Source organism: uncultured Sphingomonas sp. (assembly GCF_913774285.1).
In the GTDB taxonomy this organism is placed as follows: Bacteria; Pseudomonadota; Alphaproteobacteria; order Sphingomonadales; family Sphingomonadaceae; genus Sphingomonas.
On the sequence record NZ_CAJYHX010000031.1, the window covers coordinates 1 to 108,379 of the forward strand.

Annotated in this window: 122 protein-coding genes, 1 tRNA gene, 1 pseudogene and 1 riboswitch (1 of these 125 cut by a window edge); of the genes and pseudogenes, 66 read left to right on the forward strand and 58 right to left on the reverse strand. The window is 67.8% G+C overall.

The annotated features are described in order from the left end of the window. From rplD to rpsL, 7 genes are all read right to left on the reverse strand, one after another. On the reverse strand, positions 1-319 hold a 319-nt coding region (gene rplD / locus QZ670_RS17005; protein WP_294257487.1), incomplete at its 3' end, for a 50S ribosomal protein L4. 4 nt (positions 320-323) lie between these two features. Beyond that, complete coding sequence (gene rplC / locus QZ670_RS17010; protein WP_294257488.1) at positions 324-1,079, reverse strand: 50S ribosomal protein L3; 756 nt, start codon at positions 1,077-1,079, stop codon at positions 324-326. 289 nt (positions 1,080-1,368) lie between these two features. Beyond that, on the reverse strand, positions 1,369-1,680 hold the full coding sequence (gene rpsJ / locus QZ670_RS17015) for a 30S ribosomal protein S10 (RefSeq protein WP_007011873.1): 312 nt from the start codon (positions 1,678-1,680) through the stop codon (positions 1,369-1,371). Positions 1,681-1,940: 260 nt separating this feature from the next. After that, the gene (gene tuf, locus QZ670_RS17020; protein WP_058737544.1) at positions 1,941-3,131 is read right to left on the reverse strand and encodes an elongation factor Tu; all 1,191 of its coding nucleotides are present in this window, start codon (positions 3,129-3,131) and stop codon (positions 1,941-1,943) included. Between the two features lie 91 nt (positions 3,132-3,222). Continuing rightward, entirely contained in the window at positions 3,223-5,316 is a 2,094-nt protein-coding gene (fusA, locus tag QZ670_RS17025) for an elongation factor G (RefSeq protein ID WP_294257495.1), read from the reverse strand. Positions 5,317-5,382: 66 nt separating this feature from the next. Next, complete coding sequence (gene rpsG, locus QZ670_RS17030; protein WP_168845191.1) at positions 5,383-5,853, reverse strand: 30S ribosomal protein S7; 471 nt, start codon at positions 5,851-5,853, stop codon at positions 5,383-5,385. A gap of 62 nt (positions 5,854-5,915) precedes the next feature. Then, the gene (rpsL, locus tag QZ670_RS17035) at positions 5,916-6,287 is read right to left on the reverse strand and encodes a 30S ribosomal protein S12 (protein WP_010545715.1); all 372 of its coding nucleotides are present in this window, start codon (positions 6,285-6,287) and stop codon (positions 5,916-5,918) included. A 300-nt stretch (positions 6,288-6,587) separates the two neighbouring features. Between rpsL and QZ670_RS17040 the strand changes: the two genes are divergently transcribed. Then, positions 6,588-7,028: a polymer-forming cytoskeletal protein gene (locus QZ670_RS17040; RefSeq protein WP_294257973.1), complete on the forward strand. Its 441-nt coding sequence runs from the start codon at positions 6,588-6,590 to the stop codon at positions 7,026-7,028. A gap of 19 nt (positions 7,029-7,047) precedes the next feature. Here QZ670_RS17040 and QZ670_RS17045 read toward each other — a convergent pair whose 3' ends face one another. Continuing rightward, a complete protein-coding gene (locus tag QZ670_RS17045; RefSeq protein WP_294257500.1) occupies positions 7,048-7,662 on the reverse strand; it encodes a DUF4142 domain-containing protein in 615 nt (204 codons plus the stop codon). Between the two features lie 255 nt (positions 7,663-7,917). On the opposite strand from QZ670_RS17045, the gene QZ670_RS17050 reads away from it, so the two are divergent. From QZ670_RS17050 to QZ670_RS17065, 4 genes are all read left to right on the forward strand, one after another. Continuing rightward, positions 7,918-8,112 carry a hypothetical protein gene (locus tag QZ670_RS17050; RefSeq protein ID WP_093294278.1) on the forward strand — a complete coding sequence of 65 codons (195 nt, stop codon included), beginning with the start codon at positions 7,918-7,920 and terminating at the stop codon, positions 8,110-8,112. Between the two features lie 37 nt (positions 8,113-8,149). Next, entirely contained in the window at positions 8,150-9,037 is an 888-nt protein-coding gene (locus QZ670_RS17055) for a bestrophin family ion channel (protein ID WP_294257507.1), read from the forward strand. Between the two features lie 37 nt (positions 9,038-9,074). Beyond that, a riboswitch (cobalamin riboswitch) is annotated at positions 9,075-9,273 on the forward strand. A 99-nt stretch (positions 9,274-9,372) separates the two neighbouring features. Then, the gene (locus QZ670_RS17060) at positions 9,373-11,223 is read left to right on the forward strand and encodes a TonB-dependent receptor (protein WP_294257509.1); all 1,851 of its coding nucleotides are present in this window, start codon (positions 9,373-9,375) and stop codon (positions 11,221-11,223) included. Next, on the forward strand, positions 11,220-12,065 hold the full coding sequence (locus QZ670_RS17065) for an ABC transporter substrate-binding protein (protein WP_294257511.1): 846 nt from the start codon (positions 11,220-11,222) through the stop codon (positions 12,063-12,065). Before QZ670_RS17060 ends, QZ670_RS17065 begins: the two co-directional genes overlap by 4 nt. Before the next feature lie 6 nt (positions 12,066-12,071). Here the strand turns inward: QZ670_RS17065 and QZ670_RS17070 are convergent, their stop codons facing one another. Next, positions 12,072-12,473 (reverse strand): low affinity iron permease family protein, encoded by a 402-nt coding sequence (locus QZ670_RS17070; RefSeq protein ID WP_294257513.1) that lies wholly within the window; start codon positions 12,471-12,473, stop codon positions 12,072-12,074. Between the two features lie 439 nt (positions 12,474-12,912). Next, positions 12,913-13,341 (reverse strand): cupin domain-containing protein, encoded by a 429-nt coding sequence (locus QZ670_RS17075; protein WP_294257515.1) that lies wholly within the window; start codon positions 13,339-13,341, stop codon positions 12,913-12,915. 100 nt (positions 13,342-13,441) lie between these two features. On the opposite strand from QZ670_RS17075, the gene QZ670_RS17080 reads away from it, so the two are divergent. The 5 genes from QZ670_RS17080 (at position 13,442) to QZ670_RS17100 (ending at position 16,559) form a co-directional block, all read left to right on the forward strand. Next, positions 13,442-13,828 (forward strand): glycine zipper 2TM domain-containing protein, encoded by a 387-nt coding sequence (locus QZ670_RS17080; protein WP_294257517.1) that lies wholly within the window; start codon positions 13,442-13,444, stop codon positions 13,826-13,828. 41 nt (positions 13,829-13,869) lie between these two features. Next, positions 13,870-15,048, forward strand: coding sequence for a glycosyltransferase (locus QZ670_RS17085; protein WP_294257519.1), 1,179 nt, complete (start codon positions 13,870-13,872; stop codon positions 15,046-15,048). Between the two features lie 48 nt (positions 15,049-15,096). Then, the gene (locus tag QZ670_RS17090; RefSeq protein ID WP_294257520.1) at positions 15,097-15,249 is read left to right on the forward strand and encodes a hypothetical protein; all 153 of its coding nucleotides are present in this window, start codon (positions 15,097-15,099) and stop codon (positions 15,247-15,249) included. Between the two features lie 78 nt (positions 15,250-15,327). Continuing rightward, a complete protein-coding gene (locus tag QZ670_RS17095) occupies positions 15,328-15,879 on the forward strand; it encodes a hypothetical protein (RefSeq protein ID WP_294257521.1) in 552 nt (183 codons plus the stop codon). Positions 15,880-15,923: 44 nt separating this feature from the next. Next, positions 15,924-16,559, forward strand: coding sequence for a TMEM175 family protein (locus tag QZ670_RS17100; protein WP_294257523.1), 636 nt, complete (start codon positions 15,924-15,926; stop codon positions 16,557-16,559). A gap of 63 nt (positions 16,560-16,622) precedes the next feature. On the opposite strand, the gene QZ670_RS17105 is transcribed toward QZ670_RS17100, so the two are convergent. The 3 genes from QZ670_RS17105 to QZ670_RS17115 form a co-directional block, all read right to left on the reverse strand. Beyond that, positions 16,623-16,952, reverse strand: a complete 330-nt coding sequence (locus tag QZ670_RS17105; RefSeq protein ID WP_294257525.1) for a hypothetical protein — start codon at positions 16,950-16,952, stop codon at positions 16,623-16,625. A 132-nt stretch (positions 16,953-17,084) separates the two neighbouring features. Continuing rightward, on the reverse strand, positions 17,085-18,746 hold the full coding sequence (gene recN / locus QZ670_RS17110) for a DNA repair protein RecN (RefSeq protein WP_294257528.1): 1,662 nt from the start codon (positions 18,744-18,746) through the stop codon (positions 17,085-17,087). Between the two features lie 43 nt (positions 18,747-18,789). After that, positions 18,790-19,614: an outer membrane protein assembly factor BamD gene (locus QZ670_RS17115; RefSeq protein ID WP_294257530.1), complete on the reverse strand. Its 825-nt coding sequence runs from the start codon at positions 19,612-19,614 to the stop codon at positions 18,790-18,792. Between the two features lie 123 nt (positions 19,615-19,737). On the opposite strand from QZ670_RS17115, the gene QZ670_RS17120 reads away from it, so the two are divergent. Both QZ670_RS17120 and QZ670_RS17125 read left to right on the forward strand, forming a co-directional pair. Beyond that, positions 19,738-20,580 (forward strand): class I mannose-6-phosphate isomerase, encoded by an 843-nt coding sequence (locus tag QZ670_RS17120; protein WP_294257531.1) that lies wholly within the window; start codon positions 19,738-19,740, stop codon positions 20,578-20,580. Between the two features lie 83 nt (positions 20,581-20,663). Then, positions 20,664-21,167 carry a glycine zipper 2TM domain-containing protein gene (locus tag QZ670_RS17125; protein ID WP_294257533.1) on the forward strand — a complete coding sequence of 168 codons (504 nt, stop codon included), beginning with the start codon at positions 20,664-20,666 and terminating at the stop codon, positions 21,165-21,167. A gap of 55 nt (positions 21,168-21,222) precedes the next feature. Here QZ670_RS17125 and QZ670_RS17130 read toward each other — a convergent pair whose 3' ends face one another. Continuing rightward, positions 21,223-21,450: a hypothetical protein gene (locus QZ670_RS17130; protein ID WP_294257537.1), complete on the reverse strand. Its 228-nt coding sequence runs from the start codon at positions 21,448-21,450 to the stop codon at positions 21,223-21,225. A 137-nt stretch (positions 21,451-21,587) separates the two neighbouring features. Here QZ670_RS17130 and QZ670_RS17135 point away from each other — a divergent pair, with 137 nt between their 5' ends. The 6 genes from QZ670_RS17135 to QZ670_RS17160 all read left to right on the forward strand — a co-directional run bounded on the left by QZ670_RS17135 (position 21,588) and on the right by QZ670_RS17160 (position 25,397). Next, positions 21,588-22,160, forward strand: coding sequence for a hypothetical protein (locus QZ670_RS17135; RefSeq protein WP_294257539.1), 573 nt, complete (start codon positions 21,588-21,590; stop codon positions 22,158-22,160). 53 nt (positions 22,161-22,213) lie between these two features. Then, positions 22,214-22,594, forward strand: a complete 381-nt coding sequence (crcB, locus tag QZ670_RS17140) for a fluoride efflux transporter CrcB (RefSeq protein WP_294257541.1) — start codon at positions 22,214-22,216, stop codon at positions 22,592-22,594. After that, the gene (locus QZ670_RS17145; RefSeq protein WP_294257543.1) at positions 22,591-23,703 is read left to right on the forward strand and encodes an RluA family pseudouridine synthase; all 1,113 of its coding nucleotides are present in this window, start codon (positions 22,591-22,593) and stop codon (positions 23,701-23,703) included. The genes crcB and QZ670_RS17145 overlap by 4 nt, the downstream gene beginning before the upstream one ends. 142 nt (positions 23,704-23,845) lie before the next feature. Continuing rightward, positions 23,846-24,505, forward strand: coding sequence for an HAD-IA family hydrolase (locus tag QZ670_RS17150; RefSeq protein ID WP_294257545.1), 660 nt, complete (start codon positions 23,846-23,848; stop codon positions 24,503-24,505). After that, on the forward strand, positions 24,502-24,723 hold the full coding sequence (locus QZ670_RS17155; RefSeq protein WP_294257547.1) for a hypothetical protein: 222 nt from the start codon (positions 24,502-24,504) through the stop codon (positions 24,721-24,723). The genes QZ670_RS17150 and QZ670_RS17155 overlap by 4 nt, the downstream gene beginning before the upstream one ends. Further along, positions 24,720-25,397 carry an ATP12 family protein gene (locus tag QZ670_RS17160; RefSeq protein WP_294257549.1) on the forward strand — a complete coding sequence of 226 codons (678 nt, stop codon included), beginning with the start codon at positions 24,720-24,722 and terminating at the stop codon, positions 25,395-25,397. Before QZ670_RS17155 ends, QZ670_RS17160 begins: the two co-directional genes overlap by 4 nt. A gap of 6 nt (positions 25,398-25,403) precedes the next feature. On the opposite strand, the gene gmk is transcribed toward QZ670_RS17160, so the two are convergent. The 3 genes from gmk to fumC form a co-directional block, all read right to left on the reverse strand. Then, on the reverse strand, positions 25,404-26,090 hold the full coding sequence (gmk, locus tag QZ670_RS17165) for a guanylate kinase (RefSeq protein WP_264609745.1): 687 nt from the start codon (positions 26,088-26,090) through the stop codon (positions 25,404-25,406). A 56-nt stretch (positions 26,091-26,146) separates the two neighbouring features. Then, positions 26,147-26,365 carry a hypothetical protein gene (locus tag QZ670_RS17170; protein WP_093294653.1) on the reverse strand — a complete coding sequence of 73 codons (219 nt, stop codon included), beginning with the start codon at positions 26,363-26,365 and terminating at the stop codon, positions 26,147-26,149. A 65-nt stretch (positions 26,366-26,430) separates the two neighbouring features. Further along, positions 26,431-27,822 carry a class II fumarate hydratase gene (gene fumC / locus QZ670_RS17175; protein WP_294257554.1) on the reverse strand — a complete coding sequence of 464 codons (1,392 nt, stop codon included), beginning with the start codon at positions 27,820-27,822 and terminating at the stop codon, positions 26,431-26,433. 190 nt (positions 27,823-28,012) lie between these two features. On the opposite strand from fumC, the gene QZ670_RS17180 reads away from it, so the two are divergent. Both QZ670_RS17180 and QZ670_RS17185 read left to right on the forward strand, forming a co-directional pair. Beyond that, a complete protein-coding gene (locus tag QZ670_RS17180; protein ID WP_294257556.1) occupies positions 28,013-28,438 on the forward strand; it encodes a hypothetical protein in 426 nt (141 codons plus the stop codon). Next, entirely contained in the window at positions 28,438-29,178 is a 741-nt protein-coding gene (locus QZ670_RS17185; protein ID WP_294257558.1) for a TorF family putative porin, read from the forward strand. The genes QZ670_RS17180 and QZ670_RS17185 overlap by 1 nt, the downstream gene beginning before the upstream one ends. Before the next feature lie 160 nt (positions 29,179-29,338). Here the strand turns inward: QZ670_RS17185 and QZ670_RS17190 are convergent, their stop codons facing one another. Further along, entirely contained in the window at positions 29,339-29,776 is a 438-nt protein-coding gene (locus QZ670_RS17190) for a copper chaperone PCu(A)C (protein WP_294257560.1), read from the reverse strand. A 177-nt stretch (positions 29,777-29,953) separates the two neighbouring features. On the opposite strand from QZ670_RS17190, the gene dnaK reads away from it, so the two are divergent. The 4 genes from dnaK to QZ670_RS17210 all read left to right on the forward strand — a co-directional run bounded on the left by dnaK (position 29,954) and on the right by QZ670_RS17210 (position 34,994). Further along, complete coding sequence (gene dnaK, locus QZ670_RS17195) at positions 29,954-31,876, forward strand: molecular chaperone DnaK (protein ID WP_294257561.1); 1,923 nt, start codon at positions 29,954-29,956, stop codon at positions 31,874-31,876. Positions 31,877-32,000: 124 nt separating this feature from the next. After that, a complete protein-coding gene (gene dnaJ / locus QZ670_RS17200; protein WP_294257563.1) occupies positions 32,001-33,119 on the forward strand; it encodes a molecular chaperone DnaJ in 1,119 nt (372 codons plus the stop codon). 157 nt (positions 33,120-33,276) lie between these two features. Further along, positions 33,277-33,945, forward strand: coding sequence for a spermidine synthase (locus QZ670_RS17205; protein WP_294257565.1), 669 nt, complete (start codon positions 33,277-33,279; stop codon positions 33,943-33,945). Between the two features lie 671 nt (positions 33,946-34,616). Continuing rightward, positions 34,617-34,994 (forward strand): PRC-barrel domain-containing protein, encoded by a 378-nt coding sequence (locus tag QZ670_RS17210; RefSeq protein ID WP_294257567.1) that lies wholly within the window; start codon positions 34,617-34,619, stop codon positions 34,992-34,994. Positions 34,995-35,364: 370 nt separating this feature from the next. On the opposite strand, the gene QZ670_RS17215 is transcribed toward QZ670_RS17210, so the two are convergent. From QZ670_RS17215 to QZ670_RS17255, 9 genes are all read right to left on the reverse strand, one after another. Then, on the reverse strand, positions 35,365-36,249 hold the full coding sequence (locus QZ670_RS17215; RefSeq protein ID WP_294257569.1) for a GNAT family N-acetyltransferase: 885 nt from the start codon (positions 36,247-36,249) through the stop codon (positions 35,365-35,367). Further along, complete coding sequence (locus tag QZ670_RS17220; protein ID WP_294257571.1) at positions 36,246-37,199, reverse strand: polysaccharide deacetylase; 954 nt, start codon at positions 37,197-37,199, stop codon at positions 36,246-36,248. The genes QZ670_RS17215 and QZ670_RS17220 overlap by 4 nt, the downstream gene beginning before the upstream one ends. Positions 37,200-37,376: 177 nt before the next feature. Next, a complete protein-coding gene (uvrC, locus tag QZ670_RS17225; RefSeq protein WP_294257573.1) occupies positions 37,377-39,299 on the reverse strand; it encodes an excinuclease ABC subunit UvrC in 1,923 nt (640 codons plus the stop codon). A 181-nt stretch (positions 39,300-39,480) separates the two neighbouring features. Next, on the reverse strand, positions 39,481-39,684 hold the full coding sequence (locus QZ670_RS17230; RefSeq protein WP_294257575.1) for a hypothetical protein: 204 nt from the start codon (positions 39,682-39,684) through the stop codon (positions 39,481-39,483). Positions 39,685-39,720: 36 nt separating this feature from the next. Further along, on the reverse strand, positions 39,721-40,272 hold the full coding sequence (locus QZ670_RS17235) for a hypothetical protein (RefSeq protein ID WP_294257577.1): 552 nt from the start codon (positions 40,270-40,272) through the stop codon (positions 39,721-39,723). Next, the gene (locus QZ670_RS17240; RefSeq protein WP_294257579.1) at positions 40,265-40,759 is read right to left on the reverse strand and encodes an ATPase; all 495 of its coding nucleotides are present in this window, start codon (positions 40,757-40,759) and stop codon (positions 40,265-40,267) included. The genes QZ670_RS17235 and QZ670_RS17240 overlap by 8 nt, the downstream gene beginning before the upstream one ends. Before the next feature lie 21 nt (positions 40,760-40,780). Then, on the reverse strand, positions 40,781-40,993 hold the full coding sequence (locus tag QZ670_RS17245; RefSeq protein WP_010544368.1) for a F0F1 ATP synthase subunit C: 213 nt from the start codon (positions 40,991-40,993) through the stop codon (positions 40,781-40,783). Positions 40,994-41,062: 69 nt separating this feature from the next. Further along, complete coding sequence (locus tag QZ670_RS17250; protein WP_294257975.1) at positions 41,063-41,821, reverse strand: F0F1 ATP synthase subunit A; 759 nt, start codon at positions 41,819-41,821, stop codon at positions 41,063-41,065. Between the two features lie 20 nt (positions 41,822-41,841). Beyond that, complete coding sequence (locus QZ670_RS17255) at positions 41,842-42,126, reverse strand: AtpZ/AtpI family protein (RefSeq protein ID WP_294257581.1); 285 nt, start codon at positions 42,124-42,126, stop codon at positions 41,842-41,844. Positions 42,127-42,422: 296 nt separating this feature from the next. Between QZ670_RS17255 and radC the strand changes: the two genes are divergently transcribed. Further along, positions 42,423-43,106, forward strand: a complete 684-nt coding sequence (gene radC / locus QZ670_RS17260) for a DNA repair protein RadC (protein WP_294257602.1) — start codon at positions 42,423-42,425, stop codon at positions 43,104-43,106. A 239-nt stretch (positions 43,107-43,345) separates the two neighbouring features. Here the strand turns inward: radC and QZ670_RS17265 are convergent, their stop codons facing one another. After that, positions 43,346-43,840 (reverse strand): ClpXP protease specificity-enhancing factor SspB, encoded by a 495-nt coding sequence (locus tag QZ670_RS17265; protein WP_121074169.1) that lies wholly within the window; start codon positions 43,838-43,840, stop codon positions 43,346-43,348. 72 nt (positions 43,841-43,912) lie between these two features. Here QZ670_RS17265 and hisB point away from each other — a divergent pair, with 72 nt between their 5' ends. The 6 genes from hisB to QZ670_RS17295 all read left to right on the forward strand — a co-directional run bounded on the left by hisB (position 43,913) and on the right by QZ670_RS17295 (position 47,393). Beyond that, positions 43,913-44,500: an imidazoleglycerol-phosphate dehydratase HisB gene (gene hisB / locus QZ670_RS17270; protein WP_294257615.1), complete on the forward strand. Its 588-nt coding sequence runs from the start codon at positions 43,913-43,915 to the stop codon at positions 44,498-44,500. Continuing rightward, on the forward strand, positions 44,500-44,784 hold the full coding sequence (locus tag QZ670_RS17275; RefSeq protein WP_294257618.1) for a YciI family protein: 285 nt from the start codon (positions 44,500-44,502) through the stop codon (positions 44,782-44,784). Before hisB ends, QZ670_RS17275 begins: the two co-directional genes overlap by 1 nt. Then, positions 44,781-45,383 carry an imidazole glycerol phosphate synthase subunit HisH gene (gene hisH, locus QZ670_RS17280; protein WP_294257621.1) on the forward strand — a complete coding sequence of 201 codons (603 nt, stop codon included), beginning with the start codon at positions 44,781-44,783 and terminating at the stop codon, positions 45,381-45,383. Before QZ670_RS17275 ends, hisH begins: the two co-directional genes overlap by 4 nt. Positions 45,384-45,537: 154 nt before the next feature. Beyond that, on the forward strand, positions 45,538-46,266 hold the full coding sequence (gene hisA, locus QZ670_RS17285) for a 1-(5-phosphoribosyl)-5-[(5-phosphoribosylamino)methylideneamino]imidazole-4-carboxamide isomerase (protein WP_294257977.1): 729 nt from the start codon (positions 45,538-45,540) through the stop codon (positions 46,264-46,266). Then, a complete protein-coding gene (hisF, locus tag QZ670_RS17290; RefSeq protein WP_294257623.1) occupies positions 46,263-47,024 on the forward strand; it encodes an imidazole glycerol phosphate synthase subunit HisF in 762 nt (253 codons plus the stop codon). Before hisA ends, hisF begins: the two co-directional genes overlap by 4 nt. Before the next feature lie 102 nt (positions 47,025-47,126). Continuing rightward, complete coding sequence (locus QZ670_RS17295; RefSeq protein ID WP_294257624.1) at positions 47,127-47,393, forward strand: hypothetical protein; 267 nt, start codon at positions 47,127-47,129, stop codon at positions 47,391-47,393. A 93-nt stretch (positions 47,394-47,486) separates the two neighbouring features. Here QZ670_RS17295 and QZ670_RS17300 read toward each other — a convergent pair whose 3' ends face one another. After that, positions 47,487-47,894, reverse strand: a complete 408-nt coding sequence (locus QZ670_RS17300; protein WP_294257627.1) for a YbaN family protein — start codon at positions 47,892-47,894, stop codon at positions 47,487-47,489. 102 nt (positions 47,895-47,996) lie between these two features. Here QZ670_RS17300 and QZ670_RS17305 point away from each other — a divergent pair, with 102 nt between their 5' ends. The 3 genes from QZ670_RS17305 (at position 47,997) to QZ670_RS17315 (ending at position 50,544) form a co-directional block, all read left to right on the forward strand. Further along, positions 47,997-48,314 carry a phosphoribosyl-ATP diphosphatase gene (locus QZ670_RS17305; RefSeq protein WP_294257630.1) on the forward strand — a complete coding sequence of 106 codons (318 nt, stop codon included), beginning with the start codon at positions 47,997-47,999 and terminating at the stop codon, positions 48,312-48,314. Positions 48,315-48,483: 169 nt separating this feature from the next. Continuing rightward, positions 48,484-48,861 (forward strand): histidine triad nucleotide-binding protein, encoded by a 378-nt coding sequence (locus QZ670_RS17310; RefSeq protein WP_294257633.1) that lies wholly within the window; start codon positions 48,484-48,486, stop codon positions 48,859-48,861. A 129-nt stretch (positions 48,862-48,990) separates the two neighbouring features. Beyond that, positions 48,991-50,544 (forward strand): amino acid permease, encoded by a 1,554-nt coding sequence (locus QZ670_RS17315; protein ID WP_294257636.1) that lies wholly within the window; start codon positions 48,991-48,993, stop codon positions 50,542-50,544. 80 nt (positions 50,545-50,624) lie between these two features. Here QZ670_RS17315 and QZ670_RS17320 read toward each other — a convergent pair whose 3' ends face one another. Continuing rightward, a complete protein-coding gene (locus QZ670_RS17320; protein ID WP_294257638.1) occupies positions 50,625-51,623 on the reverse strand; it encodes an adenosine kinase in 999 nt (332 codons plus the stop codon). A 73-nt stretch (positions 51,624-51,696) separates the two neighbouring features. Between QZ670_RS17320 and QZ670_RS17325 the strand changes: the two genes are divergently transcribed. Then, positions 51,697-52,089 (forward strand): hypothetical protein, encoded by a 393-nt coding sequence (locus tag QZ670_RS17325; protein WP_294257640.1) that lies wholly within the window; start codon positions 51,697-51,699, stop codon positions 52,087-52,089. Between the two features lie 127 nt (positions 52,090-52,216). Here the strand turns inward: QZ670_RS17325 and QZ670_RS17330 are convergent. From QZ670_RS17330 to QZ670_RS17340, 3 genes and pseudogenes are all read right to left on the reverse strand, one after another. Then, a pseudogene (locus tag QZ670_RS17330) lies at positions 52,217-53,194 on the reverse strand (quinone oxidoreductase). A gap of 14 nt (positions 53,195-53,208) precedes the next feature. Continuing rightward, positions 53,209-54,981, reverse strand: a complete 1,773-nt coding sequence (locus tag QZ670_RS17335; protein ID WP_294257642.1) for an SLC13 family permease — start codon at positions 54,979-54,981, stop codon at positions 53,209-53,211. 217 nt (positions 54,982-55,198) lie between these two features. Beyond that, a complete protein-coding gene (locus QZ670_RS17340; RefSeq protein WP_125974100.1) occupies positions 55,199-55,411 on the reverse strand; it encodes a hypothetical protein in 213 nt (70 codons plus the stop codon). 75 nt (positions 55,412-55,486) lie between these two features. Between QZ670_RS17340 and QZ670_RS17345 the strand changes: the two genes are divergently transcribed. Together QZ670_RS17345 and QZ670_RS17350 are read left to right on the forward strand one after the other, a co-directional pair. Next, on the forward strand, positions 55,487-55,735 hold the full coding sequence (locus QZ670_RS17345) for a hypothetical protein (RefSeq protein ID WP_294257644.1): 249 nt from the start codon (positions 55,487-55,489) through the stop codon (positions 55,733-55,735). A gap of 68 nt (positions 55,736-55,803) precedes the next feature. Continuing rightward, on the forward strand, positions 55,804-57,522 hold the full coding sequence (locus QZ670_RS17350) for a DEAD/DEAH box helicase (protein ID WP_294257646.1): 1,719 nt from the start codon (positions 55,804-55,806) through the stop codon (positions 57,520-57,522). 241 nt (positions 57,523-57,763) lie between these two features. Here the strand turns inward: QZ670_RS17350 and QZ670_RS17355 are convergent, their stop codons facing one another. From QZ670_RS17355 to rpiB, 4 genes are read right to left on the reverse strand one after another with little or no spacing between them, the layout of a single operon-like run. After that, positions 57,764-58,474, reverse strand: coding sequence for an RNA methyltransferase (locus tag QZ670_RS17355; RefSeq protein WP_281252158.1), 711 nt, complete (start codon positions 58,472-58,474; stop codon positions 57,764-57,766). 8 nt (positions 58,475-58,482) lie between these two features. Beyond that, complete coding sequence (gene nrdR / locus QZ670_RS17360; RefSeq protein WP_084582537.1) at positions 58,483-58,944, reverse strand: transcriptional regulator NrdR; 462 nt, start codon at positions 58,942-58,944, stop codon at positions 58,483-58,485. Further along, positions 58,945-60,252 (reverse strand): serine hydroxymethyltransferase, encoded by a 1,308-nt coding sequence (glyA, locus tag QZ670_RS17365; RefSeq protein WP_294257661.1) that lies wholly within the window; start codon positions 60,250-60,252, stop codon positions 58,945-58,947. Next, complete coding sequence (rpiB, locus tag QZ670_RS17370) at positions 60,249-60,701, reverse strand: ribose 5-phosphate isomerase B (protein WP_294257663.1); 453 nt, start codon at positions 60,699-60,701, stop codon at positions 60,249-60,251. The genes glyA and rpiB overlap by 4 nt, the downstream gene beginning before the upstream one ends. Before the next feature lie 52 nt (positions 60,702-60,753). On the opposite strand from rpiB, the gene QZ670_RS17375 reads away from it, so the two are divergent. Next, a complete protein-coding gene (locus QZ670_RS17375; protein WP_294257666.1) occupies positions 60,754-61,017 on the forward strand; it encodes a hypothetical protein in 264 nt (87 codons plus the stop codon). Between the two features lie 131 nt (positions 61,018-61,148). Here QZ670_RS17375 and QZ670_RS17380 read toward each other — a convergent pair whose 3' ends face one another. Both QZ670_RS17380 and QZ670_RS17385 read right to left on the reverse strand, forming a co-directional pair. Then, entirely contained in the window at positions 61,149-62,357 is a 1,209-nt protein-coding gene (locus tag QZ670_RS17380) for an ABC transporter permease (RefSeq protein WP_294257669.1), read from the reverse strand. Next, the gene (locus tag QZ670_RS17385; RefSeq protein ID WP_294257672.1) at positions 62,354-63,280 is read right to left on the reverse strand and encodes an ATP-binding cassette domain-containing protein; all 927 of its coding nucleotides are present in this window, start codon (positions 63,278-63,280) and stop codon (positions 62,354-62,356) included. The genes QZ670_RS17380 and QZ670_RS17385 overlap by 4 nt, the downstream gene beginning before the upstream one ends. 42 nt (positions 63,281-63,322) lie before the next feature. Between QZ670_RS17385 and queG the strand changes: the two genes are divergently transcribed. From queG to QZ670_RS17410, 5 genes are all read left to right on the forward strand, one after another. Next, positions 63,323-64,468, forward strand: coding sequence for a tRNA epoxyqueuosine(34) reductase QueG (gene queG / locus QZ670_RS17390; protein ID WP_294257675.1), 1,146 nt, complete (start codon positions 63,323-63,325; stop codon positions 64,466-64,468). A gap of 147 nt (positions 64,469-64,615) precedes the next feature. Further along, positions 64,616-65,230 carry a 30S ribosomal protein S4 gene (gene rpsD, locus QZ670_RS17395; RefSeq protein ID WP_019369873.1) on the forward strand — a complete coding sequence of 205 codons (615 nt, stop codon included), beginning with the start codon at positions 64,616-64,618 and terminating at the stop codon, positions 65,228-65,230. Between the two features lie 107 nt (positions 65,231-65,337). Further along, positions 65,338-66,972: a M28 family metallopeptidase gene (locus QZ670_RS17400; RefSeq protein WP_294257686.1), complete on the forward strand. Its 1,635-nt coding sequence runs from the start codon at positions 65,338-65,340 to the stop codon at positions 66,970-66,972. A 178-nt stretch (positions 66,973-67,150) separates the two neighbouring features. Then, on the forward strand, positions 67,151-68,128 hold the full coding sequence (locus tag QZ670_RS17405; RefSeq protein ID WP_294257689.1) for an agmatine deiminase family protein: 978 nt from the start codon (positions 67,151-67,153) through the stop codon (positions 68,126-68,128). Next, positions 68,125-68,475 (forward strand): DUF3147 family protein, encoded by a 351-nt coding sequence (locus QZ670_RS17410; protein WP_294257691.1) that lies wholly within the window; start codon positions 68,125-68,127, stop codon positions 68,473-68,475. Before QZ670_RS17405 ends, QZ670_RS17410 begins: the two co-directional genes overlap by 4 nt. Before the next feature lie 15 nt (positions 68,476-68,490). On the opposite strand, the gene QZ670_RS17415 is transcribed toward QZ670_RS17410, so the two are convergent. After that, positions 68,491-70,317, reverse strand: a complete 1,827-nt coding sequence (locus QZ670_RS17415) for a methyl-accepting chemotaxis protein (RefSeq protein ID WP_294257693.1) — start codon at positions 70,315-70,317, stop codon at positions 68,491-68,493. A gap of 210 nt (positions 70,318-70,527) precedes the next feature. On the opposite strand from QZ670_RS17415, the gene aguB reads away from it, so the two are divergent. Then, the gene (gene aguB, locus QZ670_RS17420) at positions 70,528-71,376 is read left to right on the forward strand and encodes an N-carbamoylputrescine amidase (RefSeq protein ID WP_294257694.1); all 849 of its coding nucleotides are present in this window, start codon (positions 70,528-70,530) and stop codon (positions 71,374-71,376) included. 18 nt (positions 71,377-71,394) lie between these two features. Here aguB and QZ670_RS17425 read toward each other — a convergent pair whose 3' ends face one another. Continuing rightward, positions 71,395-72,654 (reverse strand): DUF418 domain-containing protein, encoded by a 1,260-nt coding sequence (locus tag QZ670_RS17425; protein WP_294257695.1) that lies wholly within the window; start codon positions 72,652-72,654, stop codon positions 71,395-71,397. A gap of 38 nt (positions 72,655-72,692) precedes the next feature. Between QZ670_RS17425 and QZ670_RS17430 the strand changes: the two genes are divergently transcribed. The 3 genes from QZ670_RS17430 (at position 72,693) to QZ670_RS17440 (ending at position 76,435) form a co-directional block, all read left to right on the forward strand. After that, complete coding sequence (locus QZ670_RS17430) at positions 72,693-74,375, forward strand: diguanylate cyclase (RefSeq protein WP_294257698.1); 1,683 nt, start codon at positions 72,693-72,695, stop codon at positions 74,373-74,375. 53 nt (positions 74,376-74,428) lie between these two features. Further along, positions 74,429-74,635, forward strand: a complete 207-nt coding sequence (locus QZ670_RS17435; protein WP_294257700.1) for a hypothetical protein — start codon at positions 74,429-74,431, stop codon at positions 74,633-74,635. Positions 74,636-74,755: 120 nt separating this feature from the next. After that, positions 74,756-76,435, forward strand: a complete 1,680-nt coding sequence (locus QZ670_RS17440; RefSeq protein WP_294257703.1) for a long-chain fatty acid--CoA ligase — start codon at positions 74,756-74,758, stop codon at positions 76,433-76,435. Positions 76,436-76,601: 166 nt separating this feature from the next. Here QZ670_RS17440 and QZ670_RS17445 read toward each other — a convergent pair whose 3' ends face one another. Continuing rightward, positions 76,602-77,981 (reverse strand): NAD-dependent succinate-semialdehyde dehydrogenase, encoded by a 1,380-nt coding sequence (locus QZ670_RS17445; RefSeq protein WP_294257705.1) that lies wholly within the window; start codon positions 77,979-77,981, stop codon positions 76,602-76,604. A gap of 144 nt (positions 77,982-78,125) precedes the next feature. Between QZ670_RS17445 and QZ670_RS17450 the strand changes: the two genes are divergently transcribed. From QZ670_RS17450 to QZ670_RS17490, 9 genes are all read left to right on the forward strand, one after another. Beyond that, positions 78,126-80,168, forward strand: a complete 2,043-nt coding sequence (locus QZ670_RS17450; protein WP_294257707.1) for a S9 family peptidase — start codon at positions 78,126-78,128, stop codon at positions 80,166-80,168. A 54-nt stretch (positions 80,169-80,222) separates the two neighbouring features. Then, complete coding sequence (locus QZ670_RS17455) at positions 80,223-80,468, forward strand: exodeoxyribonuclease VII small subunit (protein ID WP_294257710.1); 246 nt, start codon at positions 80,223-80,225, stop codon at positions 80,466-80,468. A 12-nt stretch (positions 80,469-80,480) separates the two neighbouring features. Then, on the forward strand, positions 80,481-81,380 hold the full coding sequence (locus QZ670_RS17460) for a polyprenyl synthetase family protein (protein WP_294257714.1): 900 nt from the start codon (positions 80,481-80,483) through the stop codon (positions 81,378-81,380). Between the two features lie 20 nt (positions 81,381-81,400). Next, positions 81,401-81,910: a pantetheine-phosphate adenylyltransferase gene (gene coaD / locus QZ670_RS17465; protein ID WP_294257716.1), complete on the forward strand. Its 510-nt coding sequence runs from the start codon at positions 81,401-81,403 to the stop codon at positions 81,908-81,910. 85 nt (positions 81,911-81,995) lie between these two features. Beyond that, positions 81,996-82,784, forward strand: a complete 789-nt coding sequence (locus QZ670_RS17470; protein ID WP_294257719.1) for a peptidylprolyl isomerase — start codon at positions 81,996-81,998, stop codon at positions 82,782-82,784. A 13-nt stretch (positions 82,785-82,797) separates the two neighbouring features. Beyond that, a complete protein-coding gene (gene queA, locus QZ670_RS17475) occupies positions 82,798-83,829 on the forward strand; it encodes a tRNA preQ1(34) S-adenosylmethionine ribosyltransferase-isomerase QueA (RefSeq protein WP_294257722.1) in 1,032 nt (343 codons plus the stop codon). A 10-nt stretch (positions 83,830-83,839) separates the two neighbouring features. After that, positions 83,840-84,334, forward strand: a complete 495-nt coding sequence (locus QZ670_RS17480) for an EF-hand domain-containing protein (RefSeq protein ID WP_294257725.1) — start codon at positions 83,840-83,842, stop codon at positions 84,332-84,334. Between the two features lie 180 nt (positions 84,335-84,514). After that, positions 84,515-85,504 carry a cation diffusion facilitator family transporter gene (locus QZ670_RS17485; RefSeq protein ID WP_294257728.1) on the forward strand — a complete coding sequence of 330 codons (990 nt, stop codon included), beginning with the start codon at positions 84,515-84,517 and terminating at the stop codon, positions 85,502-85,504. Continuing rightward, the gene (locus QZ670_RS17490; RefSeq protein ID WP_294257729.1) at positions 85,479-86,162 is read left to right on the forward strand and encodes an HAD hydrolase-like protein; all 684 of its coding nucleotides are present in this window, start codon (positions 85,479-85,481) and stop codon (positions 86,160-86,162) included. The genes QZ670_RS17485 and QZ670_RS17490 overlap by 26 nt, the downstream gene beginning before the upstream one ends. A 131-nt stretch (positions 86,163-86,293) precedes the next feature. Here QZ670_RS17490 and QZ670_RS17495 read toward each other — a convergent pair whose 3' ends face one another. From QZ670_RS17495 to QZ670_RS17505, 3 genes are read right to left on the reverse strand one after another with little or no spacing between them, the layout of a single operon-like run. Then, positions 86,294-87,235 (reverse strand): 50S ribosomal protein L11 methyltransferase, encoded by a 942-nt coding sequence (locus QZ670_RS17495; protein ID WP_294257731.1) that lies wholly within the window; start codon positions 87,233-87,235, stop codon positions 86,294-86,296. Continuing rightward, the gene (locus QZ670_RS17500) at positions 87,225-87,929 is read right to left on the reverse strand and encodes an SDR family oxidoreductase (protein WP_294257733.1); all 705 of its coding nucleotides are present in this window, start codon (positions 87,927-87,929) and stop codon (positions 87,225-87,227) included. The genes QZ670_RS17495 and QZ670_RS17500 overlap by 11 nt, the downstream gene beginning before the upstream one ends. 51 nt (positions 87,930-87,980) lie before the next feature. After that, a complete protein-coding gene (locus QZ670_RS17505) occupies positions 87,981-88,673 on the reverse strand; it encodes a DUF2490 domain-containing protein (protein ID WP_294257736.1) in 693 nt (230 codons plus the stop codon). A 158-nt stretch (positions 88,674-88,831) separates the two neighbouring features. Here QZ670_RS17505 and QZ670_RS17510 point away from each other — a divergent pair, with 158 nt between their 5' ends. Continuing rightward, positions 88,832-89,314: a hypothetical protein gene (locus QZ670_RS17510; RefSeq protein ID WP_294257738.1), complete on the forward strand. Its 483-nt coding sequence runs from the start codon at positions 88,832-88,834 to the stop codon at positions 89,312-89,314. Here the strand turns inward: QZ670_RS17510 and QZ670_RS17515 are convergent. Together QZ670_RS17515 and QZ670_RS17520 are read right to left on the reverse strand one after the other, a co-directional pair. Beyond that, the gene (locus QZ670_RS17515; protein ID WP_294257740.1) at positions 89,311-90,678 is read right to left on the reverse strand and encodes a methyl-accepting chemotaxis protein; all 1,368 of its coding nucleotides are present in this window, start codon (positions 90,676-90,678) and stop codon (positions 89,311-89,313) included. The genes QZ670_RS17510 and QZ670_RS17515 overlap by 4 nt on opposite strands. After that, positions 90,678-92,003 (reverse strand): methyl-accepting chemotaxis protein, encoded by a 1,326-nt coding sequence (locus QZ670_RS17520; RefSeq protein ID WP_294257980.1) that lies wholly within the window; start codon positions 92,001-92,003, stop codon positions 90,678-90,680. The genes QZ670_RS17515 and QZ670_RS17520 overlap by 1 nt, the downstream gene beginning before the upstream one ends. 255 nt (positions 92,004-92,258) lie before the next feature. Here QZ670_RS17520 and sdhC point away from each other — a divergent pair, with 255 nt between their 5' ends. From sdhC to sdhA, 3 genes are read left to right on the forward strand one after another with little or no spacing between them, the layout of a single operon-like run. Beyond that, entirely contained in the window at positions 92,259-92,681 is a 423-nt protein-coding gene (gene sdhC, locus QZ670_RS17525) for a succinate dehydrogenase, cytochrome b556 subunit (RefSeq protein ID WP_141988574.1), read from the forward strand. Further along, positions 92,674-93,066 (forward strand): succinate dehydrogenase, hydrophobic membrane anchor protein, encoded by a 393-nt coding sequence (gene sdhD / locus QZ670_RS17530; RefSeq protein ID WP_294257751.1) that lies wholly within the window; start codon positions 92,674-92,676, stop codon positions 93,064-93,066. Before sdhC ends, sdhD begins: the two co-directional genes overlap by 8 nt. Further along, positions 93,066-94,868 carry a succinate dehydrogenase flavoprotein subunit gene (gene sdhA, locus QZ670_RS17535; protein WP_294257754.1) on the forward strand — a complete coding sequence of 601 codons (1,803 nt, stop codon included), beginning with the start codon at positions 93,066-93,068 and terminating at the stop codon, positions 94,866-94,868. Before sdhD ends, sdhA begins: the two co-directional genes overlap by 1 nt. Before the next feature lie 233 nt (positions 94,869-95,101). On the opposite strand, the gene ruvC is transcribed toward sdhA, so the two are convergent. The 5 genes from ruvC to QZ670_RS17560 form a co-directional block, all read right to left on the reverse strand. Beyond that, entirely contained in the window at positions 95,102-95,593 is a 492-nt protein-coding gene (gene ruvC, locus QZ670_RS17540) for a crossover junction endodeoxyribonuclease RuvC (RefSeq protein ID WP_294257757.1), read from the reverse strand. Positions 95,594-95,732: 139 nt separating this feature from the next. Then, positions 95,733-96,476 carry a YebC/PmpR family DNA-binding transcriptional regulator gene (locus QZ670_RS17545; RefSeq protein ID WP_294257760.1) on the reverse strand — a complete coding sequence of 248 codons (744 nt, stop codon included), beginning with the start codon at positions 96,474-96,476 and terminating at the stop codon, positions 95,733-95,735. 83 nt (positions 96,477-96,559) lie between these two features. Further along, complete coding sequence (locus tag QZ670_RS17550) at positions 96,560-96,796, reverse strand: DUF2312 domain-containing protein (protein WP_010543233.1); 237 nt, start codon at positions 96,794-96,796, stop codon at positions 96,560-96,562. 126 nt (positions 96,797-96,922) lie between these two features. Beyond that, positions 96,923-98,248: an amidohydrolase family protein gene (locus QZ670_RS17555; RefSeq protein ID WP_294257768.1), complete on the reverse strand. Its 1,326-nt coding sequence runs from the start codon at positions 98,246-98,248 to the stop codon at positions 96,923-96,925. Between the two features lie 39 nt (positions 98,249-98,287). Next, complete coding sequence (locus QZ670_RS17560) at positions 98,288-98,662, reverse strand: DUF1244 domain-containing protein (RefSeq protein ID WP_294257771.1); 375 nt, start codon at positions 98,660-98,662, stop codon at positions 98,288-98,290. 72 nt (positions 98,663-98,734) lie between these two features. On the opposite strand from QZ670_RS17560, the gene pyk reads away from it, so the two are divergent. Next, positions 98,735-100,204, forward strand: coding sequence for a pyruvate kinase (gene pyk, locus QZ670_RS17565; RefSeq protein ID WP_294257774.1), 1,470 nt, complete (start codon positions 98,735-98,737; stop codon positions 100,202-100,204). 143 nt (positions 100,205-100,347) lie between these two features. Here pyk and QZ670_RS17570 read toward each other — a convergent pair whose 3' ends face one another. Genes QZ670_RS17570 through QZ670_RS17580 form a run of 3 tightly spaced genes read right to left on the reverse strand, consistent with a single transcriptional unit; the run spans position 100,348 to position 101,950 of the window. After that, on the reverse strand, positions 100,348-100,983 hold the full coding sequence (locus QZ670_RS17570) for a heme exporter protein CcmB (RefSeq protein WP_294257777.1): 636 nt from the start codon (positions 100,981-100,983) through the stop codon (positions 100,348-100,350). Further along, a complete protein-coding gene (gene ccmA / locus QZ670_RS17575) occupies positions 100,980-101,549 on the reverse strand; it encodes a heme ABC exporter ATP-binding protein CcmA (RefSeq protein WP_294257780.1) in 570 nt (189 codons plus the stop codon). Before ccmA ends, QZ670_RS17570 begins: the two co-directional genes overlap by 4 nt. Beyond that, positions 101,546-101,950 (reverse strand): metallopeptidase family protein, encoded by a 405-nt coding sequence (locus tag QZ670_RS17580; protein ID WP_294257783.1) that lies wholly within the window; start codon positions 101,948-101,950, stop codon positions 101,546-101,548. Before QZ670_RS17580 ends, ccmA begins: the two co-directional genes overlap by 4 nt. 48 nt (positions 101,951-101,998) lie before the next feature. Between QZ670_RS17580 and QZ670_RS17585 the strand changes: the two genes are divergently transcribed. Next, positions 101,999-102,292 carry a 4a-hydroxytetrahydrobiopterin dehydratase gene (locus QZ670_RS17585; RefSeq protein WP_093294428.1) on the forward strand — a complete coding sequence of 98 codons (294 nt, stop codon included), beginning with the start codon at positions 101,999-102,001 and terminating at the stop codon, positions 102,290-102,292. 190 nt (positions 102,293-102,482) lie between these two features. On the opposite strand, the gene QZ670_RS17590 is transcribed toward QZ670_RS17585, so the two are convergent. After that, entirely contained in the window at positions 102,483-103,214 is a 732-nt protein-coding gene (locus tag QZ670_RS17590; protein ID WP_294257787.1) for an energy transducer TonB, read from the reverse strand. Between the two features lie 94 nt (positions 103,215-103,308). Here QZ670_RS17590 and QZ670_RS17595 point away from each other — a divergent pair, with 94 nt between their 5' ends. Next, positions 103,309-103,635 (forward strand): hypothetical protein, encoded by a 327-nt coding sequence (locus QZ670_RS17595; protein ID WP_294257790.1) that lies wholly within the window; start codon positions 103,309-103,311, stop codon positions 103,633-103,635. 115 nt (positions 103,636-103,750) lie between these two features. Further along, positions 103,751-105,547, forward strand: a complete 1,797-nt coding sequence (locus QZ670_RS17600; protein ID WP_294257793.1) for an aminopeptidase P family protein — start codon at positions 103,751-103,753, stop codon at positions 105,545-105,547. A gap of 148 nt (positions 105,548-105,695) precedes the next feature. Here the strand turns inward: QZ670_RS17600 and QZ670_RS17605 are convergent, their stop codons facing one another. After that, positions 105,696-105,833 carry a hypothetical protein gene (locus tag QZ670_RS17605; protein ID WP_294257796.1) on the reverse strand — a complete coding sequence of 46 codons (138 nt, stop codon included), beginning with the start codon at positions 105,831-105,833 and terminating at the stop codon, positions 105,696-105,698. Positions 105,834-105,934: 101 nt separating this feature from the next. On the opposite strand from QZ670_RS17605, the gene QZ670_RS17610 reads away from it, so the two are divergent. Further along, a tRNA-Thr gene (locus QZ670_RS17610) sits at positions 105,935-106,009 on the forward strand. A gap of 197 nt (positions 106,010-106,206) precedes the next feature. Here QZ670_RS17610 and QZ670_RS17615 read toward each other — a convergent pair. Further along, positions 106,207-107,817, reverse strand: coding sequence for an alpha-L-fucosidase (locus tag QZ670_RS17615; RefSeq protein ID WP_294257798.1), 1,611 nt, complete (start codon positions 107,815-107,817; stop codon positions 106,207-106,209). 202 nt (positions 107,818-108,019) lie between these two features. Between QZ670_RS17615 and QZ670_RS17620 the strand changes: the two genes are divergently transcribed. Further along, positions 108,020-108,379, forward strand: partial view of an alpha/beta hydrolase gene (locus tag QZ670_RS17620; RefSeq protein ID WP_294257801.1) — the 5' portion only. 609 nt of this gene lie beyond the right edge of the window; the window shows 360 of its 969 coding nt (coding positions 1-360); it begins with the start codon at positions 108,020-108,022; its stop codon lies off the right edge, out of view.

Here is a 108,379-nt window from a genome sequence, read left to right on the forward strand (position 1 = left end):
CGCGAACCTTCTTGTTGAGCGAAGGATTGAACTCGCGGCGACGGGCACCGTGAGCCTTACCACCACCGATGAAGACAGGAGCAGCGCGGTCGCCGTGACGGGCGGTACCGCCGCCCTTCTGGTTACCGAACTTCTTGCCGGTGCGGGCAACGTCCGAACGCTCGCGCGTGGCGCGGGCGATACCACGGCGCTTCTCGAGCTGCCAGGTGACGACGCGGTGGAGGATGTCAGCGCGCGGCGCGAGGCCGAACACGTCGTCCGAAAGCTCGATGTCGCCGTTGGCGTTCGAACCGTCTAGATTGAGGACCTGTACCTTCATGCGATCAGCCCTCCTGACCTTCGGTCGCCTCAGGCGCAGCGGTCTCTTCCGCAGGCGTGTTGGCAGCCGTGTCGTTGCTGTTGGCGGCCTGCTTTAGGCCGGCGGGGTAGGGCGCTTCCGCGTGACGGGAAACCTTGATGGCGTCCGAAACGGTCAGCCAAGCGTTCTTCGAACCGGGAACGGAGCCCTTCACGAAAAGCAGGCCGCGCTCGTCGTCGACGCGCACGATCTCAAGGTTCTGCTGCGTACGCTGGCGGTCACCCATGTGGCCGGCCATCTTCTTGTTCTTGAAGACCTTGCCGGGATCCTGGCGGTTACCGGTTGAACCGTGGGCACGGTGCGAGATGGAAACACCATGGGTGGCGCGCATACCGCCGAAGCCCCAGCGCTTCATGGCGCCCTGAAAGCCCTTACCTTGGGTGTGACCCGCTACGTCGACCAGCTGGCCGGGAACGAAGTGCGAAGCGGCGATGGTGGCGCCCACTTCCAGCACGGCGTCGTCTGCCACGCGGAACTCCGCCACGCGCTGCTTGAGCGAGACATTCGCCTTGGCGAAATGCTCACGCTGCGGCTTAGCGACGTTCTTCTGCTTGGCTTCGCCCGCACCGAGCTGGACCGCGACGTAACCGTCGGTGTCAGAGGTACGGACCGAAATCACTTGGTTGTCTTCCAGCGCCAAGACGGTGACCGGCACATGCCGTCCGTCCTCCTGGAAAAGCCGGGTCATCCCGACCTTTTTGGCGATCACGCCAGTACGCATGACCATAACTCCTAACAGAGGCCTGCCGAGACCATCTCGACAGGCGTGTCCAGCCCTGGTTCGATGCGTGCCCCCGTCCGGGCTGGGTGCCTCCTGGGACAGGCCGAAGCCTGCGGAAGCGAGACGGGGGACGCATTCCCGATCCGAAGATCGGAGGTATCCCTTGTGTCCGCGGCGGGTTTTGGTCGCTGCGGCTCTGTCTCGTAGCGCCGTTGGCGCCAGAGCCGGACTCGTGGAGCCCGGAAGGAATGTGGCCCTTAGGCCAAAACAATCGCGTCGGGAAGAGGCTTTATGCCAGCTTGATCTCGACGTTCACGCCTGCGGCCAGATCGAGCTTCATCAGCGCGTCGACCGTGGCAGCGTTCGGCTGCACGATGTCCAGCAGGCGCTTGTAGGTGCGAACCTCAAACTGCTCACGCGACTTCTTATCGATGTGAGGGCCACGGTTGACCGTAAACTTCTCGATCTTCGTCGGCAGGGGGATGGGCCCACGGATCAGAGCGCCGGTGCGGCGGGCAGTGTCGGCGATTTCGCCGGTGGCCTGATCCAGCACGCGGTGATCGAACGCCTTGAGGCGAATGCGGATGTTTTGAGCTTCCATGTCCCTACCGATGAGAAAGAGCAAAGGGGCGATGCCCCAGAAGAAATTCGAAGCGCGCCCTTACGTGCATGAAGGGATTCGCGCAAGGGTTGATCGTGAGAAATGTGGGTACGCCGGCAAGCACCCCGTCTCTCTATCGCTTCAGTATTCCGGAAATAGCGCGCGATGTGATGTCGGCGGGTTAGCCGGACAAGCAAAAAGCCCGGCCTCCTTTCGGAAGCCGGGCCTCTTGTTCGGTATGATCCGAAGAGCTGTGAAGCTTACTTCGTGATCTTGGCGACGACGCCCGAACCCACGGTGCGGCCACCTTCGCGGATAGCGAAGCGCAGGCCGTCGTCCATGGCAATCGGGGCGATCAGCTTGACCGAGATCGTGACGTTGTCACCCGGCATGACCATCTCGGTGCCCTCGGGAAGGATCACTTCGCCGGTTACGTCGGTGGTGCGGAAGTAGAACTGCGGGCGGTAGTTGGCGAAGAACGGCGTGTGACGGCCACCTTCGTCCTTCGACAGCACGTAGACTTCGGCGTCGAAGTCGGTGTGCGGGGTCACGGTGCCCGGCTTGGCCAAAACCTGGCCACGCTCAACGTCTTCACGCTTCAGGCCGCGAACCAGAGCGCCGATGTTATCGCCAGCTTCACCCTGGTCGAGCAGCTTGCGGAACATTTCGACGCCGGTGACGACGGTCTTCTGGGTGTTGCGGATGCCGACGACTTCGACTTCCTCGCCAACCTTGACGATGCCGGTTTCGACGCGGCCGGTCACAACCGTACCACGACCCGAGATCGAGAACACGTCCTCGACCGGCATCAGGAAGGGCTTGTCGGTCGGGCGGGGCGGCTGCGGGATGAACTCGTCAACGGCCTTCATCAGCTCAAGGATCTTCTCCTTGCCGATGTTGTCGTCGCGACCTTCCAGAGCGGCCAGAGCCGAACCCATGACGATGGGGATGTTGTCGCCATCGAAGTCATACGAAGACAGCAACTCGCGCACTTCCAGTTCGACCAACTCGAGCAACTCGGAGTCGTCGACCTGATCGACCTTGTTCATGAACACGACGAGCTGCGGAACGCCAACCTGGCGCGCCAGCAGGATGTGCTCGCGGGTCTGCGGCATCGGGCCGTCAGCAGCGTTCACAACGAGGATAGCGCCGTCCATCTGGGCAGCACCGGTGATCATGTTCTTCACGTAGTCGGCGTGGCCCGGGCAATCGACGTGTGCGTAGTGGCGCGCATCGGTCTCGTACTCGACGTGTGCGGTCGAGATCGTGATGCCGCGCTCGCGCTCTTCGGGAGCCTTGTCGATGTTGGCGAAGTCAACGGCTTCACCGCCGAATGCTTCGGCCATGACCTTCGTGATCGCGGCGGTCAGCGTGGTCTTGCCGTGGTCAACGTGACCGATGGTGCCGATGTTGCAGTGCGGCTTGTTCCGCTCGAATTTAGCCTTCGCCATTGTTCAAACCTTCTGTTCGCTTGATTTTGGTTCTGTGGGAAATGAGCGACGCCCACCGAAACAGGCGCCGCCCCTAGAATGATTGCGCCTTTTAGGCAAGCTTCTCCTTGACCTCGGCCGCGACGTTTGCCGGAACCTCGTCATAGTGGGAGAAGAACATCGAGTAGTTTGCACGACCCTGCGTGAATGAGCGCAGCTGGTTCACGTAGCCGAACATGTTCGCCAGAGGCACCATGGCTTCGACGACCTGAGCGTTGCCGCGGGTGTCGGTACCCTGGATCTGGCCACGACGGCTGTTCATGTCGCCGATGACGTCACCCAGATATTCTTCGGGGGTGACGACTTCGACCTTCATGATCGGCTCGAGCAGCTTGATGCCCGCCTTCGACGCCACTTCGCGCATCGCACCGCGACCGGCGATTTCGAACGCCAGGGCGGACGAGTCGACGTCGTGGTACGAACCGTCATAGAGATTGATGTCGAAGTCGATGATCGGGAAGCCGACCAGCTGACCCGAGGCGGCCGTCTCGCGCATGCCCTTCTCGATCGCGGGGATATATTCCTTCGGAATGTTACCGCCCTTAATTTCGTCGGTGAAGGTGATGCCCGAACCGCGCTCGCCCGGCGTGACCTTGACCTTCACGCGGCCGAACTGACCGGTACCGCCCGACTGCTTCTTGTGGGTGTAGTCGACGTCGACGGGCTTCGCGAGATACTCGCGATAGGCCACCTGCGGCGCACCCACGTTGGCCTCGACCTTGAACTCGCGACGCATGCGGTCGACGATGATGTCGAGGTGAAGCTCGCCCATGCCCTTGATGATGGTCTGGCCCGATTCGTGGTCAGTCGAGACGCGGAACGAGGGGTCCTCGGCCGAGAGACGATTGAGGGCGACGCCCATCTTCTCTTGGTCGGCCTTGGTCTTGGGCTCCACGGACAGTTCGATAACCGGCTCGGGGAATTCCATCCGCTCCAGCACGATCGGCTGACGCTCGGCGCACAGGGTGTCGCCGGTGGTGGTCTCCTTCATGCCGGCCAGCGCGACGATATCGCCCGCAAAGGCCTCGTCGATGTCCTTACGGTCATTGGCGTGCATTTCGAGGATGCGGCCGACCTTCTCCTTCTTGTCCTTCACCGAGTTCAGGTAGCCACCCTTGGTGAGCGTGCCCGAATAGATGCGGATGAAGGTGAGCGAGCCGACGAACGGATCGTTCATGACCTTGAAGGCGAGGGCCGAGAACGGCGCGTTGTCCTCAGGCGGGCGGCTGTCCTTCTCGTCGCTATCCATCTTGACGCCCTGGACGTCTTCGATGTCGAGCGGCGAAGGCAGATAGTCGACCACGGCGTCGAGCAGGGGCTGAACGCCCTTGTTCTTGAACGCCGAACCGCACACGACCGGCACGAACGCGTGGCCCAGCGTACCCTTGCGGATCAGCTTCTTGAGCGTCGCAACGTCAGGCTCGTTGCCCTCGAGGTAGGCTTCCATCGCCTCGTCGTCCTGCTCGACCGCCAGCTCGATGAGCTTCATGCGGTACTCGGCAGCTTCGTCGGCCATGTCGGCGGGGATCTCTTCGTAGAAGAATTCGGCGCCCAGCGCTTCGTCCTTCCAGATGATCGCGCGGTTATGCACGAGATCGACCAGGCCCTTGAGGTCTGCTTCCATGCCGATGGGCAGATACAGCACCGCAGGGGTCGCGCCGAGGCGGTCGATGATCGACTGCACACAGTACTTGAAGTTCGCGCCGGTGCGGTCGAGCTTGTTGATGAAGCACATGCGCGGCACGCCGTACTTGTCGGCCTGACGCCACACCGTCTCGGACTGGGGCTCCACGCCGGCCACGCCGTCGAAACAGGCGACCGCGCCGTCGAGCACGCGCAGCGAACGCTCGACTTCGATGGTGAAGTCGACGTGGCCGGGGGTGTCGATGATGTTGATCCGGTGCTCTTCGCCCTTGCCGTCCTGGGCGCGCCAGAAGCAGGTGGTGGCAGCAGACGTGATCGTGATCCCGCGCTCCTGCTCCTGCTCCATCCAGTCCATCGTCGCGGTGCCTTCATGCACTTCGCCGATCTTGTAGGACTTGCCGGTGTAATAAAGGATACGCTCGGTCGTGGTCGTCTTACCGGCGTCGATATGGGCCATGATGCCGATGTTGCGGTAACGCTCGAGCGGATGGCTGCGGGCCATGATCGTGGTTTCCTTGAAAATTTGGGGAGCCGGACCGTCCGGCTCCCCAATATGTAGGGTCGAAAGTTACCAGCGGTAGTGGCTGAAGGCGCGGTTCGCTTCCGCCATGCGGTGCGTGTCTTCGCGCTTCTTCACCGCGTTGCCGCGGTTGTTCGCCGCATCCATCAGCTCACCCGAAAGACGGGCGGCCATGGTGTGCTCGCTGCGGTTGCGGGCCGAAGCGATCAGCCAGCGGATCGCGAGCGCCTGCGCACGCTCCGGACGGACTTCGACCGGAACCTGGTAGGTCGCACCGCCGACGCGGCGGCTGCGGACTTCGATGCCGGGCTTCACGTTGTTCAGCGCATCATGGAAGACGCCGATCGGCTCGCGCTTGGCGCGCTGCTCGACGGTTTCCAGGGCGCCATAGACGATCGCTTCTGCAACGGCCTTCTTGCCGTCCAGCATGACCGAATTCATGAACTTCGACAGAACCTGATCCCCATAGACGGGATCGGGCAGGATTTCCCGCTTTTCGGGACGACGACGACGTGCCATCTCAATACTTCCTTCTGATCTTCAGCCGATCCGGAACACGTCCGGGGCTTACTATGGCCTGATTACTTCGGACGCTTCGCGCCGTACTTCGAACGGCTCTGCTTACGATCCTTGACGCCCTGCGTATCCAGCACGCCGCGAAGGACGTGGTAGCGGACGCCGGGAAGATCGCGCACACGGCCACCGCGGATGAGCACCACCGAGTGCTCCTGCAGGTTGTGGCCTTCGCCCGGGATGTAGCTGATGACTTCGCGGCTGTTGGTCAGACGGACCTTGGCCACCTTGCGAAGCGCCGAGTTCGGCTTCTTCGGGGTCGTCGTGTACACGCGGGTGCAGACACCGCGCTTCTGCGGGTTCTGTTCCATCGCAGGGACCTTGGACTTGGCCTTCTGCGGTTCGCGGCCCTTGCGGACCAGCTGGTTAATCGTCGGCATGAAGCCCTTCACCTTTCAGATGGTTACTTTGCTGGAGCCCTGTTGGACAGAATACGAAAAAGCCCCGAAGGCCTCAGCCCCCCGGGCGATTGCGTCTCCAGCAACGTTCAGCTCTTTGTACCCAAGGCAGGAATCGCCCTACCCGGAACCGGGCGGCCTATACCGATGCAGGGCGATCCGGTCAACAGCGCCGCCCCTCGGGCCGCCGCAGGGCCGGCGTTAACCCTTTCCAGGGGCTGATCCCCGGCGGCAGCTGTGCTAGCCCGCGTGCCGAATTGGCTCAACATGGGGATGTGGCGCATGTTCAACGGCAATCGCAATCGGGACGATCGCGCAGCGTCCGCGGGAAGCGCCGCGCAGGCCAATGCCCGGCGCGGGCAGTTCTCCGTGCTCGGCGCCGATATCGTCATCACCGGCAACCTCGTCGCCACCTCGGACCTGCATATCGACGGGCGGATCGAGGGCGATGTCCGCTGCGGCAGCCTGGTGCAGGGCGCCGAGAGCCAGATCTTCGGGCGAGTCGAGGCGGAGGACGCGCGGCTCGCCGGCTCGGTCGAAGGATCGGTGCGCGCCCGCCAGCTCACGATCGAGCGCACCGCGCGGATCACCGGCGACGTCGAATACGAGACGATCATGGTCGAACAGGGCGGCCATATCGACGGCCGGCTCAAGCATATCGGCGGCGCGTCCGCCACGGTCGCGCCGCCGGTGCTGATCAAGGCGAGCGAGGAAGCGGCCTGAGGCCGCCTCCCCGCGGGGCTCACATGCCCTTGATCATGTCGTAGTGCTTGGAGATCACGGGCGCCGCATCCTTCGCGAAGTCGCGCAGCTGCGCCACATCGCCGGCATTGGCATAGGCCTGCACCGCGGCGAGCGCCTTCTGGTGCGCCACGACCTGCTGGCTCTTGTACGCGGTGTCGAACTGGGTGCCGGTCGCCGATTCCAGCGTCTTCAGGTTCGCCTGCTGCTCGTCGGTCATCGCCGGCGCCGGGGTGATCGCCGGGCTCGCCTTGCCGGCTGCGGTCTTCAGCATCGCGGTGGACTTGGTGTGATCCTCGACCATCTGCTTGCCGAAGCTCTTGAGGTCGGCGGCCGTCGCCTTTTGCTGCGCGAGCTTGCCCGCGGCGATCTCATAGGCGTCGCTCGCCGCGACGGTGTTGGCGAAGTCCTGCCCGGTCATCGGCGCGGCCGCGGTCGTGTTGCCGTCCATGCCGTTCATCGCGCCCATATTGTCGCCCATCGTATCGCCGGCGGGGGTGTTGGCGACGGTGTCGCCGCTGTTCATGGCGTCGGTGCCGCCATTGCTGTTGCCGCCGCAGGCGGCGAGCGCGAAGATCGGGGCGGCGCTCAGGATCAACAGGTGCTTCTTCATCATTCAGGCTCCTCGAGTTTCCGGGACCGAACGCCCCGCCTCGGGCCACGTTCCGAGACGGCCACCTTATCTATTTGAGTTAGCAGCATAAGTTAGAGAGAAGCGTCGCAAAGGTGCGGTATCGCCCAACGATTCGTCTGCAAATTGGTGCAGCGCAACGCGATTGATGCGACGCGCAAACTTACGTTACTTTTCATCCATTTGCCGGTCAAACTCGGTGCTTAGCTGAAGAGCCTCACCTTCAAGAGGACTCGGACGATGCACCAGGATGAACGCACCCGCCGCATGGAACGCCTGCGAAGCTCGATCGCGCTGCTGCTGTTCGGGCTGGGCACGCTTGCCTTCCTGATCGCGATCGACCGCCCCGAATGGTTCCACCTGCGCCCGGCGAGCGGCACCGCCGCCGCCATGTCCCATGCCTCGAGCCCCGCGCCCGACCGGAACGACGGCTGACCGGACCTACAAACGTTTTCGCGCGTATAGTCCGCCCATGATCGTCACCACCGCCCCGCGCGCCAAGCAGGTGCTCCGCGAAATCTGGATGCCGCTGGCGCTCTTGTTCCTCTGGGACGTGATCGTGACCGTCATCTATTATGTCCTGCCCTTCCGCGCGCCGTCGCTGCCGCTGACGCTGTTCGGGTCGGTGCTGGCGCTGTTCCTCGGCTTCCGCTCCAACTCCGCCTATCAGCGCTGGTGGGAAGGCCGCGGGCTGTGGGGGCTGATGATCAATGCCAGCCGCAACCTCGCGCGGATGGCGCGCAACTATCTGCCCGATGGCGAGGCGGTGGACCTCAAGCGCACCATCGTGCTGCGACAGGTCGCCTATGTGAACGCGCTGCGCTGCCAGCTTCGCCGCCAGCCCGCGGACCAGGAAGTGCTGCGCTTCCTCTCCAAGGGCGAGGCCGACTATGCGCTGGCCCGCACCAACATCGCCAACGGCATCGTCGACGGCACCGGCCGCCGGATCGAGATCGCGCGCTCGAAGGGCTGGATCACCGCGATGCAGCAGCATTCGATGGAAAGCGTGCTGATCGACATCGCCAATGCCCAGGGCGGCATGGAGCGGCTGAAGAATACGCCGCTGCCGATGCAATTCCGCTTCGTGCCGACCGCCTTCACCCACATCTTCTGCGTGCTGCTGCCGATCGGGCTGGTCGAAACGCTCGGGGTAGCGACGCCGTTGGGCTCCACCATCGCCGGGCTGATGTTCCTGGCCGTGCTCGCGATCGGCGACGACCTGGTCGACCCGTTCGCCAACACGGTGCACGACCTGCCGCTCAACGCGATGTGCCGCACGATCGAGATCGACCTGCTCCAGTCGATCGGCGACCCCGCCCCCGAGCCGGCGACGCCGGACAAGGCCGGCGTATTGTGGTGATTCCGCGGCGGGTTGCCGCCCCGCCCCGCTTCCCGCTAAAGGCCGCCGGGTAACGGGTGCCCTCCCCCGACGGGAGGGTGAAAAGGGAAGCCGGTGGAAAGTCCGGCGCTGCCCCCGCAACTGTAGCCGGTGAGCCGGCGCGCCAATCTGCCACTGGAGCCCTCATGCTTCCGGGAAGGCGGCGCGCCTGCGACGACCCGGGAGCCAGGAGACCTGCCCGATACGGTCGATTCCTTCACGCGGGCGGGGTGCACCGGGTGATCGGGGCTGAAATCCCCGTGTGAGCGACACCAAACCATGCGGGAGCCCGTGGCTCCCCATTCCAGGTGTCTGGTATGACGTACTTCAAGCTTTCCCTGTTCGCCACCGCCGCGCTCGCGCCGCTCTTGGCCCATGCCGATCCCGACGACGACCGTATCGTCGTCGTCGCCAGCGGCGTCGCCCAGCGCGCCGACACGGTCGGGCGGTCGATCACCACCATCGATCGCGACGAGATCGAGCAGCGCCAGACCGTCGCGCTGTCCGACCTGCTCGCCACCACGGCCGGCGTCACCGTCGTCCGCAATGGTGGGCTCGGCACCGCGACCGCGCTCAGCATCCGCGGCGCGCAGAGCGACCAGACGCTGGTGCTGATCGACGGCATCCGGGTAGGCGATCCCTCCGCGACCGGCGGCGCGTACAATTTCGCCAGCCTGCTCGCCGGCTCGGTCGAGCGCGTCGAGGTCCTGCGCGGACCCAACTCGGTGATTTGGGGCAGTCAGGCGATCGGCGGCGTGGTCAACGTCACCACGCTGCAAGGCGCGCAGGGGCTGCACGTGCGCGGCAATGCCGAGGGCGGGTCGTTCGGCACGTTCAACGGCAACGCGGCGATCGCCGGCGGCAACGACCGCGTCACCGCCGGGCTGACCGCGGGCTATCTCACCACCGACGGCATCTCGGCGGCGGCGAACGGCAAGGAGGCCGACGGCTATCGCCAGGTCGGCGCGACCGGCGATGTCGAGGTGCAGCTGGCTCCCGGCCTCGCGCTCGACCTGCGCGGCTATTTCGCCGACAGCAAGGTCGATCTCGACGGTTATGCGCCCCCCACCTACGACTTCGGCGACACGAACGAATATGCGAAGACACAGGAGATTTACGGCTACGCCGGACTGAAGAACGAGGCGTTCGGCGGCAAGCTGCACAACCGATTGGGCTTCACCCTCTCCGACATCCACCGCGACGGCTATAACGACGATTCCTCGATCGCCTATCGCTACCGGGGCCGCGCTGAGCGCTACACCTATCAGGGCGACGCGACGCTGGCCGAGCAGCTGCGTCTGGTGTTCGGCGCCGAGCATGAGCAGAGCCGCATTCGCTATGACGAGGGCTTCGGCAGCGCCGGGCGCTATTCGGTGGGCATCACCAGCTTCTACGGCCAGGCGATCGTCACGCCGGTAGCACCGGTCACGCTGACCGGCGGCGTCCGCCACGACGATCACGATACCTTCGGCGGCCATTGGACCTGGAACGCCGACCTCGCGGTGCGCGCGACCGCCAGCACGGTGCTGCACGCGAGCTTTGGCGAGGGCTTCAAGGCGCCGACGCTCTACCAGCTCTACAGCGCCTATGGCGATCGCAGCCTCCGCCCCGAGACCGCCCGCAGCTACGAGGCCGGGGTGCGACAGACGCTGGCGGGCGGCAAGGTGGCACTGGGCGCCACCTGGTTCCACCGCGATGCGGACAACCAGATCGACTACAGTTTCGATACCTCGACCTATTACAACCTGAACAGGACCCGCGCCGAGGGCGTGGAACTCGAGGCGCTGCTCCAGCCGGTCACCGCGCTGACAGTGCGGGCGAACGTCACCCATGTCTTCTCGGAAAACCGCAGCGCCGGCTATCTCGGCAACGACCTGCCGCGCCGCCCGCGCGACACCGCCAATGTCTCGGCCGACTATCGCTTCCCCTTCGGCCTCGCGATCGGCGGCACGGTGACGATGGTGGGCGACAGCTTCAACGACGTCGGCAACCTGACCCCGATCGACGGCTATGCGCTGGCGAACGTGCGGGCGGAGATGCCGGTGACGAAGCTGCTTTCGGTCTATGGCCGCGTCGATAATATCGGCGACGTGCGCTACCAGCAGATCACCGGCTACGGCACCTATGGCCGCGCTGCCTTTGGCGGCGTGCGGGTGCGCTTCCAGTGAGGTTCGGCGCCGCGCTGCTTGCCTGCCTTGGGCTCGCCTGCCTGGGGCTCGCGGGCTGCGCGGCGCCGCCTTCCGCCGGCGGCGGCGGGGGCATCGTCTCGATGAACCCCTGCGCCGACGCGACGCTGCTGGAACTGGTGCCGCCGTCGCGGATCGCTGCGATCAGCCATTACTCCCAGCGCGCCGACTCCACCTCGATCCCGCTCGAGATTGCCCGCCGCTTCCGCGGCAACAACGGCACGGCGGAGGAAGTGATCGGCCTCAAGCCCGATCTGGTGGTCGCGAGCAGCTTCACCCCGCCCTCGACCCGCGAGGCCTTTGCCCGTGCCGGGCTGAAGGTGCTCTATCTCGGCATCCCGCCCTCGATCGCCGACAGCAAGACGCAGGTGACCGAACTCGCTGCCGCGGTGGGCGCGCCGGCCAAGGGCGCTGCGCTCAACGCGCGGATCGACGCTGCCGTGGTCGCGACACGCTGGAGCGGCCCCAAGGCTCCCGCCCTACTCTGGATCGGCGGCAACCTCGTCACCGGCGGCGAGACGCTGCTCGACGATCTCATGACCACCGCCGGCTTCTCCAACCAGGCCGCGCATTACGGCCTCACCCATACCGGCCACCTGCCGATGGAGCGGGTGATCGCCGATCCGCCCCGCGTGATGCTCGCCCCCGAGGGCGCGGGCCATGACAGCGATTCGCGCGCCGCGATCCTGCGCAAGCGCGCCATCGCCGAGACAGGCCTGAAGGTCACCCAGGCGCAGTTCTCGCGCGAATTAGTCAATTGCGGCGGCCCGGTGATCCCCGCCGCGCTTGCCCGCCTCGCCGAGATCCGCCGGGAGGTCCACTAAGCCGGCTCAGCGGCGCGCGATCACCTTCTCGATCGATTCGTGCCGGGCCGGATCGGCCTCGCCGAACTCGCGCTCCAGCCGGTCGCGGATGTCGAGCAGCTGCTTCTCGCTGAGATGCTCGATGCCGATGAACTCGTTGCGTGCCTCGGCGATCGCGCGGATCACTTCGTCCAGCTTGGCCTGCAGCGCGGCGGCATCGCGGTTCTGGGCGTTCTGGATCAGGAAGACCATCAGGAAGGTGACGATGGTGGTGCCGGTGTTGATCACCAGCTGCCAGGTGTCCGACCAGTGGAAGATCGGCCCGCTAAAGCCCCAGACGATGATAATGAGGAAAGCGAAGACGAAGGCCGGCGGACGCCCCGCCCATCCTGCGACGCTCTGCGCGAACCGTTCGAAAATGCGTCCCAAGCCGATGCTCCCGATGCGTATCGGCGTGGCTATGCGCATGCCCCGCATGCTTGCCAATCGGGACCATCCCGCAGTCGGAGGCAGGTAGCAACTAAAGGGGGGCCGGCGTTGCCGCCAGCCCCCCATGTCGCCGGCCGGTCGGGTGGTGCGCCGAAGCGCATCGCCTGGCCCGTCGGCGGCCTGCGGCAAGCGCCCCGGCAGGGGGACGCTCGCCGGATCGGTACGCGAACCGCCACCGGGAGGGGCGATCGTCGCGCACCTGCCGGGCCGCGCGGTTTCCGTGAGGCACGAGCGCCGACACCAGCTTGCAAGCTACTGATTTCGCTTCGGTTTCCCTCCGCGCCGCCAGCCTTCTTACAGGGTTGAGGGTCTCACTCGCGGCGAGTCGCACCAAGCGGCAACGCCTGTTGATACTGTGGATAACGGGGATAACCCGCGCTCAGCCCCCCGGCGGCGCCCAGCCCGGCGCAGCGAGCTCGAACCCGGCAAAGTCGAACCCCGGCACCACCACGCAGCTCACCAGCCCCCAGCCGTGCGGCGCCTCGGTCGCCTGCCAGCGTCCCGCCGGCACGCGCGCTTGGGGCACCTGCCCGGCCAGCACGTCGCCGCCGAGTTGGACGCGTTCGATCGCCCCATCCGCATCTTCGACCAGCAGCTCGAGCGGCGATCCGGCGTGCCAGAGCCACAATTCGTCGGCATCCACCCGATGCCAGTGCGAGCGCTGCCCCACCTCCAGCAGAAAAAGAATTCCCGTGCCCGGCGAGCGCGCTTCGCCCTCGGCAGGCGCCCGCCACGTCTCGCGGTACCAGCCGCCCTCGGGAGGCGCCGCCAGTTCCAGTCGCTCGATGATCGCCCGCGCCTCGTCCACCTGCCTGCCTCCTGCCTGAACGCGACGTAGTATTGGGTTCATGCAACCGCAGTTAAACCCCGCACGTTCGCTTCATCAACAACAACTCGGGGAGTATCCCATGCGTACCCTTCTGCTTTCGCTCAGCGCCGCCGCGCTCGCCATCCCCGCTGCGGTCGTGCTGCCCGCCACCCAGGCCGAGGCCAAGGTGTCGATCGGCCAGGACCGCTATTATCGCGACCATGACGACCGCCGCTATCGCGATGACCGCCGCTACCGCGACGACAACCGCCGCTATGCCTATCGCGAGTGGCGCGGCCGCGACGGCCGCCGCTATTGCCGCCGCCCTGACGGCACCACCGGCACCGTGGTCGGCGCCGTCGGCGGCGCGCTGCTCGGCCGCACCATCGATACCGATGGCGACCGCATGGCCGGCACCCTGCTCGGCGGCGTCGCCGGTGCGCTGGCGGGCCGCGCGATCGAAAAGGGCGGCAGCAGCTGCCGCTGATGCGCTGAAGCATTAACCCCGGGGTGGTAGACACCCCGGGCATGCTTCGCGTCCTCGTCCTCTCCACCCTGTTCCCGGACGCCGCGCGCCCGAATTTCGGCATCTTCGTCGAGCGCCAGACCCAGGCGCTCGCGGCACGGGACGGGGTGGAGGTGCGAGTGGTCGCCCCGCGGGGGCTGCCGCCTTTCCCGCTCGATCGCCACCCGCGCTATGCCGCGCTGGCCGATCAGCCCGTGCGCGAGGATTGGAACGGCCTTACCGTCCACCGCCCGCGCTTCCTCAACCTGCCCGGCACTGGCGGCCGCTTCCACGCCGCAATGCTCGCCCGTGCGCTCCGCCCGATGCTGGCCGCGCTGCGCCGCAGCTTTCCCTTCGACGTGATCAACGCCGAGTTCTTCTTCCCGGACGGCCCCGCCGCGGTCGCGCTGGGCAAGGCGTTCGACGTGCCGGTCTCGATCAAGGCACGCGGCTCCGACATCCACCAATGGACCCGCCGCCCGACCATTGCCCGGCAGATTGTGCGCGCGGGCCAGTCAGCCGACGGCCTGCTCTCGGTCTCGCTGGCGCTGCGCGACGACATGATTGCGCTCGGCATGCCAGCCGAGCGGACCGACTGCATCGTCACCGGCGTCGACCTTGCCCGCTTCGCCCCGCGCGATCGCGCCACCGCCAAGCAGGCGCTGGGGATCGCCGGGCCGCTGGTCGCCTCGGTCGGCGCACTGATCCCGCTCAAGGGGCACGACCTGCTGATCGAGGCGGTCGCGAGCCTGCCCGGCGTCCACCTCGCCATTGCCGGACAGGGACCGGAGGCCGATCGCCTCAAGGCGCAAGTCGCTGCGCTAGGCTGCGGCGACCGCATCCGCCTGTGCGGCCCCCTGCCGCCGGACCGGATCGCGGAACTGCTCGCCGCCGCCGATGTGATGGCCCTCGCCTCCGCCTCCGAAGGCCTCGCCAATGCCTGGCTCGAGGCGCTGGCGAGCGGGACCCCGATCGTGATCCCGGATGTCGGTGGTGCGCGGCAGGTGGTAACGGCGCCCGAAGCCGGGCGCATCGTCGAGCGCACTCCCGCCGCGCTCGCTGCCGGCATCGCCGAGTTGCTCGCCGTGCCCCCTGACCCCGTGGATGTCCGCCATATCGCCGCCCCCTTCACCTGGGAGGCCAACAGCGAACGATTGCATCACCACCTGGCCCGGCTCGTCGCCCGGCATGGCGGAACCTGAGCGTATCTGCAGGGGTTCGTAGCTGCCGGGGGGCCGAAGGAGGCCGTGATGCAGAAGCCCAAGCCCTATCGATCGCCGCGTCGGCAACCCTCCCCGGCTGCGCTGCCGCCGCGCCGGCTGCGTCGCGCTGCCGCCGCGCCGGTCGACACCGATTTCGACATCGTCTTTGAATTCGAAGCCGACAGCCCCACCCACCACTGAGCGCGCCCGCCGCCGAACGTTGACAGCGCGAATCGCTTGGCGGAAGCTGGCCGCTTCACCCAGAGAGGGAGGTGCGGCATGGCCGGCAAGAAAGACAAGAAGGCAAAGAAGGACGGCAAGAAGACCTCGTTCCTGCCCAAGGTGATCGACGGCATCAAGCTGCCCAAGGACGCCCGCCGCCAGCTCACCAACCTCGCGAAGCATCCGGTGATCGCCGATCTGCTCGCCTCCGGGCTGGTCGCGCTTGCCCAGCGGATCAAGGGCGACGGCGCGAAGGCGGAAGCCGCACCGGCGCCTGCGCCCGCACCCGAAGCCACACCCGCACCGGCCGTGACCGAAACTGCCGCACCGGCCGCCAAGCCGGCGGTGAAGCGGATCCGCAAGCCCGCCGCCACATCGGCCGAGCCGGCGAAGGATGCTCCCGCCACCAAGCCTGCGCCGGTCCGTCGCACCCGCAAGCCCGCGACCGCCAAGCCTGCCGCTGCGGCCGAACCCGCCGCGGCACCCGCCGCCACGGAAGCCAAGCCCGCGAAGGTCGCCAAGGCACCGCCGCCGCGCCGCACGCGCAAAAAGGCCGACACCACCGCGAAGCCGCGCACCCGCCGAACGCCGCCCAAGACGGAGAGCTGATCGCCTGCTATCCTGACTGCCGGGGCAACCAGGGGGTACACGGCATGCAGACCACGCACGCGCCCGAGACGCATGGGCCCGGCCATGCAATCGAACGGCTGATCTTCTTCTCGGACGCGGTGTTCGCGATCGCGATCACGCTGCTGATCATCGAGATTCACGTGCCGGAGATTCACCCGCCCCTCACGGACGCGGCGTTCCTGCAAGCGCTGGCACATCTGTGGGTGAAGTTCCTCAGCTTCTTCGTGTCGTTCTTTGTGATCGGCGCCTTCTGGGCCGCGCACCACCGCGCCTTCGATTGCGCGCGCCATTGGTCGCCCAGGCTGATCCTGCCCAATCTCTTCCTGCTCAGCACGGTGGCGGCGATGCCGTTCTTCACCGCCTTCTCGTCCGAATATTACGGGCACCGCGTGCCCTCGGCGCTCTACGCCTTCTGGATGATGCTGATCGCCGTCGCCAACATCTGGGTGCAGCGGCTGGCAACCTCGCCGCCGGTGGTCGGCGAGCGCGTGTCCAAGGCGCACTGCCGGGTGATCCGCCAGCGCGGGATCGCGACGCTGCTCGGCACCATGTCCGCCTTCGCGGTGGCGCTGGTGCTGCCCTTCGCCTCGCAGATGACGCTGGCGACCATCCCGTTGTGGCGGCTGCTGCTCCAGCGGATCGCGCCGCCCACGGCCTAGGTGGCAGATACGAAACGGGCCCCGCCCTGCGGCGAGGCCCGTTTCCTTTATCGGTCGCTGCGATCAGCGGCGATGATTGTTGCGGTCGTGCTTCTCGTAGCGGATCTTTGCCGACAGCGCGTCATAGCGGCGGTCGAGATCGCGGCGCTCCTGCATGGTCAGGCCGGGGCGCGAGGCGCGGTAGCGCGCCTCCAGCCGCACCAGGCCGCGATATTCGTTGCGGATCTGCGTCGCCTCGCGCCGGCTGAGCGAACCCGAGCGGATGCCCTGGTTGATGCGCTGTTCGATGCGATCCTGGCGGGCGTTGATGTTCTGCCAGCCCGGCTGCGCCGATGCGGGAACGGCGGCAGTGGCGACACCAAGGCCTGCGATCAGCAGCATGAACTTCTTCATCGGAACCTCCTCAATTCGACTGGACCGCCCCTGCGGTCGAGAGCCGTTGTGGAACGCCGATGTCGCGATTTTGTCCCACCCCCTGCAGTTTTGCGTCACCAATTGTCGCAAGCCTGCGACCTTTGTTCAGGTTCAGGCGGCGAGCAGCCGCTCCGCCTGGGCACGCGCCTCGGGGGTGATCTCGGCACCGGAGAGCATGCGGGCGATTTCCTCGCGCCGCTGCTCGGGGGTGAGCGGCGTCACCCCGGTGCGGGTGACGATACCGTCGTGACTCTTGGCGATCAGCAGATGCCGCGCGCCACGCGCCGCGACCTGCGGGCTGTGCGTGACCACCAGCAGCTGCGAGCCCTGGGCCAGCCGCGCCAGCCGCTCGCCGATCGCATCGGCGACCGCGCCGCCGACGCCCCGATCGATCTCGTCGAAGATCAGCGTCCGCGCGCCGCCCTCTTCGGCCAGCGCCACCTTCATCGCGAGGATGAAGCGCGACAGTTCGCCGCCGCTGGCGATCTTCATCAGCGGGGCGAAGGGTGCGCCCGGATTGGTCGAAACCTCGAACTCCACCCGGTCCATGCCGGCGGCGCTCCACTGAGTCTCGTCGAGCGGCTCGACCACCGTGCGGAAGCGCGCGGCGTCGAGCTTGAGCGGCTTGAGCTCGGTCGCCACCGCCGCATCCAGCCGCGCCGCCGCCATGGTGCGCATCGCGGAGAGGGTCTGCGCCGCCTCGCGATAGGCTGCGTGGGCTTGAATCGCCGCCTTCTCCAGCCGCGCGATCCCAGCCCCGCCGCTGGTCAGCCGCTCCATCCGGGCGGACAGCTCCGCCAGCAGCGCGGGAAGTTCGTCCGGCTGCACCCGGTGCTTGCGCGCAACGGCGCGCAGCTCGAACAGCCGCGCTTCGTCCGCCTCCAGCGCGGCGGGATCGAAGGCCAGCGCCTCGGCGGCGGCATCGACCTGCGCCTGCGCCTCGCTGCCCTCGGTGATCGCGCGGTCGATGGCGGCCAGTGCCTCGGCCAGCGCTTCGTGATCGTCGGACACGCGCTCCAGGATCCGCGCCGCCTGCCGCAACCGGGCAAGCCCACCGTCCGATCCTTCGAGCAGATCGGCAATGCCTTGCAGGTCGGTCGCGATCTTCTCGCCGCGCTGCATCGAGGCGCGGCGCTCGGCGAGCCGCTCCTCCTCGCCTTCCTCGGGTGCGAGCGCGGCAAGTTCAGTGACGGCGTGCTCCAGCCATTCGCGGTCGCGCTCGGCGCTGTCCTGCTCGGCCCGCGCCACCGCCAGCGCATCCTCGGCCGCGCGCCAGGCGCGGTGGGCAATCGCCACCGGCCCTACGTCGCAGCGCCCGAAGGAATCGAGCAGCAGCCGGTGCCCGCGGGGGTTGAGCAGCCCGCGATCGTCATGCTGGCCGTGGATCTCGACGAGGTGCGGCGCCAGTTCGCGCAGGAATCCGGCGGAGGCGGGCTGGTCGTTGACGAACGCTCGGCTGCCGCCATCGGCCTTGACCAGCCGGCGGACGAGCAGCGGCTCGCCCGGCTCCAGCTCCATGCCGTTCTGCGCGAAGAGATTGGCGATCGCGCCGTCGGCGGGCGGCGGCACGAAGCTCGCCACCACCACCGCCTGCGCGGCACCGCTACGGACCAGGCCGCTATCGGCGCGCGCGCCCAGCGCCAGCCCCAAGGCGTCGAGCAGGATCGACTTGCCCGCCCCGGTCTCGCCGGTCAGCACGCCGAGCCCTTCGCCGAACTCCAGGTCCAGCGCCTCGATCAGCACCACGTCGCGAATGGATAGCGCGGTCAGCATCGCGGCCCCCTATCGCAGGAACAGGAGAAGAACGAAAGTGGTTTTAGCTCGCGGGCTTGGGCGGCGGGCTGGCCTTGGCCGCGGCCGCCACCTTGTCCTGGTTTTCCTGCATCAGCTCGTACGCATGCTTGTACCAGTCGGTGCCCGGATAGTTGGCGCCCAGCACCGCCGCGGCCTTCTTCGCCTCCTCCGGCACGCCCATTGCGAGATAGCTCTCGGTAAGGCGCATCAGCGCCTCCGGCACGTGGGTGGTCATCTGATAGTTGTCGATCACGTTGCGGAAGCGCAGCGCCGCCGCCAGCCACTGGCCGCGCTTCTCGTAGAAGCGACCGATCTCCATTTCCTTGCCGCCCAGGTGATCGCGCACCAGGTCGAGCTTCAGGCGGGCGTCCGCGGCGTATTTCGAGTTCGGATAGCGGCGAATCAGCTCGCCGAGCGAATCGAGCGCCTGCTGGGTGATCTTCTGGTCGCGGGTGACGTCGCTGATCTGCTCGTAATAGGAGATGCCGATCAGGTAATAAGCATAGGGCGCATCGCGGTTGCCCGGGTGGACGGCCAGGAAGCGCTGCGCCGAGGCGATCGCCTCCGCATAGTCGCGGTTCAGATAATAGCTGAACGCACCCATCAGCTGCGCGCGGCGGGCCCAGACCGAATAGGGATGCTGGCGCTCCACTTCGTCGAACAGCGCGGCGGCGAGCTTGTACTGGTGCTGGTCCAGCTTCTGCTTGGCCGTGCTGTACAGCGTGCCGACGTCGCGCGCGACATAGGGAAGATCCTTCACCCCGCCGCGCTTGGCGCAGCCGGCGACGGAAAGGGCGAACACCGGAAGGAGCGCGAACGCAAGCGCGCGAGGCAGAGGACTACGCATATGGCGGGGTTCTTAGACCGGGGCCGTGGCTGCAAACAATCCTTTTCGGGGCGGGATTGCGGCGGAACCTGCTTCGGGCCACATGCGCTGGCGTTTCCGTACCGTCTTTGAAGGGGATCTTCCGTGCCCGCCACGCTTCTCGCCACCCACCGCGTCGAAAAACCCTGGGGTCGCCACACGCTGTATCCGGGCTTCGCCGATCCCGCCGAGGACGGCGATCCGGTCGGCGAAGTGTGGTTCCAGACGCCGGGCAACTCGACCCCGGACCTGCTGATCAAGTATCTGTTCACCAGCGAGAAATTGTCGGTGCAGGTCCATCCGAACGACGAGCAGGCGCACGCCGCCGGCCTGCCGCGCGGCAAGGACGAATGCTGGGTGATCCTCGACGCCCAGCCCGATTCGACGATCGCGCTGGGCACCAAGCAGCCCTATACCCGCGAGGAGCTGCGCGCCGGTGCGCTCGACGGCTCGATCGAGAACATGCTCGACTGGAAGCCGGTCAAGGCCGGCGATTTCTTCTACTCGGCCTCGGGCACGGTGCATGCGATCGGCGCGGGAATCACGCTGATCGAGGTGCAGCAGAACAGCGAGACCACCTATCGCCTCTATGATTACGGCCGCCCGCGCGAGCTGCACCTGGATGCGGGCATCGCCGTCGCCGAGCCGGTGCCCTTCGTGCCCCACCCGATGCCGGGTGCCGTGTCGCCGAACCGCACCATCCTCGTCGAAGGCCCCAAGTTCGTGCTCGAGCGCTGGGAAGGCGGCCATCGCCGCTTCGACCTGCCCGAAGGCACCACCGGCTGGCTGATCCCGGTGAAGGGCGAAGGCGTGGTCGACGGCATCGCCTTCAAGGCGGGCGAGTGCCTGACGCTGGAAGGCCATGTCGAGCTGCACGCGGCAGTCGGCAGCGACCTGCTGTTCGCCTATCCGGGCGACGCACGTGTCCCGTCGATGGACGCCGAATGAACCGAAGGTAGTTTCATATTCACGCAACTTGCCGCCGCGCGCGAACGTTCGGCACGCATCGATAACGACAAGGAAATGTCCCGATGCGCATGTTGTTCGTAGCCGCCGCGGCGGCGGCGCTGACCCTGCCGACGGTGCCCGCGATGGCGCAGGGCTGGCAGAATCGCGACGCCCATTGGCAGGATCGCGATCACGGCCGCGACCGCGACGGCCGCTGGAACGATCGCGGCCCCGGCCGCGGCCATGGCCCCGATCGCGGCGATTGGCGCCGCTGGCGCAACTATGACTATAACCGCCTGCCGCCGGGCCAGCGCCGCTATTATGCCGACCAATATTATCGCGACGGCCGCTATTATCAGGAGCGCCGCCTGAGCCGGAACGACCGCATCTATCGCGGCCGCGACAACCGCTATTATTGCCGCCGCAACGACGGCACGACCGGCCTGATCGTCGGCGGCCTGGGCGGCGGCCTGCTGGGCAACGCGCTGTCCTCGGGCGGCAATGCGACGCTCGGCACGCTGCTCGGCGCGGTGGCGGGCGGTGCGCTCGGCCAGTCGGTGGACCGCGGCAACATTCGCTGCCGCTAATCCTTGACGGCCTGTATGAAGAGGGGTCCGGTTCGCCGGGCCCCTTTCTTCTCGCCTAGATGAACCCGCCGGTCAGCATCAGCCGCACCCCGCTGATGATCAGGATCAGCAAATTGAGGTTCCGCCCCGCCGTGCCGCGCGAGAGCATCCCCACCACCGTGCCGGTGAGCGCGATCGGAAAGGCGATCCAGTTGACCAGCGGCACGAAGGGGAACGGAATGATTCCCACCAGCGCAAAGGGCAGCGCCACCAGCCCGATCAGCAGCGAAATTGCATTGAACATCGGCACCATGTGGGGCAGCTTCACTGTATTATCAAGGCAGCACACCTGCTCTTTGTAGCGCATAGCACGCGCTTTCATCCGCTGGCCTCGCCATGATATGCAAGTCTCGGTCCGCCCGTCGCGCCACGAGGTCTGTCATGCCGCTCCCGGCTCTGTCGCTCGCCCTCCTGATCGCCTACACATCGCCGGGCGAGCGGATGCTCAACGTCCAGTACACCGTGACGAATGTGGGCGGTGGCCTCGGCAACCATGTCGACGAGACGGTGATCTTTGGCATGGTGCCGGGCGCCGCAACGGAAAAGCGCTGGGTTGCGGAGAGGGTGCGCCGCGACCGCCGCTATTGCGGAAAGCAGGGTGCGGACGGCAAATGCGTCGCCACCGAGACGCAAGTTCATGACTGGCTGGACGGCGCAACCTGCAGCAAGGTGGCACCGGCCTTCACCGCACTTTGGGCCATTCGGCCCGCAGGCTTCGCGCCGGTGCGGGACTTTGTCATCGTCTCCGATTCTGCCACCGTCACCATCACGGGCACCACGACGCAGGCGGGCTATCTCACCAAAACCAGCGTCAGCCAGGCCGCCGGCGACTTCGCGACGTGGTGGCACAATTCGAGCAATAGCTGGAACGCGTGCTGGCAGCAGGCCGCACCGGTCGTGGAGGGTCAAGTGCTCGCCCCCCGCTTGTTCCTTCCTGCAACCCCCGCCTCCTGACGGGCGAAACCACGAAGGTTCCCCTTTGCCCCGATTCGCGCTAGGGGCGCGGGATGCCCAATCTTTTTCTCGTGATGCTCGGCGGGGCCATCGGCTCCGCGGCCCGCTACGGCGTTGGCCGCGCCGGCGTCGCCCTGCTCGGCCCGGCCTTCCCCTGGGGGACCCTCGCCGTCAACATCGTCGGCGGCTTCCTGATGGGGCTGCTCGGCGCCAGCCTGCTGCGCTTCGGCCCCAATGCCGAACAGGCGCGGCTGCTGCTCGGCGTCGGCGTACTCGGCGGTTTCACCACTTTTTCCTCCTTCTCGCTCGAGACCTTCGCGATGATCGAGCGCGGCGACCTCGTCACGGCGATCGGCTATGTCCTCGCCTCGGTGATCGGCGCGATCGGCGCGGTCGCCATCGGCATGACGCTGGCGCGGGCGGTGACGGCATGAGCGGCCCCGAAGATGGCGTCCGCCAGTTCGTCGTCGGCTATGACGATGACGGCATCCGGCTCGACCGCTGGTTCAAGCGGCATCTGCCCGATGTGAGCTTCAACATCGTCTCGCGCTGGGCCCGCACCGGCCAGCTCCGCGTCGACGGCGCGCGCGCCACGCCGGGCGACCGCATCGCAGCCGGCCAGCAGATCCGCGTGCCCCCGGCCGAGCCGGCCAAGGGCGCCGCCGCCGCTGCCCCGCGCGCCAAGCGTGCGCCCAAGCCGCTCAGCGAGGAGCAGACCGCGTTCGCGCAGTCGCTGGTGATCCACCGCGACAACGCCGCGCTGGTGCTCAACAAGCCGCCGGGCCTCGCGACCCAGGGCGGCACCAAGACGTTCGAGCATGTCGACGAGCTGCTCGACGGGCTGTGGTTCGAGGCCGAAGGCCGCCCCAAGCTGGTCCACCGGCTCGACAAGGACACGTCCGGCGCGCTGCTGGTCGCCCGCTCGGCGCGAGCGGCGGCGTTCTTTTCCAAGAGCTTCTCCAGCCGCACGGCGCGCAAGATCTACTGGGCGCTGGTGATGGGTGTGCCGGAGATCGAGGACGGCTTCATCGAGCTGCCGATCGGCAAGCAGCCGGGCACCGGCGGCGAGAAGATGCAGGTCGACACCGAAGAGGGCCAGCCCGCCCGCACCCGCTACCGGGTGATCGAGCAGGCCGGCAATCGCTGCGCCTGGGTCGAGCTGCAGCCGTTCACCGGCCGCACCCACCAGCTGCGCGTCCACATGGCGGCGATCGGCCACCCGATCGTCGGCGACGGCAAATACGGGCTGCAGGAGGCGTTCCTCACCGGGGGCATCAGCCGCAAGATGCACCTCCATGCCCGCCGCATCCGCATCGACCATCCCGATGGCGGCCGGATCGACGTCCGCGCCGAGCTGCCGCACCATTTCGCCGAGTCGATGCACACGCTCGGCTTCGATCTGAGCGTGGGCAATGCACTGGAGATCGACGACGGCCCCCCGCCGATGAGCAAGGAACTGCTCAAGCAGAAGGCCAAGGCCCACGCCAAGACCTACCGCAAGGAACGCCGCGGCGAACGGCGGGGCCGGGGCGAGAAGAAGTAAGCGTGCCCTTATTTGAACGTTCGCCGTCATCCCGGCAAAAGCCGGGATCCGTTGGGGTCGCCGTTGCGGCTCCTGCTTCGACGTTGTGGCGAATGGATCCCGGCTTTCGCCGGGAGGACGTACAAAGGGTGGAAACTTTCGCATGAACCGCCTCGCGCTCTTCGATTGCGACGGCACGCTGGTCGACAGCCAGGCGAGCATCTGCCTCGCCATGGAGCATTGCTTCACAGGCCAGAAGCTCGCCCCCCCACCCCGCGAGTCGATCCGCCGCATCGTCGGCCTGAGCCTGGTCGAGGCGATCGCCCAGTTGCTGCCGCAAGCCGAGGGCGATCTCCACCGGCACCTCGCCGAGGAATATAAGCGCGCCTATTTCGCCCTGCGCACCGCCGGTCATATCGAGGACGAGCCACTCTATGACGGCATCCTCGAGGCGATCGAGACGCTAGACGCCAATGGCTGGCTGCTCGGCGTCGCCACCGGCAAGTCGGATCGGGGGCTGCGCCGGGTGCTGGAAGCGCACGGCCTGCGCCAGCGCTTCGTCACGCTGCAGACCGCCGATCGCCACCCCTCCAAGCCGCACCCGTCGATGATCGAAACCGCGATGGCAGAAGCAGGTGCAGCACCCGAGACCACGGTGATGATCGGCGACACCAGCTTCGACATGGCGATGGCCGTCGCGGCCAATGCGCACCCCTTGGGCGTTGCATGGGGCTACCACACTCCCCATGATCTACACGCGGCCGGCGCGGTGCGGGTCGTGGCGCATGCATCGGCGATCCCGGTGCATCTGGAGGCCCTGTGAACGACGCCGACCGCGTAGCACGCAACCGCTATTTCCTGATGATGGCCGCGAACTGCGTCGGCGTGGCCGGCGCAGTGCTGGCGCTGCTCATCCTGGGCCGTGCCAAGACCACCGAGCTGACGATGCTGGGCATTGCACTGATGCTCGCCTCGTTTTGGGTCATGGCAGCGATCCCCAGGATGCTCGCCCGCCGCTGGAGGACACCCCCCGAAGCATGAAACGTTTCTGGAAGACCGTGACGATCGTCGACGGTGCCATCGAACTCGATGGCCGCCCCGTCCGCACCCCTGCCCGCGCAGCCCTGCTGCTGCCGACGCCGCAGCTGGCGGAAGCCGTGGCCGAGGAATGGCGCAGCGTCGGCGAGGAACTCGATCCCCGCGCCATGCCGCTGACCGGACTCGCCAACGCCGCGATCGACCAGATCGCGCCGAACCCCGCCCCCTTCGCGGCGGACCTCGCGCGCTATGGCGAGAGCGACCTGCTCTGCTACCGCGCCGAACTGCCCGAGCCGCTCGTCGAGCGCCAGGCCGCGCAGTGGGACCCGCTGCTTGACTGGGCGCGCACCCGCTACGACGTGCATTTCGAGACGACCGCCGGAATCATGCACCGCCCTCAGCCGCCTGCGACGATCGCGCGGCTGCAGGAGGTGGTCGCGGCGCTCGACCCGTTCCGGCTTGCCGCGTTCAGCCCGCTGGTGACGATCAGCGGCTCGCTTGTCACCGCGCTGGCACTGCTCGAAGGCGCAGCGGACCGGGAGACGGTGTGGCGCGCCGCCCAGCTCGACGAGGACTGGCAGGCCGAGCAATGGGGCGAGGACGAACTCGCCACCCGCGCCCGTGACGTTCGCCGCGCCGATTTCGACGCGGCGGCGCGGTTCCTCAGCCTGCTCTAGCAGAACTCAGAGGACGTCCGAGGACTCCCCGGTTGGGTCGCCGCGCTTCATCAGACCGCGGATGAAGCCAATCAGGCCGGTCTGGCGCGAGCGCTTGAGTCGCTCGGCCTTGAGGATGGTGTGCACCGCCTCGAAGCATTTGTCGGCATCGTCGTTGACGAGGACATAGTCATAGCCGTCCCAGTGGCTCACCTCGTTGGAGGCGCGGGCCATGCGGTGGGCGATCACCTCGGGCGAATCGGTCTGGCGGCCTTCGAGGCGGCGGTGGAGCTCGGCCATCGATGGCGGCAGGATGAACACGCGCACCACGTCGCCCCCCATCGTCTGGTGGAGCTGCTGCGCACCCTGCCAGTCGATGTCGAACAGCATGTCACGACCGGTGGCGAGCACCGCGTCGACCGGGCCCTTGGGCGTACCGTAGCGATGCTTGAAGACGTGCGCCCATTCGATGAAGTGATGCTGCGAGACCATCTCGCGGAACCGCTCGACATCGACGAACGTATAGTCGACCCCGTTCACCTCGCCCGGGCGCGGCTCGCGCGTGGTCACCGAAACGGAGACGGCGAGATCGGGTTCGGCTGCCAGCAGCTTGCGGGCGATGGTCGACTTGCCGGCGCCCGAGGGCGACGAAAGGACAAACAAAACCCCGCGGCGATGGAATCCATGCGGGTCGTTCTGGTGCGTATGGGCCATGCGGGCCTTTGGCGTAGCGGCACCCGGGCCGTCAAGCCCGGGCACCGTTTCGCGACTTACGCGCCGAGGCCCGTATCGGGACCGTGTTCGGTGGTCAGCTTGCGCTTGAGATAGGCCGCGCCCACCGCGCCTGCGCCGAGCACGAACGCTGCCGGCACCACGCGCTTGGCGACTTCCCAGGTCGCGACGCCGACCGCCGCGCCCACCGCGCCGCCCTCGCCGTCACGCCGGTCGATCTTGCTGCCGATCCAGCCTGCAATCAACTTGCCGATCATCGTTTTCTCCTTCCCCGCAAGAACGGCGGTGCGGCGGCAGCGTTCCCGCCGCTCGCCGCGCCCGATCAACGGCCGATCATCGTCTCGGGCTTCACGAACTTGTCGAAGGTGGCCTCGTCTACAAGGCCGAGCGCCAGGCCCGATTCCTTGAGGGTGAGGCCCTTCTCGTGCGCGTTCTTGGCGATCTTGGCGGCATTGTCGTAGCCGATGGCGGGGGCGAGTGCGGTGACCAGCATCAGCGAACGATCCACCAGTTCCTTGATCCGCGTCTCGTTCGCCACCGCGCCGTCCACCGCGCGCTCGGCGAAGTTGGTCATGCCGATCGCCATGAGGGTGATCGAGCGCAGCACATTGGCGCCGATCAGCGGCTTGAAGACGTTGAGCTCGAAATGCCCCTGCATGCCGCCCACCGTGACGGCGGTGTGATTGCCGATAACCTGGGCCGCGACCATCGTCAGCGACTCGCTCTGCGTGGGGTTGACCTTGCCCGGCATGATCGAGCTGCCCGGCTCGTTCGCCGGCAGCTCCAGCTCGCCGAGACCCGAGCGTGGGCCCGAGCCGAGCAGGCGGATGTCGTTGGCGATCTTGGTGAGCGATACGGCCAGTGTGTTGCAGACCCCCGATAGGTTCACCAGCTGGTCCTTGGTCGCCAGCATCTCGAACTTGTTGGGCGCCGAGACGAAGGGGAGGCCGGTGATCTTGGCGATCTCCGCCGCCACATCCTCGGCATAGCCCGGCGGCGAGTTGAGCCCGGTGCCCACCGCGGTGCCGCCCAGCGCCAGCTTGAAGATGTCGAGCTCCAGCACACTCTGGAACCGCGCCCGCGCCGAGGCGAGCATCGCGGCATAGCCCGAGAATTCCTGCCCGAGCGTCAGCGGCGTCGCGTCCTGCAGATGGGTGCGGCCGATCTTGACGATGTGATCCCAGTCGTGCGCCTTGCGGTCGAGCGACGTGTGCAGCCGCTCCAGCGCCGGGAACAGGTCCAGCGTCACCGCACGCGCCGCGGCGATGTGCAGCGCGGTCGGGAAGCTGTCGTTCGACGACTGCGCCATGTTGACGTGATCATTGGGGTGGATCGGGCTCTTGCCGCCCCGCTTGCCGGTGAGGATCTCGTTGGCGCGGCCGGCGATCACCTCGTTGACGTTCATGTTGGTCTGGGTGCCGCTGCCGGTCTGCCAGATCACCAGCGGAAACTGGTCGTCCAGCTTGCCGTCGATCACTTCCTGCGCGACCTGGTCGATCACCTCGGCGATCTTGGGATCGAGCCCGTGCTTCACGTTCACCCGCGCCGCGGCCTGCTTCACGATCGCCTGGGCATGGACGATGCCGATCGGCATCCGCTCCTCGGGCCCGAACGGGAAGTTCTGGATCGATCGCTGGGTCTGGGCGCCCCAATAGGCGTCGGCGGGAACTTCGATCGCGCCGATCGAATCGGTTTCGGTGCGCGTGCCGGTCATGTGCTTCTCCGCTTGGTTTGTTCGCGATGTAGGCCGCCTGCCCCGCCCCACAACCCGTACGACGGTCGGCATTTCAGCCGCGCCGGCCAAGCCCCGAGAAACACTTGGTAACTTGCATTCTCGCGCAGGCAGCGCGCAAAGACGCGATGCCACCGGCGACAACAGCCGGGGCAACCGCAGGAGAAGAGCCATGATCCCGTTGATTCTGGGGCTGCTGCTCGCCGCCCCCTTTTCCGAGATCGCGCACAGCGTGCGCATCGACCATGACAGCGGCCCGGTCCATGCCGACTATCGCATGCGGGTCGACGTCCGCCACCAGCAGCTCGGCGTCGCCGGACCCGGCGGCCGCGCCTCGACGCTGCGCTGCCGCTGGCAGGCCGATCTAGTGGTCGATCGCCAGGCGCGCCACAGCGCCGGCACGCTCCAGCGCGCGCTGCGCCAAGAGCGCGTCGCAGCCGGCAGTCGTCCCGGCTGGTGCACCGCCAACCGCGCGGTGATCGCGAAGGACGTTGCCAGCGCGACCAAGGACATGCGAGGCGCGGTGGAAGCGCTGGCCAGCCGGGACGCCGAAACGCTGCGCGCCGAACTCGATCAGATAGGACTTGGTACCAGTTGATGCGTATCCCCATTGCCGTTGCCACTTTCGCCGCCCTTGCCTTCCCGCTTGCCGCCCAGGCGCAGGTGCTGCCCAAGGTTTCGGGCGGCGTCGAACTTTCGACCGACGAAAGCCGCCGGGGCCTCAGCTGGAGCGAGAACCAACTCAGCGCCTCGGGCGACGTCTCCGCCGGCATCCTCGGCTTCGACGCATCGGCGCGGGTGGCGATGGTGCGCGAATCGAGCCGCCATGCCGGCGCCGACACGGTGTTCGACCTGGAGGCCGGGCATGGCTTTGACATCGGCCTGTTCAAGCTGCGCGGCTTCGTGACCGGCCATGTCTTCACCGGCGCGGCGCGCGCCATGGACTATGTGGAAGTGGGTGCGGACGGCAGGTTCTCGCTCGGCCCGCTGCAGCTCAACGGCGGCGCGACCTATGCGCCGGACCAGGGGCCGATTGGCGGCGACAATCTCTACCTGCACGCGGGCGCAGCGGTGGGCGTGCCCTCGACGCCGTTCACGGTGTCCGGTTCGGTCGGCCACACGACCGGAAGCACCGACGACATCCGCGCCGCTCGGCTGCGCCCGACTGGCGACTATACCGATTGGCGGATCGGGGTGGAGCATGTCAGCGGCCCGCTGACGCTGGGCGTCGATTATGTCGGAACCGACATCGACACCAACCGCGCAGTGTCGTCGCCCTATGCGGACCTGCGGCACAGCGGCAACCGCGTGCTGGGCCGCGCGCGGCTTTCGTTCTGACGGCTGCGCTAATCCCCCCCTCCCGCGTGCGGGAGGGGATGGGCGAGGGTGTGACGTGGAGGTTCTTTCTGAACCGCCGTCGCCCGCTTCCCTCACACACCCTCCCCTAACCCCTCCCGCAAGCGGGAGGGGGACTTAGAAGAAGGGAGGGTGTTCTGGCCTACCTCTGCTCGGCACCCGGCACGGCGACATCGGCCACCGCCGTGGCCTCGTGCCCGCTGGCGAAGTGGAGCGTCAGCGGCACCTTCTCGCCGGCATGGACGTTCGGCACCAGCCCGAACAACATGACATGCTTGCCGCCCGGCGCGAACTTCACCTCGGAGCCTACCGGCAGGTCGAGGCTGGCGAGCTGGGTCATCTTCGCCATGCCCGCGGCATCCTTGGCGCTCTCATGCATTTCGGCCTTGTCGGCCGCGCGGGTTGAAACGCTCACCAGCGTCTCCGCCTCGCGTCCGCCGTGCAGCGTGAAATACGCTGCCCCCGGCTGACCGGCCACCGCGGGCAGCCGAATCCACGCACCGTCCACCTTCACCCCATCCGCCTGGGGCGAACACGCCCCCAGCCCTAGAACCGCTACAAGTCCCGCCAGAGTGCGCATTCGGCATCCTCCCTCTTTGATTTGGGAAATCTTGTAGAAACCCGGGCGTCTTGCGGCAAGGCACGACGCACCTATATCCCCCCTCGGACATCTGGACGGCGGTCGCCTCTTCTGGGGCCGGAATCCGGATAACGCTTATGAACCCTTTTGTTTCGATTGTGGGGGCCAACGAGGACCATGGCTAAAGTTATCGGTATCGACCTGGGCACGACCAACAGCTGCGTCGCTGTGATGGAAGGCGGCAAGCCCAAGGTCATCGAGAATGTCGAAGGCGCACGCACCACGCCGTCGATCGTCGCCTTCGCCAAGGATGGCGAGCGCCTGATCGGCCAGCCGGCCAAGCGCCAGGCGGTGACCAACCCGGACAACACCATCTTCGCAGTGAAGCGCCTGATCGGCCGCCGCTTCGACGACCCCGTGACCAAGAAGGACACCGAGCTGGTGCCCTACACGATCGCGCGCGGCTCGAACGGCGACGCCTGGGTCAAGGCCGGCGGCGAAGAGTACAGCCCGTCGCAGATCTCGGCCTTCATCCTGCAGAAGATGAAGGAAACCGCGGAATCGTACCTCGGCGAGAGCGTGACGCAGGCGGTGATCACCGTGCCGGCCTATTTCAACGACGCGCAGCGCCAGGCGACCAAGGACGCCGGCAAGATCGCGGGCCTCGAAGTGCTGCGCATCATCAACGAGCCGACGGCCGCCGCGCTCGCCTATGGCCTCGACAAGGACAACAACAAGACCATCGTGGTCTATGACCTTGGCGGCGGCACCTTCGACATCTCCGTGCTCGAAATCGGCGACGGCGTGTTCGAAGTGAAGGCGACGAACGGGGATACCTTCCTCGGCGGCGAGGATTTCGACAACAAGATCGTCGATTACCTGGCCGACCAGTTCAAGAAGAAGGAAGGCCTCGACCTCCGCACCGACAAGCTGGCGCTGCAGCGGCTGAAGGAATCGGCCGAGAAGGCGAAGATCGAGCTGTCGTCGGCCGCGACGACCGAGATCAACCTGCCCTTCATCACCGCCCGCATGGAAGGTGGCGCGACCACCCCGCTGCACCTGGTGGAGACGATCACCCGCGCCGACCTCGAGCGTCTGGTCGACGACCTGATCAAGCGCACTCTCGAGCCGTGCCGCAAGGCGCTGGCCGATGCGGGCGTCAAGGCCGATGCGATCGACGAAGTCGTGCTCGTCGGCGGCATGACCCGCATGCCCAAGGTCCGCCAGGTGGTGAAGGACTTCTTCGGCAAGGAGCCGCACACCGGCGTGAACCCGGACGAAGTCGTCGCCATTGGTGCTGCGATCCAGGCCGGCGTGCTGCAGGGCGACGTGAAGGACGTGCTGCTGCTCGACGTGACCCCGCTGAGCCTCGGCATCGAGACGCTGGGCGGCGTGTTCACCCGCATGATCGACCGCAACACCACGATCCCGACCAAGAAGTCGCAGGTCTACTCCACCGCTGACGACAATCAGCAGGCGGTGACGATCCGCGTCTTCCAGGGCGAGCGCGAAATGGCGGCCGACAACAAGCTGCTCGGCCAGTTCGACCTGGTCGGCATCCCGCCGGCGCCGCGCGGCGTGCCGCAGATCGAAGTCACCTTCGACATCGACGCCAACGGCATCGTCAACGTGTCCGCCAAGGACAAGGGCACCGGCAAGGAGCAGCAGATCCGCATCCAGGCCTCGGGCGGCCTGAACGACTCCGACATCGAGCAGATGGTGCGCGATGCCGAGAAGTTCGCCGAAGAGGACAAGAAGCGTCGTGCCGCGGCGGAAGCCAAGAACAACGCCGAGAGCCTCGTCCACACCACGGAGCGTCAGCTCCAGGAGAATGGCGACAAGGTCGACGCGGCGCTGAAGGGCGAAATCGAAGCGGCGATCGCCGAGACCAAGTCGGCGATCGAGAGCGGTGACGCCGATGCGATGACCGCCAAGGCCCAGAACCTTGCCCAGGTGGCGATGAAGCTCGGCCAGGCGATCTACGAGAAGCAGGCTGCCGAAAACGCCTCGCCGAACGCGGGTGCCGCGGCCGGCAGCGAAGCCGGGGCTGAGGAAGTGGTCGACGCCGAGTTCTCGGAAGTGGACGACAACAAGGCGTAACGGATGCCCCTCCCTCTCCCTTGCCGGGAGAGGGCCGGGGATCGGGGGGAGCGGGCACGCGCGATGCGATCGGGCATCGGCGTAGTTCCTCTCCCCGTCCCTTGATGGGGAGAGGGCTTGCTGGATGACCACCGAAGTCGATTATTACGAACTGCTCGAAGTCGAGCGCACCGCGGACGATGCGACGATCAAGTCGTCCTACCGCAAGCTCGCGATGAAATATCACCCGGACAAGAATGCCGGGTGCAAGGATTCCGAGGCGAAGTTCAAGGCGATCAGCGAAGCCTATGACTGCCTGAAGGACCCCCAGAAGCGCGCGGCGTACGACCGCTTCGGCCATGCCGCCTTCCAGAACGGCGGCGGTGGCCATCATGGCGGCCAGGGCGATTTCGGCGCGTTCAGCGACATTTTCGAAAGCGTGTTCGGCGAGTTCATGGGCGGCGGGCGCGGCGGCGGCCGGCCCCAGCGGCGCGGCGCGGACCTGCGCTACGACATGGAAATCTCGCTCGAACAGGCGTTCCACGGCCATTCGACCGAGATCACCATCGACGTCTCCGGCCCCTGCGACAGCTGCAATGGCTCGGGCGCGACGCCCGGCACCAAGGCCAAGACCTGCACCACCTGCGCCGGCCACGGCAAGGTGCGCGCGCAGCAGGGCTTCTTCATGGTCGAGCGCACCTGCCCCGCCTGCCACGGCGCCGGCGAGGTGATCGCCGAGCCCTGCCGCACCTGCCGCGGCGAGGGCCGGACCGACAAGACCAAGACGCTCAAGATCGAGATTCCGCCCGGCGTCGACGAAGGCACCCGCATCCGCCTGACCGGCGAGGGCGAGGCCGGCGCCCGCGGGGCACCGGCGGGCGATCTCTACATCTTCCTCCACGTGACGCGCCATTCGCTCTACGAGCGGCAGGGCACGACGCTGTACGCCAATGCGCCGATCAGCTTCACCACCGCGGCACTGGGCGGCGAGATCCGCATCCCCGGACTCGACGGCGAGGAGCATGTGATCAAGATCCATGCCGGCACCCAGTCTGGCCGCGAGATGCGCCACCGCGGCGCCGGCATGCCGGTGCTGCAGGGCCGTGGTCGCGGCGACCTGGTCGTGCGGCTGGAGGTCGAGACGCCGACCAAGCTCAGCGGCCGCCAGCGCGAGCTGCTCGAGGAATTCCGCAAGACCGAGACGGGCGAGGAATGCCCGCAGTCGAGCGGCTTCTTCGCCAAGCTGAAGGCGGCGCTCGGTTGAGCTTGCACGTACTAGGTCTGCCCCACCAGCCGTCATCCCGGCGAAAGCCGGGATCCATTGGGGTCGCCGTACCGGCTTTTGCCACGACCGAGTGGCGAATGGATCCCGGCTTCCGCCGGGATGACGTAAGTGGGAATGACGGCCTGGGGGTAGCCGCATGACCCCGCGCGAACTGCTCGACACCGCCGACGTCCCCGGCGGCGAACCGCTGCGGCTGTTCCGCCGGGGTGACGATCACATGATCGTGCTCGAGCGCAACGAGCTGATGAACAGCCGGATGAGCGGTTCGGAAGAAGCGCTGGCGGTGATGACGCTCGAACGGCTCGGCAAGCGCGAGGCACGGGTGCTGATCGGCGGATACGGCATGGGATTCACCCTGCGCGCCGCGCTGGCGGTGCTCGGCGGCAATGCCAAGGTGACGGTGGCCGAGCTGGTCCCGAAGATCGTCGACTGGGCGCGCGGGCCGATGGCGGCGCTGACGAACGGATGTCTGGACGATCCGCGCGTGAAGGTGGTGTTCGATGATGTCGGCCGGGTGATCGCCGACGGGCAGAATGCCTATGACGCGATCCTGCTCGACGTCGACAACGGCCCGGACGGGCTGACCCGCGTGGGCAACGACAGCCTCTACTCGATGCGCGGCCTCGATTCCGCGCGGCAGGCGCTCCGCCCCGGCGGCATCCTGGCGGTGTGGTCCGCAGCATCCGACGCACCCTTTGCGCGCCGCATGCGCGACAGCGGGTTCCAAGTGGAAGAGGTCGCGGTACGCGCCCGCCAGAACGGCAAGGGCCCGCGCCACGTCATCTGGTTCGGCAAGCGGCGGTAAAGCGTCCGTCGCCGGGTATCCGCGCCCGTTTACGCCGATCCGACCAAAACACCCGTGCTCCTGCGAAAGCAGGAGCCCAGGGCCAAGCGCGCAAACCTAGCCACCCTGGGCTCCTGCTTTCGCAGGAGCACGGCTTGTGGCTCGCCCAGGGCTCCCTTGAGCTTCTGCCAGCTTCGGCCCAGTTTCGGACGTTACCTGCTTCGTCCACCTTCCGTGCGTCGGAGGGAATGCGAATGGTTGCTTCGCGGACGGTGCGGACTTTCCCTCTCCCGCCTGCGGGAGAGGGAGGGAGCCGCCGCCAGGCGGCGGAAGGGTGAGGGTGTATGGGGCGAATGCGACCCTTTCCTTCGCCCGTCTCACCTTCACCCCAGCCCTCTCCCGCCTGCGGGAGAGGGAGAGGGAGACACCGATGCCGCTCTACCTCGACGGCAAGCAGGCGATGCTCCGCGACACCGCTCGAGAGTTCGTCGCCCAACACACTCCCGTTTGCCGACTGAAGCCGTCTAGATTCAGTTTTTATCACGGGAGCGTATATGCTCACTTCCCACCACATGCAGCGATAAGCGGGAGCTGGCATCCCGCCAAACTTCCCCTCGGGTCATCCCGTCTGCGGAACGACATCGGTGCCTCGTGCATTCCCAAGGGCGCAAGTTCCAGAAGGAAGTCCGACGATGTCCGATACGCCCGAAACCACCAGCCTGCTCGTCACCGCCCGCGTCGACGGGCTCAAGGTGCGCAGCCGTGATGGCGATTCGCTGGGGCAGGTCCAGGCGTTCATGGTCGAAAAGGGCAGCGGGCGCACGCTCTATGCCGTGCTCAGCCTCGGCGGGTTCCTCGGCATGGGCAAGAGCTACTACCCCCTGCCCTTCGAGCTAATCTCCTATGACCCGACCGGCGACGATTATGTCGTCACGATCGACCGCCGCGTGCTCGAGGGCGGCCCGAGCTGGGCGAGCAACGCGCCGGAATTCACCCAGGCCTATGCCGATCGGGTGTCGAACTATTACGGCCTTTCCGCCGCGCGGGTGGACCGCGTGCCGCTGGATTGAGCGCTCGGCACCGCGGCTAAGAAAAGAGCGTATCCTCCCCCGCCGGGGGGGGTGGCAGGCCGAAGGCCTGACGGAGGGGGAGGAAGCACGTCGGCCCGAGAGGTTCTGGCATCCGCCCCTCCGTCGCCTTCGGCGCCACCTCCCCCTGGCGGGGGAGGATACGGTTTTGACCGCTCCTCCCGCTTAAACTCCCCTCCCGCTTGCGGGAGGAGGGTGGGGGAGGGGTGAGTCAGGGTAGCAGGGGCTGCCGCATCAGAAGCGCCTCTTCTGAAAAAGGATGCGACGTCCGGCCATCCTTCGTCGGATCGCCTGCGAACCTCACACACCCTCCCCTAACCCCTCCCGCAAGCGGGAGGGAGATTTGCGGGGCTCACCCTCTGCGCAGGCGCTTGGCGATCCCCTCCGCGCCCACCCGCCGCGCTACCCGCTTGGCCAGCGACACGCCGCCATCGAACCCCGCCAGCGCCGCGACCAGCGCTCGGTTCGCCAGCGTCGGCCGCAACAGCAGCAGGTCGACGCACGCCACACCGCCGCTCGCCATCTGACGCTTGTGCTGCCCCTCGCCCTCGGTGAAGTCGAACCAGGCGAAGCGGCCTTCCGCGAACAGGTCGCGCAGCGCCGCAAGCTGCAGCATCGCGCCGGGCGACAGCGCCGCGAAGTCGGGGTCGTGTCCGACATGGGCGTAGACGAGCGTGTCTCCCACCGCCGGGCAGCAGAGATAGGCCACCGGCCGATCCTCCAGCAGCAGCAGCCAGGCTCGGACCGCGTCGGCCGCCGCGAGCCTCTGCAGGTCCGCCAGATCGTCCGGCAGTCCGGCACCCAGCAGCCGCTCCTGATAGGTCCGGGCCGACAGCGCGCGGGCCAGCGGGTGGAAGTCGGCCATTTCCGCTCGCGTGCGATAGCAGCGCACCTCGCCGCCGAGCCGCTTGGCCTTGCGCTTCAACCCCTGCCGGGTGTTCGCTGAGAGCCGGGAGAACCACGCGTCGAACCCTAGCGACAGGTCGACATAGAAGCGCGTGTAGCGCTGGCGCACAAATCCCAGCATCCCGCCACCCAGTAGCGCCGCGCATTGTACCTCGGGCAGCGAGGTCACCAAATAGCCCTCCGCCTCGGCCGGGAGCGGCGGTAGCGCAGGGCAGTCCCCCGCTCGCACCTCGGCCAGCGTCAGCGGCACCCGCACGAGCCGCCGCCGCACCGACGCCAGCGTCCGCGCGCCGACCATGAAGCGCAGCGCCACCGTCTGCGCTTCGCTCACCCCGCCCGCTCCTCGACGAGATTGGACCAGAGCTGCTCGGCTTGGCGCAGCCGCGTGCGCAATATGCTCGGGGCGAGGGGCTGGTCGTCCCGGTCGAGCGCGAGCGCGGGCCGATCGGCGAAATGCGCGGTCGGCAGCACATCGCGCCGCGCCGCGAGCATGGCGCACAGCGCCTCGAAGCGGCGGACATGCACGGCATTGGGCCGGGTGCCCGCGCGGTTGGCGAGCTCGAAGCCATGGCTGACGATCGTCACCGCGGCGTGGCGCGCGGCCACCGCATGGTCGAGCGCGGCGCGCATCTCGCGGGCCGACAGCGCGCAGATCTGGAAATGGCGCAGCTGCGGGCCTGCATCGATCAGCGTCACCGGCACTTCGGTCACGCCCTGGTGCCGCACCGGCGCGATCCGGCGCGGCGACAGGCCGATGCCGCTCGGCCAGGGATGTTCGGAGCCGTTATGACTCGAATCATAGGCGAAGCCCTCGGCCGCCAGCGCGGCGAGCGTCGCATCGTTCGCCGAATAGCTGCCACCGCGGAACGCGATCGGCGGCGGTGCGCCCGCCTCGATCAGCAGCGCGCGGGCCTGGCGGATCAGCGCGCGCTGCTCGTCGGCGCCATAGTCGACGAGGTCAAACCGCGCCGGCATATTGGCGCGATCCGCCGCGCTTGCGCCGGTCCAGTTGGGGTGAAGGTGCAACTGCACCTCCTGCCCCGCCGCGCGGATCGCCCGCACCACCGCCGCGATCGGCGCGAGGCCGTGGACCAGCGCCGGCATCGGATCGACGAAGAAGCAGGCCTTGAGTCCGTGCGCCGCCAGCCGCTCGAGCTGCCAGCCCACACCCACGCCCGCCGGCTCGAACGAGCGCGCCGCCATCTCCGCCAGATCGAGCCCGGCGACGTGGTGGCGCCACATCAGCTCGGTATCGATCGTCAGGAAGACTTGGGTGGGCATGCAGGCGCGTCTCGCAAGCGCCCCGGAGACGGGGACCATCGCCCCCGTCCTACCCCCGCCCGCGTGAACAAATGGCAAAGCGCGACGGGCATTGGCAGCCCTGGCCCTGGTCCACTTGCCGATCACGTCGCGGAGATAGAGGCTGAGGGGCCGCAACGGCCTCCCGCGGCAGTATCCCTATCGCGAGTGATAGAAGTCGTACACCTGCTGCGCCACGCCCGCCGAGACGCCGGGCGCCTTCTGCAGATCCTCCAGGCTGGCGTTGCGCACCGCCCGCGCGGTGCCGAAGTGCATCAGCAGCGCCTTTTTCCGCGCCGGGCCGATGCCGGGCACCTCGTCGAGCGGGCTGGCGCCGATCGCCTTGGCGCGCTTGTCACGGTGCGCGCCGATGACGAAGCGGTGGACCTCGTCGCGCAGCCGCTGGAGGTAGAAGAGCAAAGGCGCGTTGACCGGCAGCATCCGTTCGCTGCCGTCCATCAGGTGGAACACCTCGCGACCATCGCGGCCATGGTGCGGGCCCTTGGCGACGCCGACCATGCAGACATCCTCGATGCCCATCTCCTCCAGCACCGCCTTGGCGGCGTTGAGCTGGCCGCGGCCGCCGTCGAGCAGCACCAGGTCCGGCCAGTCGCCCTGGCTGCGATCGGGATCCTCGTCCTGCGCACGCGCGAAGCGGCGGCTCAGCACCTCGCGCATCATCCCGTAATCGTCGCCCGCAATCGTCTCCGGGCGCTTGATGTTGAACTTGCGATACTGGCTTTTGCGGAAGCCCTCGGGGCCAGCGACGATCATCGCGCCTACCGCATTGGTGCCCTGGATATGACTGTTGTCGTAGACCTCGATACGGTTGGGCGGCTCGGGCAGGTCGAACAGGTCGGCCATTTCGCGGAGCAGCTTGGCCTGGGTCGTGCTCTCGGCGAGGCGGCGGTCGAGCGCCTCCTCGGCGTTGCGCTTGGCCTGGTCGAGCAGGCGGCGGCGGGTGCCGCGCTGGGGAACCGAGAGCGCCACCTTGTGCCCGGCGCGCTCGCTCATCGCCTCCGCGAGCAGCTCGGCCTCGGGCAACTCGCGATCGACGAACACGTTCCGCGCCGGCGGCACCTCCTCGTAGAACTGCATCAGGAAGGCGGCGAGCACCTCGTCATCGGGGACGTCCTGGGTATGGCTGGGGAAGAAGCTGCGATGGCCCCAATTCTGGCCGCCGCGGATGAAGAAGGCCTCGATGCCGATCACGCCGGACTTGCACGCCAGCGCGAAGATGTCGGCATCACCGACGCCCTCCGCGTTGATCGCCTGGCTACCCTGGATGAAGGTGAGCGCCTTCAGCCGGTCGCGCAGGATCGCGGCCAGCTCGAAATCGAGATTCTCCGCCGCGGCCTGCATCTGCTCGCCCAGCTTGGCCTGGACCTTGGTCGACTTGCCCTGGAGGAAGTCGCGCGCGTCGTTGACCAGCTCGGCATAGCCGTCCTGGTCGATCCGGCCGACGCAAGGCGCCGAGCAGCGCCGGATCTGGTAAAGCAGGCACGGCCGGTCGCGGCTGGCGAAGAAGCCGTCGGTGCAGCTGCGCAGCAGGAACAGCTTCTGCAGCGCGTTGAGCGTCTTGCGCACCTGCCCCGCGCCGGCGAATGGCCCGAAATAATCACCCTTGGCGCGCCGCGCGCCGCGATGGAGCTGGACGCGGGCGAAATCATGGTCCTGCCGCAGCAGGATGAACGGGAACGACTTATCGTCGCGCAGCAGGACATTGTAGGGCGGCCGGTAGCGCTTGATCAGCTGTGCCTCAAGCAGCAGCGCCTCGGCCTCGTTGTTGGTCGTGACGATCGTCATCGAGCGGGTCTGCGCGACCATACGCTGGAGCCGCTTCGACAGGCGGTTGACCTGGGTGTAGTTGGTCACCCGGTTCTTCAGCGCGCGCGCCTTGCCAACATACAGCACGTCGCCGCGGGCATCCTGCATGCGGTAGACGCCGGGACGGATCGGCAGCGTCTGCAGCACGTTGCGGATCGCGGCAACGCCGGCCTCGAGGTCCGGCGTCTCCGCGCCACGAACCGCGAAGGTGGCCTTTTCCTCGTTGAATCGATCGGGGGAATTGGGGTCGTTCATTGCCGCCGATGTAGGGGTGCCGGGCTCGCCTTGCCACTAAATCTCCCCTCCCGCTTGCGGGAGGGGTCGGGGGAGGGACTGACGTGGAGGTTCTATCCTACCCGGCGTACCGAGCGACTACGCCATCCCCTCCCCTAGCCCCTCCCGCAAGCGGGAGGGGAACGCAGCCCAAAAGCGAAGCCTATTGCGCCCCCGCCTCGTTCTCCAACTGGTCCACCTGCGCCTCGATCCGCCGCATCGTCTCGTCCGCACGGACCTTCACGTCCGTCGCGCGGGTGTGATCGTTCGCCGCGTGGCGCAGCGCCACCACGGCCACAAACGCAGCGAGCGCCAGTGCCACCAGGGCACCGGCGCTCAGCCAACGATAGGATTTATGTTCCGCCATCCCCGCCCCTTAGCACGGGCGGCGTGGCAGGCCAGCTCAGTTGAGCCGGCCCAGCCCGGCAATGGTCTTGTCGACCAGCGCCTTGTCGGCTTCAGCGCCGTGCTTCTCCGCGATCACCGCGGCAGCGGCGGTCGTGGCGGCATCGGCGGCCTTGGCGCGGATCGCCTGGATCGCGGTGCGCTCGGCGGCCGCAATCTTGTCTTCCGCCATGCGGGTGCGGCGGGCGATCAGCTCGGCCGCATCGGCCTCTGCCTTGGCCTGCATCGCAGCCGCCTCGGCCTGGGCGTTGGCGACCACCGCCTTGGCATCCGCGTCGGCCGACGCGGTGCGGGCCTTGGCCTCGGCGAGCATCGCCTCGGCTTCCGCGCGCAGCTTCGACGCTTCGTCGAGCTGGGTGCGGATCTTGGAAATCTGCTTGTCGAGCATGGCGCCGATCATGCTCGGCACCTTCTTGACGAGGATGATCAGGACCACCGCCAGCATCGACAGCGCGACGAAACCCGGCGCGGTGATGCCGAACACGGCCGGCTCATGATGAAGTTCCACGGTACCGACCTCGGCGTTCAGGGAATGAGCTTGTTCAGCCATGGGCAAGCGCCGCCTTCACCTTCTGTTCGACGCTGGCGCGGTCGACCGCAACGCCCGACACGCGGGCGATGATTGCCTCGACGGCCTCGACGGTCGCCGCTTCGATCTCGCCGATCGCCGCCTGCTCGCGCTCGGCGATCGTGCGGGTCGCGTCGGCCAGCCGCGCTTCATCGGCTGCATGCGCGGCCTTGAGCTTGGCTTCGGCGGCGGTCGCCGCCTGCGCCTTGGCGCCGGCGGTCACCCGCAGCGCCTCGGCACGGGCAGCTTCCAGCCCCGCCTGATAGGCCTCGTCCGCAGCCTTGGCGGCGTCGCGCGCCGCCTCGGCTGCCGCGAGGTCGCCGCTGATGCGGGCGGAGCGATCTTCCATCGTCCGCTCGATCTTCGGGACCATCGCCTTGCCGATCCCGAAGTAGATCAGGGCAAATACGATCGCGAGCCAGAAGACCTGCGAGGCGTAGATCTCCGAGATCTGATCTAACTGGGGCATCGGCCGAGGCCTCCGTTCTGCTTACTTGACGACGAAGAGGATCAGGATCGCGACGACGAACGCGATCAGGCCCAGCAGTTCCGACGCGGCGAAACCGATGAACAGGCGGCCCTGCTGGCCGTCAGCCGCGCCCGGGTTGCGCAGCGCGCCTTCGAGGAACGAACCGAACACGTTGCCCACGCCGAGCGCGGCGAGGCCGATACCGATCGCAGCCAGGCCGGCACCGATGTACATTGCACCCAGATCAGTCATTTCTAGCTCCCTAGATAATTCGGTAAAAACGATAATTCGAAACGGAACGACTTAGTGCAGGTGCACCGCGTCGTGGAGATACAGCGAGGTCAGCAGCGCGAACACATAGGCCTGGATCGCGCAGACCAGCAGCTCGAGCGCGCTGACGCCGACGATCATCGCGAAGCTCAGCACGCCGACCACGCCGCCCAGCGGCGTGCCGCTGCTCAGGCCCTGGACGACGAAGCTGCCGAACACTTCGAGCAGGATGTGCCCGGCGGTCATCGCGACGAACAGTCGCAAGCCCAGCGAGAACGGGCGCACCAGGAACGAGATCAGCTCGACCGGCACGATGACGGGCATCAGCCACACCGGCGCGCCGTGCGGCACGAACAGCGAGAAGAACTTGAAGCCGTGCTTGATCAGGCCGACCGCGAGGACGATGCCGAACGAGAAGAAGGCGAGCACCGCGGTGACGGTGATGTGGCTGGTCACCGCGAAGGTGTGCAGCCCCGGCAGCACCGCCAGCGGCAGCACGCCGACCAGGTTGGCGAACAGGATGAAGAAGAACAGCGAGAAGATGTACGGCGCGAACTTCTTGCCGCCCTTGCCGATGTTCACGGCGACCATCGAGTCGATGAACCCGACCGCGCCTTCCACCATCAGCTGCCACTTACCCGGGATCAGCTTGCGCTGCAGGCCGCCCACCATGAAGACGAACAGCAGCGCGGCGACCACGAACATGAACAGCGCCGAGTTGGTGAAGGAGATGTCATAGCCGAACAGGTCGATATGCCGGCCCAGTACGGGCTCGACCTTGAACTGCTCCATCGGATCGATTTTGCCGGCGCTCACTCTGCGCGCTCCTTCGAAATCTTGTAGATGTTGCGAAACGCCACGATCACGCTGAGCGCCAGCAGGATCAAGAGCCCCCAGGGGCTCGTTCCCAGCCAGCGATCCAGCGCGAAGCCGATCACCCCGCCGCCCAGCGGTGCGCCGATCAGTTCGGCGAGCACCCGCGAGCCCTGCTTATAGCCCTTTTCGGGCTTGCGCACCGGCGTCTGACCCTCGCGCACCGCCGCCTTCGCATCGGCGATGCGACGGTCGAGGTCGGAACGGATAGGGTCGTCAGACAAAGCGAGCACGGCGATCCAGATATGAAAAAGCCGCCACGCATCGGGCGGGCGACAAACAGCATCGCCAGCCGATGGCCGCGACGTGATGGCGCTTTAGGAAGACCAATCGACCGAGTCAACCGTTGCAGCATCCTGCGCTTCATTGCCGATTCATGCGCGGGCGCCGCCTTCGCAACCGCAGAAATCCGCCAATTACCTCCGTTGCGGTGCAACAGGTCGGCGTTCCAGGGGCCCATGCGCGTCCTATTCGTTCCGGCGGATTGCAGGGCATCCGCCGCACCTGCATAGTCGCAGGGATGTCCGACGAGGGTCCCGACAACAGCGGCCACCGCGCGCGCCTGCGCAAACGCCTGTTCGAAGGCGGGCCGGAGGCGCTGCTCGATCACGAGCTGGTCGAATATCTGCTGGCGCTCACCATCCCGCGCAAGGACACCAAGCCGCTCGCCAAGACGCTGCTCAAGGAGTTCGGCGGCCTGCCCGGGCTGCTCGCCGCTGATGCCGAGGCGATGCTGCGGATCGACGGCATCAAGGACACCCAGATCGCCGCGCTCAAGGCGGTGCACGCCGCGGCGCTGCGGCTGCTCCAGGCACGCGTGCGCGAACAGCCGGTGCTGGCCAACTGGCAGGCGCTGCTCGACTATCTGCGCGCCGACATGGCGCCGCACGCGATCGAGCGGGTGCGCGTGCTCCACCTCAACACCCGCAACATGCTGATCCGCGACGAGCTGATGAACGAAGGCTCGATCGACGAGGCGCCGCTCTATGTCCGCCAGGTGATCGCCCGCGCGCTGCATCTGGGCTCGGCGGCGCTGATCCTGGTCCACAACCACCCCTCGGGCGACCCGAGCCCGAGCCGCGCCGACATCGACGTGACGCGCAAGGTGGCCGAGGCGGGCAAGCCGCTCGGCATCGTGGTGCACGACCACATCATCATCGGCAGCGAAGGCCATGCGAGCCTGCGGGCGAAGGGGCTGATGTAGGGGCACGGGGAAGGCAGCCCACCCTCCCCGCCAGGGAGAGGCAACGCATATGGATGAGGTCGCGCTCGCCCCAACTTACGCCGTCATTCCCGCGAAGGCGGGAATCCATTTGCCAGGACGCTCGCGGAAAGAACCGAAACTTCAGCGCCAATGGATCCCCGCCTTCGCGGGGATGACAGCGTGGAATTGCCATTTGCGACCGCCCTCCCCCTGGCGGGGGAGGATAGGCAAAGGCGCCCTTACTTCTTCCGCTTGAAGTCCACCGACACGACGTTCGAGCCGTCCTCGGCGGGCTTGGCCACCGGACCGTCGCCGTCATTCTCGGCGTCGTCATGCTCGTGCGGCTCGGGGCCGTCAGGGCCTTCGGTCGCCTGGAAGCGCAGCTCGAAATTCACCGCCGGATCGTGGAAGCCGGTGATCGCCGCGAACGGGATCGTCAGAATCGACGGGATCTGGTTGAAGCTGAGCCCCACCGAGAATTTCCGGTCGTCCACCGTCAGGTCCCAGTAGCGGTGCTGGAGGACGATGGTCATCTCGTCCGGGAACCGCTCCATCAGCCGCTGCGGGATGTCGACCCCTGGCGCCTGCGTCTTGAAGGTGATGTAGAAATGATGCGCGCCCGGCAGGCCGCCCGACTGCGCCACCGATCCGAGCACACGGCCCACCACGGCGCGCAGGGCTTCCTGCACGATCTCGTCATACGGAATCAAACTATCGGGCACGGTGCCGTTCATGCTCCCTTGGGTAGCGGCTGAAATGTTGGGGTCAAGATTGCATGCGTCGCTATCGGCGTTATGTGCACGGCCATGCGCACCGCGACCATCAGTCGGAAGACCAGCGAAACCTCGATCGACGTCACCGTCAACCTCGACGGCACCGGCGCCTATACCATCAGCACGGGCATCGGATTCTTCGATCACATGCTCGAGCAGCTGAGCCGTCACTCGCTGATCGACATGGACATCAAGACCGTGGGCGACCTCCATATCGACCAGCACCACACGGTGGAGGACACCGGGCTCGCGATCGGCGAGGCCATCGCAAAGGCGCTGGGCGACAAGAAGGGCATCCGCCGCTACGCCGACGCGCTGTCGCCGATGGACGAGACGCTGACCCGCGTCGCGATCGACATTTCCGGCCGCCCCTATCTCGTGTGGAAGACCGAGTTTTCGCAAAAGAAGCTCGGCGAGATGGACACCGAAATGTTCGAGCACTGGTTCCACAGCTTCGCCCAGACCGCGGGGCTGACGCTGCACGTCGAGACGCTGTACGGGAGCAACAACCATCATATCGCCGAAGCCGCGTTCAAGGGCCTCGCCCGCGCGCTGCGCGAGGCGGTGGAGATCGATCCGCGCAAGGCGGATGCCATCCCGTCGACCAAGGGAGTGCTGTGATGATCCTCGTGCTGCTGACCTACAAGGTGGACATTTCCGAGGTCGACGCGCTGCGTCCGGCGCACGTCGACTGGCTCAAGCAGGGCGTGGCCGACGGCCGGCTGTTGGTCGCCGGCCGCAAGGTGCCGGTGACCGGCGGCTTCTTCATGGCACGCGGGTCGCTCGAAGAAGTGCAGGCCTGGGCCGCGGGCGATCCCTTCGCTACCGCGGGTGCTGCCGAATATGAATTCGTCGAAGTCGCCCCGAGCATCCTCGCGCCGGGGCTGGAAGCGCTCGGCCAGTGAGCGTCGCGCTGATCGATTACGGCGCGGGCAACCTCCACTCGGTGCACAATGCGCTGAAGGCGGCAGGCGCTGCCGACATTGCGGTGACCGCGGACCCGGCGGTGGTGCGGGGTGCGGACCGCGTGGTGCTGCCCGGGGTCGGCGCGTTCGGCGCCTGCGCCGCGGGGCTGCGCGCGCTGCCGGGCATGATCGAGGCGCTGGAGACGCGGGTGCTGCGCGACGCGGTGCCGTTCCTCGGCGTTTGCGTCGGCATGCAGCTGCTGGCGACGACGGGGGAAGAGCTCGGCAGCCATGCCGGGCTCGGCTGGATTCCCGGCACGGTGCGCCAGCTGCCCGCGAGCCCCGAGCTGCGCGTGCCGCACATGGGCTGGAACGACGTGGTCCCCACCGTCGACCACCCGCTGATCGAGCGCGGCGAGGCCTATTTCCTTCACAGCTTCGCCTTCGACGGCGATGCGGTGCTGGCCACCACCGAACATGGCGGCCCGGTGACCGCCGCGATCGGCCGCGACAATATCGTCGGCCTGCAGTTCCACCCGGAAAAGAGCCAGCGCTACGGCATCGCGCTGCTGGAGCGATTTTTGGCGTGGAAGCCTTGAGCTGCACGCTCTCGACTTTCTCTCCCCTCCCGCTTGCGGGAGGGGTCGGGGGAGGGACTGACGTGGCAGTAGTGCTGCGAGGTTCCATCCCCTCCCCTAGCCCCTCCCGCAAGCGGGAGGGGAACGCGTACGGCAAGCCGACATGGACGACCCAATGACCCTGCACATCTTCCCCGCCATCGATCTCAAGGCCGGCCAGGTCGTTCGCCTGGCCGAAGGCGACATGGCGCGCGCCACCGTCTATGGCGACGACCCCGCCGCCCAGGCCGCGCTGTTCGCTGAGGCCGGTGCCGAGTGGCTGCACGTCGTCGACCTCGATGGCGCCTTCGCGGGCGAATCGGTCAACGGCCTCGCCGTCGCCAACATCCTCGCGAAGACCCCTGCCAAGGTGCAGCTCGGCGGCGGCATCCGGAACCACGAATCGATTGCGCGCTGGCTCGACATGGGCGTGACCCGCGTCGTGATCGGCACCGCCGCGCTGGAGAACCCCGAGCTCGTCCGCGAAGCCGCCCGCGCGCATCCCGGCCAGATCGTCGTGGCGGTGGACGCCCGCGACGGTATGGTCGCGACGCATGGCTGGGCCGATGTGTCGGACGTGAGCGTGGTCGATCTCGCTCGCCGCTTCGAGGATGCCGGCGTCGCCGCGCTCCTGTTCACCGATGTCGGCCGCGACGGGCTGCTCAAGGGCTGCAATGTCGAGGCGACCGTGGCGCTCGCTCGCGCCGTGTCGATCCCGGTGATCGCCAGCGGCGGCGTGACCGACATCCACGACATCCATGCGCTGCGTGGCCACGTGAGCGACGGCATCGAGGGCGTGATCTCGGGCCGCGCGCTCTATGACGGCCGGCTCGACCTCGCCGAGGCGATCGAGGCCGGGCGATGACCGTCCGCGCCCGCGTCATCCCCTGCCTCGACGTGGCGAACGGCCGCGTCGTCAAGGGCGTCAACTTCGTCGAGCTGCGCGACGCCGGCGATCCGGTCGAGCAGGCCCGCGCCTATGACGCGGCGGGCGCCGACGAGCTCTGCTTCCTCGACATCACCGCCAGCCACGAGGCACGCGGCACGATCCTCGACGTGGTGCGCCGCACCGCCGAGGTCTGCTTCATGCCGCTCACCGTCGGCGGCGGGGTGCGCAGCGTCGAGGATGCCCGCGCGCTGCTGCTGGCCGGCGCGGACAAGGTCGCGGTGAACAGCGCGGCGGTGTCGCGTCCGCAAGTGGTCGCCGAGATCGCCGACCGCATGGGCAGCCAGTGCGTCGTCGCCTCGGTCGACGCGCGGCGGACCGGCGACGGCCGCTGGGAGGTATTCACCCATGGCGGCCGCCGCGAAACCGGGATCGACGCGGTCGAACACGCGCTGCGCCTCGCCGAACTGGGCGCGGGCGAGCTGCTCGTCACCTCGATGGACCGCGACGGCACCCGCGACGGCTATGACCTCGAGCTCATCCGCACCATCGCCGACCAGGTGACGGTGCCGGTGGTCGCCTCGGGCGGCGTCGGCGGGCTGGACGATCTGGTGGCGGGCATCCGCGACGGCCATGCCTCGGCGGTGCTGGCGGCCTCGATCTTCCACTTCGGCCAGGCGACCATCGCCGAGGCGCATGCCGCGTTAGCGGCGGCTGGGATTCCGGTTCGGGGGTAGGTGGGTCTCAGGTCAGTTTAAGCCCCATTCGCGGACATTCCCATCTATGAGTAGTTAACGCGTGGGGAGCTTCTGGCGATAATGAACCGACTAATCCGATGGATGGATCGCGATTGGGAGCAGCGGCGCTATTTGCCGCTGCTCGCCATTGGCCAAAAGTTAATCTGGGTAGCGCCGATGCTCATCGCTATCTTGCTCATCAGTTTGGCGGAAGCCTTGGGCGTCGCTGCTTCGGGGCCGATTACGATGGCGATCCTGATCGTTGGGATAGTTGCCTCGCTGGTGATGTTCGGTTTCTCGATGTTTTGTTGGTTTGTTGGCTACGGTCGAACCGACTGGCAGGATGCGCAGGCGAAGCGTCGAGGATAGCTCGGTCATACTTGAATTTCGCGAATCGCAGCTAACCACTCACTTGCAGCCATCCCCATCCCTTCAGCGCGATGAGAAGCGCGGTTCGCCGACCTAAACCGCCGTCGGCCGGCTCAGCACATACCACGCACACCCCAGCATCGCCGCCGCCACGCCGACCGCCAGCCAGGGCCCCGGCCGCGCGCCCCAGGCGAACAGGCCGTAGCCGAGCGCCATGCCCGCACACGCCATCGCCTTGCCCTTGCGCGGGATCGCGCCCTGCTCGCGCCACGCCACCAGCGTCGGGCCGAATCGCGGATGGTCGAGCAGCCACGCCTCCAGCCGCGGCGAGGAGCGGGCGAAGCAGCCGGCGGCGAGGATCAGGAAGATCGTCGTCGGCATCAGCGGCAGCAGCGCACCGATGAAGCCAAGCGCGACGAACACGAAGCCCAGCACCAGCCACAAGGGCCGGGACAACCGCCCCTGCCCTGCCCCCGATTCGCGTTCCTGCACCATCGTCATCCTGCCCCGTTGCCGCGAATCGCTCGCAGCTACCATAAGGGAAGCCCCGCAATCCCGCGCCTCAGGATTGACAGCGCCGCACGGCTCCCGCAGCCGGAGACCATGGCCGACCTTCTCGACACGCTCGAACAGACGATCCGCGACCGCCGCCTGGGCGATCCTTCGACCAGCTATGTCGCCAAGCTCATCGCCCGCGGTCGCGCCAAGATCGCGCAGAAGCTGGGCGAGGAAGCCACCGAAGCAGTGATCGCCGCGATCCAGGACGATCGCGCGGAGCTGGTGAAGGAATCGGCGGACCTGCTCTTCCACCTGCTCGTGCTGCTCGCGGACATGGGGCTGAGCCTCGACGACGTCCGCGCCGAGCTGGCGCGGCGCGAGGGCATGTCCGGCATTGCCGAAAAGGCGGCGCGGGGGGCGTGAACCCGGCGGCCCTTCGATCCTCCCCAGAATGGGGAGGGGGACCGCCGCCGCAGGCGGTGGTGGAGGGGGGCCTCCGCACCGGACTCGCTTGCCGCACGCCCCCTCCACCATTCGCTGCGCGAATGGTCCCCTCCCCGTTCCGGGGAGGATCTAAATTACGGAGCCACCAATGCCGATCGACGCCACCAAACCGTATGACGACCAGAACATCTTCGCCAGGATCCTGCGCGGGGAAATCCCGGCGAAGACGGTCTATGAGGACGAGCACGCCCTCGCTTTCCACGACATCGCGCCCCAGGCACCGCATCATATTCTGGTGATCCCCAAGGGCGCCTATGTCAGCTGGGACGATTTCTCGGCGCGCGCTTCCGACGCCGAGATCGCCGGGTTCGTCCGTGCTGTCGGCAAGGCCGCCCGCGAAGCGGGGTTCGTCGAACCCGGCTATCGCCTGCTCGCCAACACCGGCCTTCACGCCGGTCAGGAAGTGCCTCACCTGCACGTCCATATCTTCGCAGGCCAGCCGCTCGGGCCGATGCTCGCGCGGTAATTGCGCCGAAGCGCAACATTGTTTCACGTCGGCACGCCGTAAGGGATTGCGCGGGCCGCGTTTGGGGCTAGGCTCGCGCCTTTACCAATTGGGGGCGGCGCGACGCTCGCCGCATATGGGGATCACGCAATGATATTCGGGCGCGTAAAGCCTCTCGATGCCATTCTCGCTACAGCCGAAAAGAAATCGCTCCACCGCTCGCTGGGCGCCTTCCAGCTGACCATGCTCGGCATCGGCGCGGTGATCGGCACCGGCATCTTCGTGCTGACCGCCGAGGCGGCACAAAAGGCCGGGCCGGGCATGATGATCTCGTTCGTCATCGCCGGTTTCGTCTGCGCCGTCGCGGCGCTCTGCTATGCCGAAATGGCGGCGATGGTGCCGGTCTCCGGTTCCGCCTACACCTACAGCTATGCGGTGATGGGCGAGCTGGTCGCCTGGATGGTCGGCTGGGCGCTGATCCTCGAATATGCCATTGCGGCGGGGGCGGTATCGGTCGGCTGGTCCGGCTATATGATGGGCTTCATCCAGAACAATTTCGGCATCGTCGTCCCGCTGCAGCTGATCCGGGGGCCGTTCGACGGCGGCATGATCAACCTGCCGGCGATGGCGGTCGCCGCGATCGTCACCGCGCTGCTGGTGAAGGGCACCAAGGAGAGCGCCACGGTCAACGCGGTGCTGGTCGGCATCAAGATCCTCGCGCTGGCGATGTTCGTGATCGTGACGATCCCGGTGCTCAAGACCGGCCAGTTCACCCCCTTCGCGCCGCTCGGCTTCGCCGGCATCTCGGGCGCCGCCGCTTCGATCTTCTTCGCCTATGTCGGCTTCGACGCGGTGTCGACCGCCGCCGAGGAGACCAAGAACCCGCAGCGCAACATGCCGATCGGCCTGATCGGCAGCCTGGCGATCTGCACCATCTTCTACATGCTCGTCGCCGCCGGTGTGATCGGCACCGTCGGCGCGCAGCCGGTCCATGGCCCGGCAGGCGAAGTGCTGTCGCCGGGCACGCCCGCGCTGTCGCAGGCCTGTTCGGCGCTCACCGAGCAGGTGGTGGTCTGCTCGAAGGAAGCGCTGGCCTGGACGCTGCGCTCGATCGGCCATCCCTTCCTCGGCTGGCTGGTGGGTGCCGCGGCGATCATCGCGCTGCCCTCGGTCATCCTGATGATGATGTTCGGCCAGACCCGCATCTTCTTCGTGATGAGCCGCGACGGCCTGCTGCCCGCCTTCTTCTCGCGCGTGCACCCGAAGTTCCACACGCCGCACGTCATCACCATCCTGACCGGCATCTTCGTGTCGCTGTTCGCCGCCTTCTTCCCTGTCGGCCTGCTGGCGGACGTGTCGAACTCGGGCACGCTGTTCGCCTTCGCTGCGGTGTCGATCGCGGTGATCGTGCTGCGCAAGACCGATCCGAACCGCCACCGCCCGTTCCGCACCCCGGCGATCATGGTGACTGCCCCGATCGCGATCGCGGGCTGCCTCTATCTGTTCGTCAGCCTCTCCGGCCCGACGATCATGCTGTTCTTCGGCTGGGCCGCGGTGGGCCTGGTCGTCTATTACGCCTATAGCCGCTCGCGCAGCCATGTCGGCCGCGGGCTGGTCGACGTGCCCGAAGCGGATGCCGACGCCCCGCCCCAGCCGGTCCCGCCGATCGGGGACGCGCACACGCCGGGCTACAAGGACGCCTGATCCCGCGGATCGCCGTCCACAAAAAGAAAGGGCCGGAGGAACGATCCTCCGGCCCTTCTTCTTTGGGTCGCTTGTCGCGGTCAGCCGATCTTGGCGGCGGCGAGCGCCTTCAGGTCCTTCTCGGCGCGGGCGCCGTAATGCTGGATGATCTCCGCCGCGCAGATCGCGCCGAGCTGGAGCGATTCCTTCAGCCCCTTGCCCTGCGCCTGGCCATGGAGGAAGCCGGCAGCGAACATGTCGCCCGCACCCGTGGTGTCGACCAGCGCGCTGATCGGTTCGGCGGGAACTTCGATCCGCTCGTCGCCCTGGAGCGCCATCGCCCCCTTCTCGCTGCGGGTGACGACGAGTAGCGGCACCTTGCCATGGATGTGCTGCACCGCCGCCTCGAAATCCTCATGCGCGCACAGGGCGAGCAGCTCGGCCTCGTTGGCGAACAGGATGTCGATCAGGCCGTCCTCGATCAGCTTGCGGAAATCGTCGCCATGGCGCGAGATGCAGAACACGTCGGACAGGGTGAAGGCGACCTTGCGGCCGGCGGCGCGGGCAATCTCGATCGCCTTGCGCATCGCGGCGCGCGGCTCTTCCGGATCCCACAGATAGCCTTCGAGATAGAGGATCGCGCCGTTCGCGATCAGCTGCTCGTCGAGCGCGCTGGCGGGCAGGAACTGCGAAGCGCCGAGGAAGGTGTTCATCGTGCGCTGGCCGTCCGGCGTCACGAAGATCAGGCAGCGCGCCGAGGTCGGCTGGCCGGGGCGCACCGCGGTATCGAAATGGACGCCCGCCGCGCGGATGTCGTGCGCGAAAACGGCACCGATCTGGTCGTCGGCAACCTGGCCGATGAACGCCGCCTTGCCGCCGAGTGCGGCGATCCCCGCGACAGTGTTTGCTGCCGAACCACCGGACACCTCGCGGCCGGGGCCCATCTTGGCGTAGAGCGCGTCGGCCTCTTCGGGCGAGAACATCAGCTGCATCGAGCCCTTGGGCACGCCGATCGATTCAATGAAGGCGTCGTCGGCCTGGGCGAGGATGTCGACGATGGCATTGCCGATCGCGACCACGTCGTAGCTGGGGTTGGTCAAGGTTCAGGGCTCCAATTGTAATGGGCGTCGCCCTAGAGAGAGGCAGATACAAGTGCAACCAAGGGAAAACCGTTTGAACGCTGTCCGTATCGCCAAGTCCTCGGTGCCTTTTTCGGCGCTGCTGCTCGCCGCCTGTTCGGGCACGGTGCCGACGGCGCGGCCGGCGGGTCCGCTGCCGGTGCCGGGCCGGATGCCGGTGCCCGAGCAGCCGGCGAACCTCGCGCCGATCCGCGGGCTCACCGCGCCGCAGCTGCTCGCGCGCTTCGGCCAGCCGCGGCTCGACGTGACCGAGGGCAAGGGGCGTAAGCTGCAGTTCGTTGGGCCGATCTGCGTGCTCGACGCCTATCTCTATCCGCCCGAGCATGGCGGCGGCGCGGCCGCGGTGACGTGGGTAGACGCCCGCCAGCGCAACGGCAGCCCGCTCGACCAGGCGAGCTGCGTCGCGGCGCTGAGCAAGCGGCGCTAGCACCCCTCCCGCTTGCGGGAGGGGCTGGGGGAGGGACTGACGTGGAAGAAGCGGGAAATCGTCTCAGCCCCTCCCCCGTCCCCTCCCGCAAGCGGAAGGGGAGCGCAAGTCGCAGAGGCTGCGTATCCTACGGCAGCAGGATCGTGGACCCCGTGGTCTGCCCGCCCTCGATAGCGCGGTGTGCCTCCGCCGCTTCCCGGATCGCGAAGCGCTGACCGATCTCCGGCTTCACCACGCCCTTTTCCAGCATCTCGAACAGCCGCGCCGCACCCGCTGCGCGTTCCTCCGGCGTGACGTAATAGTCGAACAGCTTGGGCCGGGTGACGAACAGCGAGCCATGCTGGTTGAGCGTGTTGAGCTTCACGCCCTCCACCGCACCGCTGGCGCTACCATAGCTGATGATCAGCCCGCGCCGCGCCGCCGATCCCAGCGACGCTTCCCAGGTCGCCTTGCCGATACCGTCGAACACCACCGGCACGCCTTCGCCGCCGGTGATCTCGCGCACCCGCGCGGCGACATCCTCTTGCCCGCGCGACAGCAGCACATGGTCGCAGCCGACCGCCTTCGCCTTCTCGACCTTGGCTTCATGGCCGACCGTGCCGATCACCGTCGCGCCGATGCCCTTCAGCCAGCCGACCGCGATCTACCCGACGCCGCCAGCGGCGCTGTGCACCAGCACGGTCCAGCCCGGCTGCACCTTGGCGGCGCGCTCGACCATGAACTCCACCGTGCAGCCCTTGAGCAGCACCGCGGCGGCGATTTCGCTGGTGATCTCCTCGGGCAGCTTGAACAGCGTCTCTGCCTTGAGGTTGCGCGCCGTGGCATAGGAGCCGAGCGCCGGCCCGAAGGTCGCCGCGCGGTCGCCGACCGCGAAGCCGGTCACCCCCTCGCCCACCGCCTCGATCACGCCCGCGCCTTCCACGCCGATGCCCGAGGGCAGCTGCGCCGGATAGACGCCGGTGCGGTGATACACGTCGATGAAGTTGAGCCCCGCGGCCTCCGTGCGCAACCGCACCTCGCCGGGGCCGGGTTCCGGCAGGTCGACCTCGACCCATTGCAGGACTTCGGGGCCGCCGGTCTGCTCGAAGCGAATCATCTGTTCCATGGAAACTCCGTCTCTCAATGCACCGGCCATACGGCCATGATCAGCGGCGTGCCTATCAGCAGCACCAGCAACGACAAGGGGGCGCCCAGCCGCGCATAGTCCCCGAACTTGTAGCCGCCCGGTCCCATCACCAGCGTGTTGCACTGGTGGCCAATCGGCGTGAGGAAGTCGCACCCGGCGCCTACCGCCGTCGCCATCAGGAACGCCTCGGGCCGGTAGCCGAGCTCGCCCGCGAAGGTCGCGGCGATCGGCGCCATCACCAGCACGGTCGCGGCATTGTTGAGGAAGGGCGTCACCGCCATCGCCGCCGCCAGGATCAGCGCCACCGCGCCCCAGGGTGGCAAGGTCGCGGCGAGATGGCCGAGCTGGTCGCCGATGATCTTGCTGGCGCCCGTGGTGCGCAGCGAATCGCTGACCGGGATCAGCGCGCCGAGCATCACCAGGATCGGCCATTCGATATGCTCGTACGCCTCGCGCACCGGCAGCGCACCGAGCAGGATGGTGAGCCCCGCCGCCGCGAAGAACGCGACCGCGACGGGGACATAGCCGGTCGCCGTCGCCGCCATTGCCACCGCGAGGATGGCGAGCGGCAACAGCCCCTTGCGCGCGCTGCCCAGCCGCAGCTCGCGCTGCGCGAGCGGCAGGCAGCCGAGCTCGCCCAGCCGCTCGAAGAGCAGGTCCAACGGGCCCTGCAGCACGATCACGTCGCCCGCGCGCAGCTCGATATCGCCGAGCCGGGCGGAGAGCCGCTCGCCTTGGCGCGACACGGCGATCAGGTTCACCCCGAAGCGCTCGTGCAGGCCCAGCCGGCCGGCGGTGCGGCCGATCAGCGCGGAGTCGGTGCCGATCACCGCTTCGATCACGCCCACTTCGCTGGTGTTGCCGTCGGGTTGGGGGCGGTCCTGCCCCTCCAGCACCAGCGCGTCGGTGGCGATCACACGTTCGAGATCGTCGGGCGCGCCGGCGAGGATCAGCACGTCCTCGGCGCGAAGCTTGTTGTCCGGGAACGGCGTGCTGCGGATGCCGCCCCGCAGGATGGTGGTCACCGCCACGGCGTGATCATGCCGCTCGCGGAACTCGGCGACCGTCTCGCCCACCGCTTCCGATCCCTCGGGCACCGCGGCTTCGGTGACATAATCCTCGATGTCCATCGCCTCGCCCAGCGTCGGCGCGGCGCGACGGTCGCGCGGGATCAGCCGATAGGCGAAGCGCAGGAAGACCAGGCCGACCAGCGTCAGCCCCAGGCCCACCGGCGCATAGTCGAACATGCCGAAGGGCTTGCCGGTCATCTCCTCGCGCACCCGGCTGACGATGATGTTGGGCGAGGTGCCGATCAGCGTGATCAGCCCGCCGAGCAGCGAGGCGAACGACATCGGCATCAGGAAGGTGGCGGGCGAAGCCTTGGAGCGCTTGGCCATCTGGAAGGCCACCGGCATCATCATCGCCAGCGCGCCGATATTCTTGACCAGCGCCGAGGCGAAGCCAACGCTGGCGCTGAGCAGCAGCAATTGCGAGCGCACCCGCGTGACGCGGCGCTGGAGCAGCAGCATCGCCCGCTCGATCACGCCCGAGCGCTGGACGGCGGCGGAAAGGACGAGGGCGGAGGCGACGATGATCACGATGTCGTCGGAAAAGCCGGTGAACGCCTCCTTCGGCTTCACCACGCCCACCGCCAGCGCCGCGAGCAGCGCCAGCACCGCGACCATGTCGTAGCGCAGCTTTCCCCAGACGAAGAGCAGCATCATGCCGGCAAGCACGACGAGCGACAGGATCTGGGGTGTGGTCAAGCGTACCTCGCGGAAGGGGTGCGAGGAAGCTAACGCCGGTGCGGGAGGTTGGGTCCGGCCCTGTATCAATCCTCCCCTGCAAGGGGAGGTGGCAGACCGAAGGCCTGACGGAGGGGTGTCCCCGCTGGCGAGGATTCCCGCCACTGCCAGCCGGGACACCCCTCCACCGCCTTGCAGGCCATCCCCCTCCCCCTCCGGGGGAGGACCGGTTACAGCCTCAATGCACCGTGCCCAGCACCTTGGGGACGGAGAGCAGCACCACCAGCCGTTCGATCTGGCGCCAGCGGCAGAAGTGGATGACGTTGCCGAGATCCCGGCTCGCCTCGGCGCGCGCCGCGGCCTCGCCGCAGGCGGCATGGCCGAAGCGCCGAATCAGATCGGCCGCGTCGTGCACTTCGTCGCGATCGCTCAGATAGGGGTAGACGTCCATTGCAACTCCAACACTGGGGCAGCCCCCGGCCCGTGCCGGCCTGATACACCGGTTTCCCTTCCGCTCCGGTGGACGATGCTGGTGAACGATCCGGAAACCATGGCAAAGGCTGGCGCTTCGCGCAGATTCGTGGCAAGGGGCACCATGCAGTCCACCCCTTCGCGCACGCCGATGGCCGGCGGCTTCCTGTTGACGGCGAGCATTCTCGTCGGCGCAGTGGCCGGGGCCCTACGCGGAGAAGCGACGGTGGGATTGCTGGCCGGGCTGGCAGTGGGGTTCGCCCTCACGCTCGCCGTCTGGCTGATCGATCGCGCGCGAGGTTAGAGGGGCGCGCCTGCAACACTGTATCGGGCTTGCGGTGCGCCGCGCGTAGCCCCAATTTTAGGGTCTCAATGTCTATTTCGAATCTACCGACGCGCCTCGCCGAGGCGCTGGAACAGCGTGGCTATTCCACGCTGACCCCCGTCCAGTCCGCCGTCCTGGAAGACCAGGCCGCGGGCCGCGACCTCATCGTCTCCGCCCAGACGGGCTCGGGCAAGACGGTTGCCTTCGGCCTCGCCATGGCGCCCGAGCTGCTCGCCGGTGAAGAGATGCTGCCGCCCGCCGGCGCGCCGCTCGCCCTCATCATTGCCCCGACGCGCGAGCTGGCGCTGCAGGTCAGCCGCGAGCTGATCTGGCTGTACAGCCCGGCCGGCGCGCGCATCGCCACCTGCGTCGGCGGTATGGACGCCTCCAAGGAGCGCCGCACGCTCAACCACGGCGCGCATGTCGTCGTCGGCACGCCGGGCCGTCTGCGCGATCACCTCGAGCGCGGCGCGCTCGACCTGTCCAGCCTGCGCGTCGCGGTGCTCGACGAGGCCGACGAGATGCTCGACATGGGCTTCCGCGAGGAACTCGAAGCAATTCTCGACGCGACGCCCGAAGGCCGCCGCACCCTGCTCTTCTCGGCGACGATGCCGCGCCCGATCGTGGCGCTGGCCAAGCGCTACCAGCGCAACGCCTTCCAGATCACCACCAAGAGCGACGATCGCGGGCACGGCGACATCAGCTACCAGGCGGTGACCGTCGCGCCCGCCGATATCGAGCATGTCGTGATCAACCTGCTGCGCCTGCACGAGGCGGAGACGGCGATCCTGTTCTGCGCGACCCGCGACAATGTCCGCCACCTCCATGCCAGCCTGATGGAGCGCGGCTTCGCGGCCGTGGCGCTGTCGGGCGAGCATTCCCAGTCCGAGCGCAACCATGCACTGCAGGCGCTGCGCGATCGCCGTGCGCGCGTCTGTGTCGCCACCGACGTCGCCGCGCGCGGCATCGATCTGCCGACGCTGACGCTGGTGGTGCACGTGGAGCTGCCGCGCGATGCCGAGACACTCCAGCACCGCTCGGGCCGTACCGGCCGCGCGGGCAAGAAGGGCACCGCGGTCCTGATCGTCCCCTATCCGCGCCGCCGCCGCGTCGAGCAAATGCTGCACGGCGCGCGCATCCCGGCGGTGTGGATCGACGCACCGACGCCCGAGCAGATCCGCGCGGCGGACCGCGAGCGGCTGATCGCAGCACTCCTTCAGCCGATCGAGACCGACGAGGAAGACGTCGCACTCGCCGAGCGCCTGCTCGCCGAGAAGACCCCGGCGGAGATCGCAGCTGCGCTGGTCCGCGCGCACCGCTCGCAGCTGCCCGAGCCGGAAGAGCTGATCGAGGCGACGCCGGAGGCACGCCGCGCCGCGCAGCAGGAGCGCCACCGCCCCGGCTTCGACGATACGGTGTGGTTCCGCATGGATATCGGCCGTCGCCAGAACGCCGATCCGCGCTGGATCCTGCCGCTGATCTGCCGTCGCGGGCACATCACCCGCAACGAAGTCGGCGCGATCCGCATCGCGGCGAACGAGACGCACTTCCAGATCCCGGCACCGCTGGCGGCAAAGTTCGCGAGCGCGGTCGACAAGTTCGCACGGACGGCAGGCGATGATGACGACGGCATCCGCATCGAGCGCGCGACCGATGCGCCGCAGCCCGGCGCGCGGTCGGATGGCCCGGTGCGTCGCGGCCCGCCGAACCGCAGCAACGCCAATGGCAAGCCCGGCGGCTTCCGCAAGGGCCCGCCGCGCCGCTAAGGCGCCCGAGGCGCAGACTTCTTTCTCCCCTCCCGCTTGCGGGAGGGCGCCCCTCTTTTCACCCCTCCCGCTTGCGGGAGGGGCAGGGGGAGGGTGTGTAAGGGAAGCCGAGCGATCGGTAGAAGAAGTGGTGCTGCGCCGCCGCGGCGACACTTCAGCGGGTCGCTCGCTCGCCTCACGCACCCTCCCCTAACCCCTCCCGCAAGCGGGAGGGGGATTTGAAGGCTCAGCCGTCAGCCCTTTACTCCGCCCGGTGGCGCTTCCGGCCGTCCAGTGCGGACAACACCCCGCGCAGCGTGCGCAGTTCCTGGCTCGACCAGCGCGGCTTGGTCAGCAGCGTGCGCAGCGTCCGCTTGGTCGACGGCACCCGGTCCGGCGGGAAATAATAGCCCGAATCTTCGAGCATCGCGTCGAGCTGGCCGATCATCCCGTCCAGTTCCTCCTGCGGCGCCGGCGGATCGAGATCGACCGCGGGCGGGCTCTCCAGCCCGACATGCTTCGACCATTCATAGGCGACCAGAATCACCGCCTGGGCGAGGTTCAGCGAGCCGAACTCCGGGTTGATCGGCACGGTGATAATCGTGCGGGCAAGTGCCACATCGTCGGTCTCCAGCCCCGAACGCTCCGGCCCGAACAGGATCGCACTGCGGGTGGGCGCGCCGTGGATCTCGCGCGCGGCGACCTCGGGGGTCACCACCGGCTTGGTCACGCCGCGCTTGCGGACCGTGGTGGCGTAGACATGGGTGCAATCCGCCACCGCATCAGCGACGCTCTCGAACACCTGCGCCTTTTCCAGCACGATGTCGGCGCCGCTCGCCGCGGGACCCGCCGAGGGGTTCGGCCAGCCGTCGCGGGGGCTCACCAGCCGCATCTCGGTCAGCCCGAAGTTGAGCATGGCGCGCGCAGCCTTGCCGATATTCTCGCCCAGCTGCGGGCGGACGAGCACGATCACGGGGGAATTCAACTTTTGCCGACCTCGCTGACGTTACCGGCGAATTCCTCGAAATCCTTCGCCTCGCGGAAATCCTTATACACGCTGGCGAAGCGGATATAGGCCACCGAATCCAGGCCCTTGAGCGCCTCCATCACCAGCTCGCCGATGCGCTGGGAGGGGATTTCGCTCTCGCCGGTCGTTTCCAGCTGGCGCTGGATGCCGGAGACCAGCCGCTCGATCTGCGCGGGCTGGATCGGCCGCTTGCGGCAGGCGGTGGAGACCGAGCGCATCAGCTTCTCGCGCTCGAACGGCTCGCGCCGCTCTCCGCTCTTCACCACCGTCAGGTCGCGCAGCTGGATGCGCTCGAAGGTGGTGAAGCGCGCGCCGCACGCCTCGCACTGCCGCCGCCTGCGGATAGCCGCCCCGTCGTCGGTGGGGCGGCTATCCTTTACCTGGCTGGCTTCATTGGAACAGAAGGGGCAGCGCACTTAGCCGCCGTAGATCGGGAAGCGTTCGCACAGCGCGCGGACGCGGGCCTTCACATCGGCCTCGACCGCGGCGTCGCCCGCCTCGCCCTTGCTGCGCAGCCCCTCGAGCACGTCGGCGACCATGTTGCCGATCTCGCGGAACTCGGCCGGGCCGAAGCCGCGGGTGGTTCCCGCCGGTGAGCCGACGCGGATGCCGCTGGTCTTCATCGGCGGCAGCGGATCGTTGGGGATGCCGTTCTTGTTGCAGGTGATCGCGGCGCGCTCCAGCGCCTCGTCGGCGTCCTTGCCGGTGACGCCCAGCGGGGTGAGGTCGACCAGCGCGAGGTGCGTATCGGTGCCGCCCGAGACGAGGTTCGCGCCGCGCTCCTTGAGCGTCGCCGCCAGCACCTTGGCGTTCTCGACCACCGCCGCGGCATAGCTCTTGAACTCGGGGCGCAGCGCCTCGCCGAACGCGACCGCCTTGGCGGCGATCACGTGCATCAGCGGACCGCCCTGCAGGCCCGGGAACACCGCCGAGTTGATCTTCTTGGCGATAGCCTCGTCATTGGTCAGGATCATGCCGCCGCGCGGACCACGCAGCGTCTTGTGCGTGGTGGTGGTGACGACATGCGCGTGGCCGAACGGGGTCGGGTGGACGCCGCCGGCGACCAGGCCGGCGAAGTGGGCCATGTCGACCATGAACATCGCGCCCACCTCGTCCGCGATCGCGCGGAAGCGGGCGAAATCGATGTGACGCGGATAGGCCGAGCCGCCGGTGATGATCAGCTTGGGCTTGTGCTCGCGGGCGAGGGCTGCGACCTGGTCATAGTCGATCAGGTGATCGTCGGGGCGCACGCCATACTGGACCGCGTTGAACCACTTGCCGCTCATCGCCGCGCGGGCGCCGTGGGTCAGGTGGCCGCCGGCATCGAGGCTGAGGCCGAGGATGGTGTCGCCCGGCTTGGTCAGCGCGAGCATCACCGCGCCGTTCGCCTGCGCGCCCGAGTGCGGCTGGACATTGGCGAAGTCGCAGCCGAACAGCTGCTTGGCGCGATCGATCGCCAGCTGCTCCACCTCGTCCGACGGGTGGCAGCCCTGGTAATAGCGCTTGCCCGGATAGCCCTCGGCATACTTGTTGGTGAATACCGAGCCCTGTGCCTCGAGCACCGCCTTGGAGACGATGTTCTCGGAGGCGATCAGCTCGATCTGATACTGTTCGCGGGCGAGCTCGTGCTCGACGCCGGCGAACACCGCGGGATCGACCTCGCTCAGGGTTTTGGTGAAGAAGCCATCCGGCTGAAGGCCTGCCGTAACGGGGTTGGTGCTCATGCGGGGCTCCTTTCGGGGTTGCTCAGCTTCTCCACGCGACGGACGTGCCGATCGCCGAGGAAAGCCGTTTCGAGAAACTGGGTGACGCAGGCCTTGGCCATCTCGATGCCGATCATCCGCGCGCCGAGGGCGATGACATTGGCATCGTTATGCTCGCGCGCAAGACCGGCGGAGAGCGGCTCGGAGACGAGCGCGCAGCGGGCGGCGGGGTTGCGGTTGACTGCGATCGAAATGCCGATGCCGGATCCGCACAGCGCGATGCCGAAGGTCGCCTCGCCGGTCTCGATCGCCTTGCCGAGCCGGTAGCCATAGTCCGGATAGTCGACGCTCTCGGGTCCGTTGGTGCCCAGATCGAGCACGTCATGGCCGAGGCCACGCAACCAATCGGCGAGTTCTGCCTTCATTACGAAGGCGGCGTGATCCGAGGCGAGGGCGATGCGATGTGGCATGGCGGCCCTCTACGCGCGTGTGCGCCCGCTGGCTAGACACCCAGGAGACCATATGCCGAAGACTCTGTCCGTTCTGTTTCCCGCGTTGGCACTCGGCCTCGCCGCCTGCTCGCCGAGCACCGAGGACCGCGTCGACAATTCGCTGGATCGTACCGGTGATTCGCTCGCCAATGCGGCGGACCGGCTGGGCGATCGGATCGAGAACCGCGCCGATGCCGCCGGGCGCGCGATCCGCGAGGGCGCGGACGATACCGGCGATGCGCTGGCCAACGGCGTGGACCGCACCGGCAATGCGATCGACGACGCGACGCATTGATCCATTTTTCCCCTAACGCTTGCGGGAGGGGTCGGGGGAGGGATCGACGTGGAAGAAGCGCTGGAACGGTTCAGCCCCTCCCCTAACCCCTCCCGCAAGCGGGAGGGGAACGAGAGCGGGAGAGGACAAGGCTAGGCCGCGGCCTTCTTCCCCCGCTTCGGGCTGCCCGACTTGAGCACCCCGCGCCGGAACAGCCGCGCCGCGACCGTCAGCGTGATCGCCACCCACAGAGCCTGCCAGGCGAAGGCCAGCGCGTGCGGCCAGAGCTCCGGCGCATTTGCCGCCCGCGCCGCCATCGCCATGGGCGAGCTGAACGGCACGATCTCCGCCGCGGTCGCAACCCAGCCTTCCGGATTGCCGGCGGCGTAGGAGGACATGCCGAACATCGCGAACTGGAAGATGGTGATCGGCAGCGACAGCATCTGGATCTCGCGCTGGGTGGAGGCGAGCGAGCCGACGCCCAGGAACACCGCGCTCTGCAGCAGATAGGCCATCACGAAATAGCCGATCAGCAGCAGCGGGAAGATCGGGCCCACCGCCACGCTGAGATCCCCGAGCGCCCCCGCCATGCCCGCCGGCATCAGCTTGGGCAGGTTGGCGACCAGCGTTCCCCAGAAGGCGACGAACAGCAGCGCCGACCCGAAGGCGCCGAGCAGCTTGCCGAAGAACACGCTTTCCAGCGGCACCGCGGCAGCGAGGATCTCGATCACCTTGTTCGAGCGCTCCTCGGCCATCGCGCCCACCGCCTGGCCCGAGAGCATCAGCGTGACCAGGAAGATCGCGAAGGTGGAGAAATAGGCCGCCTGCCCGCGTCCGCTGACCGTGGGCGCCTGCACCGCGATGGTCTCGAAGCGTGCGGTGCTGCGGACGCCGGGGGCGTGTTCGGCGCGCAGCGTCTGGGTGGCGAGCGCCGCGAGATAGCGCCCCTCCGCCTCGGCACCCGCGCGGCGCAGCACCATGGGATGATCGAGCGGACCGTACAGCACCGCCGCCGCCTCGATCGCATCCGAGTCGAACAGCGCCCGCGCCTGCCGCGCCGCATCGCCCTGCGGCGCTTCCAGCTGCAGCCGGGGCCGGGCGGAATCGCGGCTGAACACGTTGCGCAGCTCGCGATCGGCGGCGCGCACCCCCTCTTGCTGGCCGAGCGGGACGATCGCCACCAGGACCTGCCGCGCCTCGCCGGCAGCGCCCGCGGCCTGGCCGCTGAGGCCACCGATGATGCCGAAGCCGATCATCAAGAGCGGACTGAGCAGGAAGAGCAGGAAGGTCGGCGTCATCACCGTCGCGGTGAGGTCACGGCGGGCGATCGTCAGCGCGTGGCGGAGGAAGCGCGGCATCATGCGATCGTCTCCGGCTGGTCGGCCAGCGCCTCGGCGCCGACGATGCGGACAAAGGCGTCGTGCAGTCCCGGCCGCTCGATCGACAGGCCGGAGATGCCGTGCCCCGCCTCGATCAGCCGGACGAGCAGCGCCTCGATGCCGCCATCGGGCACGGTGAACCGCCAGCTCCCGCCTTCGCGCACCGCGTCGCCCGGCAGCATCGCACCGATCGCGTCGGCATCATGGTGCGGCGTGTAGCGCGCCCGCAGCGGCAACAGCGCGCGTGCCTCGTCCACCGTGCCCTCGAACCGCACTTTGCCGCCCGCGATGACCGAAATGCGCTCGCACAGCCGCTCGGCATGCGCCATCACATGGGTGGAAAAGAGGATGGTGGCGCCGCGATCGCGCTGGCCGCGGATCAGCAGCTCCAGCCGCTCCTGGTTGACGGGGTCGAGCCCCGAAAAGGGTTCGTCGAGCACCAGCAGGTCGGGCTCGTGCACCACCGAGCCGAGCAGCTGCACCAGCTGCGCCATCCCCTTCGAGAGCTTGCGGATCTTGTCGTCGGCGGCATGGCCGAGCCCCGCGCTTTCGAGCAGTTCCCCTGCCCGCTTGCGCCCGGTCGCCCAGGGCAGCCCGCGCAGTGCCCCCATGAAGGCGATCGCCTCGCGACACTTCATGTTGGGGTAGAGCCCGCGCTCCTCGGGCAGGTAGCCGACCTGGTCGCTCCTGTCGCGCGGATGGCGGCTGCCGAGCAATGTCCGCTCGCCTTGGTCGGGCTCGATGATGCCGAGCAGCATGCGCAATGTCGTGGTCTTGCCCGCGCCGTTGGGCCCGAGCACGCCGTAGATCACGCCCTTGGGCACCGCGATGCCGACACCATCGACGGCGCGCCGATCCCCAAAACGTTTGACCAGCCCGGAGGCACTGACGGCGAGTTGCTGCAACGATGCCTCCCCCTAGCAATCGCAACGTGGTAGCGGGTGCGCGTGCGGGAAGACAAGTCCATCGAGGAACGGCTGAAGGCGAAGGCGGCGGAGATCGGTTTCGCGGCGTGCGGCGTCGCGCATGCCGATGCCGCACCGCGCACCGCCGAGCGGCTCCGCCAATGGCTGGACGAGGGCGCGCATGGCGACATGCTGTGGATGGAGGAACGCGCCGAGCAGCGCGGCAGCCCCCGTGGTCTGTGGCCCGAGGTGCGCTCGGTGATCGCGCTCGGCATGAGCTACGCCCCCGCCGCCGATCCGCTGGCGCTCGCGGGCGAAGGCGAGGTCGGTCGCATCTCGGTCTACGCGCAGGGGGCCGATTATCACGATGTGGTCAAGCGCCGGCTGAAGGAGCTTGCCCGCTGGCTGGTGGCGGAAGCACCGGGTGCCGATGTGAAGGTGTTCGTCGATACCGCGCCGGTGATGGAAAAGCCGCTGTCGGAGGCCGCCGGGCTCGGCTGGCAGGGCAAGCACACCAATCTGGTCAGCCGCAGCCATGGCAGCTGGCTGTTCCTCGGCGCGATCTACACGACGCTCGACCTCGCCTCCGACGGCCCGAGCGGCGGCGGCTGCGGCAGCTGCGACGCCTGCCAGACCGCCTGCCCGACGAGCGCCTTCCCCGCCCCATACCGCATCGACGCGCGCCGCTGCGTTTCCTACCTCACCATCGAGAACAAGGGCCCGATCCCGCGCGAATTGCGGGAGGGCATCGGCAACCGCATCTATGGCTGCGACGATTGCCTGGCGGTCTGCCCCTGGAACAAGTTCGCCGCCGCCGCACAGGCCAACCTCGCCTTCCACCCGCGCGCCGAGCTGACCGTCCCCTACCTCGCCGACCTGCTGGCGCTCGACGATTCAGGCTTTCGCGAGGTCTTCGCCGGCTCGCCGATCAAGCGCATCGGCCGCGACCGGATGGTGCGGAACTGCCTGATTGCGGCGGGCAATAGCGGCAGCGCGCGACTGGTGCCGCCGGTTCTGGCCCTGCTCGACGATCCCGCGCCGGTCGTGCGCGGCGCGGCTGCATGGGCGCTCGAACGGCTCGATCCGGCCCGCTGGCAGGTAGAAAGCGTGGCCCGAGCGGCGCAGGAGCCCGACCCGCAGGTCCGCGCCGAATGGCTCGGACTTGACTCGCCCGCCCCACCCCGCTAGGCGCGCCGCTTCGCAATTGGCCCCGCACCCCCGGTGAAGCGGTGGCCCTGCGCTTTTCCCGCAAGAGAAGCACAGGCGAAACCGGGATCGCGATCAGGACGGCGTGCCGCCCGGGTCAACGTCACAGCAATTGGTAAAGGATTTTATATGTCGAAGCGCTCCAGCGCCAAGCATAAGCTCGATCGCCGCATGGGCGAAAACATCTGGGGTCGTCCGAAGTCCCCGGTGAACAAGCGTGAGTACGGCCCGGGCCAGCACGGCCAGCGCCGCAAGGGCAAGATGTCGGACTTCGGCATCCAGCTGCGCGCCAAGCAGAAGCTCAAGGGCTATTACGGCGACATCACCGAGAAGCAGTTCAAGCGCTCGTACGAAGACGCGTCGCGCATGAAGGGCGACACCGGTCAGAACCTGATCGGCCTGCTCGAGCAGCGCCTCGACATGATCGTCTACCGCGCCAAGTTCGCGCCGACGATCTTCGCGGCCCGCCAGCTGGTCAACCACGGCCATGTCCGCGTCGACGGCGAGAAGTGCAACATCGGTTCGCGCCGCATCAAGCCGGGCCAGGAAATCAGCCTGAGCAGCAAGGCGCAGGAAATGGCCCTGGTCATGGAAGCGCAGAGCCTCGCCGAGCGCGACATCCCCGACTATGTCGCACCGGATGGCGCGGCGAAGGTCACCTTCACCCGCGTGCCGACGCTCGACGAAGTGCCGTACCCGGTGAAGATGGAACCGAACCTGGTCGTCGAGTTCTACTCGCGCTAATTCGGCTCCTTCGGGAAACGAGAAGCGGGGCGGTCCTTCGGGGCCGCCCTTTTTTCGTTGTGCGGACTGGCACGAATCCGCAGAACAGGCGCACCAGGAGGAATTCCATGCGCTTCTCGTTGCTTGCCCTTGCCCTGCTCTCGACCACCGCCGCCGCCCAGGCGCAGACCGCCGCCCCCGCCCTGTCGCTCGACACGCTGAAGACCGTCACCCAAACGCTGTCCTCCGACGCGTTCGAGGGGCGCAAGCCGACGACCGCGGGCGAGGACAAGACGATCGCCTATCTGATCGAGCGCTTCCAGAAGGCGGGGCTCAAGCCCGGCAACAAGGGACAATGGGTGCAGGACGTGCCGCTGGTCGAACTCAGCGTGCAGAGCCCCAGCAAGCTCGCCTTCACCGGCGGCAAGACGCCGGTGTCGCTCGCCTATGGCAGCGAGGCGGCGTTCTCCACCTACCGCGTCACCCCGAAGATCGATTTGAAGGACAGCGAGGTCGTGTTCGTCGGCTACGGCATCAACGCGCCCGAGCGCGGCTGGAACGACTATGCCGGGCTGGACGTGAAGGGGAAGACCGTCGTCATCCTGATCAACGATCCCGACTGGCAGACGATGACGCTCGACGGCCCGTTCGGCGGCCGGGCGATGACCTATTATGGCCGCTGGACCTACAAGTACGAGGAAGCCGCGCGCCAGGGTGCGGCGGGTGCGATCATCATCCATGATACCGAACCCGCCGCCTATGGCTGGGGCGTGGTCGAGAGCAGCTGGGGCGGGCCGAAGCTTGAGCAGGACACGCCCGGCGACCATGCCGACCAGTCGCAGCTGATCGGCTGGATCCAGCAGGATTCGGCCAAGGCGCTCTTCGCCAGCGCGGGCAAGGATTATGCCGCGTTGGTCGAGGCGGCCAAGCACAAGGGCTTCAAGGCCGTACCGCTGGGGGTCAAGGCCTCGGCCAGCTTCGGCGTCGGCATCAAGCGCCAGGCGTCGAAGAACGTCGTCGGCATCCTCCCCGGCACCGCCAAGCCGGACGAGGTCGTGCTGTTCTCGGCGCATTGGGACCATCTTGGCCACTGCAAGCCGGTGAACGGCGACGACATCTGCAACGGCGCGGTCGACAATGCCACCGGCACCGCCGGGCTGGTCGCGCTCGCCGAGGCCAATGCCAAGGCCGGCCCGGCCAAGCGCAGCATGGTGTTCCTGGCGGTGACCGCCGAGGAACAGGGGCTGATCGGTTCGCAATATTATGCCGAGCATCCGGTCTATCCGCTGGCGAAGACCGTCGGCGGCGTGAACATGGACGGGCTGAACATCCACGGCAAGGCGAAGGACTTCGTGCTGGTAGGCGCGGGCAAGTCCGAGCTGGAAGAGCTGGTGAAGCCGCTGGTCGCCGCCGAAGGCCGGGTGATCGGGGTGGAATCGACGCCCGAAAAGGGCAGCTATTACCGCTCGGACCATTTCAGCTTCGCCAAGCTGGGCGTGCCGATGCTGTACGGCGAGAGCGGCGACGATCTGGTGGTCGGCGGCAAGGCAGCCGGCGCCAAGGCGGCGGAGGACTATACCGACCAGCGCTACCACAAGCCCCAGGACGAATATGATCCCAAGTGGAACTGGGACGGCGCACTGTCGGACCTGCGGATCTATTACGGACTCGGCCGTGAACTGGCTGACGGCAGCAGCTGGCCCAACTGGTTCAAGGACGCCGAATTCCGCGCCATCCGGGACAAGGCGCGAGCAGGGCAGTAAGGCGGTCCACCGCCCCTTCCATCGTCATCCCGGCGAAAGCCGGGATCCACTGGGGTCTCTGTCGCGGCTTCTGCTGATGCCGAGAGGCGAATGGATCCCGGCTTTCGCCGGGATGACGGCTGGTGGGCGGGAACGCCCGGCCTTTCCCCTGTCACGCTACGGGGCTAAAGCCCCCGCCATGACTCGTACCCCTCCCCCCGAATGGGCGCCGCACGATGCGGTCTGGATCGGCTTTCCCAGCCACGCTGACCTCTGGGTCGAAGACCTCGAGCCCGCCCGCGAAGAAGTGCTCGCCTTCGCCCGCGCAGTGCATGCCGAAGGCCGCGGCGAGCGCGTGATCCTCGTCGCCGCAGATGAAGCCGCTGCCGACGCCGCCCGCATCATGGCCGGCGACGCCGCCGAGGTCGTCACCGAGCTGTTCGGCGACATCTGGCTCCGCGATACCGCCGGCATCGTCACCGGCGACAATGTCGCGCAGGATTTCGGCTTCAACGGCTGGGGCGGCAAGTACGACCTGGAAGGCGACGACACGATCGGCGCCCGCCTCGCCGCGCGGCGCGGGCTCACCGCCGCCAAGCATGGCTGGGTCCTCGAAGGTGGCGCGATCGACGGCGACGGGACCGGGCTTTGCGTCACCACCGAACAGTGCCTGCTCAACCCTAACCGTAACCCCGACCTGGACCGCGCCGCGATCGAGGCCAAGCTAGCGGCGGACCTCGGCTATACCCGCGTGCTGTGGCTCGGCGACGGCCTCGCCAACGACCATACCGATGGCCATGTCGACAACCTCGCCCGCTTCGTCGGCCCCAACCGGCTGCTGATTCCGACGCCGGCCGAGGACGATCCCAACGCCGCCATCTACGCCGATGCGGTCGCCCGCGCCGAGACGTTCGGCGTCGAGGTCGTGCGAATGCCCTCCCCCGGCGCGGTGCTGGACGAGGATGGCGAGCCGATCCCCGCCAGCTATATGAACTTCTATATCGGCAACGCCGCGGTGGTGGTGCCGCTCTACGGCCAGCCCAACGACGACGCTGCGATCGAGACGCTGCAGGGCCTGTTCCCCGGCCGCGAAATCGTCGGCCAGCGGGCGGATCATATCCTTACCGGCGGGGGCAGCTTCCACTGCATCTCGCAGCAGATCCCCACCCCCGCGTGACCGCCTTCGCCGTCCGCGCGCTGCTTTCCGGGCTGATCGTCGCCGCCATGGCGATGATCGCCCGGCGCAGTCCCGCGTTCGGCGCCTTGGTTGCGTCGCTGCCGCTGATCTCGCTGCTCGGGGTCCTGTGGCTGTGGCGCGATACGCACGATCCCGCGCGCGTCGCGGACCATCTCCAGGCGACCTTCTGGTACGTGCTGCCGTCGCTGCCGATGTTCCTGCTCGTGCCGGCGCTGCTGCGATCGGGGATCGGCTTCGCGCCCGCGCTGCTCGCGGGCGTCGCGCTGACGATCCTGCTGTATTTCGGGACCGCCGCGGCGCTTGCCCGGTTCGGCATCACGCTCTGAGCCGCTGCCGCCGCGTCAGAAGCTCTCCCATGCCTCGACGTCGCGGGTCATCGCGCGGACCGCGGCGGCAGGCAGCGGTCGAGCCTCGGCGGGCGGCGTGGCGAACCTGCCCTGGAGCGACGTTCCTCCGCCGCTGCCCACCCGGAACCTGGCCGCCTGATCGCTGAGCAGCCGCGTCTCGTTCGACAGGTTGCGCGCCGCGGCCGAGGTTTCCTCGACCATCGCGGCATTCTGCTGGGTGGCGCTGTCCATGTTGGTCACGGCGGTCGTCACCTGCACGATCGCGGCGGCCTGGGCATTGTTGTCCGTCGCCATGCCGCCGAGCAGTTGGTGCACCTGCGCGACGTCCTGCGAGATATCCGAGAGCGCACCATCCACCCGCTGCACCGCCTCCACCGCGGTACCGATCTCGGACTGGGTGACGGTGAGCTGGTCGCGGGCCCGCTTGGCTTCTTCCTCGGCCCGCATCGCCAGCGCCGAGACCAGATCGGCCACCACCGCGAAGCCACGCCCCGCCTCGCCGGCACGGCCTGCCTCCACCGCGGCGTTCATCGCCAGCACGCGGGTCTGGAAGGCGATCTTGTCGAGCCCTTCGATCACGCTGTCGATGCCCTTGGCGCTGTCTGCGACCCGGCTCATCGCCTGCACCGCCTCGTCTGTGATCGCGCGCCCCCCCCCGACGGTCTGGATTGCGCCGTTGGCGCGGTCGACGGTGTTGCCCGCCGCCGCCGCAGTCGCCTTCAGGCGGCCATCGATCTCGCCGATCGACGCTGCGGTCTCGGCGAGCGACGCGGCGGTGCTTTCGGTGCGGCGGGCGAGATCCTCCGATGCCTGGGCGATGTCCTTCGAACCGGTGCTGATGCCCTGCGCACTTTGAATTACGGTGCCGATCAGCGTGCGCAGATTGTCCAGCGCCTCGTTGAAGTTGCTTTTCAGCTCGGCATAGGCCGGCGGGAAGTGCGCGGTGACCGGGCGCGTGAGGTCGCCTGCCTTGAGCGCCGCGAGGCTGTCGCGCAGTGCGCCGGTAACCGTGGTCTGCTCGGCGGAGGCGGCAGCGGCGCGATCGCGTTCCTTGGCGATCGCCGCCTGGAGGAAGCCATCGACCGAGCGGGTGATGTCGCCGATCTCGTCCTGCTGCTCGAGGTGCGGCAGCGTTGCCTCGCCCGAGGAGCGGGCGAGCTTGGTGATGAGCTCCGCCAGCTGGCGGATCGGGGCGATCACCTTGTGGGTGATGGTGAGGAACGAAACCGTCAGCACGCCACCCGCCAGCAATCCCAGCAGCGCCATCGAGAGGCGCGCGAAGCCCGCAGCGGACTGGGCCTGGGTGGCGATCCTTTCGGAAATCTTGATCTGCAAATCGACGAGCTTGGCGATGGCGTCCGACACCGGGTCGATCGCCGGATACATCTCGGTGCGCACGAAGCCGTCGAGTGCCGCGGCATCGCCCGCGCGCAGCATCTTGTCGAGCCGAGCCACCTTCTCGTCGGCCAGCTTCATCCGGGCTTCGGCCTCGCTTGCGAGCTTGGCTTCCTCGCCCTCGATCCGGGTGGCACGATATGCCCCCCACGCCTTGTGCAGCTCGGCACTTCCCGCGGACACCCTGGTCGCGGCCTCGTCAAAGCCGATATTGCCGTTTCGCGCCTTGTGCGCGGTATCGACGATCTCGACGGCATAGCGATCCGCCACCACCTTCAACTGGCGCAGCGGCAGCACGCGATCGGCGAGCAGCGTCGACAATGCGGCCTCGCTCGACCGGGCCGACCAATAGCCGACCCCGACCAGCAGCACCGTGGCGATGCCGAACAGCGCGAGGCAACCGAGGAGTTTCTGCTTAATCGTCATCCAACGCTTCTCACAGACTAGGCCCGAGCGAGGCAGCCGGCGTGCGCACCCTGCCTTGAGCGCGCCGCGTGCCTCCATCGTTGTTATAGAGAAACCATTTCCCCTACCCCCGACATGGCTTCATATTTGCGCGGATCATCGTGTATCTTGGAGGGTATCAGCACGCGTACGGGGCTGGATTCCGGCACGGCATCCACTACATGGCGCCGCATGACCCAGATCACTGTCGGCGCGCTCCAGCTCGCCTTCTCGAACGACATCGATGCGAACATCGCCCGCGTGACGGAACTGGTCCGCGAGGCGGCCGGCCGGGGTGCGCAGGTGGTGCTGCCGCCCGAACTGTTCGAAGGCGAATATTTCTGCCGCGTCGAGGACGAGGGCCTGTTCGCCAACGCCAAGCCGGTCACCGAGCACAAGGCGGTGCTGGCGATGCAGGCGCTGGCCGCGGAGCTGGCCATCCACATTCCGACCAGCTTCTTCGAAGCCGATGGTCCGCATCACTATAACAGCCTCGCGATGATCGGCCCGGACGGCAAGGTTTCGGGCGTCTACCGCAAGAGCCATATTCCGGACGGTCCGGGCTATGAGGAGAAGTTCTATTTCCGCCCCGGCAACACCGGCTTCAAGGTGTGGGACGGCCCCGGCGCCAAGCTGGGCGTAGGCGTGTGCTGGGACCAATGGTATCCGGAAACCGCGCGCGCGATGATGCTGATGGGCGCCGAGCTGCTCTTCTACCCGACCGCGATCGGCAGCGAGCCGCATGACGACAGCCTCGACACGGCCCGTCTGTGGCGCCGCGCGATGGTCGGCCATGCGGTCAGCAACGTCGTGCCGGTGATCGCCGCGAACCGCGTCGGCACCGAACATGGCCAGACTTTCTATGGCACCAGCTTCATCACCGACGAGCGGGGCGACATCCTCGCCGAGCTCGACCGGGCGGAAGAAGGCGTGATCACCGCTACGCTCGACCTTGATCGGGTGAAGCGACACCGCGCCGCCTTCGGCTTCTTCCGCGATCGCCGGCCGGAGCTCTACGGCCGGCTCGTCCAGGACATCTGAACGAGGCTCCCCGGCGCGTCAGCCGCGCGCCGGGGCCTTGCGGCGGAAGGGCACGTCGCGCCGCAGATAGGTAAGTGCGCGCCACACCCATTCGATCGGGCCGTACTGGAAGCGCGCCAGCCACCAGTGCGCCGCGACGATCTGCACCGCGATCGCACCCAGCGCGACCCAGAGCCGCGTCGCCGCGTCCCAGTCGTCATACTTGCCCAGGCCGTAGTGATAGAAGATCGGCACGAACACCGCCGATTGCAGGATGTAATAGGTCAGCGTCAGCCGCCCCGGCGCGGCGAGCGGCTGGACCAACCGGCGGGTGGGGCCGTCGTACAACGCGATCACCAACAATGCCCAGAAGGCGGTGCCGGCAAGGTCCAGCCACATGTTGAGCAGCGCCCAGAAGGCGCGGTCGGCGCCGAGCCCGAAGCCGAGGCCGGAAAACCACAGGCGCAGCGGCTCGCGGGTGAGGAAGAGCAGCACGGCGAACAGCAGCGCACCCAGCAGGGCGGGTCGACGCCAGCCGCGGCTCTTGGCGAGGTCGCCGAAGAAATCGGTCCGGCCCAGCACCAGCCCGAGCAGATACAGGCCGAGGATCTGCACCATCCGGCCATATTCGAGGAAGAACCAGTATTTGGATTGCTGCCCGGCCCACAGGTTTACCCGCAGCACCTGCCACAGATCCCCGCCCAGATAGACCGGCATGCCCGGATCGACCGAGGATTGCGCCGGGGCATTTGCCCAGCCCGCCCCCAGCGCACCCGCGACCAGCTGCACGATCAGGCTGGGACCGACCAGGCAGAAGGCGGCGCCGCCGAGCAGCACCGCATTGCTGCGGATCCGGTTGAAGAACAGCAGCAGAAAACCGATCGCCGCCAGCGTCTGCATGATGTCGCCGCGATAGATCAGCGCATGCAGGAAGCCGATGCCTTCCAGCAGCAGCAACCGCCAGGCGAAACGCGCGGTGAAGTCCTGCCCCCGTTTCGCCGCGCGATCCATTAGGATGAAGAAGCTGAACCCGAAGCACAGCGCCAGCAGCGAGAAGCTCTTGCCCATGAACAGCGCGAAGACGATGTCGGTGATCAGGCCCGGCTTTTCCACGGCCCAGAACAGCTCGTAGCTTTCGATGACATGGACGAGGAACAGCGCCATCAGCGCAAAGCCGCGCAGTACGTCGACGACGTCCAGCCGATTGGCAAACGTGGCGGCCGAGCCGCCCGATCTTGATTCCGCGGAATGGATGCGATGCGCTCCGGCAGTGTCAGCAGTGCCCGGCATCGGCCTCATTTACGTCTTCTTTGTCCGACAGGCGTAGCCACGCCATCATGGTTAGCGCCCTATCCCGCCGGCTGCTCTGCATCGCGCTCGTCGCGGTGCTCGCGTGCATCGTGCCCCCGGCACATGCCCAAGCGGGCGTTGCCGGTCAACCACTTGGCGTGTGCCTGCTGGCGGACAAGGGGCAGCGGGAAGACGAACTGATCCGGCACCCGGAACGATTCGATTGTACGACGCCGCAGCACCGATTCGGTTCCGGCGATTTCTGGGCGATGACCAGCGTGATCGATCGCCGTTCCACCTTCGCCACCCCTCTGGCGATCCGCTTCGGCAGTGTCTGGCAGGAGGGACTGACGATCCATTTCGTCTATGCGGACGGCGCCATCCGCAGCTGGCGGAGCGACGCCCGCGGCATCGCCCCGTTGATCCAGCTCGGCGCCATCGCGCAACTCCCGGTCCCCGTTCGCGACCCGGCGCTGGTGCGCGTGCTGTTCCATGTCGACCAGGCAGCCAATGCACGCGGCATCCTGCTGGGGCCGCGCATCGCCACACTGGCGGAAGGAAGTGCCGCCAATCTCGCGCTGGCCACGCTCTACGCTTTCTTTGCCGGCATGTCGCTGGCACTGATCGTCTACAATCTGGCGCTGTGGTGCGCGATGCGGCATCGCTTCCAGCTGCATTACTGCCTGCTGCTGGCGGCGCTGCTCGGCTACACGATCACCTCGTCGGGTGCGCTCGCCTGGCTGGCACCCGCGCTGGCGAACAACGATCGCCTGCGGCTCAACTATCTGTTCATGGGGCTGGCGGGCGGGGCTGCAGCCTTGTTCACGCGCAGCTTCTTCGAAGACAGGGATCTGCCGCCCTGGGTGGGGCGCTGCTCGAATCTCATCGCCATGGCGGTGCCGCTTTCGGCCTTCGGAGTCGCAGCGTTCGGCGCGATCAACCTGCGCATCGCCGATCTGCTCTACGCGCTGACGATCGTCGGGCTGCTCGCCATCGTGGTTCCGACCTTGTGGGGCGCGTGGTACCAGCGCTCGCGCTTCCTGTGGCTGTTCGCCGTCGCATGGAGCGCGCCCATCCTGCTGGCGGTGCTGCGCGTGCTGAACTCGCTCCACCTGATCGGCTGGAACTTCTGGATCGACAACTCGACGGTCGTATCGATGGGCGCGGAAGCACTGATCTCGTCGCTGGCGGTGGCGTACCGGATCAAGTTCCTGCGCGATGAGCGCGATGCCGCGCTCACCCGTGAAGTCATTGCGCGCAAGCTCGCGGACATCGACCCGCTCACCGGGCTGCTCAACCGCCGCGCCTTCCTCCACCGCGCGATCGGCCGTACCGAAGACCAGCAGCTGCTGCTTGTCGACATCGACCATTTCAAGCGCGTCAACGAGACGCTGGGCCATGACGGCGGCGACGAGGTGCTGCGCCTGTTCGCCGCCGCACTGCGCCACGCCGCGCCGGAGCCGGTGCTGATCGCGCGGATGGGCGGCGAAGAGTTCGCGCTGCTTACCCCCGCCACCCAGCGGATCGAGCCCGAGGCGCTGCTCGCCAGCCTGCGCCGGGTCCGCATGCCGTTCGACCTGACGATCACGTCGAGCATCGGCAGCTGCAGCGGCAGCCTCGCCACCGATCTCGACTGGAAGGCGCTGTACCGCTGTGCCGACTCGGCGCTGTTCGAGGCGAAGGCGGCCGGCCGCGACCGCGCCCGGGCGCTGCGGCTGGACGCCGCTTGAGCTTGCCTGTCGCCGCGGGCGCGTGTACCGTAGCGGCAGGGAGAATGGGGACGATGCTGCGTCATAAGCGCCTGTTGCTGATTGCCGGAGCCGTCGCACTGATGGTTGCGATTACCCGCCCCGCGCCGCCGCATGCCGATTTCGAGCTGCTGATGCACCGCGTCGGCGATACCGCCCCCCAGCAGGTTCATGCCGCGGTCGATCTCGGCGTCCTCGCCGTGTCCGTGCTGGTCACCTGGAGCGGCGGCCTCGCGCGCTGAGGCGCGAAACCCACTCTCGGAACTTGCCGTAGAGACGGAACGCGCAAGCTGCGCGACGCTTTGGCTTGCGCGTAAAAACCGCGCTTGCATGGCAAAATCGGGTTGCTTACACTGATGTCAATGACAAAGCCCGAAATGGTCTGGAAGACCGCCTATCGGCATCCAGGAGAGTGGGATCGCAGCTACGCGTTGCGGTCCATGGTAGACCTGTTCGAGGAGAGCGCCGCGGCCCATCCGCACGCCCCGCTCCTCGATTTCATGGGTCGCATCTACAGCTATGGCGAGGTGCTGGACGGCGCCAACCGCGTTGCCTGCGGGCTGCGCGCGCTGGGCTATGGCCCGGGCGACCGGATCGGGCTGTTCCTGCCCAATGTGCCGCATTATGTCGCCGCCTATTACGGCATCCTCAAGCTGGGTGCGACGGTGGTGAACTTCTCACCGCTCTACTCGGTCGAGGAACTCGCCGCGCAGGTCGCCGACTCGGGCACCAGGCTGCTCTTCACCCTATCCGCCACCGCGCTGCTGCCCACCGCGCTCAAGGTGCTGGAGAAGAGCGATCTCGAGCGGCTTGTCGTCGGGTCGGTCGCCGGCGCGCTGCCCACCGCCAAGTCGCTCTTCTACCAGCTGTTCCGCGGCAGCGAGGTAACCGCCCGCCCGCACGACCCGCGCATCCTCGCCTTCTCCAAGCTGATCGCCAACAAGGGCGATTGCCCCCACCCGACCATCGATCCCGAGCACGACGTCGCGCTGATCCAATATACCGGCGGCACCACCGGCACGCCCAAGGGCGCGGTGCTCACCCACCAGAACCTCTCGGCCAATGCCCGGCAGGTGGCGGAGCTCGACCCGGATCTCGGCAAGGTCGAGGATTCGGTGCTGGGCGTGCTGCCCTTCTTCCACGTCTTCGCCAATACCTGCGTGCTCAACCGCACCGTGATCACCGGCGGCAAGATCGTGATGCTGCCGCGCTTCAACGCGCAGCAGGTGCTCACCGAACTGCGCCGCACCAAACCCCGCTCGCTGCCTGGCGTGCCGACCATGTACCAGGCGCTGCTCGACGCACCGGGGATGAAGCCGTCGGACTTCGCCTCGCTGCGCTTCTGCATCTCGGGCGGCGCGCCGCTACCCGAGCAGCTCAAGCTCAACTGGGAATCGGTCACCGGCGCGCACATCATCGAGGGCTATGGCCTGTCGGAGAGCTCGGGCGTGGTCTCGGCCAATCCCTATGTCGGGCTCAACAAGAGCGGCACGATCGGCCAGCCGATCGCCGGCACGCGGGTGCGGCTGGTCGACAAGGAGGATCCCCGCAAGCCCGCCCCCGAAGGCGAGCCGGGCGAGATCGTCGTCCAGGGCCCGCAGATCATGCAGGGCTATTGGAACCGGCCCGAAGCGGACGTCGGCACCTTCGTCGACGATCACTGGCTGCGCACCGGCGATGTCGGCATCATCGACGAGGACGGCTATATCCACATCGTCGACCGGCTGAAGGACATGATCGCCGTCGGCGGCTTCAAGGTCTTCCCCAGCCAGATCGAGGCGGTGCTCTACACCCATCCGGCGGTGAAGGAGACGCTCGTCCTGGGGCTGCCCGATCCGTACCATGGCGAGCTGCCGCACGCCTATGTCGCGCTCAACGAGGGCATGCCGGCGGATGCGAAGGAAATGTGCGACTGGCTCAACGCCCAGCTCGGCAAGCATGAGCGGGTGAAGGAAGTGGTGATCCGCGACGCCTTGCCCAAGACGATGATCGGCAAGCTCAGCCGGAAGGATTTGCTGGCGGAGGTAAAGGCCGGGCGGTGAGGCTGCTGCTCGCCCGACTCACCCTCACCCTTCCGGCGCTTCGCGCCTCCCTCCCTCTCCCGCAGGCGGGAGAGGGATAGAAGCCCAACGCCCTCTCCCGCCTGCGGGAGAGGGAGGGGCCCCGCCGCCGCAGGCGGTGGGGAGGGTGAGGGTGTGTGGGGGAAACTCAATCCCCCGGCTTTCCACCCCCGAACATCACCGCCTTCAGATTCATGAACTCGTGCAGCCCCCAGGGCCCGAGCTCGCGGCCATGGCCGGAGAGCTTCACGCCCCCGAACGGCGCCGCGGGCACCGAGGCGAGCAGCGAATTCACCGCCGTCATCCCCGCCTCGATGTCGCGGGCGAACCGCTCCACCTCCGCATCGTCCTGCGTCCACACCGATGAGCCCAGCCCGTAGGGCACGTCGTTCGCCACCGCGATCGCTTCGTCGATGTCGGCCGCCTTGTAGACCGCCGCGACGGGACCGAAGATCTCCTCCTTGGCGACGTCGCTCTCCGGATCGAGATCGACCAGCACGCCCGGCGTCATCCACGCGCCCGCACGATCGATCTTGGTGCCGCCGGTCAGCAGCTTCGCGCCGGCGGCCTGCGCCTTCGCCACCTGCTCCAGCACGGTATCGCGCTGCTGCACGCTGGAGAGCGGCCCCATCACCGTGTCCTTGTCCATCGGATCGCCGATCTTCACCGCTTCCATGCCGGCGACGAACTTCTCGAGGAAGGCGTCGTACACGTCCGCATGGACGATCATCCGCTTCGAGCAGATGCAGCTCTGCCCGGCATTCTGCACCCGCGCGGTCACCGCCGTCTTTACCGCCGCATCGAGATCGGCCGAGGGCATGACGATGAACGGGTCCGATCCGCCCAGCTCGAGCACCACCTTCTTGAGCGCGCGCCCTGCCGCCTCCGCCACCTTGGCGCCCGCGCCCTCCGAGCCGGTGAGCGTCACCGCCACCACCCTTTTGTCGGCGATGATCGCGTCGACCTTGTTCGACTTGATCGCGAGGTTCTGGAACAGTCCCTCGGGCGCGCCGGCCTTGCGCGCCATCTCCTCCATCGCCGCCGCGCAGCCCTGCACCGACGACGCATGCTTGAGCAGCGCGACATTGCCGGCGAGGATGGTGGGCGCGAGGAAGCGCACCGCCTGCCAATAGGGGAAGTTCCACGGCATCACCGCCAGCACCGGCCCCAGCGGCAGCCAGCGCGCGACGGCGTGGCCGGTCGGCGTCTTCACGGTCGTCGGCTCCAGATAGGCCGGGCCATGCTCGGCATAGTGCCGGAAGCCCGAGATGCATTTCTCCACCTCGGCCAGGCCCGCGGTGATCGTTTTGCCCATTTCGCGCACCGCCAGCTCGGCGAGGTGCTGCTTGTCGGCTTCCCAGGCATCGGCAATCTTCGATAGCAGCGCGGTGCGCGTCTCGATCGAGGTTTCCCGCCACGCCTTGTACCCGGCCGCCGCGCGCGCCAGCGCCGCTTCGATCCCGGTATCGTCGAGCTCGGCGATGCGGTCCACGGTCTCGCCGGTCGCCGGGTTGATGAGTTCGAACATCTGCAAGTCTCCTTCGCGCTCCCTAACGCGGCGCTAGGCAGAGGGTGCCGCCCGGGCAATCGCTGTTCGCGCAATTAGCCCGCTTGCCAAGCCAAGGCCGCCGAAGCAGTTTTGCCGCCACGACATTCGGGGGAACCTCATATCATGCGCCTCGCCGCCATCGCCCTGCTCCTCGGCACCGCCTTGCCCACTACTGCTCTTGCACAGGACGGCCCCACCCGCCTATTCACCGGCAGCGACCTGTTCGCGCTCGAACAGGCTAGCGATCCGCAGATCAGCCCGGACGGCACCAAGGTCGCCTATGTCCGCCAGTCGGCCGACATCATGACCGATCGCGGCCGCGCGAGCATCTGGCTGGTCGACGTGAAGACCGGCCAGCAGACGCCGCTGGTTGCCGGCACCGGATCGCACAGCCAGCCGCGCTGGTCGCCCGACGGCACCCGGCTCGCCTATGTCTCCTCCGGCGAGGGCGGCGCACCGCAGCTGTTCGTCCGCTGGATGGCGACCGGCGCCACCGCGCGGATCACCGGCCTGCCGGACAGCCCGCAGGGCATCGCCTGGTCCCCGGACGGCACCCAGATTGCCTACACCATGACGGTGCCCGGCGAGGGCATGAAGCTCGGCAGCCAGCCGCCCAAGCCCGAAGGCGCCAAATGGGCCGAACCGCTGGAGGTGATCGACCGCGTCACCTACCGCGCCGATGGCGGCGGTTATCTGAAGCCCGGCTCCGATCACATCTTTGTCGTCTCGGCGGACGGCGGCGCGCCGCGCCAAGTGACCTTCGGCAAGTTCGACGATGCCGGCCCGCTTGCATGGTCGAACGACGGCCGCACGCTCTTCTTCGGCAGCAACCGCCGCCAGGATTGGGAGCGCGAGCCCAACGACAGCGAGATCTATGCAGTCGACGTGGCTTCCGGCACGCTGACCCAGATCACCAGGCGGTACGGCCCCGATGCGGCGCCGGTGCTCTCCCCCGACGGCACCCGCATCGCCTATCTCGGCTTCGACGACACGCATCGCAGCTTCCAGAACACCCAGCTCTACGTGATGAACCGCGACGGCAGCGGCAGCCGCGCGCTCACCACCGCGCTCGACAAGAGCATCGACAGCGCGGTCTGGGCCAAGGACGGTCGCAGCCTGTTCGTCTCCTATGACGATCATGGCCGCAAGCAGGTCGCCCGCATCGGGCTCGACGGCAAGGTCAGCACGGTGGCGACCGGGCTCACCGGCGGCGGGCTTGATCGGCCCTATACCGGCGGCGACTTCAGCGTGTCGGCAAGCGGCACCATCGCCTATACCGGCGGCGACGCGCTGCATCCGGCGGACATCTATGTGAACGGCAAGCGGCTCACCCATCTTAATGACACGGTGCTGGCCGCCAAGACGCTGGCCCCGGTGACCCCGCTGGCGGTGACCGCGCCCGACGGCCGCAAGATCGACGCCTGGCTGGTCACCCCGCCCGGCGTGAAGCCCGGCACCCGCGTGCCGACGATCCTGGAGATCCATGGCGGCCCGCACACCGCCTATGGCCCCGGCTTCTCGACCGACTATCAGCTCTATGCCGCGCACGGCTATGCGGTGCTCTACGCCAATCCGCGCGGCAGCACCTCGTACGGCGAGGAATTTGCCGACCTGATCGACAAGAAATATCCCGGCGACGATTACGGCGACCTGATGGCCGCGGTCGATGCCGCGATCGCCTCGGGCGTCGCCGATCCCGACAATCTCTTCGTCACCGGCGGATCGGGCGGCGGCGTTCTCACCGCTTGGATCGTCGGCAAGAATGATCGCTTCAAGGCCGCCGCCACGCAGAAGCCGGTGATCAACTGGATCAGCGAGGCGCTGACTATGGACAATACCGGTTTCACCTCCCGCTACTGGTTCGCCAAGCAGCCCTGGGAGGATCCGATGAGCTATTGGAACCGCTCGCCGCTGAGCCTGGTCGGCAACGTCAAGACGCCGACGCTCGTCGTCGTCGGCAGCGAGGATTACCGCACCCCGGTGAGCGAGTCGGAGCAGTACTATGCCGCGCTCCAGATCCGCGGCGTGCCGACCGCGCTGGTGAAGGTCCCCGGCGCCAGCCATGGCGGCATCGCTGCGCGGCCCAGCCAGTCGGCGGCCAAGGCGGCGGCAATCCTCGCCTGGTTCGATCGCTACCGCACGGGCGCCAAGCCCGCCGGCCAGTAAATACATGTTGGGGCCCGGTTGCCATCGGGCCCCGCCGTGCCGCATAGCGAGCGCATGGCTACCCAAGCAGACATCACGGCGCTCTCCTTCGAAGAGGCGCTGAAGGAACTGGAGAAGATCGTGAGCCGGCTGGAGAGCGGCGAAGCGGCCCTGCAGGAGGCGATCGACCTCTACGAGCGCGGCGACCAGCTGCGCCGGCAATGCGCCGCGCGGCTCGACGCGGCGCAGTCGCGGATCGAGGCGATCCGCGCCGATGCCGATGGCCGCGCTGCCGGCACCACGCCCTTCGCGGCCGGCTGAGGCGTGGCGAGCGTGACCCATGCCTCGCTCGCGCTCGAATCGGCGCTGCGCCAGGTCGCGGCCGAGATCGACGCCCAGTTCGACCGGCTGCTCGAGGTGCCGGACGATCCCCGCGCCGATCTGTACCGCGCGATGCGCCACGCCGCGATCGGCGGCGGCAAGCGGCTGCGCCCGCTGCTGGTGTTCGCCACCGCCCAGCTCTTCGCGGTCGACAAGAGCTGCGCCGCGCGCGTCGCCACCGCGCTGGAATGTATCCATGTCTATTCGCTGATCCATGACGATCTGCCGGCGATGGACGATGACGATCTGCGCCGCGGCAAGCCCACCGTGCACAAGGCGTTCGACGAGGCCACGGCGATACTCGCCGGCGACTGCCTCCACGACCTCGCCTTCGAGCTGCTGGCGCATGAGGCCACGCATGCCGACCCGTTCGTCCGCGTCGAGCTGATTTCCGAACTCGCCCGCTCCTCGGGGCCCGCAGGCATGGCCGGCGGCCAGATGATGGATCTGGAGGCGGAAAAGGCGAGCTTCGATCTCGCCACCGTCACCCGGCTGCAGGCGCTCAAGACCGGCGCGCTGATCAGTTGTGCGGTCGAATGCGGCGCGATCCTCGGCCGCGTGCCGCACGAGGGCCGCACAGGTCTTCGCGGCTATGCGCGCGACATCGGGCTCGCCTTCCAGATCGTCGACGACATTCTCGATGCCGAGGGCGACGAGGCGCTGGTCGGCAAGAAGCTCGGCAAGGACGGCGCGGCTGGCAAGGAGACCTTCCTGTCGCTGCTCGGCATCGATCGCGCGCGCGAACAGGCGCGCATGCTGGTCGACCAGGCCATCGCCCATCTCCACGCCTTCGGCCCCGAGGCCGATCTGCTGCGCGACGTGGCGCGCTTCACGCTCGAACGCGACCGGTAAGGACCGGGGGGAGACGCCGCATGCACAGCCGTATCGGGGTCTATCCCGGCACCTTCGATCCGATCACCCGCGGCCACATGGACATCATCCGCCGCGGCGCGAAGCTGGTCGACCGGCTGGTGATCGGGGTGACCACCAATCCGTCCAAGTCGCCGATGTTCACCGTTGAGGAGCGGATGGCGATGGTCCGCCGCGAGGTGGAAGGCCTGCCCGGCACCATCGAGGTGGTCAGCTTCGATTCGCTACTGATGGACTTTGCCGAGCGCGAGCGCGCCAGCGTGATCGTGCGCGGCCTCCGCGCCGTGGCGGACTTTGAGTATGAGTACCAGATGGCTGGCATGAACCAGCAGATCAACGACCGGATTGAGACCGTCTTCCTGATGGCCGACGTGTCGCTCCAGCCGATCGCGAGCCGGCTGGTGAAGGAAATCGCCGTCTATGGCGGCCCGATCCACCGCTTCGTTACCGAGGCGGTGGAGGCCGATGTCGCGGCCCGGGTCGAGCTGCTCGGGCGCAAGGGCAGCAACTAACGTGACGCCGACGCGCACCGGGCTTTGCGCTGCCCGGCGATTGCGGTAGAGGCGCGCATTCACCAGAAAACGAGTGGGAAGTTCGATGCGTTTCCTAGCCACGATGGCCGCCATGGCCGCCACGCTGTTCGCCGTGCCGGCGCTGGCCCAGGGCGGCGGGGGCAAGCCGAAGCCCGTCATCGAACCGTTCAAGGGCGTCAATGCCGATGTGAACACCCGCCCCGCCGTGCTGGTTCCCGCCGACCCGGAGAACACCTGGGTGCTGGACCTGTCGACCGGCGGCCGCGTGCTGATCCGGCTGCGTCCGGACGTCGCGCCCAAAATGGTCGAGCGGATCAAGACGCTGACCCGCCGCCACTTCTATGACGGCCTGACCTTCCACCGCGTGGTCGACGATCCCTACAACATCGCCCAGGGCGGCGATCCCAAGGGCGACGGCACCGGCGATTCGGACCTGCCCAACGTGCCCGCCGAGTTCAGCTCGCTGCCGCACGTCCGCGGCACCGTCTCGGCCGCCCGCCGCGGCGCTCCGGACAATGCGACGGCCGAGCAGAAGACCGAGGCCGAGAACAGCGCGAACAGCCAGTTCTTCATCATGATGCAGCCCAAGCTGGCGTTCGACCACGACTATACCGTGTTCGGCCGCGTCACCTCGGGCATGGAGTGGGTCGACAAGATCGAGCGCGGCGAGCCGCCGCAGCACCCGACCGTGATCATCCACGCCTATATCGAATCGGACAATCCCCCGCCCTATCAGCCGCTGGCGCCCGCCACTCCGGCGGCGGCCGGCCCGACGCTGATCCCGGTGGGTCCGGCCGCCCCGGCGGCCAAGCCGGCGCCTGCCGCGAAGAAGCCGGCACCGAAGAAGAAGTGATCGACTGCCAACCGTGAACGTCGACCTTTTCGATTTCGAGCTGCCGAACGAGCGGATCGCGCTGCGCCCCGCTGCCCCGCGCGACTCCGCGCGCCTGCTGGTGCTCGACGGGCCGGAGACGCGCGACGCGATCGTCCGCGATCTTGGCCAGCAGCTCCGCCCGGGCGATTGCCTGGTGTTCAACGACACCCGCGTGATCCCCGCCCAGCTGGAAGGCACGCGCGGTGAGGCCCGGATCGGCGCGACCCTGCACAAGCGCGAGGGGCCGCGCCGCTGGCGTGCCTTCATCCGCAACGCCAAGCGTCTGCGCGACGGCGATGCGATCGACTTCGGCCCCGATGCAATAGCCATCGCCTCGGACCGCGCCGAGGACGGCAGCTTCGCACTCGACTTCCAGGGCGACGAGCCGGTCGAGCTGCTGCTGGAGCGCTGCGGCCGCATGCCGCTGCCGCCCTACATCGCCTCGAAGCGGCCGACCGACGAACGCGACGCCGACGATTACCAGACGATGTTCGCCGCCGAGCCCGGCGCCGTCGCCGCGCCCACGGCCGCGCTGCACTTCACGCCCGAACTGATGGCCTCGCTGGAAGCCGCCGGAATCGGTCACACCACGCTCACGCTGCACGTCGGCGCGGGCACCTTCCTGCCGGTCAAGGCCGAGGATACGGCGGACCACAAGATGCACGCCGAATGGGGCCGCATCACCCCAGAGGTCGCCGATCGGCTCAACGCGGTGCGCGCCGCGGGCAACCGCATCATCGCGGTGGGCACCACCAGCCTGCGCCTGCTGGAGAGCGCGGCGGACGAGCACCGCGTGATCCAGCCCTTCGAGGGCGACACCGCGATCTTCATCACGCCGGGCTATCGCTTCAAGGGCGTCGACGGGCTGGTGACCAACTTCCATCTGCCGCGCTCGACGCTGTTCATGCTGGTCTCCGCGCTGATGGGGCTGGATCGCATGCAGGCGGCCTATGCCCATGCGATCGAAACCGGCTATCGCTTCTACAGCTATGGGGATTCGAGCCTGTTGCTGCCCCCCCGCTAGAGGGATTTCGATGCGCCTGTTCCTGCTGCTCGCCGCCTGCACCGCCGCCCTGCCCGCCGCCGCGCAGCAACGTCCCGCGCACGACGCGATCACGGTCAACGCGCCCGGCGCGCAGCCCCAGGCGACGGTGATCGCCGAGCCGGTCGCGCTGCTGATCGCCGGGTTCGACAGCGACGGCGACGCGCGGGTTACCCGCGCCGAGTTCGATGCAGGGCTGAAGCGCAGCTTCGACAGCGCCGACACCGGCCACACCGGCAGCCTCGGCTATATCGCCTATTCGGACTGGTCGCTGCGCTGGATGGGCGATCGCAACACCCTGCCAAGCCCGTTCGAGATGGACCGGGACGGCGACAACAAGGTCAGCTGGGCCGAATTTCAGGATCGCTTCGCACTGATCTGGACGCGGTTCGACAAGAACAAGGACGGCGTGATCGAGCGCAGCGAGCTGGTGACGATCCGTCCGCCCGCGTTCAATCCTATGGACGGCAAGCGCAAGCGCCGCTGAACCGCGTCGTCGGAAGAAGCGAGTTGCGTCCGCCGTGCCCCTGCGAAAGCAGGGGCCCCGGGTAGGATAGGACGTCGCACGTGACCCTGGGCCCCTGCTTTCGCAGGGGCACGGCTGCCGAAACACTTTCGCCGCAATGCGCTAGCATCACATGGGGGACGCCCGCTAGGATCGCGCCACATGTCGGGAAATCACGCACACGGCCAACACCATGGCCACGCACACGAGCATAGCCACGGGCACGGGCACGGCCACAGCCATGGTCACGGCCTCGGACACAGCCACGCGCCGGCCGATTTCGGCCGTGCCTTCGCGATCGGGACGGCGCTCAACATCGCCTTCGTGCTGATCGAGGGCGGCGCCGGGCTCTGGACCAACTCGATGGCACTGCTCGCCGACGCCGGCCACAATCTCTCCGACGTACTCGGCCTGCTGATCGCCTGGGTGGGCGCGGAGCTCGGCAAGCGGCCGGCGACGCCGCGCTTCACTTATGGCCTAGGCGCCTCGTCGATCCTCGCCGCACTGGCCAATGCCCTGCTGCTGCTGATCGCCGTCGGCGCCATCCTGCTCGAGACGATCCAGCGCTTCGCCGATCCGCCCGCCGTGGCGCCGATCCCGGTGATGCTGGTGGCGGGCGCGGGCATCGCCGTGAATCTCGGCACCGCGCTGCTCTTCGCCCGCGGACGCGAGCACGACATCAATGTCCGCGGCGCCTATCTCCACATGGCCGCCGATGCCGCCGTGTCCGCGGCGGTGGTCGTTGCCGGCGCGCTGATCTGGTGGACCGGGCTGCGCTGGATCGACCCGGCGATCAGCCTCGTGGTCGTCATCGTGATCCTGGTCGGCACCTGGGGGCTGCTGCGCGAATCGCTCACCATGGCGCTGCAGGCCGTGCCCGACCGGATCGACCTGGAGGCGGTGGAGCAGACACTGCTCGCCCAGCCGGGCGTTACCCGCGTCCACGATCTCCATGTCTGGCCGATGAGTACCACCGAAGCCGCACTCACCGCCCATCTCGTCATGCCCGATGGTCATCCAGGTGACGCATTTCTACTTCATCTTCAGGATCGGCTCGCGCATGATTTCCGGATCGAGCACAGTACGGTACAGATAGAGTTGGGCAACGGGGCGGAGTGCCGGATGCATGGACCTGGTAGCGGACATGGTTGACACGAGTGCCCCGGCGGCCCGCCCGCTGGACCTCGTCATCTTCGATTTCGACGGCACGCTGTCCGACAGCGGCGACTGGTTCGTCTCGGTCGCCAACGACCTCGCCGAACGCTTCCGCTTCCGCAAGATCGCCCCGCACGAGGTGGAGCTGCTCCGCCGCAAGAGCTCGCGCGAGGTGATCGACTTTCTCGGCATCGCGCGCTGGAAGATGCCGTGGATCGCCCGCTATGTGCGCAAGCTGGTCAGCCGCGACGCGCACCGGATCGAGCTATTCCCGGGCACGCCCAATCTGCTCGATCGCCTCGTCGAGATGGGCGTGAAGCTGGCGCTGGTCACCTCCAATTCGGAGGAGAATGCCCGCAAGATCCTCGGGCCCCGCCACGCCGCCAAGATCCATTATTTCGCCTGCGGCTCCTCGCTGTTCGGCAAGGCGCCCAAGTTTCGCCGGGTGCTGCACAAGATGGGCGTCGCGCCCCACGCCGCGCTGGCGATCGGCGACGAGACCCGCGACGTGGATGCCGCCCGTGAAGTCGGCATGCGCGCGGGTTCGGTGCTGTGGGGCTATGCCGCCGAGGACCTGCTGACCGGCATGTCCCCCGATGCCGTGTTCCGCACGCCCGAGGACATCGTCAGCTACGTCAGCCAGCACCGAGGCTGAATACCACCGGTTGAGCCGTCATCCCGGCGGAAGCCGGGATCCATTCGCCAGTGCGCCTCGGCTCCTTCGAAAACGGAGCGCCAATGGATTCCGGCTTTCGCCGGAATGACGGACATGAGGATCGGGCTAGCTCAAATATCCAGCGCCCAGCCGTCGCGGCCCTTGGGGTCGGGCGGCGTGACCGGCACATAGCGGGTCGCGCCGGCGGCAAGCCGCAGGATCGTCCAGTCGCCGCGGCGGTCGATCGCTTCCAGCGTGCAGCCGCACGCCTCGAAGGCTTCCACCACCTGCGCGCGCTGCGTCTCCAGCAGCCCGGCGAGCACGATTGTCGCATTGGGCGCGGCGATGGCGGCAAGCTCAGGCGCCATCGAGACCAAAGGCCCCGCCAGGATGTTGGCGATGACGAGATCGTAGGGGGCCTTGGCGGTGATCGCATCGGAGAGCGCGCCGTCCGCCACGATCAAGTCGACGCCCTCGATCCCGTTCGCGACCGCATTCTCGCGCGTCACGTCCACGGCAGCCGGATCGATGTCCGTCGCCATCACCTTGGCCTCCGGCCAGAGGTGTGCGCCGGCAAAGGCAAGCAGCCCGGTGCCGGTGCCGACATCGATGATATTGGCGAACTGCCGGGCCGAAAGCCCGTCGAGCATCGCCAGACAGCCCGAGGTCGTCGCATGATGCCCGGTGCCGAAGGCGCGGCCCGCATCGATCAGGAACGCGCGGCCGCCTGCCGGTGCTTCCACCGGATGCGCGCTGGTGTGGACGACGAAGCGTCCTTCGCGGATCGGCTCCAGCCCTTCCTGGCTCAGCGTCACCCAGTCCTGCGCGGTCAGCGCCTCAACCTCGGGCTCGATTCCCGCTGCGCTCGGCACCAGCGCCTTGAGCATGGCGAGCATCGCCGCGTCGGGCTCGTGCTCCAGATAGGCGTCGAGCCGCCAATGCTCGACATCGTCCTCCACCGTCTCGGTGGTCATCAGCACCGCGTCGATCTCGATCGTGCCCGCGTCGATCGCCTCGGCCTCGGCGCGGGTGCAGGGCAGGCTGACCTTCCAGCTGTCGATCTCAGCGGACATAGCTGGCTCCATTGGCGTCGAGCACCGCGCCGGTCATCGAGGGGGGCGCATCGAGCGCGCAGAATTTGGCGATGGCGGCGACCTCCTCGGGACTTGCGACGCGGCCGAGCGGGATATCCGCCAGCAGCTTGTCGCCGCCGCGGCTCGCCAGATAGTCCTCGGCCATGCCGGTCATGGTGAAGCCGGGGCAGATCGCGAAGGCAAGGATGCCCTCCCCCGCATAGCCGCGCGCGATCGACTTGGTCATGCCGACCATGCCCGCCTTGGAGGCGGCATAGTGCCAGTGCGCCGGGCTGTCGCCGCGATAGGCGGCGCGGCTGGCGACGTTGACGATCCGCCCGCCGCTCTTGCGTTCCTGCCAGTGGCGCACTGCCAGCCGGCAGAGTTCAGCCGAGGCGGTGAGGTTGACGCGCATCGTGCGCTCCCAGCCTTCGACCCAGTCGTCATGGTCGGCGTCGAGCGGATTGGCTTCGAAGATGCCGGCATTGTTGATCAGCACGTCGATCCGGCCGTCAAGCGCGTCGAGTGCCTGCTGCCAGAGCTGCTGGGGCGCGGCGGGATCGGTGAAGTCGGCGGGAATGCCGCTGCGCGTGCCCTGGCCGACGAGCGTCACGCGGGCGTCGTCGCCCAGCAGCGCCGCGGTCGCCGCGCCGATGCCCCGGCTGCTGCCGGTGAGGAGAATATGGGTCTTCATGGGGACCGCCCTAGCGCGGGCGCGGGGGCGCGTCACCCCGCCACGCGGGCTTCAGTCGTGCAGCACTGCCACGCCGAGCGCGCCGAGATTGACCGTCAGCTGCACGCTCAGCGCATGGTCCATCTGCGGCCGCGCTCCGCCGCGCCCGAAGCGATACTGGTTGAGATAGCCGATATCGGCATTCAGCGCCTTGCCAAGCGGCACCGCAACGCCGAGCAGGTTGCGCATCCGCTCATAGCCTGCGCGCTGGCCCCAGCTGGTGCTGTTGGGCAGCAGAAAGCTTTCATGGCTGGCAAACAGCGCGAGCCGGGGCCGGCCCAGCGGGAAATTATAACGGAGCAGCGGCCGGATCCGCACGCCGATGCCGCTGCCGACGGTGCTGAACCGCTCATCGATGCGGAAGCGGCCGGCCAGGCGCCCGCGGTTGAACACGATCTGCTGGCGGATGCGGTCCTCGTCGGGCGCGAGGTTGGCGCTGTGAAAGCCCACCCGGCGATAGCCGACGCCGATCTCGACACCCCTGGCGACCTGCCAGCCGAGCAGCGCGCCGTATTCGGTGGTGTAGATGCCGTCCTGGCGATCGCTGGTGCGGGCGATCTGCTCGAGCGTGACGCGGACCTGCTTGGTCATCGGCACCACGACGTTGAGCTGTTCCCAGGCCTGCCGATCCTCCTGCTGGGCCCGCGCAGGCTCAGCGCCGAGGAGCAGCAGCAGAAGCGCGGCGCAGGGAAGATGGCGGATCATCGGCAGGCGATGGCACAAGCGCCGCCGGGCGATCAAGCCGAGCCTGTGCATCGTCGGCCGGCGGCGGGGCCTGAATTCGGCAGATCACGCAGCACCTGGTCCCTTGTGGATACCCCTGCGGCGCGTACCATCGGGAAGAGAATCGAAGGACGAAGACGATGCTTGGTCTGATCCTGCTTGCCGCTGCCGCCACCGCCCCCTGCCCAGTGGAGCGGGCGCGCTACGTGCTGCGCCACCACCCCGACTGGACTGCCGCGTATCGCCCGGTGGACAGCGGTTCGGACTGGCCGAGCGGCATCGCGCTTGCCGTCCACCGGCGTAGCACGCAGGAGACCTTCTGGTGGCTACCCTGGCAGGGCGGTACCGACGGCCTTCAAAACATCGCCTCGACCGAAGACGTCACCGCCCCCGACTGGCGTCCGCCCGATCCGGATGGCGGGCCGCGGCCGCAGGGCAACCGACAGTATCTCGGCTTCGATGCCGACTACAACCTGATCGACCGCGTGCCGCGCAGGGGAGACCCCGCGCCGGCGCACATGCTGTTCCCGAACGCCGCGGGCGCCGGCGACCGAGTGTTCGACTGGAAGGACTTTTTCGACCTTAGCGGCTGCTCGCCTGCGAAAGACGGGCGTCGCGCCTAGGTCGCCACCGAGGTCGAGAAATCCTCCGCCGCCGCACGCAGCTGGTTCAGCCGGTCGTCGACTTCTGTCACGTCGTGCTGGAGCGTGTCGATCTCGCTGGTAACGCTCTTGGTATCCTCGCGGATCGCACCGATCGTGGCGGACATCGAGTCCGCCGCAAGCGCGGTCTCGTCGACGGCGGCGGTGATCGCGGTGACGGTCTGCGCCTGCACTTCCATCGCAGTGCGGATGCGGTCGGCGCTTTCCTGGACTTCGGACACCGTCGCGCGGATCGAGGCGTTGGTTTCCACCGTCGAACGTGTCGCCGACTGGATCGCGGCGATCTTTGCGGCGATGTCGTCGGTGGCGCGCGCGGTCTGGCTGGCGAGGCTCTTCACTTCCTGTGCGACCACCGCGAAGCCGCGGCCGGCATCCCCTGCCCGCGCCGCCTCGATCGTCGCGTTGAGCGCGAGGAGATTGGTTTGCCCGGCGATGTCGCGGATCAGCCCGAGAATCGATTCGATCGACTTGGCGTGGTCGGAAAGCATCTCGCTCATCCCGACCGCCTCGCTTGCTTGACCGGAGGCGCGGGTGGCGATGCCGGCCGCCGCCTCGACTTCGGTGCGGGCATCCTCGATCGCGCGGATCAGCCCGGCGGCGGTCATGGCGGCCTCGCGCATCGCCACGGCCGACTGCTCGGCAGCGGCAGCGACCTCGCTGGCCTTGCCGAGCATCCCGCGCGCCGCGCTGGAGGCGCCCTGCGCCTGCACCCGGATGCGGTTGCCGAGCATCGTCGCGCCTTCGATCGATTCGGCGATGCTTGCGCGGAACTGGTCCGAGCGGGCGCGGCGCTCGTCGTGCACCGACTCGGCATCGCGCGCGCCGAGATGGCTGGTCATCAGGTCGACTTCGGCCATGCCGATGCGCTGGATCGCGTCGCACAGCCGCGCGAACCGGGCCATATCGTCGCCCAGCACCGCCTGCAGCGCCGTGATCGTGTGGCTATGGGCATAGGCGAAATGGCCGAACAGCACCGGCAGCGGGATGCCGTGCGCATAGCTGTCCTGCGCATAAGCGCAGATGATCTCGGCCCATTGCGCGCCCAGCGGCTGGCGGTAGCGGGTGCGCAGGAATGCCACGCCATCGATGACATAGCCTTCGGTATCGATCCGGCTGCGCATCCGCTGGCCGGCCTGGGTACCGAGAACGTGTCGCTGGCAGCTGCGCGCGATGCCTTCCCAGGCATGCTCCAGCAGGTCCGCGACTTCGCCACAGGCGGCGACCAGCGTGTCGTCCCAGTCATAGTCACGGCACCAGTCATCGAACCCGCGGACGCCGCCGCTCCACTGGCCGGGCTTGCGGCTGACCGCCGTTGCCGCCTCCATCACGCCGCAACCTTGGCGACAAACTCGCCGGCGCTGCCCTTCAGCGTGCCGAGCTGCTCGTCGAGCGTAGCAAACCCCTGCCCCACCCGGTCGATCTCGGAGGCAACTGCCTCGGTATCGGCGCGGATCGCACTGATCGTCGCCGACATCGAGTCCGCCGCCAGCGCAGTTTCATCCACTGCCGCGGTGATCGCGGTCACGGTCTGCGCCTGCACCTCCATCGCGGTGCGAATGCGGTTGGCGCTTTCCTGGACTTCGGAGACGGTCGCCCGGATCGAGGCGTTGGTCTCCACCGTCGAGCGCGTGGCCGACTGGATCGCGGCGATCTTGGCGGCGATGTCGTCGGTCGCCCGCGCGGTCTGGCTGGCGAGGCTCTTCACTTCCTGCGCCACCACCGCGAAACCGCGGCCGGCATCGCCGGCGCGCGCCGCCTCGATCGTGGCATTCAGCGCGAGCAGATTGGTCTGTCCGGCGATGTCGCGGATCAGCCCCAGGATCGATTCGATCGACTTGGCATGGTCGGACAGCATCTCGCTCATTCCCACCGCCTCGCTTGCCTGGCCGCTCGCGCGGGTGGCGATCGCCGCCGCCGCTTCGACTTCGGTGCGGGCGTCCTCGATCGCGCGGATCAGCCCGGCAGCGGTCATCGCCGCTTCGCGCATCGCCACCGCCGACTGTTCCGCCGCGGCCGCGACCTCGCTCGCCTTGCCGAGCATGCCGCGTGCGGAAGCGGAGGTGTGCACCGCCTGCCCGCGCAGTTCCTCGCCGCCGCGCGACGCCTGCTCGACGGTCGCACCGATCGAATTGTGGAACTCGGTGGCCAGCCGGTCGCGCGCCACCTGGGCGCTGTGCTCACGATACATGTTGTAGATCTCGACCGTGATGTCCGCCTCGAGCGCCGACAGCCGCATCAGCGTGTCGACCAACACCGGCAGCCGCGGATCGGTGCCGCCCACCCGCCGGATCAGCACTTCCAGCGCGGCCCGGTCGCTTGCGCTGATCATCGAGAGCAGCGCCATTGGCGGCACGCCCTTTTCATATGCGGCGGCAACCGAACGCTCGATCGACTCGATCCAGGTCTTGGTGGTGGTCTCGAGGAATCGGCTGCGCAGGAACACCACGCCCACGTCGATCATCTTCGCGGTGTCCGAGGGTGCCCAATCGCGCTCCTCGGGGAAGCAGCGGACCCATTGGTGCCAATAGGCCGCCGAGACCGCCTCGATCTCGGGTTCCAGAATCTCCCAGCATTCGCGACTCGATTGCTGGAGCGAGCCTTCGAAATCGAAGACGTGCAGCCGCGCCGCCACGTCGATCCGCGCGCTCATCGTGCCGGCCGCCGCCAGCGCCTGGGTGGAAACCGAATCGCTCACCTACGTCTCATCCCCGGTCGGCGGCCGGGCTTCGGCCGCATCGACCGCAACCTATGTGGCTACAGTGGTTAAGAGCCGGTTAGGAGCGGGTATGCGATGGCGACTCCGCAACATCTTGCGCCCACCGCCCGGCTGAACCTAAGGGCAATCCGTCTTGCATCCTCGTCTGGCGGGATTAAGGAAGCCCGCGTCGACCGAAAGGATTTATCGTTGGCCAACGTCCGCAACACGGCACGACCGCTGTCGCCGCATCTCGGCATCTATACCTGGGGGCCGCACATGGCGGTCTCGATCCTCCACCGCGCCACCGGCTCCGGCATGGCGACCGTCGGCACCGGGCTGTTCGTCTGGTGGCTGGTCGCGCTCGCTTATGGCCCCGATGCCTATGCGACGTTCCTCGACGTGTTCACGCTGTCGAACGGCAAGCTCAACATCCTCGGCTATATCGTCGGGATCGGGATGAGCCTGTCCTTCTTCCAGCACATGGCCTCGGGCGTGCGCCACCTGTTCCTCGACGCCGGCGCGAATTTCGAGCTGCGCGCGAACAAGCGCACCGCGCTCACCACCTTCGCGGTCAGCATCCTCGCCACCGCGATCTTCTGGGTCGTGCTTCTGGAGAAGGCCAATGGGTAACGGAACCCAGCTCGGTCGCGTCCGCGGCCTCGGCTCGGCGCATGAAGGCGCGGGCGAATGGTGGAAGCACAAGGTCTCGGCGGGGTCGAACCTGCTGCTGGTGCTGTGGCTGATCGTCTCGATCGCCCTGCTGCCGGCCTATGACTATGCGACGATGCAGGCCTGGATCGCCCAGCCGCTGGTCGCCGTGCCACTGATCCTCCTGGTGCTCAGCGTCACCTTCCACTTCCGTCACGGCCTGCAGGTCGTGATCGAGGATTATCAGCACAACGAGACGCGCTTCGTGCTGATCGTCCTGCTCGAATATTTCACGATCACCGTCCGCGTGCTCGCGATCTTCTCGATCCTGAAGATCGCCTTCACCTCCGTTGGAGTGGCTGCCTGATGCCCGCCGCCTACAAGATCATCGACCATATCTATGACACCGTCGTCGTCGGCGCGGGCGGCTCGGGCCTCCGTGCGGTGATGGAAGTGGCGCAGTCGGGTCTCAAGACCGCCTGCATCACCAAGGTGTTCCCGACGCGCAGCCACACGGTGGCGGCACAGGGCGGCATCGCCGCCAGCCTCGGCAACATGGGTCCGGACCACTGGACCTGGCACATGTACGACACCGTCAAGGGCTCCGACTGGCTCGGCGACCAGGACGCGATCGAGTATCTGACCCGCGAGGCCCCGGCCGCGGTGTACGAGCTCGAGCATGCCGGCATGCCGTTCAGCCGCACCGACGAGGGCAAGATCTATCAGCGCCCGTTCGGCGGCATGATGCAGAACATGGGCGAAGGTCCGCCCGCGCAGCGCACCTGCGCCGCGGCCGACCGTACCGGCCATGCGATGCTGCACACGCTGTACCAGCAGAGCCTGAAGTACGACGCGGACTTCTTCATCGAATATTTCGCGCTCGATCTGATCATGGAAAATGGCGAGTGCCGCGGCGTGATCGCGCTGTGCATGGAAGACGGTTCGATCCACCGCTTCCGCAGCCATGCGGTGGTGCTGGCGACGGGCGGCTATGGCCGCGTCTACCAGTCGGCCACCTCGGCGCACACCTGCACCGGCGACGGCAACGCGATGGTGCTCCGCGCCGGCCTGCCGCTGCAGGACATGGAGTTCGTCCAGTTCCACCCGACCGGCATCTACGGCGCGGGCGTGCTGATCACCGAGGGTGCGCGCGGCGAAGGCGGCTATCTCACCAACTCCGAGGGTGAGCGCTTCATGGAGCGCTATGCGCCGTCCGCCAAGGATCTCGCCAGCCGCGACGTCGTGTCGCGCTCGATGGCGATGGAGATCCGCGAGGGCCGCGGCGTGGGCAAGGAGAAGGACCATATCTACCTTCACCTGAACCATATCGACCCGAAGATCCTGGCCGAGCGCCTGCCCGGCATCACCGAGACCGGCAAGGTCTTCGCCGGCGTCGATCTCACCCGCCAGCCGCTGCCGGTGGTCCCGACCGTCCACTACAATATGGGCGGCATCCCGACCAACTATCACGGCGAAGTCGTCCATCTGAAGGACGGCAACCCGGATGCGGTGGTCCCCGGCCTGTTCGCGGTCGGCGAAGCGGCCTGCGTGTCGGTGCACGGCGCCAACCGCCTCGGCTCCAACTCGCTGATCGACCTCGTGGTGTTCGGTCGCGCGACCGGCAAGCGGATCGTCGACATCCTGAAGCCCAACACCCCGCACCACCCGCTGCCGAAGGATTCGGAAGCGCTGGCGCTGGGTCGCCTCGACCATTTCCGCAACGCGAACGGCGGCACCCGCACCTCGCAGCTGCGTGCCGACATGCAGAAGACGATGCAGCGCCACTGCGCCGTGTTCCGCACCGAGGAGCTGATGGCCGAGGGCGTGACCCACATGGAGCAGGTCTACAAGGGCCTGGAGGACGTGCATGTCAGCGATCGCTCGCTGATCTGGAACACCGATCTCGTCGAGACGCTGGAGCTGGACAATCTGCTCGGCCAGGCGATGGTGACGATCCGCAGCGCGATCAACCGCAAGGAAAGCCGCGGCGCCCATATGCACGAGGACTTCCCCGAGCGCGACGACGCCGGCTGGATGAAGCACACCATCGCGACGTTCGACGGCTGGGGCGGCAAGGGCGGCGCGACCGCGATCGATTATCGCCCGGTGCACGACTATACGCTCACCGACGCGATCGAGTATATCAAGCCGAAGAAGCGGGTATACTGATCCGCTAAGCGGATGGGTTTACGGAATGGCCGGGGCGGGGACGCTCCGGCCTTTTTGTTTGGGGTTGGCATCTGGTTGAACCCCACGCACCCTCACCCTTCCGGCGCTATCGCGCCTCCCTCCCTCTCCCGCAGGCGGGAGAGGGACTGAGATGCCCTCTCCCGCCTGCGGGAGAGGGAGGGGCCCGCTGCCGAAGGCAGTGGGAGGGTGAGGGTGACGGAGGGTAGCGGGAACTACCGCAGCACCCCGAACCGCGCACTCGCCAGATGGTGCGCATGGCAGATCGCCACCGCGAGCGCGTCCGCCGCATCGGCCCCGACGATCTTCACCCCCGGCAGCAGCCGCGAGACCATCGCATGGACCTGCTCCTTGTCGGCATTGCCCACGCCGACAACGGACTTCTTGACCGTGCTCGGCTTGTACTCGCCCACATCAATCCCCACCCGCGCGGCGGCGCATAGCACCACCCCGCGCGCCTGGCCGAGCTTGAGCGTCGACTGCGCGTTGGAATTGACGAACACTTCCTCGACCGCCGCCGCCTCGGGCGCATGATCGGCGATCAGCGCAGCGAGCATCGCATCGAGATGGGCAAGACGGCGCGGGAGCGAGGCCTTGGTGTCGGTGACCAGCTTGCCATGCGCGACATGGCCGAGCCGGTTCCCCTCTGCCCGGATCAGCCCCCAGCCGGTGGTCCCCAGGCCGGGATCGAGGCCAAGGATGATCACAGATCGTCCCCGGCACGGGGAGGGGGACCAGCCGAAGGCTGGTGGAGGGGGCTCTCCACCAGCGAGTACCTTGGGGAAGCCCCCCTCCACCACCGCTTCGCGGCGGTCCCCCTCCCCGTTCCGGGGAGGAGCGAGAAGATCAACCCAGCTTCTCCATCACGTCGTCCGGGATCTCGTAATTCCCCCACACGGTCTGGACGTCGTCGTCATCATCCAGCGCGTCGAGCAGCTTGAACAGCGTCGTGGCGTCGTCGGCGCCCACGGTCACCATGGTCTGCGGCCGCCAGGCGAGCTTGGCGCCCTCGGATTCGCCGAGCACCGGCTCCAGCGCCTTCGCGACTTCGTGCAGGTCGCCCTGCGCGGTCCAGATCTCGTGGCCGTCCTCGCTGCTGGTCACGTCCTCGGCGCCCGCTTCCAGCGCCGCCTCGAACACCTTCTCGGCGTCGCCGGCGCTCGCCGGGTAGGAGATCAGGCCCAGACGATCGAAGCCGTGGCTCACCGAGCCGGCGGTGCCCAGGTTGCCGCCGTTCTTCGACACCGCGGTGCGCACATTCGTGGCGGTGCGGTTGCGATTGTCGGTCAGCGCCTCGATGATCAGCGACACGCCCGCCGGGCCGAAGCCCTCGTAGCGGATCTCTTCGTAGTTATCGCCCTCGCCCTTGCTCGCCTTGTCGATCGCGCGCTGGATATTGTCCTTGGGCATCGACTGCGCCTTGGCGGCGTTGATCGCGGCGCGCAGGCGCGGGTTCATGTCCGGGTCCGGCAGACCCATCTTTGCCGCCACGGTGATTTCGCGGCTGAGCTTGGAGAACATCGCCGAGCGCTTCTTATCCTGCGCGCCCTTGCGGTGCATGATGTTCTTGAATTTGGAATGGCCTGCCATGGTGAACCCGAACTGCCTGCGGTCTGGAGAAGGTGGAAAGCGCTCGCCTTAGCGCGGTTGGCCGGCGAGCGCCATCGCGGGGCTCAGATGCCCAGCGCCTGCTTGTAGGTTTCGAGCAGCATCTCGGCCTCTTCGCGGTGATGCTTTTCCATCTTCCGCAGGCGGACGATGGTGCGCATCGTCTTCACGTCGAAGCCGGTCGACTTGGCTTCGGCATAGACGTCCTTGATGTCGTCGGCGATGCCCTTCTTCTCCTCTTCGAGACGCTCGACACGCTCGATCAGGAGGCGGAGCTGCTCGGCGGAAATATTGTCGGACATGGGTGTTCTAGCTCCTGAAGCATGGGATCGGACGAGGCACGCCGCGCGGGAGTCGCGCAGGTCGGATCGCCCGAAGGGAATGGAATCCAGCGGGCCCTGTACGCCAGCCGGCGCTTCCGCTCAACCTTAGTCCTGCGGGAAGACCTGCCGCTTGCCGCCCAGCTTGTGCACCACGCCGGCGCGCACCACCGTGTCGACATGCTCCAGCACCGTCACGTCCTGCAGCGGATCGCCGGCCACCGCGATCAGGTCCGCCGCCTTGCCCGGTTCCAGCGAGCCGAGCTGGTCCTTGCGGCCGAGCGCATCGGCGGCATCCAGCGTCGCCGCGCGAATCGCGCCCGCCGGGGTGAGGCCGGCGCGGACGAGCAGCGCGAATTCCTTGGCATTCTCGCCGTGGCGCGACACGCCGGTATCGGTGCCGAAGGCAACCTTCACCCCCGCCTTGATCGCCTTGGCGTGGCTTGCCGCTGCAGCAGCGGCCGCCGCTTCGGCCTTGGGGATCGTCGCAGGCGGGAGCTTACCGGCGCGGGCATTGGCGAGCGCGGTGACCGGGGCGATCATCGTCGGCACCAGCCAGGTGCCGTGCGCCTTCATCGCGGCGATGGTGGCGTCGTCCAGAAAGCTGCCATGCTCGATCGAATCGGCCCCCGCCTCCACCGCCCCGCGCACGCCCTCCGCCGCATGGGCGTGGACCGCGACGCGGCGACCGAAGGCATGCGCCGTCTCGACGATCGCCTTCATCTCCTCGTCGGACATCTGCTTGCCCAGGCCGCCCGCGACGTTGGAGAGCACGCCGCCGGTCGCGGCGAACTTGATCACCTGCGCGCCGAGCCCGATCTGCTGGCGGACCGCGCGGCGGCAATCGTCGGCGCCGTCGCAGGTGTTGATCTGGCGGTGCGCCACTGCCTCGGCGAATTCCTCCGCGAGCCCGTTGGTGCCGTCGCCATGCCCGCCCGAGACCGAGATCATCCGCCCGGCATTGACGATTCGCGGCCCCGCGATCGCGCCGCGCTCCACCGCATCGCGCAGCGCCCGGATCGCACGCGGGTTGCTGCCCAGATCGCGGACGGTGGTGAAACCCGCTTCCAGGTCGCGCCGAGCATCCTCGATGCCGATGACGAATTCGTCCGCCTCGTCCTCGGTGAGCGCGTTCATCCGCTCCTTCACCGGGTCGCCCTCGGAGAAGAGGTGGACGTGCAGGTCGATCAGCCCTGGCAGCACGAACTTGTCGCGCAGGTCGACCAGGGTCGCCCCTGCCTCGGGCACGACGAAGCCGTCGCGCACCTCGGCGACCTTGCCGTCGCGCAGGATCAGGGTGCTATTGCCGCGCGGCGCCTGGCCGGGCTTGTCCAGCAACCGCCCGGCCTGGACATAGGTGACCCTGGAGGAAGACTGGGCAAGGGCGGGAACGGCCACGGAACAGGCCAGCGTGGCCAGCAACAACGTCTTCATTCCCGTCTCCCCCTGTCGCGCCCCCGATTCAGGCCCGCCTCAGGCGTGGGGGTCGGTCATGCTGGGAGGATCACTGGCCGGGAAGCTCTCGTCAAGCGCCTCGTCGAGCTCCGCGTCGCGGCCCTCGTTCTTCTTCAGGCTCTCTTCCATCCGCGCCAATTGCTCAGGGCTCGCCTCGCTCTGGTACTTCGCCTTCCACTCGGATTGCTCCATCCCATAGACGATTCGGCGGGCATCGGCCTTGGCGATGCTGGGGTCGGCTTCGTGGATCCAGTCGCCCAGGCAGTTCCGGCAGAAGCCCGAAAGCCCCATCAGATCAATGTTCTGGGCATCGTGCCGGTGGCGCAGATGGCGCACCAGCCGGCGGAACGCTTTGGCCGCTGTTGCGTCGTCCAGGCGATCAAGTTCATCCATTCGGCACCTCCGGAGTTGATGTTAACGCATTTGGGGCTAGAGGCGGGCACGCACAAGCCGAGGAAGACAACGATGACACAGGCGATCTCCCCCCGCTCGCGCAAGGTGCGCGTCCTGGCAACTTTGGGACCCGCCAGCGCGTCCCCCGAAATGATCGAGAAGCTGTTCCGCGCCGGCGCCGATGCGTTCCGCATCAATATGAGCCATGGCGACCAGGCCTCGAAGATCCCGCTGTTCGAGGCGATCCGCGCGATGGAGGCGACCACGGGTCGCCCGACCACGATCCTGGCCGACCTTCAGGGGCCGAAGCTGCGCGTCGGCAAGTTCGCCGAGGGCAAGGTGATGCTGGTCACCGGCCACCAGTTCACGCTCGACCGTGATCCCACGCCCGGCGACGCCACCCGCGTCGAGCTGCCGCACCGCGAGATCTTCGAAGCCGCGCATGCCGATGCGCGGCTGCTGCTCGACGACGGCAAGCTGGTGTTGCGCGTGACCGACGTGGCGCCGGACCGGCTGACCACGATCGTCGAAGTCGGCGGCCCCTTGTCGAACAACAAGGGCCTCAACGTGCCCGACATGGTGCTGCCGCTCGCCGCGCTCACCGAGAAGGACCGCAGCGACCTCAGCTTCGCGGTGGAGCAGGGTGCCGACTGGATCGCGCTCAGCTTCGTCCAGCGTCCGGAGGATCTGATGGAAGCCCGCCGCCTGATCGGCGGCAAGGCGGCCCTGCTCGCCAAGATCGAGAAGCCGAGCGCCATTGCCCGCCTCGAGGAAATCCTCGAGCAGTGCGACGGCGTGATGGTGGCCCGCGGCGATCTCGGAGTCGAGCTGCCGCCGCAGACCGTGCCACCGCTGCAGAAGCGCATTGTCGAATCGGCGCGCCGCCTGGGCCGCCCGGTGATCGTCGCGACGCAGATGCTTGAATCGATGATCGAGAGCCCCTCGCCCACGCGCGCCGAAGTCTCGGACGTGGCGACCGCGGTCTATGACGGCGCCGACGCGATCATGCTCTCGGCCGAAAGCGCTGCGGGCAAGTGGCCGATCGAATCGGTGTCGATGATGAACTCGATCGCCGATGCGGTGGAGCGCGATCCCGCGCATGGCGACCGCGTCCACTTCACCGTCACCAAGCCCGATCCGACGACCGCCGACGCACTGGCCGAAGCGGCGAAGAACATCGCGGCGACGGTGTCGGCCTCGGCGATCATCTGCTTCACCAGCTCGGGCTCGACCGCACGCCGCATCGCCCGCGAGCGGCCGCTGGTGCCGATCCTGGTGCTGACCCCCGAGCGCGAAACCGCGCGCCGCCTGGGCCTGCTCTGGGGCACCCATGCGGTGAACACCCGCGACGTCGATTCGTTCGAGGAAATGGTCGCCAAGGCCAAGCGCATGGCGCTGCGCCACGGCCTCGCCAAGGCCGGCGACCGGGTGATCGTCTGCGCCGGCGTGCCGTTCAAGACGCCGGGTTCGACCAACGTGCTCCACGTGGTGACGCTGCTCGGCGACGAGCTGACCAGCTACACGGGTCCGGAAGGGAACTGAGCCCTGCAATCTTCCCCCTCCAGGGGGAGGTGGCGCGCGCCGCGCGACAGAAGGGGAGGTCCGCGACCAACTAGCGGTTCGACATCCTCCCCCTCCGTCAGGCTCCGCCTGACACCTCCCCCTGGCGGGGGAGGATTGGGGGACTACCCCCGCCCCATCCGTATCGCCGCACCGGCGACGAAGGGGCATCCTGCCACCAAGAGCAAGCTTATCGCCGCGAGCAGCTTGATCGCGCCGGGCTCGCCGCCAGTGGCACCGGCACCGAAGATCAGCAGCGGCACCGCGAAGGGCAGCATCACCAGCCCCGCCAGCGCGCCCGCCCCGCGCAACCCCGCCACCAGGGCCGCCGTCGCCACGCCCAGCGCCGCGAGACCTGGCGTGCCGATCGCCAGCCCAAGCAGGATCGTTCCCAGCGCCGTACCGGGCACGTGCAGCAACGCCGCCGCCACGCAGGTCGCGGCGAGCAGCGCGGGGCCAAAGCCCAGCCAGTGTCCGAGCATCTTCGCCGCCGCGATGCCGCTATCGGAATAGCCCCGCACCACCAGCTGATCGAGCACCCCGCTCTCGGCATCGGGCGTCACCAGCCGCTCGACTGGCAGCAGCGAGGCGAGCAGCGCCGCCGCCCAGATCACCCCGCCGCCGATGCGTGCCAGCAGCCGTCCGTCGGGCCCCACCGCGAAGGGAAACAGAATCGCGACGAGGAGGAAGAAGGCGATCGGCAGCACCAGCCCGCCGCTGCTCCATGCCCGCCGCAGTTCGCGCCACACGAGCGCGATCACAGCGCGATCTCCTGCGCGTCCGGCAGCGCGATCGGCTGGTGCGTCGCGACCAGCACGATGCCGCCGCCTGCGCGATGCGCCGCGATCCGCGCTTCCAGCATCGCGATCGAGGTCAGGTCGAGCCCGTTGGCGGGTTCGTCGAGCAGCCACGTCGGCGCCGCGCTCGCCAGCACCCGCGCGAAGGCCGCGCGCCGCCGCTGGCCGGTCGAGAGCAGCCGCACCGGCACATCGGCGATGTCGGCCAGCCCCACAGCCTTGAGCGCTTCGTCGACCGCGTCCGCTCGACCGTCGAGCCCCGCCCAGAAACCGAGTGCACCGGCCAATGTCCGTTCCGCATCCAGCGCCGCGGTCTCGCTGAGCAGCGCCCGCGCGCCCTCCCCCGTCACCTGCCCACCGAGCGGCGCGAGCAGCCCCGCAGCGATGCGGATCAGGCTCGACTTGCCGACGCCGTTGGGCCCGAGCACCAGCCCGGCCTCGCCGGGCGCGAGCGCGAAGGACAGCTCCTCGAACAGGATCCGCCCCCCGCGCAGGCAGGTCACGGCGTCAAAGGCAAGGCCGGGGGTCAATCGGCGGCGTCTTCCAGCGCGTGCATGTCGTCGTCGGACAGGCCGAAATGGTGGCCGACCTCGTGGACCACGACATGGTGGACCAGCCGTTCGAGCGATTCTCCGCTCTCCACCCATTCGTCGAGGATGGCGCGGCGATAGAGATGGATGCGATCGGGCAGACCGCCCGAATCGAATGCCGATTTCTCGCCGATCGGCTGACCATGGTAGAGGCCGCTCAAGCCGAACGGATCGTCGATGCCGAGCGCGTCAAGCGTCTCGTCGTCAGCGAACTCTTCGACCAGCAGCACCACGTCGGCGAGGTGCGGCTGGAAGGGCGCGGGGATGCGCGCCAGCGCGGCGCGGGCGAGGCGCTCGATCAGGGCGGCATCGGGGGCGAAGGTTGGCGCTTGCTCCGGCATGGCCGAATGCATAGGCGGTTGAGCAGATACCGAGCAAGGAGGGGATATATGGTAGCGCGTTTGACCGACGGCCTGCGCGAGGAGTCGCTCGCGGCCCTGCCCGCCTGGAACTATGAGCCGGGTCGCGACGCCATCACCCGCCGCTTCCTGTTCGCCGATTTCACCGAGGCGTTCGGCTTCATGACCCGCGTCGCGCTGATCGCCGAGAAGGCGGACCATCATCCCGAATGGTCGAACGTGTGGAACCGGGTCGACATCCTGCTGACCACGCATGACGCGGGCGGGCTGTCGACGCGCGACCTGCAGCTGGCGGCTGCGATCGACGCGCTGGTGAAGGGGTAAACGGACGAGACGCTAGCGGCTCTTTCGCCCCCCTTCCGCTTGCGGGAGGGGACGGGGGAGGGTGCGTGAGGGAGGCGAGGGCTGACATCTCGAAGATGTACTGCTTGACCGCCCCCCGCAGCGTCTCGCCCGCTTCCCTTACACACCCTCCCCTAACCCCTCCCGCAAGCGGAAGGGGGAATTAAATTACTCACTCCCCATCCGGCCGTTCGTAGAGATCCCAGCGATGCTCGCCGGTCACCGTATCGGCATAGGGCCGCCCGGCGGCGTCCTTGCTCGGCACATAGCGAAAGCGTTTCTGGATCAGCTTGCAGGTGGTCTCGTCGAGGTCGCGATTGCCGCTGCTCCGCGTGACGGTGCAGCTCGACACCCGCCCGTTCACGCCCACCACGAAGCGCAGCCCCACCGTGCCGCTCGCCCCGGCATCGAGCGCGGCGCGCGGATAATCGGCGTCGGAGATCCCGCCGCCGATCCAGCGCAGCGGCACCCCGCCCCCGCCGCCCGGCCCGTTGCCGCGGCCGCCGCTGCCGGTCCCTTCGCCCTCGCCGCCCGCACCGGTACCCGGTCCCGCGACCGGCGCGGCGCCGGAGGACGAATCGCTGGCCGTCGCTGGCGTAGGGGTCGTTATCATGGGGGGTGGCTGCAAGACGATCGGCGGAGGCGGCGCGACGACCTCGGTCGCCCGGGAAACGCGGTTGGGCGGCGCCGACGCGCCTTCGGCCTTGGGCGCCGCGCGCCGCTTGGCGGGTTCGGGCGCGGGCGGCGGCGGGGGTGGCGGCACGTCGAAGCTGATCAGATTCGCGCCCGGATCGGTGCGGACCACCGTCTGCGCCCGCAACCCTGCGAACAGAAGCGCCGCCAGCAGCGCCTCCACCGCGACCGCGGCGGCAGCCCCCCGTGCACGAGAGCCTCCGGAAATCACCGGAGTCGTCCCGATCGTTGCGGGTTCATGCAACCGAAATGTGGCATGGCACATTGATACGCTTCGAACACGAACCGAAAGATGGGGTCCGAATATGCGTAAGACAATCGCCGCGCTCGCTGCCTTTGCCCTGGTGATGCCGGTCGCGATGCCGATCAGCGTGGCCAGCGCCCAGTCGCGCTACGAAGGCAAATCCAAGTCCAGCCGCAACTATCGCTACGTCAAGCGCTGCCGCAAGTCGAAGGGCGAAGCGGGCCTGATCGCAGGCGGTGTCGCGGGTGCGCTCGCCGGTCCGTCGGTGGTCGGCGGCGGCCTGCTCGGCGCCGCGGCCGGCGGTGTTGCCGGTGCGCTGGGCGGCCGCGCGATCGACCGCACGATCACCGCGAAGAACCGCTGCGGCTACGTGCGCGTCCGCCGCTGAGCGATCGAAGGGGCGGGCCCGGTCCCGCCCCTTTCCAAACTGCCCTGCATCGGCCAGAAACCGGCCCTATGTCGCGGCGCCGAGCGCCCGCCCCCAAGATGCAGGAAGTACGCGTATGTCCAGCTATGCCGATCGTCTGAACGCCCTTCGTGCGCAACTCGCGCAGGACGCACTCGACGGTTTCGTCGTGCCGCTCACCGACGAGCACATGTCCGAATATGTCGGCGCCTATGCCCAGCGGCTGGCCTGGCTCACCGGCTTTCAGGGTTCGGCTGGCGCCGCCGTGGTGCTGGGCAGCGAGGCCGCGATCTTCACCGATGGGCGCTATACCCTCCAAGTCCGCCAGCAGGTCTCGGCCGACCACTGGGAATATGTCGGCGTGCCCGCGACCAGCATCGCCGACTGGCTGGGTGCGCATGCCCCGAACGGCGGTCGCATCGGCTATGATCCCTGGCTGCACACCCGCGCCTGGGTGGAGGAAGCCCGCAAGGCGCTGGCCGAGAAGGGCGCGACGCTAGTCCCCGTCACCCGCAACCCGATCGATGCCGTCTGGGCCGACCAGCCCAGTCCCTCCGACGCGCCGCTGGCGGTGCTCGACGAGGCGCTGGCCGGCAAGTCCTCCGCCGCCAAGCGCGCCGAGATTGCCGACTGGCTCCAGGCGCGGAACGCCGATGCGGTGGTGATCGCTGCACTCGATTCGATCGCCTGGACGTTCAACGTGCGCGGCGACGACGTGACCCACACGCCGGTCGCGCTCGCCTATACGGTGATCCATGCCGACGGCACCGCTGACCTGTTCGTCGCACCCGAGAAGGTGACCGATGCGGTGCGCCAGCATCTCGGCAACGCCGTGCGCATCCAGGATCGCGCTGCGTTCGCACCTGCGCTGGGCGGCTTCGCGGGCAAGCGCGTCGTGGCGGACCCGGGCACCGCGGTGTCGGCGATCTTCGACGGACTGGAAGCGGGCGGCGCCACGGTGCTCGCGCTGCGCGATCCGGTGATCCTCGCCAAGGCGATCAAGAACCCCGCCGAGGTTGCCGGGCACAAGGCCGCGCAGGCCCGCGACGGCGCCGCGCTCAGCCGCTTCCTCAAATGGTTCGAGGAAACCGCACCGCAGGGCGGGCTCACCGAGATGTCGGCGGCGGACAAGCTGCGCGCCTTCCGCGAGGCGACGGGTCGGTTCAAGGACCTGTCCTTCGACACCATCTCGGCGACCGGCCCGAACGGCGCGATCCCGCACTATAAGGTCACCGACGAATCGAGCCTGCCGATCGAGCGCGGCCAGCTGTTCCTTATCGATTCGGGCGGGCAATATGGCGACGGCACCACCGACGTCACCCGCGTGATGCCGGTCGGCGACGCCAGCCACGAGATGAAGGACCGCTTCACGCGCGTGCTCAAGGGCCATATCGCGATCGCTACCGCCATCTTCCCCGACGGCACCACCGGCGCGCAGATCGACGGCTTCGCGCGGCGGCCGCTGTGGGAAGCGGGGCTCGATTTCGCCCATGGCACCGGTCACGGCGTCGGCGCCTATCTCTCGGTGCACGAAGGCCCGCAGCGGATCGCTCCGCCCTCCTATCCCGGCGGGCAGGCGCTGGAGCCGCTGCGTGCGGGCATGTTCCTCTCGAACGAGCCCGGCTATTACAAGGCGGGCGAATACGGCATCCGGATCGAGAATCTGGTTCACGTCGTCGAGCGGACGATCCCCGGCGGCGACAAGCCGATGCTGGCGTTCGAGACGCTCACCTTCGCGCCGATCGAGCGCAGCCTGATCCTGCCCGAACTGCTGTCGTCGGAAGAGCGCGCCTGGCTAGATGCGTATCATGCCGAGGTGCTGGCGATTGTCGGCCCGCAGCTGGAGGGCGCGGAACGGACCTGGCTAGAAGCGAAGTGCGCGCCGATCGCGTGAACTGAAGATCCTCCCCGGCACGGGGAGGGGGACCAAGACGCGCAGCGGCTTGGTGGAGGGGGAGCACAGCGGGCCAGTCCCTTGTGGAGATCCCCCTCCACCACCGCCTACGGCGGCGGTCCCCCTCCCCGTTCCGGGGAGGATCGTCTCAGTCCGCCGATTCGGGGGGCGCTTCCGTCCCCTGCCCGGCTCCTTCCGCCTTCACTCCGCGCGCCTGCGCCTTCCGCCGCCGCAGGTTTTCGCGCAGTTTTTCGGCCAGTCGGGCCTGCTTATCCACATCCTTCATGCGAAAAGCGATAAACCGGCATGATGCGGGTTGACAATCACGGGTCCCCAAGCAAATAGGCCCCTCCCGCACGGCGCTGGTCGCCGCGGTTGGAAAACAGTGCTGCCGTAGCTCAGTGGTAGAGCGCATCCTTGGTAAGGCTGAGGTCGCGAGTTCAATCCTCGCCGGCAGCACCATTTTCCCCTTCATGACAGAAGAGTTTGCCCGCAAGGGCCTCGCCGCTGGCGCGGCTTTGCCGATATGTCTCCAAACAACGTCATCCCGGCGGAAGCCGGGATCCATTCGCCTGTAGGTTTCAGCTAGAGCCGAAGCGTCGGCCCCAATGGATGCCGACTGGTGGAGGGAGCGGCCACACCGACCGCCCCGGCACCCCTCACCCCCGCCGCAGCCCGTCGATCCGCACCACCGGCACCGTCCCGAGCCCCTTGGGCAGCGTCACCGTCAGCCCCGCCTGCGATTGCCGGAATGGGACGTCGCCGCCGCCCAGCAGCCGCGCCCGCGCCACCCGCCCCGCCTTCAGCCCTAGCGCCTCCACCGTCACCGGTCCGCTCGGCGCCTTGAGGAAGAACAGGTACAGCGTGTCGCCCTTGGTGGTGAAGCGCACGTCCCGCTCGGTGAAGCCCTTGAAGCCGTTCTCGTTCTGCATGCCCGCGGCGAGCTGGGTTGGCCCCTCGCCATAGACGCGCCACGGCCGGGTGCCGAACACCGCCTCGCTGTTCACCGCCATCCAGGCGCCGAGATCATCGAGGATGCGCTCTTCCTCCGAGTCGATCGATCCGTCGCCGCGCTGCGGCACCGAGAGCAGCAGGTTGCCGTTCTTCGAGATCACGTCGGCCAGGCGCTGGAGCACGTCGTTCGCCGACTTGTAGCGCTTCTCGGTGTAGAGGCTTCGCTTGTAGAACCAGTCGCCCAGGCAGGTGTCGGTCTGCCAGGGCTCGTCCCACAGCCGGTCGGCGAAGCCGCGCTCGACATCCTGCACCAGCCCGAAGCGTGCATAGGGCTTCAACTGCTTGGCGTTGAGCACCACGTCGATCTTGCCGCGCTTCGCGATCGAGCGGTTATAGTAATCGGCCGCCGCGGCCAGCCCCACGGGTCCGAAGGGCAGCTCGTAATCGTCGAAATAGCAGAGGTCGGGCTGGTATTTGGTGACCAGGTCGACCTGCCGCTGCAGCCAGCGCGTCGCATAGGCAGCGTCGCCGGCGGGGCCGTGCTCGACCCACTGGCCGTCATGATCCTCGTGCCACTTGCCCATTGCCTGCATCGTGTCGATGCCGTCGGGCGCGACGATGTGCTTGCCGGTGTAGAGCAGCTGCGGATCGAGCCCCTCCCACCATTTGCCCGCGCCGTCCGCCTTGGTCAGGCGGAAGGCGTCGTAGCGCTCGCCCTTGCGCGCGCCTTCGGGATCATAGCCATAGGCGGGCTGGTACCAGTGCCAGGCATGCGCGGCATGGTTGGAGACGCCGAAGCGAAGCCCATGCGCGCGCGCCACCTTTTCCCAGGTGCCGACCACGTCGCGCTTTGGGCCCACGCGCAGGCTGTTCCAGGGATGGTAGGCGCTGTCATAGCAGTCGAGATTGTCGTGGTGGCAGGCCAGCGACACGAAATATTTGGCACCGGCCTTCACATAGCGCCGCATCAGCGCCTCCGGGTCCCAGCGCTCGGCGGTCCAGCGATTCTGGACCTCCATGAAGCCGACATCGGCAGGGTGGCCATAGGTCTTGCGGTGGAAGTCCGAGGCGGGGTGGCCCTGCATGTACATGAAGCGGCCATACCAGTCGCCCTGCTCGGGCACGGACTGCGGGCCCCAGTGCGACCAGATCCCGAACTTCGCGTCGCGAAACCAGTCCGGATAGCGGTAGTTCGCGACCAGCGACGGCCAGCTTGCCTGCACCGGCCCCTGTGCCGTCACCTGCGCCCGCGCCACCGCAGGGAGCGCCGCCAGCCCCGCCAGCACGCCACGCCGCCGCCACCCTGATCCGATCATTATTACCTCCGCTGCACCATCACGATACCAGCTTGATACCGCACTGCGACGGGAACGCCATCGCCCCATCGATCGGCGCCGGTTGCGCCGTGCCGGTGATTCTGCAACCACGCCGCGGTACCGCTACCAGAATCGGCAGCAAGGCACCGCGAAGCCTGGACGTTCGCCCTGGCACGGCCGCGCCGCAGAGAGAGGAATGCCCATGTTCGAAGACTTGACGCGCCGAACGATGCTCACCGGCATGGCCGCCACCGCCACGCTGGCTGCGCTGCCCGCCCATGCTGCGGGTGAAGACGAGGTGCTGCCGCTCTGGCCGGGCTCGCCGCCGGGATCGCCCGCCACCCCGCCGACGCCGAAATACGAGCAGCGCTCGAAGGACCCGAATTTCAACGATCGCTGGCTGACCGGCGTCGATCGCCCGTCGCTCACCGTGCGCCGTCCCGCCACGCCCAACGGCGCCGCGGTGATGCTGATGCCGGGCGGCGGCTATGGCTTCCTCGCGATCGACAATGAGGGCGAGGAACAGGCGCGCTGGCTCAATGCGCTGGGCATCACCGCCTTC

Coding starts and splice junctions, on each gene's coding strand:
- rplC (WP_294257488.1), bottom strand. CDS start 1,079: ATGCGTACTGGCGTGATCGCCAAAAAGGTCGGGATGACCCGGCTTTTC.
- rpsJ (WP_007011873.1), bottom strand. CDS start 1,680: ATGGAAGCTCAAAACATCCGCATTCGCCTCAAGGCGTTCGATCACCGC.
- tuf (WP_058737544.1), bottom strand. CDS start 3,131: ATGGCGAAGGCTAAATTCGAGCGGAACAAGCCGCACTGCAACATCGGC.
- fusA (WP_294257495.1), bottom strand. CDS start 5,316: ATGGCCCGCAGCCATCCGCTCGAGCGTTACCGCAACATCGGCATCATG.
- rpsG (WP_168845191.1), bottom strand. CDS start 5,853: ATGGCACGTCGTCGTCGTCCCGAAAAGCGGGAAATCCTGCCCGATCCC.
- rpsL (WP_010545715.1), bottom strand. CDS start 6,287: ATGCCGACGATTAACCAGCTGGTCCGCAAGGGCCGCGAACCGCAGAAG.
- QZ670_RS17040 (WP_294257973.1), top strand. CDS start 6,588: ATGTTCAACGGCAATCGCAATCGGGACGATCGCGCAGCGTCCGCGGGA.
- QZ670_RS17045 (WP_294257500.1), bottom strand. CDS start 7,662: ATGATGAAGAAGCACCTGTTGATCCTGAGCGCCGCCCCGATCTTCGCG.
- QZ670_RS17050 (WP_093294278.1), top strand. CDS start 7,918: ATGCACCAGGATGAACGCACCCGCCGCATGGAACGCCTGCGAAGCTCG.
- QZ670_RS17055 (WP_294257507.1), top strand. CDS start 8,150: ATGATCGTCACCACCGCCCCGCGCGCCAAGCAGGTGCTCCGCGAAATC.
- QZ670_RS17060 (WP_294257509.1), top strand. CDS start 9,373: ATGACGTACTTCAAGCTTTCCCTGTTCGCCACCGCCGCGCTCGCGCCG.
- QZ670_RS17080 (WP_294257517.1), top strand. CDS start 13,442: ATGCGTACCCTTCTGCTTTCGCTCAGCGCCGCCGCGCTCGCCATCCCC.
- QZ670_RS17085 (WP_294257519.1), top strand. CDS start 13,870: ATGCTTCGCGTCCTCGTCCTCTCCACCCTGTTCCCGGACGCCGCGCGC.
- QZ670_RS17090 (WP_294257520.1), top strand. CDS start 15,097: ATGCAGAAGCCCAAGCCCTATCGATCGCCGCGTCGGCAACCCTCCCCG.
- QZ670_RS17095 (WP_294257521.1), top strand. CDS start 15,328: ATGGCCGGCAAGAAAGACAAGAAGGCAAAGAAGGACGGCAAGAAGACC.
- QZ670_RS17100 (WP_294257523.1), top strand. CDS start 15,924: ATGCAGACCACGCACGCGCCCGAGACGCATGGGCCCGGCCATGCAATC.
- QZ670_RS17105 (WP_294257525.1), bottom strand. CDS start 16,952: ATGAAGAAGTTCATGCTGCTGATCGCAGGCCTTGGTGTCGCCACTGCC.
- recN (WP_294257528.1), bottom strand. CDS start 18,746: ATGCTGACCGCGCTATCCATTCGCGACGTGGTGCTGATCGAGGCGCTG.
- QZ670_RS17115 (WP_294257530.1), bottom strand. CDS start 19,614: ATGCGTAGTCCTCTGCCTCGCGCGCTTGCGTTCGCGCTCCTTCCGGTG.
- QZ670_RS17125 (WP_294257533.1), top strand. CDS start 20,664: ATGCGCATGTTGTTCGTAGCCGCCGCGGCGGCGGCGCTGACCCTGCCG.
- QZ670_RS17130 (WP_294257537.1), bottom strand. CDS start 21,450: ATGTTCAATGCAATTTCGCTGCTGATCGGGCTGGTGGCGCTGCCCTTT.
- QZ670_RS17135 (WP_294257539.1), top strand. CDS start 21,588: ATGCCGCTCCCGGCTCTGTCGCTCGCCCTCCTGATCGCCTACACATCG.
- crcB (WP_294257541.1), top strand. CDS start 22,214: ATGCCCAATCTTTTTCTCGTGATGCTCGGCGGGGCCATCGGCTCCGCG.
- QZ670_RS17145 (WP_294257543.1), top strand. CDS start 22,591: ATGAGCGGCCCCGAAGATGGCGTCCGCCAGTTCGTCGTCGGCTATGAC.
- QZ670_RS17150 (WP_294257545.1), top strand. CDS start 23,846: ATGAACCGCCTCGCGCTCTTCGATTGCGACGGCACGCTGGTCGACAGC.
- QZ670_RS17160 (WP_294257549.1), top strand. CDS start 24,720: ATGAAACGTTTCTGGAAGACCGTGACGATCGTCGACGGTGCCATCGAA.
- gmk (WP_264609745.1), bottom strand. CDS start 26,090: ATGGCCCATACGCACCAGAACGACCCGCATGGATTCCATCGCCGCGGG.
- QZ670_RS17170 (WP_093294653.1), bottom strand. CDS start 26,365: ATGATCGGCAAGTTGATTGCAGGCTGGATCGGCAGCAAGATCGACCGG.
- fumC (WP_294257554.1), bottom strand. CDS start 27,822: ATGACCGGCACGCGCACCGAAACCGATTCGATCGGCGCGATCGAAGTT.
- QZ670_RS17180 (WP_294257556.1), top strand. CDS start 28,013: ATGATCCCGTTGATTCTGGGGCTGCTGCTCGCCGCCCCCTTTTCCGAG.
- QZ670_RS17185 (WP_294257558.1), top strand. CDS start 28,438: ATGCGTATCCCCATTGCCGTTGCCACTTTCGCCGCCCTTGCCTTCCCG.
- QZ670_RS17190 (WP_294257560.1), bottom strand. CDS start 29,776: ATGCGCACTCTGGCGGGACTTGTAGCGGTTCTAGGGCTGGGGGCGTGT.
- dnaK (WP_294257561.1), top strand. CDS start 29,954: ATGGCTAAAGTTATCGGTATCGACCTGGGCACGACCAACAGCTGCGTC.
- dnaJ (WP_294257563.1), top strand. CDS start 32,001: ATGACCACCGAAGTCGATTATTACGAACTGCTCGAAGTCGAGCGCACC.
- QZ670_RS17205 (WP_294257565.1), top strand. CDS start 33,277: ATGACCCCGCGCGAACTGCTCGACACCGCCGACGTCCCCGGCGGCGAA.
- QZ670_RS17210 (WP_294257567.1), top strand. CDS start 34,617: ATGTCCGATACGCCCGAAACCACCAGCCTGCTCGTCACCGCCCGCGTC.
- QZ670_RS17220 (WP_294257571.1), bottom strand. CDS start 37,199: ATGCCCACCCAAGTCTTCCTGACGATCGATACCGAGCTGATGTGGCGC.
- uvrC (WP_294257573.1), bottom strand. CDS start 39,299: ATGAACGACCCCAATTCCCCCGATCGATTCAACGAGGAAAAGGCCACC.
- QZ670_RS17230 (WP_294257575.1), bottom strand. CDS start 39,684: ATGGCGGAACATAAATCCTATCGTTGGCTGAGCGCCGGTGCCCTGGTG.
- QZ670_RS17235 (WP_294257577.1), bottom strand. CDS start 40,272: ATGGCTGAACAAGCTCATTCCCTGAACGCCGAGGTCGGTACCGTGGAA.
- QZ670_RS17240 (WP_294257579.1), bottom strand. CDS start 40,759: ATGCCCCAGTTAGATCAGATCTCGGAGATCTACGCCTCGCAGGTCTTC.
- QZ670_RS17245 (WP_010544368.1), bottom strand. CDS start 40,993: ATGTACATCGGTGCCGGCCTGGCTGCGATCGGTATCGGCCTCGCCGCG.
- QZ670_RS17250 (WP_294257975.1), bottom strand. CDS start 41,821: ATGGAGCAGTTCAAGGTCGAGCCCGTACTGGGCCGGCATATCGACCTG.
- radC (WP_294257602.1), top strand. CDS start 42,423: ATGTCCGACGAGGGTCCCGACAACAGCGGCCACCGCGCGCGCCTGCGC.
- QZ670_RS17265 (WP_121074169.1), bottom strand. CDS start 43,840: ATGAACGGCACCGTGCCCGATAGTTTGATTCCGTATGACGAGATCGTG.
- hisB (WP_294257615.1), top strand. CDS start 43,913: ATGCGCACCGCGACCATCAGTCGGAAGACCAGCGAAACCTCGATCGAC.
- QZ670_RS17275 (WP_294257618.1), top strand. CDS start 44,500: ATGATCCTCGTGCTGCTGACCTACAAGGTGGACATTTCCGAGGTCGAC.
- hisA (WP_294257977.1), top strand. CDS start 45,538: ATGACCCTGCACATCTTCCCCGCCATCGATCTCAAGGCCGGCCAGGTC.
- hisF (WP_294257623.1), top strand. CDS start 46,263: ATGACCGTCCGCGCCCGCGTCATCCCCTGCCTCGACGTGGCGAACGGC.
- QZ670_RS17295 (WP_294257624.1), top strand. CDS start 47,127: ATGGATCGCGATTGGGAGCAGCGGCGCTATTTGCCGCTGCTCGCCATT.
- QZ670_RS17300 (WP_294257627.1), bottom strand. CDS start 47,894: ATGACGATGGTGCAGGAACGCGAATCGGGGGCAGGGCAGGGGCGGTTG.
- QZ670_RS17305 (WP_294257630.1), top strand. CDS start 47,997: ATGGCCGACCTTCTCGACACGCTCGAACAGACGATCCGCGACCGCCGC.
- QZ670_RS17310 (WP_294257633.1), top strand. CDS start 48,484: ATGCCGATCGACGCCACCAAACCGTATGACGACCAGAACATCTTCGCC.
- QZ670_RS17315 (WP_294257636.1), top strand. CDS start 48,991: ATGATATTCGGGCGCGTAAAGCCTCTCGATGCCATTCTCGCTACAGCC.
- QZ670_RS17340 (WP_125974100.1), bottom strand. CDS start 55,411: ATGGACGTCTACCCCTATCTGAGCGATCGCGACGAAGTGCACGACGCG.
- QZ670_RS17345 (WP_294257644.1), top strand. CDS start 55,487: ATGCTGGTGAACGATCCGGAAACCATGGCAAAGGCTGGCGCTTCGCGC.
- QZ670_RS17350 (WP_294257646.1), top strand. CDS start 55,804: ATGTCTATTTCGAATCTACCGACGCGCCTCGCCGAGGCGCTGGAACAG.
- glyA (WP_294257661.1), bottom strand. CDS start 60,252: ATGAGCACCAACCCCGTTACGGCAGGCCTTCAGCCGGATGGCTTCTTC.
- rpiB (WP_294257663.1), bottom strand. CDS start 60,701: ATGCCACATCGCATCGCCCTCGCCTCGGATCACGCCGCCTTCGTAATG.
- QZ670_RS17375 (WP_294257666.1), top strand. CDS start 60,754: ATGCCGAAGACTCTGTCCGTTCTGTTTCCCGCGTTGGCACTCGGCCTC.
- QZ670_RS17380 (WP_294257669.1), bottom strand. CDS start 62,357: ATGATGCCGCGCTTCCTCCGCCACGCGCTGACGATCGCCCGCCGTGAC.
- rpsD (WP_019369873.1), top strand. CDS start 64,616: ATGTCGAAGCGCTCCAGCGCCAAGCATAAGCTCGATCGCCGCATGGGC.
- QZ670_RS17400 (WP_294257686.1), top strand. CDS start 65,338: ATGCGCTTCTCGTTGCTTGCCCTTGCCCTGCTCTCGACCACCGCCGCC.
- QZ670_RS17405 (WP_294257689.1), top strand. CDS start 67,151: ATGACTCGTACCCCTCCCCCCGAATGGGCGCCGCACGATGCGGTCTGG.
- QZ670_RS17415 (WP_294257693.1), bottom strand. CDS start 70,317: ATGACGATTAAGCAGAAACTCCTCGGTTGCCTCGCGCTGTTCGGCATC.
- aguB (WP_294257694.1), top strand. CDS start 70,528: ATGACCCAGATCACTGTCGGCGCGCTCCAGCTCGCCTTCTCGAACGAC.
- QZ670_RS17425 (WP_294257695.1), bottom strand. CDS start 72,654: ATGAGGCCGATGCCGGGCACTGCTGACACTGCCGGAGCGCATCGCATC.
- QZ670_RS17430 (WP_294257698.1), top strand. CDS start 72,693: ATGGTTAGCGCCCTATCCCGCCGGCTGCTCTGCATCGCGCTCGTCGCG.
- QZ670_RS17435 (WP_294257700.1), top strand. CDS start 74,429: ATGCTGCGTCATAAGCGCCTGTTGCTGATTGCCGGAGCCGTCGCACTG.
- QZ670_RS17440 (WP_294257703.1), top strand. CDS start 74,756: ATGACAAAGCCCGAAATGGTCTGGAAGACCGCCTATCGGCATCCAGGA.
- QZ670_RS17445 (WP_294257705.1), bottom strand. CDS start 77,981: ATGTTCGAACTCATCAACCCGGCGACCGGCGAGACCGTGGACCGCATC.
- QZ670_RS17450 (WP_294257707.1), top strand. CDS start 78,126: ATGCGCCTCGCCGCCATCGCCCTGCTCCTCGGCACCGCCTTGCCCACT.
- QZ670_RS17455 (WP_294257710.1), top strand. CDS start 80,223: ATGGCTACCCAAGCAGACATCACGGCGCTCTCCTTCGAAGAGGCGCTG.
- coaD (WP_294257716.1), top strand. CDS start 81,401: ATGCACAGCCGTATCGGGGTCTATCCCGGCACCTTCGATCCGATCACC.
- QZ670_RS17470 (WP_294257719.1), top strand. CDS start 81,996: ATGCGTTTCCTAGCCACGATGGCCGCCATGGCCGCCACGCTGTTCGCC.
- QZ670_RS17480 (WP_294257725.1), top strand. CDS start 83,840: ATGCGCCTGTTCCTGCTGCTCGCCGCCTGCACCGCCGCCCTGCCCGCC.
- QZ670_RS17485 (WP_294257728.1), top strand. CDS start 84,515: ATGTCGGGAAATCACGCACACGGCCAACACCATGGCCACGCACACGAG.
- QZ670_RS17490 (WP_294257729.1), top strand. CDS start 85,479: ATGGACCTGGTAGCGGACATGGTTGACACGAGTGCCCCGGCGGCCCGC.
- QZ670_RS17495 (WP_294257731.1), bottom strand. CDS start 87,235: ATGTCCGCTGAGATCGACAGCTGGAAGGTCAGCCTGCCCTGCACCCGC.
- QZ670_RS17500 (WP_294257733.1), bottom strand. CDS start 87,929: ATGAAGACCCATATTCTCCTCACCGGCAGCAGCCGGGGCATCGGCGCG.
- QZ670_RS17505 (WP_294257736.1), bottom strand. CDS start 88,673: ATGATCCGCCATCTTCCCTGCGCCGCGCTTCTGCTGCTGCTCCTCGGC.
- QZ670_RS17510 (WP_294257738.1), top strand. CDS start 88,832: ATGCTTGGTCTGATCCTGCTTGCCGCTGCCGCCACCGCCCCCTGCCCA.
- QZ670_RS17515 (WP_294257740.1), bottom strand. CDS start 90,678: ATGGAGGCGGCAACGGCGGTCAGCCGCAAGCCCGGCCAGTGGAGCGGC.
- QZ670_RS17520 (WP_294257980.1), bottom strand. CDS start 92,003: ATGAGCGCGCGGATCGACGTGGCGGCGCGGCTGCACGTCTTCGATTTC.
- sdhD (WP_294257751.1), top strand. CDS start 92,674: ATGGGTAACGGAACCCAGCTCGGTCGCGTCCGCGGCCTCGGCTCGGCG.
- sdhA (WP_294257754.1), top strand. CDS start 93,066: ATGCCCGCCGCCTACAAGATCATCGACCATATCTATGACACCGTCGTC.
- QZ670_RS17545 (WP_294257760.1), bottom strand. CDS start 96,476: ATGGCAGGCCATTCCAAATTCAAGAACATCATGCACCGCAAGGGCGCG.
- QZ670_RS17550 (WP_010543233.1), bottom strand. CDS start 96,796: ATGTCCGACAATATTTCCGCCGAGCAGCTCCGCCTCCTGATCGAGCGT.
- QZ670_RS17555 (WP_294257768.1), bottom strand. CDS start 98,248: ATGAAGACGTTGTTGCTGGCCACGCTGGCCTGTTCCGTGGCCGTTCCC.
- QZ670_RS17560 (WP_294257771.1), bottom strand. CDS start 98,662: ATGGATGAACTTGATCGCCTGGACGACGCAACAGCGGCCAAAGCGTTC.
- pyk (WP_294257774.1), top strand. CDS start 98,735: ATGACACAGGCGATCTCCCCCCGCTCGCGCAAGGTGCGCGTCCTGGCA.
- QZ670_RS17580 (WP_294257783.1), bottom strand. CDS start 101,950: ATGCCGGAGCAAGCGCCAACCTTCGCCCCCGATGCCGCCCTGATCGAG.
- QZ670_RS17585 (WP_093294428.1), top strand. CDS start 101,999: ATGGTAGCGCGTTTGACCGACGGCCTGCGCGAGGAGTCGCTCGCGGCC.
- QZ670_RS17595 (WP_294257790.1), top strand. CDS start 103,309: ATGCGTAAGACAATCGCCGCGCTCGCTGCCTTTGCCCTGGTGATGCCG.
- QZ670_RS17600 (WP_294257793.1), top strand. CDS start 103,751: ATGTCCAGCTATGCCGATCGTCTGAACGCCCTTCGTGCGCAACTCGCG.
- QZ670_RS17605 (WP_294257796.1), bottom strand. CDS start 105,833: ATGAAGGATGTGGATAAGCAGGCCCGACTGGCCGAAAAACTGCGCGAA.
- QZ670_RS17615 (WP_294257798.1), bottom strand. CDS start 107,817: ATGATCGGATCAGGGTGGCGGCGGCGTGGCGTGCTGGCGGGGCTGGCG.